At 45.7% G+C, this 112345-nt stretch carries 99 protein-coding genes, 7 tRNA genes, 1 rRNA gene, 1 pseudogene and 1 riboswitch (1 of these 109 running past the window's edge); of the genes and pseudogenes, 56 read left to right on the top strand and 52 right to left on the bottom strand.

Translation table 11 applies throughout. From position 1 onward, the window contains the following. From rrf to FTU42_RS08900, 4 genes are all read left to right on the top strand, one after another. Nucleotides 1-108: ribosomal RNA gene (gene rrf, locus FTU42_RS08915) — 5S ribosomal RNA — on the top strand; the annotation flags it as partial. A gap of 136 nt (nt 109-244) precedes the next feature. Then, the gene (locus FTU42_RS08910; protein WP_180083287.1) at nt 245-1438 is read left to right on the top strand and encodes an MFS transporter; all 1194 of its coding nucleotides are present in this window, start codon (nt 245-247) and stop codon (nt 1436-1438) included. Nucleotides 1439-1662: 224 nt separating this feature from the next. Further along, complete coding sequence (locus tag FTU42_RS08905) at nt 1663-4074, top strand: YgiQ family radical SAM protein (RefSeq protein ID WP_005169087.1); 2412 nt, start codon at nt 1663-1665, stop codon at nt 4072-4074. A 399-nt stretch (nt 4075-4473) separates the two neighbouring features. Next, nucleotides 4474-5022 carry a DUF2726 domain-containing protein gene (locus FTU42_RS08900; RefSeq protein ID WP_005169085.1) on the top strand — a complete coding sequence of 183 codons (549 nt, stop codon included), beginning with the start codon at nt 4474-4476 and terminating at the stop codon, nt 5020-5022. A gap of 53 nt (nt 5023-5075) precedes the next feature. Here FTU42_RS08900 and FTU42_RS08895 read toward each other — a convergent pair whose 3' ends face one another. The 6 genes and pseudogenes from FTU42_RS08895 to mdtD form a co-directional block, all read right to left on the bottom strand. Beyond that, complete coding sequence (locus tag FTU42_RS08895; protein WP_180083286.1) at nt 5076-5432, bottom strand: RidA family protein; 357 nt, start codon at nt 5430-5432, stop codon at nt 5076-5078. A gap of 1 nt (nt 5433) precedes the next feature. Next, nucleotides 5434-6217: pseudogene (locus FTU42_RS14980) on the bottom strand (hypothetical protein). Nucleotides 6218-6439: 222 nt separating this feature from the next. Next, nucleotides 6440-7495 (bottom strand): DNA polymerase IV, encoded by a 1056-nt coding sequence (gene dinB, locus FTU42_RS08885; protein ID WP_180083285.1) that lies wholly within the window; start codon nt 7493-7495, stop codon nt 6440-6442. A gap of 20 nt (nt 7496-7515) precedes the next feature. Beyond that, complete coding sequence (locus tag FTU42_RS08880; RefSeq protein ID WP_180083284.1) at nt 7516-8532, bottom strand: MBL fold metallo-hydrolase; 1017 nt, start codon at nt 8530-8532, stop codon at nt 7516-7518. Between the two features lie 58 nt (nt 8533-8590). Beyond that, nucleotides 8591-9370 (bottom strand): GH25 family lysozyme, encoded by a 780-nt coding sequence (locus tag FTU42_RS08875; protein WP_180083283.1) that lies wholly within the window; start codon nt 9368-9370, stop codon nt 8591-8593. 67 nt (nt 9371-9437) lie between these two features. Continuing rightward, nucleotides 9438-10829, bottom strand: coding sequence for a multidrug transporter subunit MdtD (mdtD, locus tag FTU42_RS08870; RefSeq protein WP_180083282.1), 1392 nt, complete (start codon nt 10827-10829; stop codon nt 9438-9440). A 333-nt stretch (nt 10830-11162) separates the two neighbouring features. On the opposite strand from mdtD, the gene FTU42_RS08865 reads away from it, so the two are divergent. Further along, nucleotides 11163-12137: a hypothetical protein gene (locus FTU42_RS08865; protein ID WP_180083281.1), complete on the top strand. Its 975-nt coding sequence runs from the start codon at nt 11163-11165 to the stop codon at nt 12135-12137. A gap of 61 nt (nt 12138-12198) precedes the next feature. On the opposite strand, the gene FTU42_RS08860 is transcribed toward FTU42_RS08865, so the two are convergent. Next, on the bottom strand, nt 12199-12819 hold the full coding sequence (locus FTU42_RS08860; protein ID WP_180083280.1) for a TIGR00730 family Rossman fold protein: 621 nt from the start codon (nt 12817-12819) through the stop codon (nt 12199-12201). A gap of 332 nt (nt 12820-13151) precedes the next feature. Here FTU42_RS08860 and FTU42_RS08855 point away from each other — a divergent pair, with 332 nt between their 5' ends. The 6 genes from FTU42_RS08855 (at nt 13152) to FTU42_RS08830 (ending at nt 21636) form a co-directional block, all read left to right on the top strand. Next, nucleotides 13152-14729 (top strand): TerC family protein, encoded by a 1578-nt coding sequence (locus tag FTU42_RS08855; protein WP_159516354.1) that lies wholly within the window; start codon nt 13152-13154, stop codon nt 14727-14729. A 73-nt stretch (nt 14730-14802) separates the two neighbouring features. Next, nucleotides 14803-15267: a YchJ family protein gene (locus FTU42_RS08850; RefSeq protein WP_180083279.1), complete on the top strand. Its 465-nt coding sequence runs from the start codon at nt 14803-14805 to the stop codon at nt 15265-15267. 61 nt (nt 15268-15328) lie between these two features. Continuing rightward, nucleotides 15329-15973, top strand: coding sequence for a trimeric intracellular cation channel family protein (locus tag FTU42_RS08845; RefSeq protein ID WP_005108433.1), 645 nt, complete (start codon nt 15329-15331; stop codon nt 15971-15973). A 130-nt stretch (nt 15974-16103) separates the two neighbouring features. After that, a complete protein-coding gene (locus FTU42_RS08840) occupies nt 16104-17423 on the top strand; it encodes an MFS transporter (protein ID WP_005108434.1) in 1320 nt (439 codons plus the stop codon). Nucleotides 17424-17588: 165 nt separating this feature from the next. Then, entirely contained in the window at nt 17589-19808 is a 2220-nt protein-coding gene (gene parC, locus FTU42_RS08835) for a DNA topoisomerase IV subunit A (protein ID WP_100357794.1), read from the top strand. A 151-nt stretch (nt 19809-19959) separates the two neighbouring features. Then, nucleotides 19960-21636 carry a long-chain-fatty-acid--CoA ligase gene (locus tag FTU42_RS08830; RefSeq protein WP_005094498.1) on the top strand — a complete coding sequence of 559 codons (1677 nt, stop codon included), beginning with the start codon at nt 19960-19962 and terminating at the stop codon, nt 21634-21636. Nucleotides 21637-21686: 50 nt separating this feature from the next. Here the strand turns inward: FTU42_RS08830 and FTU42_RS08825 are convergent, their stop codons facing one another. Next, the gene (locus FTU42_RS08825; RefSeq protein ID WP_074383676.1) at nt 21687-22067 is read right to left on the bottom strand and encodes a hypothetical protein; all 381 of its coding nucleotides are present in this window, start codon (nt 22065-22067) and stop codon (nt 21687-21689) included. 100 nt (nt 22068-22167) lie between these two features. On the opposite strand from FTU42_RS08825, the gene FTU42_RS08820 reads away from it, so the two are divergent. Together FTU42_RS08820 and ppa are read left to right on the top strand one after the other, a co-directional pair. Next, nucleotides 22168-22566 (top strand): MAPEG family protein, encoded by a 399-nt coding sequence (locus FTU42_RS08820; protein WP_005094494.1) that lies wholly within the window; start codon nt 22168-22170, stop codon nt 22564-22566. Nucleotides 22567-22688: 122 nt separating this feature from the next. Further along, nucleotides 22689-23225: an inorganic diphosphatase gene (ppa, locus tag FTU42_RS08815; RefSeq protein ID WP_074383675.1), complete on the top strand. Its 537-nt coding sequence runs from the start codon at nt 22689-22691 to the stop codon at nt 23223-23225. Between the two features lie 92 nt (nt 23226-23317). On the opposite strand, the gene FTU42_RS08810 is transcribed toward ppa, so the two are convergent. After that, nucleotides 23318-24682, bottom strand: a complete 1365-nt coding sequence (locus FTU42_RS08810; RefSeq protein WP_005263971.1) for an OprD family outer membrane porin — start codon at nt 24680-24682, stop codon at nt 23318-23320. A gap of 596 nt (nt 24683-25278) precedes the next feature. Here FTU42_RS08810 and FTU42_RS08805 point away from each other — a divergent pair. Continuing rightward, nucleotides 25279-26010, top strand: coding sequence for a TorF family putative porin (locus FTU42_RS08805; protein ID WP_180083278.1), 732 nt, complete (start codon nt 25279-25281; stop codon nt 26008-26010). Between the two features lie 47 nt (nt 26011-26057). Here FTU42_RS08805 and FTU42_RS08800 read toward each other — a convergent pair whose 3' ends face one another. Further along, nucleotides 26058-27548, bottom strand: a complete 1491-nt coding sequence (locus FTU42_RS08800; RefSeq protein ID WP_180083277.1) for a YifB family Mg chelatase-like AAA ATPase — start codon at nt 27546-27548, stop codon at nt 26058-26060. Nucleotides 27549-27614: 66 nt separating this feature from the next. Further along, the gene (locus FTU42_RS08795) at nt 27615-27842 is read right to left on the bottom strand and encodes an accessory factor UbiK family protein (RefSeq protein ID WP_005094487.1); all 228 of its coding nucleotides are present in this window, start codon (nt 27840-27842) and stop codon (nt 27615-27617) included. A 277-nt stretch (nt 27843-28119) separates the two neighbouring features. On the opposite strand from FTU42_RS08795, the gene glnK reads away from it, so the two are divergent. From glnK to FTU42_RS08760, 7 genes are all read left to right on the top strand, one after another. Further along, complete coding sequence (gene glnK, locus FTU42_RS08790; RefSeq protein ID WP_005094485.1) at nt 28120-28458, top strand: P-II family nitrogen regulator; 339 nt, start codon at nt 28120-28122, stop codon at nt 28456-28458. A gap of 59 nt (nt 28459-28517) precedes the next feature. Beyond that, nucleotides 28518-29933 carry an ammonium transporter gene (locus FTU42_RS08785; protein ID WP_005169048.1) on the top strand — a complete coding sequence of 472 codons (1416 nt, stop codon included), beginning with the start codon at nt 28518-28520 and terminating at the stop codon, nt 29931-29933. A gap of 140 nt (nt 29934-30073) precedes the next feature. Next, nucleotides 30074-30538 (top strand): transcriptional regulator NrdR, encoded by a 465-nt coding sequence (gene nrdR / locus FTU42_RS08780; RefSeq protein WP_005094481.1) that lies wholly within the window; start codon nt 30074-30076, stop codon nt 30536-30538. A 2-nt stretch (nt 30539-30540) separates the two neighbouring features. After that, entirely contained in the window at nt 30541-31629 is a 1089-nt protein-coding gene (gene ribD, locus FTU42_RS08775; RefSeq protein WP_005169044.1) for a bifunctional diaminohydroxyphosphoribosylaminopyrimidine deaminase/5-amino-6-(5-phosphoribosylamino)uracil reductase RibD, read from the top strand. Next, the gene (locus FTU42_RS08770) at nt 31626-32918 is read left to right on the top strand and encodes a DNA adenine methylase (RefSeq protein ID WP_005094477.1); all 1293 of its coding nucleotides are present in this window, start codon (nt 31626-31628) and stop codon (nt 32916-32918) included. The genes ribD and FTU42_RS08770 overlap by 4 nt, the downstream gene beginning before the upstream one ends. A gap of 22 nt (nt 32919-32940) precedes the next feature. Next, the gene (locus FTU42_RS08765; RefSeq protein WP_180076065.1) at nt 32941-33600 is read left to right on the top strand and encodes a riboflavin synthase; all 660 of its coding nucleotides are present in this window, start codon (nt 32941-32943) and stop codon (nt 33598-33600) included. Between the two features lie 109 nt (nt 33601-33709). Then, nucleotides 33710-34255 (top strand): VTT domain-containing protein, encoded by a 546-nt coding sequence (locus FTU42_RS08760; protein ID WP_005094471.1) that lies wholly within the window; start codon nt 33710-33712, stop codon nt 34253-34255. Between the two features lie 330 nt (nt 34256-34585). On the opposite strand, the gene FTU42_RS08755 is transcribed toward FTU42_RS08760, so the two are convergent. The 3 genes from FTU42_RS08755 to FTU42_RS08745 are packed head-to-tail and all read right to left on the bottom strand — an operon-like array spanning nt 34586 to nt 37090. Then, on the bottom strand, nt 34586-35215 hold the full coding sequence (locus FTU42_RS08755) for a hypothetical protein (RefSeq protein ID WP_159516345.1): 630 nt from the start codon (nt 35213-35215) through the stop codon (nt 34586-34588). Between the two features lie 26 nt (nt 35216-35241). Then, on the bottom strand, nt 35242-35649 hold the full coding sequence (locus tag FTU42_RS08750; RefSeq protein WP_005169032.1) for a DNA polymerase III subunit chi: 408 nt from the start codon (nt 35647-35649) through the stop codon (nt 35242-35244). Next, nucleotides 35642-37090 carry a leucyl aminopeptidase gene (locus FTU42_RS08745; RefSeq protein ID WP_005094464.1) on the bottom strand — a complete coding sequence of 483 codons (1449 nt, stop codon included), beginning with the start codon at nt 37088-37090 and terminating at the stop codon, nt 35642-35644. Before FTU42_RS08745 ends, FTU42_RS08750 begins: the two co-directional genes overlap by 8 nt. Before the next feature lie 156 nt (nt 37091-37246). Here FTU42_RS08745 and lptF point away from each other — a divergent pair, with 156 nt between their 5' ends. The 4 genes from lptF to FTU42_RS08725 all read left to right on the top strand — a co-directional run bounded on the left by lptF (nt 37247) and on the right by FTU42_RS08725 (nt 42296). After that, complete coding sequence (gene lptF, locus FTU42_RS08740) at nt 37247-38347, top strand: LPS export ABC transporter permease LptF (protein ID WP_180083276.1); 1101 nt, start codon at nt 37247-37249, stop codon at nt 38345-38347. Between the two features lie 2 nt (nt 38348-38349). Next, entirely contained in the window at nt 38350-39420 is a 1071-nt protein-coding gene (gene lptG / locus FTU42_RS08735; RefSeq protein ID WP_005094459.1) for an LPS export ABC transporter permease LptG, read from the top strand. 124 nt (nt 39421-39544) lie between these two features. Continuing rightward, the gene (gpmI, locus tag FTU42_RS08730; protein WP_180083275.1) at nt 39545-41092 is read left to right on the top strand and encodes a 2,3-bisphosphoglycerate-independent phosphoglycerate mutase; all 1548 of its coding nucleotides are present in this window, start codon (nt 39545-39547) and stop codon (nt 41090-41092) included. Between the two features lie 31 nt (nt 41093-41123). Then, a complete protein-coding gene (locus FTU42_RS08725; protein WP_180083274.1) occupies nt 41124-42296 on the top strand; it encodes a S41 family peptidase in 1173 nt (390 codons plus the stop codon). On the opposite strand, the gene FTU42_RS08720 is transcribed toward FTU42_RS08725, so the two are convergent. From FTU42_RS08720 to FTU42_RS08710, 3 genes are read right to left on the bottom strand one after another with little or no spacing between them, the layout of a single operon-like run. Next, complete coding sequence (locus FTU42_RS08720) at nt 42297-43721, bottom strand: sigma-54 dependent transcriptional regulator (protein WP_005094453.1); 1425 nt, start codon at nt 43719-43721, stop codon at nt 42297-42299. It abuts the gene before it with no gap. A gap of 15 nt (nt 43722-43736) precedes the next feature. Beyond that, entirely contained in the window at nt 43737-45299 is a 1563-nt protein-coding gene (locus tag FTU42_RS08715; protein WP_180083273.1) for a PAS domain-containing sensor histidine kinase, read from the bottom strand. A 22-nt stretch (nt 45300-45321) separates the two neighbouring features. After that, nucleotides 45322-45957: a response regulator gene (locus FTU42_RS08710; RefSeq protein WP_005108454.1), complete on the bottom strand. Its 636-nt coding sequence runs from the start codon at nt 45955-45957 to the stop codon at nt 45322-45324. Nucleotides 45958-46176: 219 nt separating this feature from the next. Between FTU42_RS08710 and FTU42_RS08705 the strand changes: the two genes are divergently transcribed. After that, nucleotides 46177-47244 (top strand): serine hydrolase, encoded by a 1068-nt coding sequence (locus FTU42_RS08705; RefSeq protein WP_141667085.1) that lies wholly within the window; start codon nt 46177-46179, stop codon nt 47242-47244. 54 nt (nt 47245-47298) lie between these two features. On the opposite strand, the gene thrC is transcribed toward FTU42_RS08705, so the two are convergent. From thrC to xerD, 4 genes are all read right to left on the bottom strand, one after another. Then, nucleotides 47299-48438, bottom strand: a complete 1140-nt coding sequence (gene thrC / locus FTU42_RS08700; RefSeq protein ID WP_005094446.1) for a threonine synthase — start codon at nt 48436-48438, stop codon at nt 47299-47301. Between the two features lie 57 nt (nt 48439-48495). Then, nucleotides 48496-49800, bottom strand: a complete 1305-nt coding sequence (locus FTU42_RS08695) for a homoserine dehydrogenase (RefSeq protein ID WP_180083272.1) — start codon at nt 49798-49800, stop codon at nt 48496-48498. Nucleotides 49801-49925: 125 nt separating this feature from the next. After that, on the bottom strand, nt 49926-50738 hold the full coding sequence (locus tag FTU42_RS08690) for a DsbC family protein (RefSeq protein WP_100329427.1): 813 nt from the start codon (nt 50736-50738) through the stop codon (nt 49926-49928). A gap of 99 nt (nt 50739-50837) precedes the next feature. Further along, complete coding sequence (gene xerD / locus FTU42_RS08685) at nt 50838-51755, bottom strand: site-specific tyrosine recombinase XerD (protein ID WP_005094442.1); 918 nt, start codon at nt 51753-51755, stop codon at nt 50838-50840. Nucleotides 51756-51930: 175 nt separating this feature from the next. Here xerD and FTU42_RS08680 point away from each other — a divergent pair, with 175 nt between their 5' ends. The 5 genes from FTU42_RS08680 (at nt 51931) to ftsW (ending at nt 57077) form a co-directional block, all read left to right on the top strand. Then, on the top strand, nt 51931-52191 hold the full coding sequence (locus FTU42_RS08680) for a FeoA family protein (protein ID WP_004281065.1): 261 nt from the start codon (nt 51931-51933) through the stop codon (nt 52189-52191). After that, nucleotides 52188-54044, top strand: a complete 1857-nt coding sequence (locus FTU42_RS08675) for a ferrous iron transporter B (protein WP_005094440.1) — start codon at nt 52188-52190, stop codon at nt 54042-54044. The genes FTU42_RS08680 and FTU42_RS08675 overlap by 4 nt, the downstream gene beginning before the upstream one ends. A 56-nt stretch (nt 54045-54100) precedes the next feature. Further along, entirely contained in the window at nt 54101-54352 is a 252-nt protein-coding gene (locus tag FTU42_RS08670) for a DUF6587 family protein (protein ID WP_180083271.1), read from the top strand. 161 nt (nt 54353-54513) lie between these two features. Next, nucleotides 54514-55860, top strand: coding sequence for a UDP-N-acetylmuramoyl-L-alanine--D-glutamate ligase (murD, locus tag FTU42_RS08665; protein ID WP_180083270.1), 1347 nt, complete (start codon nt 54514-54516; stop codon nt 55858-55860). A 20-nt stretch (nt 55861-55880) separates the two neighbouring features. Then, the gene (ftsW, locus tag FTU42_RS08660) at nt 55881-57077 is read left to right on the top strand and encodes a putative lipid II flippase FtsW (RefSeq protein WP_005094435.1); all 1197 of its coding nucleotides are present in this window, start codon (nt 55881-55883) and stop codon (nt 57075-57077) included. On the opposite strand, the gene FTU42_RS08655 is transcribed toward ftsW, so the two are convergent. From FTU42_RS08655 to FTU42_RS08625, 7 genes are all read right to left on the bottom strand, one after another. After that, a complete protein-coding gene (locus FTU42_RS08655) occupies nt 57066-57326 on the bottom strand; it encodes a zinc ribbon domain-containing protein (RefSeq protein ID WP_005094432.1) in 261 nt (86 codons plus the stop codon). The genes ftsW and FTU42_RS08655 overlap by 12 nt on opposite strands. Before the next feature lie 56 nt (nt 57327-57382). Continuing rightward, entirely contained in the window at nt 57383-58303 is a 921-nt protein-coding gene (gene gluQRS / locus FTU42_RS08650; protein WP_218949811.1) for a tRNA glutamyl-Q(34) synthetase GluQRS, read from the bottom strand. A 2-nt stretch (nt 58304-58305) separates the two neighbouring features. Next, nucleotides 58306-58833: an RNA polymerase-binding protein DksA gene (gene dksA / locus FTU42_RS08645; RefSeq protein ID WP_004281072.1), complete on the bottom strand. Its 528-nt coding sequence runs from the start codon at nt 58831-58833 to the stop codon at nt 58306-58308. A gap of 209 nt (nt 58834-59042) precedes the next feature. After that, nucleotides 59043-59855: a metallophosphoesterase gene (locus tag FTU42_RS08640; RefSeq protein WP_180083268.1), complete on the bottom strand. Its 813-nt coding sequence runs from the start codon at nt 59853-59855 to the stop codon at nt 59043-59045. Further along, entirely contained in the window at nt 59852-60487 is a 636-nt protein-coding gene (locus FTU42_RS08635; protein ID WP_180083267.1) for an NUDIX domain-containing protein, read from the bottom strand. The genes FTU42_RS08640 and FTU42_RS08635 overlap by 4 nt, the downstream gene beginning before the upstream one ends. 76 nt (nt 60488-60563) lie before the next feature. Next, nucleotides 60564-62459 carry a phosphomethylpyrimidine synthase ThiC gene (thiC, locus tag FTU42_RS08630; protein ID WP_180083266.1) on the bottom strand — a complete coding sequence of 632 codons (1896 nt, stop codon included), beginning with the start codon at nt 62457-62459 and terminating at the stop codon, nt 60564-60566. A gap of 88 nt (nt 62460-62547) precedes the next feature. Beyond that, nucleotides 62548-62680: riboswitch (TPP riboswitch) on the bottom strand. Nucleotides 62681-62785: 105 nt separating this feature from the next. Further along, a complete protein-coding gene (locus FTU42_RS08625; protein ID WP_180049962.1) occupies nt 62786-63817 on the bottom strand; it encodes a hypothetical protein in 1032 nt (343 codons plus the stop codon). Nucleotides 63818-64105: 288 nt separating this feature from the next. Here FTU42_RS08625 and FTU42_RS08620 point away from each other — a divergent pair, with 288 nt between their 5' ends. Together FTU42_RS08620 and phoU are read left to right on the top strand one after the other, a co-directional pair. Next, on the top strand, nt 64106-65452 hold the full coding sequence (locus FTU42_RS08620; protein ID WP_180083265.1) for a TolC family outer membrane protein: 1347 nt from the start codon (nt 64106-64108) through the stop codon (nt 65450-65452). 92 nt (nt 65453-65544) lie between these two features. Next, nucleotides 65545-66264 (top strand): phosphate signaling complex protein PhoU, encoded by a 720-nt coding sequence (gene phoU, locus FTU42_RS08615; RefSeq protein ID WP_005094412.1) that lies wholly within the window; start codon nt 65545-65547, stop codon nt 66262-66264. A 64-nt stretch (nt 66265-66328) separates the two neighbouring features. On the opposite strand, the gene FTU42_RS08610 is transcribed toward phoU, so the two are convergent. After that, the gene (locus FTU42_RS08610; protein ID WP_180083264.1) at nt 66329-68131 is read right to left on the bottom strand and encodes an ABC transporter ATP-binding protein; all 1803 of its coding nucleotides are present in this window, start codon (nt 68129-68131) and stop codon (nt 66329-66331) included. A gap of 150 nt (nt 68132-68281) precedes the next feature. Between FTU42_RS08610 and FTU42_RS08605 the strand changes: the two genes are divergently transcribed. Beyond that, nucleotides 68282-68902 carry an alpha-ketoglutarate-dependent dioxygenase AlkB gene (locus FTU42_RS08605; protein ID WP_180083263.1) on the top strand — a complete coding sequence of 207 codons (621 nt, stop codon included), beginning with the start codon at nt 68282-68284 and terminating at the stop codon, nt 68900-68902. A gap of 63 nt (nt 68903-68965) precedes the next feature. Here FTU42_RS08605 and ruvX read toward each other — a convergent pair whose 3' ends face one another. The 3 genes from ruvX to recN form a co-directional block, all read right to left on the bottom strand. Then, entirely contained in the window at nt 68966-69409 is a 444-nt protein-coding gene (gene ruvX, locus FTU42_RS08600; protein ID WP_005168963.1) for a Holliday junction resolvase RuvX, read from the bottom strand. Then, a complete protein-coding gene (locus FTU42_RS08595; protein WP_159138536.1) occupies nt 69402-69956 on the bottom strand; it encodes a YqgE/AlgH family protein in 555 nt (184 codons plus the stop codon). The genes ruvX and FTU42_RS08595 overlap by 8 nt, the downstream gene beginning before the upstream one ends. Nucleotides 69957-70069: 113 nt before the next feature. Next, entirely contained in the window at nt 70070-71731 is a 1662-nt protein-coding gene (gene recN, locus FTU42_RS08590; RefSeq protein ID WP_180083262.1) for a DNA repair protein RecN, read from the bottom strand. A 414-nt stretch (nt 71732-72145) separates the two neighbouring features. Between recN and FTU42_RS08585 the strand changes: the two genes are divergently transcribed. From FTU42_RS08585 to FTU42_RS08575, 3 genes are all read left to right on the top strand, one after another. Beyond that, nucleotides 72146-72469, top strand: coding sequence for a pyrimidine/purine nucleoside phosphorylase (locus FTU42_RS08585; protein ID WP_004281089.1), 324 nt, complete (start codon nt 72146-72148; stop codon nt 72467-72469). A gap of 136 nt (nt 72470-72605) precedes the next feature. Beyond that, a complete protein-coding gene (rlmB, locus tag FTU42_RS08580) occupies nt 72606-73355 on the top strand; it encodes a 23S rRNA (guanosine(2251)-2'-O)-methyltransferase RlmB (RefSeq protein ID WP_180083261.1) in 750 nt (249 codons plus the stop codon). 6 nt (nt 73356-73361) lie between these two features. Beyond that, complete coding sequence (locus FTU42_RS08575) at nt 73362-74285, top strand: DMT family transporter (RefSeq protein ID WP_005094400.1); 924 nt, start codon at nt 73362-73364, stop codon at nt 74283-74285. 22 nt (nt 74286-74307) lie between these two features. Here the strand turns inward: FTU42_RS08575 and coaE are convergent, their stop codons facing one another. The 4 genes from coaE to pilB are packed head-to-tail and all read right to left on the bottom strand — an operon-like array spanning nt 74308 to nt 78766. Then, complete coding sequence (coaE, locus tag FTU42_RS08570) at nt 74308-74907, bottom strand: dephospho-CoA kinase (protein WP_100329415.1); 600 nt, start codon at nt 74905-74907, stop codon at nt 74308-74310. Nucleotide 74908: 1 nt separating this feature from the next. Then, nucleotides 74909-75772, bottom strand: coding sequence for an A24 family peptidase (locus FTU42_RS08565; protein ID WP_005094397.1), 864 nt, complete (start codon nt 75770-75772; stop codon nt 74909-74911). A gap of 17 nt (nt 75773-75789) precedes the next feature. After that, the gene (locus FTU42_RS08560) at nt 75790-77022 is read right to left on the bottom strand and encodes a type II secretion system F family protein (protein WP_005094396.1); all 1233 of its coding nucleotides are present in this window, start codon (nt 77020-77022) and stop codon (nt 75790-75792) included. 31 nt (nt 77023-77053) lie between these two features. Further along, nucleotides 77054-78766, bottom strand: coding sequence for a type IV-A pilus assembly ATPase PilB (pilB, locus tag FTU42_RS08555; protein WP_180083260.1), 1713 nt, complete (start codon nt 78764-78766; stop codon nt 77054-77056). A 277-nt stretch (nt 78767-79043) separates the two neighbouring features. Here pilB and tpiA point away from each other — a divergent pair, with 277 nt between their 5' ends. The 11 genes from tpiA to FTU42_RS08500 all read left to right on the top strand — a co-directional run bounded on the left by tpiA (nt 79044) and on the right by FTU42_RS08500 (nt 86523). After that, nucleotides 79044-79835, top strand: coding sequence for a triose-phosphate isomerase (tpiA, locus tag FTU42_RS08550; protein ID WP_180083259.1), 792 nt, complete (start codon nt 79044-79046; stop codon nt 79833-79835). Nucleotides 79836-79848: 13 nt separating this feature from the next. Continuing rightward, nucleotides 79849-80178 carry a preprotein translocase subunit SecG gene (gene secG, locus FTU42_RS08545; RefSeq protein WP_005094388.1) on the top strand — a complete coding sequence of 110 codons (330 nt, stop codon included), beginning with the start codon at nt 79849-79851 and terminating at the stop codon, nt 80176-80178. Between the two features lie 53 nt (nt 80179-80231). Next, a tRNA-Leu gene (locus FTU42_RS08540) sits at nt 80232-80316 on the top strand. Nucleotides 80317-80370: 54 nt separating this feature from the next. Further along, nucleotides 80371-80447: transfer RNA gene (locus FTU42_RS08535), tRNA-Met, on the top strand. 80 nt (nt 80448-80527) lie between these two features. Beyond that, nucleotides 80528-80604 (top strand) — tRNA-Met (locus tag FTU42_RS08530). A gap of 68 nt (nt 80605-80672) precedes the next feature. Beyond that, nucleotides 80673-80749, top strand: a tRNA-Met gene (locus FTU42_RS08525). A 304-nt stretch (nt 80750-81053) separates the two neighbouring features. Beyond that, nucleotides 81054-81130, top strand: a tRNA-Met gene (locus FTU42_RS08520). Between the two features lie 223 nt (nt 81131-81353). After that, on the top strand, nt 81354-81878 hold the full coding sequence (gene rimP / locus FTU42_RS08515) for a ribosome maturation factor RimP (RefSeq protein WP_005094386.1): 525 nt from the start codon (nt 81354-81356) through the stop codon (nt 81876-81878). A gap of 34 nt (nt 81879-81912) precedes the next feature. After that, nucleotides 81913-83397, top strand: coding sequence for a transcription termination factor NusA (gene nusA, locus FTU42_RS08510; RefSeq protein ID WP_005094384.1), 1485 nt, complete (start codon nt 81913-81915; stop codon nt 83395-83397). A 10-nt stretch (nt 83398-83407) separates the two neighbouring features. Beyond that, nucleotides 83408-86119, top strand: a complete 2712-nt coding sequence (gene infB / locus FTU42_RS08505) for a translation initiation factor IF-2 (RefSeq protein ID WP_005094383.1) — start codon at nt 83408-83410, stop codon at nt 86117-86119. Then, a complete protein-coding gene (locus FTU42_RS08500; protein WP_005094380.1) occupies nt 86119-86523 on the top strand; it encodes a ribosome-binding factor A in 405 nt (134 codons plus the stop codon). The genes infB and FTU42_RS08500 overlap by 1 nt, the downstream gene beginning before the upstream one ends. Before the next feature lie 105 nt (nt 86524-86628). Here FTU42_RS08500 and FTU42_RS08495 read toward each other — a convergent pair whose 3' ends face one another. The 11 genes from FTU42_RS08495 to FTU42_RS08445 all read right to left on the bottom strand — a co-directional run bounded on the left by FTU42_RS08495 (nt 86629) and on the right by FTU42_RS08445 (nt 99700). Then, entirely contained in the window at nt 86629-87033 is a 405-nt protein-coding gene (locus FTU42_RS08495) for a Na+/H+ antiporter subunit G (RefSeq protein ID WP_005094378.1), read from the bottom strand. A gap of 10 nt (nt 87034-87043) precedes the next feature. Continuing rightward, entirely contained in the window at nt 87044-87319 is a 276-nt protein-coding gene (locus FTU42_RS08490) for a monovalent cation/H+ antiporter subunit F (protein WP_005094376.1), read from the bottom strand. Then, entirely contained in the window at nt 87316-87834 is a 519-nt protein-coding gene (locus tag FTU42_RS08485; RefSeq protein ID WP_179999316.1) for a Na+/H+ antiporter subunit E, read from the bottom strand. The genes FTU42_RS08490 and FTU42_RS08485 overlap by 4 nt, the downstream gene beginning before the upstream one ends. Continuing rightward, entirely contained in the window at nt 87834-89642 is a 1809-nt protein-coding gene (locus FTU42_RS08480; RefSeq protein ID WP_180083258.1) for a monovalent cation/H+ antiporter subunit D, read from the bottom strand. Before FTU42_RS08480 ends, FTU42_RS08485 begins: the two co-directional genes overlap by 1 nt. Continuing rightward, nucleotides 89642-90007, bottom strand: a complete 366-nt coding sequence (locus FTU42_RS08475) for a Na+/H+ antiporter subunit C (protein ID WP_005168933.1) — start codon at nt 90005-90007, stop codon at nt 89642-89644. Before FTU42_RS08475 ends, FTU42_RS08480 begins: the two co-directional genes overlap by 1 nt. A 4-nt stretch (nt 90008-90011) precedes the next feature. Beyond that, nucleotides 90012-92849: a monovalent cation/H+ antiporter subunit A gene (locus FTU42_RS08470; RefSeq protein ID WP_074383643.1), complete on the bottom strand. Its 2838-nt coding sequence runs from the start codon at nt 92847-92849 to the stop codon at nt 90012-90014. Nucleotides 92850-93295: 446 nt separating this feature from the next. Further along, nucleotides 93296-94678, bottom strand: coding sequence for an AAA family ATPase (locus FTU42_RS08465; RefSeq protein WP_180083257.1), 1383 nt, complete (start codon nt 94676-94678; stop codon nt 93296-93298). 33 nt (nt 94679-94711) lie between these two features. Then, nucleotides 94712-96214: a UvrD-helicase domain-containing protein gene (locus FTU42_RS08460; protein ID WP_100357801.1), complete on the bottom strand. Its 1503-nt coding sequence runs from the start codon at nt 96212-96214 to the stop codon at nt 94712-94714. A gap of 15 nt (nt 96215-96229) precedes the next feature. Then, the gene (gene hisIE, locus FTU42_RS08455; RefSeq protein WP_159138540.1) at nt 96230-97012 is read right to left on the bottom strand and encodes a bifunctional phosphoribosyl-AMP cyclohydrolase/phosphoribosyl-ATP diphosphatase HisIE; all 783 of its coding nucleotides are present in this window, start codon (nt 97010-97012) and stop codon (nt 96230-96232) included. Between the two features lie 226 nt (nt 97013-97238). After that, nucleotides 97239-98126 carry an SDR family NAD(P)-dependent oxidoreductase gene (locus FTU42_RS08450; protein ID WP_044108999.1) on the bottom strand — a complete coding sequence of 296 codons (888 nt, stop codon included), beginning with the start codon at nt 98124-98126 and terminating at the stop codon, nt 97239-97241. Between the two features lie 296 nt (nt 98127-98422). After that, a complete protein-coding gene (locus FTU42_RS08445; RefSeq protein ID WP_074383639.1) occupies nt 98423-99700 on the bottom strand; it encodes an O-acetylhomoserine aminocarboxypropyltransferase/cysteine synthase family protein in 1278 nt (425 codons plus the stop codon). A 310-nt stretch (nt 99701-100010) separates the two neighbouring features. Between FTU42_RS08445 and ettA the strand changes: the two genes are divergently transcribed. Beyond that, nucleotides 100011-101672 carry an energy-dependent translational throttle protein EttA gene (gene ettA, locus FTU42_RS08440; RefSeq protein ID WP_005168915.1) on the top strand — a complete coding sequence of 554 codons (1662 nt, stop codon included), beginning with the start codon at nt 100011-100013 and terminating at the stop codon, nt 101670-101672. A 70-nt stretch (nt 101673-101742) separates the two neighbouring features. Here ettA and FTU42_RS08435 read toward each other — a convergent pair whose 3' ends face one another. From FTU42_RS08435 to FTU42_RS08415, 5 genes are all read right to left on the bottom strand, one after another. After that, a complete protein-coding gene (locus FTU42_RS08435; protein ID WP_004281123.1) occupies nt 101743-102084 on the bottom strand; it encodes a membrane protein in 342 nt (113 codons plus the stop codon). 150 nt (nt 102085-102234) lie between these two features. Continuing rightward, nucleotides 102235-102310 (bottom strand) — tRNA-Glu (locus tag FTU42_RS08430). Between the two features lie 36 nt (nt 102311-102346). Beyond that, nucleotides 102347-102422, bottom strand: a tRNA-Ala gene (locus FTU42_RS08425). A gap of 57 nt (nt 102423-102479) precedes the next feature. After that, nucleotides 102480-103988 (bottom strand): glutamate--tRNA ligase, encoded by a 1509-nt coding sequence (gltX, locus tag FTU42_RS08420; RefSeq protein WP_180083256.1) that lies wholly within the window; start codon nt 103986-103988, stop codon nt 102480-102482. 127 nt (nt 103989-104115) lie between these two features. Continuing rightward, nucleotides 104116-104418, bottom strand: coding sequence for a hypothetical protein (locus FTU42_RS08415; protein ID WP_005094351.1), 303 nt, complete (start codon nt 104416-104418; stop codon nt 104116-104118). Between the two features lie 392 nt (nt 104419-104810). Between FTU42_RS08415 and FTU42_RS08410 the strand changes: the two genes are divergently transcribed. From FTU42_RS08410 to murF, 7 genes are all read left to right on the top strand, one after another. Next, on the top strand, nt 104811-105812 hold the full coding sequence (locus tag FTU42_RS08410) for a sulfate ABC transporter substrate-binding protein (RefSeq protein ID WP_100357760.1): 1002 nt from the start codon (nt 104811-104813) through the stop codon (nt 105810-105812). A gap of 244 nt (nt 105813-106056) precedes the next feature. Continuing rightward, complete coding sequence (locus FTU42_RS08405) at nt 106057-107076, top strand: sulfate ABC transporter substrate-binding protein (RefSeq protein ID WP_180083255.1); 1020 nt, start codon at nt 106057-106059, stop codon at nt 107074-107076. Between the two features lie 189 nt (nt 107077-107265). Then, nucleotides 107266-108177, top strand: coding sequence for a 16S rRNA (cytosine(1402)-N(4))-methyltransferase RsmH (gene rsmH / locus FTU42_RS08400; protein WP_005168904.1), 912 nt, complete (start codon nt 107266-107268; stop codon nt 108175-108177). Nucleotides 108178-108187: 10 nt separating this feature from the next. Next, nucleotides 108188-108520 carry a cell division protein FtsL gene (gene ftsL, locus FTU42_RS08395; protein WP_005094344.1) on the top strand — a complete coding sequence of 111 codons (333 nt, stop codon included), beginning with the start codon at nt 108188-108190 and terminating at the stop codon, nt 108518-108520. A gap of 15 nt (nt 108521-108535) precedes the next feature. After that, nucleotides 108536-110359, top strand: coding sequence for a penicillin-binding protein PBP3 (gene ftsI, locus FTU42_RS08390; RefSeq protein WP_074383637.1), 1824 nt, complete (start codon nt 108536-108538; stop codon nt 110357-110359). A gap of 11 nt (nt 110360-110370) precedes the next feature. Next, nucleotides 110371-111867: a UDP-N-acetylmuramoyl-L-alanyl-D-glutamate--2,6-diaminopimelate ligase gene (locus tag FTU42_RS08385; protein WP_180083254.1), complete on the top strand. Its 1497-nt coding sequence runs from the start codon at nt 110371-110373 to the stop codon at nt 111865-111867. Between the two features lie 9 nt (nt 111868-111876). Further along, a protein-coding gene (gene murF, locus FTU42_RS08380; protein ID WP_180083253.1) for a UDP-N-acetylmuramoyl-tripeptide--D-alanyl-D-alanine ligase crosses the window boundary here: on the top strand, nt 111877-112345 show its 5' portion. 935 nt of this gene lie beyond the right edge of the window; only the first 469 of its 1404 coding nucleotides appear in the window; the start codon lies at nt 111877-111879; its stop codon lies off the right edge, out of view.

Raw genomic sequence — 112345 nt, 5'->3', positions numbered from 1 at the left:
ACAATAGCAAGAGTGAACCACCTGATCCCTTCCCGAACTCAGAAGTGAAACCTCTTTGCGCTGATGGTAGTGTGGGGTTACCCATGTGAGAGTAAGTCATCGCCAGCTCATTATTCGAAACACCCCCTGCATGAGCAGGGGGTGTTTTTTTGTGCGTGAAGAAAGGCTTAGGTGGTCACTCAGATGAAATCTCCACAGAAAAAATGAGCGAAAGGCGTATACTGGATCTATCTAAGGAGCGGATATGTCCTCAAATTCATCTTCTAGCCATATTGAATATGGTACTACCGCATTTAAAGCAGTACTTTTTTCCTTATTTCTTGCGGGCTTTGCCATTTTCTCATCTTTGTATTGCCTACAGCCGATGATGCCCATTTTGGCAGATTATTTTCAGGTCAGTCCGACTCAAAGTAGTTTTCCCTTATCACTTTCTACCCTTGCCTTAGCCATTGGTCTGCTATTTACCGGACTGATTTCAGACCGTTTTGGACGCAAACCGGTGATGGTCTGTTCCCTGGCATTGATTGCAATTTTGTTAATGCTCAGTTCGATACTATCTCTTTGGTCGGTATTTTTATTGCTTCGGATCTTGATTGGTCTCTGTGTCAGTGGTGTGGCAGCAGTCGCCATGACTTATATCGGGGAAGAAATTGCCGAAAAAGATATCGGTTTCGCCATGGGCTTATATATTTCTGGTACAGCCATTGGCGGGATGGGCGGGCGTTTGATTGCCGGAGTTCTAGTTGATTTTATCTCCTGGCAATCTGCTACTCTGATAATTGGTATCTTAAATATCTGTATTGCAGGATTATTTTATTATCTGTTGCCGGCATCGCAACATTTTAAAGCTTATCCGATCAAGTTTAATCGATTCAAAAACTCATTCAGGCATAATCTGGCCGATCCGAAACTTCGGATTTTATTTCTGCAAGGTTTTATCCTGATGGGCTGTTTTGTCTCGATATTTAACTATCTCAGCTATCGTTTGCTTCAGGCACCTTTTGAATTATCACAGGCCTGGATTGGTTTAATCTCGGTGACATATTTGGCTGGTATTTATAGCTCCCCCCGAGCGGCACATTGGGGTCGGCATTATGGTAAATTCAAGACATTGGTCGTCATGATGCTGATGATGCTCCTTGGATTAACGCTCATGCTGCTCAACCAGCTGGCTCTGGTCTTTATCGGATTACTAATCTTCACTTTTTCATTTTTTGCCGCGCACTCTACTGCAAGTAGCTGGGTGTCGATCCAGTCGTTACAATATCGGGCAGTCGGTTCTTCGCTATATTTATTCTGTTATTACCTCGGTTCTAGTGTGTTGGGCAGTTCGAGTGGACTGGTCTGGGAAAATTATGGTTGGAGTGGATTAACCGTATTTATTACACTACTGTTGCTGAGTGGTCTGGCATTCAGTTTCAAGCTCCGCTCAGATTAGAACATCGTATTTAGATTTTTCTCTATAAAATAAACCCTGTGCATTTATCTTGCGGATCATTTTGCTTTCAATTCTGATGATGACCAGGCCTTGATTCGCTTAGTTCCTGATTTTGTATAAATTATAATCAAGCAAGCTGGGTCTAATTCATGGTAAAATGATCGGCTTTCATCTTTGATCTTATTTTAGATCTCCTATCATCTGCCAGCCGAGAATTGCTAGCCATGTCTACTGCTTATACCATGCAGACTGCGCCAAAAGCGTTGTTTGATTACGACAAATATTGGGCGTCTTGTTTTGACCCTGCGCCTTTTTTGCCGATGTCACGCGAGGAAATGGATCAACTCGGCTGGGACAGCTGTGACTTTATTCTGGTCTGTGGCGATGCCTATATTGATCATCCGTCTTTCTGTTCAGGTATTATTGGCCGGGTATTAGAAGCCCAAGGCTTTCGTGTCGGTATTATTGCACAGCCAGACTGGACCAACGTGGATGCGTTCCGCGTTCTGGGTAAACCGAATATTGCTTGGGGGGTAACGGCAGGGAACATGGATTCCATGATCAACCGTTATACCGCCGACCGTAAAATCCGCTCGGATGATGCCTATTCCCCAGATAATCAGCCAAATAAACGTCCAGACCGTGCAGCAACTGTATATTGTCAGCGTGTCCGTGAAGCATATCCGGATGTGCCTGTATTATTAGGTGGAATTGAAGCTTCTCTGCGTCGTATTGCACATTATGATTACTGGTCAGATAAAGTCCGTCGTTCAGTGTTGATGGACTCAAAAGCCGATCTTTTGATGTACGGCAATGGCGAACGCTCAATTACCGAAATTATGCATCGTCTGGCGCGTGGCGAAAAAATTCACGAGATTACCGATGTTCGCGGTACTGCGTTCATTGTCAATAAACATAACCGTGCATCGAAAGCAAAGTTTGTCGAAATTGCCTCGAATGATGTTGATGCGATTGGCCGTGTCGATCCAATCATTAACCCTTATGTGATGACTGAAGATCTGGAAGGTTGTGAAATTGAAAAAGACAAAGATAGTCTGACTCAATATCAAGGTTTCCAGAAAGAGCCTGTCGCCAATCCGATTGTGCGGGCCGGCGATGAGCTAGATCCTGATACGCAAATCGTGCAATTACAACCCGCTTCAAAAGCAATTAAACATAAATTACCACCGCGTGAACTGGCCGTAATTCGCTTGCCTGCATTTGAAGAAGTGGCTGCAGATCCGGTGCTTTATGCCCATGCCAACCGAATTTTGCATTTAGAAACCAATCCGGGCAATGCCCGTGCCATGGTACAAAAGCATGGTGAACGTGATGTCTGGCTAAATGCGCCACCAATTCCGTTGACCACGGAAGAAATGGACTATGTGTTTGACCTGCCTTATGCACGTTTGCCACATCCTGCTTATGGTGAAGCGCGTTTTCCAGCGTTTGACATGATCAAGTTCTCTGTGAACATCATGCGTGGCTGTTTTGGTGGCTGTACCTTCTGTTCGATTACAGAACATGAGGGTCGTATTATCCAGAACCGTTCTGAAGAGTCAATTCTGCGTGAAGTGGAAAAAATCCGTGATACGGCGCCGGGCTTTACCGGGATTATTTCAGACCTAGGTGGCCCGACAGCCAACATGTACCGTCTGGCTTGTAAAGATCCAGAGATTGAAAAGAACTGCCGTAAACCGTCGTGTGTCTTCCCGGGGGTATGTCAGAACCTGCATACCGATCATGCACCATTGACCCAGTTATACCGTAAAGCACGTTCTTTACCGGGTATTAAGAAGATCTTGATTGGTTCTGGTTTACGTTATGACTTAGCGGTTTTAAACCCTGAATATGTCAAAGAACTGGTAACCCATCACGTCGGTGGTTATTTAAAAATTGCACCGGAACATACCGAAAAAGGCCCACTCAATAAAATGATGAAGCCGGGAATCGGAACCTATGATCGTTTCAAACAGATGTTTGAACGTTATAGTAAGGAAGCTGGCAAGGAACAGTATCTGATTCCTTATTTCATCGCGGCGCATCCGGGTACGACCGATTACGACATGATGAACCTTGCGATTTGGTTGAAGAAGAACGGTTTTCGTGCTGACCAAGTGCAGACCTTCTATCCATCACCGATGGCAACGGCTACCACCATGTATTACACCGGTAAAAACCCGCTTGCCAAAGTGGCACGTTATACCGAGCAAGTAGATATTGTCAAAGGTGATAAACGTCGTCGTCTGCACAAAGCTTTCTTGCGTTACCATGATTCAAACAACTGGCCGTTGTTGCGTGAAGCTCTGAGAGAAATGGGTCGTCAGGATTTGATTGGTAACTCCAAACAGCATTTGATTCCGACTTATCAGCCTGCTGGCAGTGCAGAAGGTCAATACCAGTCTGCGCGCAAGAAAAACTCGACAGTGGCGGGTGATTCGCAGAAACGTACCGGTGAGCAGGGAAATCGTGGCAAGGCTGCACAAGCTCAGTCCCGTCCTTCAAATACCAAGAAGCGTCCTGAGCGTGGTCAAATCCTGACCCAGCACACAGGCCTACCGCCGCGTGAAACAGGGGATGCCAAAAAACCATTTGGTGGATCAAAGCCGAAAGCAAAGCCTAAATCACGTGCATAATTGAGTTAATAGAAAAGACACTTCGGTGTCTTTTTTTAGCACTTAGGTAAAGTAACGTAGCTTGAAACGAGGACTGAAAAATGTAAAAGGATGTATTATTTACATTAAGTCTGGCTTAAAAGTGATATAAAAATAACACTTTATCGGAATTGTTCTACAGTTGGGCAGATTTGTATTGCGATCAATTCTAGGGATGTTTTAGAGTGCATTATCAGTACCTTAAATCCACTTTCATTGACATAGGGAAAGATGTCATTTTAGGTAACGCAGAATCAGGTTTTGATACCGGTTGTATGGGTATCTAAGCAGATTAGTTGTAAGACCTATTTAAAATAAAGTGTGAGTTTATACTGCACCACAATAAAACAAAAATGATGATAAGAATGCAAGGATTGAGGCATGACCACCTATATTATGATTGGGAGTTTCCTGCTCTTCTGTGTCGTGCTCATGGCATGGAAAACGCTCGGAAATAATTCCAAACCACAAGACAGCGCGTTAAAGCAGCGTGCTATTTTTAACCTGAATGAGCAATTGACCTTCACGCGCTTGAAGGAAGTATTACCTGAATATATTGTTTTGGCCCATGTGTCCTATGACGCCTTAATGACCACCAAATTTAACCGGACGCGACATAAATATCGCAACCTGACTGCAGATTTTGTGATTATGGATCAACAGCATCAGATTATAGCCATTGTGGCTGTGGATGATCCTTTAATCTTGAAGCGTCCACAGCAGACTGGTTTTCAGGATGCCTTGTTGAGTATGGCCGGTTATCGGGTGATTCGCTACGATGATGTGCCGGAATATTACCAGTTGCGGCAAGATTTTCTGCAGGAGCAAGCGCAAATGAAGAAAATGCCCAAATATACGGTCAGCAATGATCTGAAAAAGTATTATTTATATTCAGATTTAGAGCGCAGTAAAATCAAAGCAGTAGGTTAAAATAAAAAAGCATGCCATGAGCATGCTTTTTTATGCATATCGATTTTGCCACATTATTCTGGTTTGACGGCCACGACTGTCATTTCAACCAAAACCCGTGGATCATAAAGTTTTGCCTCGACACAGGTACGAGGTAATGCTTCGATATCAGCCACCCATGTATCCCAGATTTCATTAAATGCCGCATAATCTTTTTCAATGTCTTTTAAATAGATGGTCACCGACATGATGTGACTTTTGTCTGTACCGGCATCTGCCAGAAACTGGTCGATAATATCTAAAGTTTGTTGGGTTTGACCTTTGATATCCAGCTCAACATCTGTGGCCAGTTGCCCGGCAAGATGTACCAGATTGCCCGTAATGGCAATTTCCGAAAAGCGTTTCGAGATATGTAAGCGTTCCACTGTCATATTATTCATCCTGCGTTTTGGGCATCAGGGCTGCGACCAGTGCAGTCAGCAAGCAACCCACTGCCAGATAGAGGGCAATATAATGCCATGAACCGTCTGCCCAAATCACCCATACTGCTGCAATAAATAGGGTAAAACTACCACCAATAGTACTGGCCATCTGATAGCCAATGCCGACACCGCTATAGCGATATTCGGTACCGAACAGGGAAGTGAAAATCGGTTGATGAACCTTGACCACCCTGTCGTATACAACATTTGCCAGTAAAATTGTACCAAAAATGATCATTCAGGTGTTTTGTGCATCGAGTGCCATAAAGAATGAAAAGGCCGAGAGCGCACCAATCAAACCACCCCAGACACATATTTTTTGATGATGAAATGTATCCACCCGTCAGGCAAAAAAACGGAATGCTGAAACAGCGGATTGCACCGACCATCAAGGTGATATTCCAGAAGAACTGTTTGTCCATGCCAGATGACTGCTAAAAATTCCCATTAGGACGACGGTTAAGACCTGCATTTTCTTATGGCCAAGCTAGTGACCAACGTGACCAAAGACCATGCCATCTAAGGGCAAAACAGAAAGCCAACACCAAAAGTGGCCAATGCCGCCAGAGTGTCCATATTCTCACCAATGCTGTGGAAACTGATCTTTAAAAATTAAGGTTGTAACAATGCCGTAAAGGAGAAAATCATACCAATCGACAATAGCACCCACAAAACTAGACAGCGCAGCTTTACGCGTATTGTTCTTGAACCACAGAAAGATTTACAGAAGACATGCAGGAAGGAAGTCCATGAGTTACATCAGAGTTGCCCTGTAATATTCGGATTTGATCGTCACGCCAATCACAGGACAGCATGCTGAAAGTAAAGGTGATTTTCAGCATCTCAGCATATACATGGATAATGCATTGCGCAGATAGAGTACTCTAAAAAATCAAAATATAAAAATAAAGTTGCTGTATTTTTAAACTGATGTTCAAAACATGAACAAAAGTCGTTTAGAGCAGTAATAATTGGGTTTCAGTCTCGGGGGCGCTGAGTTGATAGACGCCGACACCGATCAGCCGGAATTGCATCTGCGGCGCGATATGCAGATCATCCAATAGTAAGTCCAAGGCTTGTGCTAATTCCTGCGGACTGCGCAAGAGCTGCTTAAAACTTTTACTGTGCTGCATCACCTGAAAATTCTTGAGCTTTAATTTGACCGTAACGCCGCGAGCTGAAAGCTGTTTTTTTTGCAAGCTTTGCCACAGTTGTGTAACTAAAGCTTCCCAATAGGGATGGCACTGATTTAAATAAAGATCATCATCAAAGGTGGTCTCTTTGGAAATCTGCTGACGTTCCCGTTCTACTTCGACTGGTCGTTCATCAATGCCTTGCGCATATAAAAACAGCCGCCGTCCATATTTACCAAAATGCTGAATCAGAATGGCTTCATCCATCTGTTGTAAGTCACCCAAGGTATCCAGATTCAGGCTTTTCAGTTTTTCCTGCGTGACTTTACCCACCCCGGGAATTTTCTTCAGCGGCAGATTCTGAATAAAACGCTGCACCTGTGAGGGCTTGATCACACAGATGCCATTCGGTTTGTGCCAGTCCGAGGCAATTTTGGCCAGAAATTTATTCGGTGCCACGCCGGCAGAAGCAGTCAGTCCAGTCACTTGAACAATATCCTCCCGAATCCGCACGGCGACCTCGGTAGCACTCGGAATCTGTTGTAAATTTTCTGTGACATCCAGAAAGGCTTCATCTAGCGATAAAGGCTCAATCAGGGCGGTATATTGCTGGAAAATTTGATGGATCTGTGCAGAGACCTGACGGTATTTGGCAAAGTCCGGCTCAATCACGATGACCTGCGGACAGAGCTTGCGCGCCTGTCCCATCGACATGGCAGAACGTAGACCATATTCGCGTGCCGGATAGGAGGCAGCCGCAACCACCGCCCGGGGATGATGCGAGGCAATCACCACAGGCAGGTGTCTGAGTTCTGGACGTTCACGCAGCTCGACCGAGGCATAAAACGCATCCATATCGATATGAATAATTTTGCGCATAGCCGCTATCTTAAGGGGCTTTAATCTGCTTGGGAAGAGACCGCTTCGCGGAGTAAGTAAGGCTGTGGGCCGCTGAGCAGGATGACTTTAGTGCCTTGTGCCTCGGCGGCCTGAATCAGCAGATTTAAACTTTTTGGCGTGTCATCTGCAAGTCGTGGTAAAAATTGTAGCGGCTGGCTTAAAGGCTGGAAAAAATCATCCCAATGTATCGGGATGACCACTTTGGGTTTGAGCGTTTGCAGGGTTTCAGCCAGATAGTGCTGCTGATAGTCATTGGATTGTCTGGAGAGCTGGGCAATACCCAAAAATAACGTATCGACCTGCAGGTTTTTGAATTGATCCGGAATAAAGCCGGTACTGGCCTTGACCAGAACCTTGTGTCCTGAATGCTCAATCAGGTAATCAAAACTGCCGCCTTCCTTAAATTCGGAAAATTTGGCCGGCAGGGCTAAAGGTTGGAGTAGCTCTTCGCCTAGGTCATCATTTACCGCTGTGGCTGGCGTATGTTGTGAAGGAATTGCGGTTACTTGAAATTTGTTGACGTGCTGTATTTGCCTAGGCGTGACGGAGTGTAACTGCTGCGGACTTACTTTGGGATTTGCCCGGGCGATATTCAGGCTAGTGGGTGAACCGATGACAGCGGTTTCAGGAAGCATTTCCAGTAAAGCCGGTAAATCCAGAACATGATCATAATGCGAGTGACTGACCAGAATGGCTTTGGCCCGGTGCAGTTCATGCTCTTGAATTAGCTGCCTTAATAGCACGCTATCACTCTGAATTGGACCGCTAAGCACTTGCGACAACGACGGCCGGCTAAAGAAACCATCTATCAGGATCTGATCCTGACCATCATCCAGCAACAGGGTGGAAACACCGAAAAATTTAACGTTTAGTCCAGAACGAGAGGAACTGCTTTGCGGCTGCCAGTTCTGAAAGTCACTGAGCTTGCCTGAAGGTTGCAGCAGATAAGCCAGCACACCCGCTATGAGCAGCAGAACAATCACCAGACCGAGTAAAATACCTTTAATCCATTTCAAGATTTTTATTTCCTTATTTTTCTACTTTTATAAAGCGCTTGTTTTCAAGCGATCGATTTTATTTGGCCTGATGAGTAGATGATGGTACTGCAATTGCATTCATTCTCAGAAAATCCAGCCACTGCTGTTCTGAGCCATAGAACACATTCAGATCCACAGTTGTACTAATGCCGGGAATTTTACCCTGATTGCTATGTTGCCAGAAGGTCCATTTGGGCTGATTGTTTAAATCGGGCAGGCCCTTATACTCGCGTACCCAGAGTGGCACTTCTGGAAAATATCCTGCCAATACAATATTATAAAATGCTTTAGAAATATAGAAAATTGGCTGTTTGCCATAATGCTTTTGCAGGGCATCGTGCATGATCTGGATTTCGTTTAGAAGCTGCTCTTTGGAATAGGTATTGATGCAATTGCTGTCATATTCCAGATCAATCACCGGCGGTAAAGCATTGGCTTGCTTGGGGACGGAGTCGATAAAGTTCTGTGCCTGAATGCTGCCATCGCGACAAAGCCGATAGAAATGATAGGCACCGACCAGAAAGCCGCGTTCCCGCGCCTTGAGCCAGTTCTCTTGAAAACGCGTATCTTTAAAGTCACCACCTTCTGTGGCTTTCAGATAGACAAAATGGTATTTTTCCGGCGAAATCTGCTGCCATTGAATTTCTTGTTGATGGTGTGATACATCGAAACCCTGGATCGGATAATCTGCTGCATGCGCAGAAGGGGCTTTAATCAGGCAAAGATAAATCATGGCGATAATCATCACGGCGATCAGAATGCCAAGCCCGATGAAAAGCGGCTGTTTGAATCTGTTCAGAGCCAGATTTTTTTGCATTTTCAGTTCTTACCTGTATCTAAACCTGAGCTTAAAGGCTGCATTCGCCTGGCGTTAATATATCGTATTAAACAGGGGTGTTTTTAGGAATATGCCAGAAAATATAAGCCGCAATAATATTGATACAGCCTAAACAGATCAGTGACACATGAAAAGCAGCCACCAGATTGTCAGCGCCGTAATAGGCACTCAGCATGTTGACCAGGGTGCCTGCCAGCGCCACCCCGATACTCATTGACAGCATCATGATCATCGACAGGAAACTGTTGCCGCTACTGGCATCCTGCTGGCTTAAGTCCTTTAAAGTCAGGGTGTTCATCGATACAAATTGTAGGGAATTTAAAATGCCGAAGATAAAGAAATGAATTGCACGCAGCCAGATCGGGGTGTCCGCCGTGGTCAGGGCAAAACTGGCAATACATAAACCCACCAATAAGGTATTGACCAGCAAAACCCGACGATAACCAAAACGCTGAATGATTTTTCGGATAATCGGTTTAGACGCCAGAGAGCCGAGTACGATTGGAATCATCAATAGACCGGTAATAAAGGGCTCAAAACCAAAGGCGACTTGCAACATAAGGGGGAGTAAAAATGGAATCGAGTTACCGCCAAGACGGGCAAAAAAATTCCCCAGAATGCCAATCGCATAAATTTTATTTTTAAAGAGCCGACTGCGGAACAGGGCGTTGCTATGCGTATGCGAATGATAGGCATACATCAGGGCCGCCAAGATTCCGGCCAGAATCATACTCAGACTCCACCACAGCGAATTTTGTGGACTGGCAAAATTTTCAATTCCCAGACAGAGTCCCACCATGGCCACAACCAGCAAGACAAAGCCCCAATAATCAAAGCGAGCGACCAGCGGTTCAATGACATTCGGCATGGCCTTAAAAGTAATCAGCGCTCCCAGTAAGCCAATCGGCAGATTGATCAGGAAAATCCATTGCCAGGACAGATATTCCACCATCCAGCCCCCAAGAGTTGGACCAATCAGGGGGCCAATCAGGCCGGCCAGACTCATTAGGCTCATGGCGGCCAGAAACTGGGTACGGGGAATGATCTTGAGCATGGCCAAACGGCCGACGGGGAGCAGTAAGGCGCCACCCATTCCTTGCAAGATCCGATAAGCCAGTAATTCATTCAGACTATCTGACCAGGCACAGCCCAAAGAGGCCAAAGAGAAAATAATAATTGCAGCAAAATAGATATTTCTGACGCCGAAACGGTCTGCCAGCCAGCCACTCAAGGGAATACAGGCTGCCACAGACAAGACATAAGCCACCACAACACTGTGCATGCGTAAAGGATCGGCCTGTAGGTTATGTGCAATCGCGGGCAGAGCTGTATTAATAATGGTGGTATCCAGCCCCTGCATAAAAAATCCGATCGATACCAACAAGACCAGCAGTCTGAATTCGGGATCTAAGGCTTGATGCATAGGCGTGGCATTCATAATTCTGGAAAACTGAAATTTTGAATAGTTTAAAGGAAGAGTAAGGCACAGGTGTAGTGAATACGTGTGAACTTTTTTTCAAGATATAAATCAGTTATAAGTGTAAAACTCATAAGAAAGTGAGTATTTATCAGATCGGTGCCTCATATCTGTAAAGAGCGATAAAAATAAAATTAAAGCAGTACTTTTTGTTTATAAACAGCTTTCTCTGTCATTTTCATCTTTATCAAATGAAAATATGACAAAATTGTCATGAAAATGAAATAAAACCGTCATAATCTTGGGCCAACTTTTCAGCAATGCTGAAATCTCCTCGCGTATAGGTTTGTTTTTATGACAATCGAGATTTTGATGGTGATCGGCTTCTGTTTAGCCGCTTATTCTATTGTCGGAAATGATGTACCTCAAACCTTAGGGACATTTATTTCCTCGAATTCACATCGTCCATGGTGGGTGTTGTGGATTTATATCAGCTCAATTTTAATTGTCGTATTGGTCTATGGTTGGTATGCATCCGGGGTGGGTGATGCCTCATACGGCCGTTTAGAAACGATTCCTTTCCCTGAAGGTGGCATTACCTGGCTGTACATTGTGCCGCCTATTCTCCTGTTAATGCTCACCAAATACGGGATTCCAGTCAGTACCACCTTCCTGGTCCTTACGATTTTCTCTCCTGCCAGTCTAGGCTCGATGATGGTGAAATCGATGATGGGCTATGCGGTGGCCTTTGTGGTGGCGATTGTCATCTATCGTTTTGTGGTCAAGCAACTGGCACGACATTTCGCCAAGACACGTCATCAGGAGCACTCCAAGGTCTGGATGGGCTTGCAGTGGGTCTCTACCGGTTTCCTGTGGAGCCAATGGCTGATTCAGGATCTGGCTAACATCTTCGTGTATGTGCCACGTCAGGTTCCGTTTGAATTCCTGATGTTTGCCATTGCGGTATTTGTGGTCTTGCTGGGCGTCATTCTGTATCAACGTGGTGGGGCAATCCAGAAAATTGTCGATACTAAAACCGGCGTGACCGACATTCGTGCTGCGACGATTATCGACTTCCTGTATGCCATTATCCTGTTGATCTTTAAAGAATGGAGCAACATTCCAATGAGTACCACCTGGGTGTTCCTTGGGTTACTCGCAGGTCGTGAATTTGCCATGTCGATGATTCTGGATGAAGTCAACAAACATCGGACTTCACGTAATGTCAGTGCAGATGCGATGAAACTGATGTTCGGTCTGGCCATGTCTGTGATTCTGGCGACCACATTGCCGGTGTTCTATGATTTTGTGACGAGTTATGGTCAATAACTAGCAGCCATAATCCATAAAAAAAGCGAGCCCAGTGCTCGCTTTTTTTATCATCCAAGTTTTAGACCACAAATCGTTGCGGATAGCCTAAATTGGTTAAGGCCGTATAAATTTCATCTTCATGTTCGCAAATGATCAGTTTGGCGCGATGCTGTGGTGGTAAAAAACCATCTTCGACTGCACGGTCCAGCTGCGCAATCAAGGCATCATAGAAACCATTCACGTTATACAGCATCATCGGTTTCTGGTGCTGGTTCAGCTGACCCCAGGTGGCAATTTCCAGAATTTCCTCAAACGTGCCCAGTCCGCCCGGTAGTGCCACAAAGGCACAGGCCCGCTCAGCCATCATAGCCTTACGTTGATGCATGCTGGTCACCACATGTAATTCAGTGAGCTGGTTATGGGCAATTTCATAATCCAGCATAAATTCGGGAATCACCCCAACGGCTTCACCGCCATGCTGGATCATGGCATCCGCGACCTGTCCCATCAGGCCAATACTGGCGCCACCATAGACCAGCCCGAAACCATGTTCTGCCAGTCCTTGCGAGAGATGAATGGCTTTTTCTAAATAAACCGGTTTGTTGCCTGCACGTGAACCACAATAGAGTGCCACTAGAGGGCGAGTTGTTTTTGGGGAGTTGTCTTTAAAATAATCTGTCATTTGAATTACGCTTTGCATTTATTTTCTTCACCTTATCATTTTTCTTTCTGGTGACTCTAGCTTAATTAATAAATATGACAATTCTGTGTGCGGCTACATTTTCACTGCAATAGGGCTCAGCAAAATTCATCGATAAACAGCCATGAAAACAGGTGAATTTAGATTTGATCTTGATATACTGAAAATTGGTTTCACAACAATAGAACGAAAATGGGTAGTGGTAGTTGGCCGTGTAACGCTATAAATCGCCGTCAAGTAATTGGTATTGTTCAATATCAAAAATATTATGCTGTTTCATTACAGTCTCGGTTCATTCAATGCTGCAGTCCTGAGCTTCAGGAGCCAAGCGTATGATCTTTGAATGGATGTCTGACCCCTCAGCCTGGGTCGGTTTACTCACATTAATTGTTCTTGAGATTGTACTCGGGATCGACAATCTGGTTTTTATTGCCATTCTGGCGGAAAAACTCCCACCAGAACAACGTAATACTGCACGGGTTGTGGGCTTAATGCTGGCCCTGGTGATGCGTTTGATCTTGCTGGCTTCGATTGCCTGGGTCGTAACGCTCACCGATCCACTGTTCCAGATCTTTGATCATGCTTTCTCGGGCCGGGATCTGATTCTATTGTTTGGTGGGGTATTCCTGCTGTTCAAAGGCACTATGGAACTGCATGAGCGTCTGGAAGCCAAACCTGTCATTAAAGAAGAAAATCCGGTACATGCGGTATTCTGGATGGTCATTGTCCAGATTGTAGTCCTGGATGCGGTATTCTCGCTCGACAGCGTGATTACTGCGGTGGGCATGGTCAAAGACCTGTCTGTGATGATGATTGCCGTGATTATTGCCATCGGGATTATGCTCTGGGCATCCAAAGCCTTGATGGATTTCGTCAATAAGCATCCGACCGTGGTGATTCTGTGTCTTGGCTTCCTGATGATGATCGGTTTCTCGCTGGTGGTGGAAGGCTTCGGTTTCCATATTCCGAAAGGTTACTTATACGCAGCAATTGGCTTCTCTGTCATTGTCGAGTTTATTAATCAGACCATGAAACGCAATCAGGAAAAAATGGTGACCACCACGGATATGCGTTACCGAACTGCTTCTGCAGTCATGCGGATGCTCGGGGGTAAACCTGCTCAGGACAATGATTCTTCGGAGCCGGAAGATGTTCTGGCAACCCGTGCCTTTGCTGATGAAGTCTTTAATGATGACAACGGCATCTATCACAGTGTCATGGTGCAGGGAGTTTTGGGTCTGTCTGAACGTCCGGTAAAATCGGTGATGACGCCGCGTCCCGAACTGGAATGGATCGATCTGGACAATGATGCCGACAGCATCAAAGCACAATTGTTGCAGATGAGCCACTCGCGTCTGATCATCGCTCGCGGCGAACTGGACAATATTGCCGGTGTGGTGCTGACCCATAAAGTCCTGAATGAATATATTGAAACTGGGGTGCTGGACTTTGAAAAGCATTTACGTGAGCCAGTCATCGTGCATGAAAATGCTCAGGTACTGATGGTGATGGATCAATTGCGTCAAGCACCCTTACAGATGGCAATTGTGCTGAATGAATATGGCTCAATTGAAGGGATTGCCACGCCGATTGATATTCTTGAAGCGATTGCCGGTGAATTTCCAGATGAAGATGAGCTGCAAGTGGCAGCAGAAAGTCTGGATGATGGCAGCCTGATTCTGGACGGTTCCACCGATATTCGTCACGTTTCCTTGCTGCTGGACCGTGATCTGGTCAATGAAACTGAAGAATATTCGACCTTATCTGGCTATGTGTTATTCCATATGGCACGTTTACCGCACAGCGGTGAAAAGTTTGAAGCAGACGGGCATATCTTTGAGGTGGTGACCATGGACGGTCATAAGATCGATAAAGTGCATATCATTCCGCAGCTTCCTGCACAGGACTAGACTCTAGCCAGTGTTTGGCCTGTAAAGTTTGCTAAAATAGCCCGCATTGTCGGGCTATTTTTATGGAACTGAAATGTCAGAAGCATGTCCATGCGGACAAGGTGAATATCATAGCTGCTGTCAGCCCTTACATACTGGACAACAGGTCGCAGAGACTGCACAGCAACTCATGCGTTCCCGTTATAGTGCCTTCGCCAAGCATGAAATCGATTACATCAAAACCACCACCGCGCTGGGTCAGCAACAGGCACTGGACCTGCAAGCGATTAGTGATTGGAGCAAGGCCAATCAGTGGTTAAAACTTGAAATTGTTCAAACCAATGAAAAACTAGATAAAAATCATGCCTTAGTCGAGTTTAAGGCGCATTTTCATGATGGCAAGCAGGCACACGTGCATCATGAAGCTTCGCATTTTGTAAAATTTGAAGGCCACTGGTATTTTCTGGACCCGACCACGGAGCAGAAACTCAGCATGAAACAAGTTTGCATTTGTGGCTCGGGGAAAAAATTTAAGCAATGTTGTGCGGGATTTTTATAACTTTCACATAGATTTAGCTTAGAATAAGCGCCATCTCAAAGCCTCAGGTGGAAGCAGGGCGATGTTACTGACCGTCATCTATATTATTGCAATTACCGCTGAAGCGATGACCGGGGCACTGTCCGCTGGCCGACGCAGCATGGACTGGTTTGGTGTCATGATCATTGCCTGTGTTACGGCACTGGGTGGTGGGTCGGTTCGTGATGTTCTGCTGGGACATTATCCTTTAACCTGGGTCAAACACCCCGAATATCTGGTGCTGACCTGTTGCGCTGCTTTCGTCACCATCCTGATTGCAAAATGGATGCGCCAGTTACGTAATGTCTTCCTGGTACTGGATGCTTTGGGTCTGATTGGTTTTACCATTATTGGCTGCCAGATTGCTCTGGAAATGGGACATGGTTTTGTGGTGAGTGCCGTTGCAGGTGTCTTGACCGGTGTATCTGGCGGGATCTTGCGTGACATCCTATGTAATGATGTACCTTTGGTTTTCCGTCGTGAACTGTATGCCAGTATTGCTTTTGTTTCAGTGATCTTTTACTGGCTCTGTAGCCATTACGGCTTGTCGCAGGACCTGACCATTCTTTCCACCCTGATTTTCGGCTTTAGCTTGCGTTTGATCGCCATCTATTTTGGACTGGAAATGCCAAAATTCATTTATAAAGAAGATGATGAACATTCGGCATCTTCCAAAGACGAATCCTGATTTGTAATCGTCATGAATGCGGCTATAAAAAATAGCCGCATTCAGCTTAATTCATAGTATAAAAAATACAAAGCAGCCTACCTGTTGAGAAAGCAGCATCTCCCGTTCCACCTGATCAGAGATTTTTGTTATGGATTTAGTTTCTCGCATACAACGCTTACCGATTGGTCGGTTTCATTACACCTTGCTGGTGGTGATTGGACTCGGTTGGATGTTTGATGCCATGGATACCGGATTGATTTCGTTTATTCTGGCAAAAATGGCTGAAGACTGGCAGATGACTGCGGATCAAAAAAGCTGGGTAGTGTCGATTGGTTTTGTTGGTATGGCAATCGGTGCAATCTGTTCAGGTGGTCTGGCAGACCGTTTCGGCCGTAAAACCGTATTCGCTGTGACACTGGTGATTTATAGCTTGGCTACAGCGGCCTGCGCTTTTGCACCGAATTTGACCTGGTTGTTGGTGTTTCGTTTTATCGTCGGTTTAGGTCTGGGTGGACAGTTACCCGTGGCAGTGACGCTGGTCAGTGAATATATTCCTGCGCATGTGCGTGGCCGTTTTATCGTATTGCTGGAAAGCTTCTGGGGACTGGGCTGGTTGGTTGCGGCTCTGGTATCGCGCTTTGTCATTCCGGATTTTGGCTGGCAAACCGCTTTCCTGATCGGTGGTCTGCCTGCGCTATATGCGATTGTGATCTGGAAAATGGTGCCGGAATCTATTCCATTTCTGATTAACCGTGGCCGTGTAGAAGAAGCTTCGGCACTGGTGAAAAAGATTGAGCGTCAATGCGGCGTTGAAGTTTATGAAATCTTTGAAGTGAAGCCGGTCGCAGAGAAACAGTATATTTCATTTACCCAGTTGTGGTCGGGTATCTTTGCGCGTCGTACCCTCATGCTGTGGCTGATCTGGTTCGGTATTATATTTTCTTATTATGGCATCTTTACCTGGTTGCCAAGTTTGCTGGTCAAAGAAGGCTATAGCATCGTCCAGTCCTTTGAATACGTGCTGATTATGATTTTAGCGCAGTTGCCCGGTTATCTGGTGGCAGCATGGCTGGTCGAAAAGCTCGGTCGTAAACCGACCTTGGCAGGTTTCATCGGCATGTGTGCCATCTCGGCATATTTCTTTGGCCAGTCGGGCAGTGTCACCGAAATTGTGATCTGGGGCTGTCTGATGTCCTTCTTTAATCTGGGTGCCTGGGGCGTGCTTTATACCTATACACCAGAACAATATCCAACCAATATCCGTGCTTTTGGTTCAGGCTGGGCTGGCGCAGTAGGCCGAATTGGGGGCATCGCAGCACCTTTTGCTGTCACCCATCTGATGGGCATGCCAAATGGTTTCAGTTATGTCTTCACCATGTTTACTGCGGTTCTGGTTGCCGTTGCAATCGTGATTCTGGTTTTGGGTGAAGAAACCAAAGGCAAGACCCTTGAGTCGATGGGCTTATAAACTTGATGAATTTTTAGTTGCTTAGGGTCTATAAAGTGGATATTTTTAGGCCATAAGACACAAATTGTCGCGCTGAGCCATTTGATACCCTTGTGTCATCTTCAGCCGCGACATAGCATAAGAAACATTGATACAAAAACGAATTATTTAGGACTATAGGTTGTTATGACAAGCCTTGCGCATCATGCGACAGAAAACCGCTCCGTAGCAGAATTTACCGAACAAGCTTATCTGAATTACGCCATGTACGTGATTATGGATCGGGCATTACCGCACATCAGTGATGGCCTGAAACCGGTACAGCGCCGTATTGTCTATGCCATGAGTGAGCTGGGCCTGAAATGGACCAGCAAACCAAAGAAATCTGCACGTACCGTCGGTGACGTACTGGGTAAATATCATCCGCATGGTGACTCGGCCTGTTATGAAGCCATGGTGCTGATGGCACAGCCGTTTAGCTATCGTTATCCATTTATTGAAGGACAGGGCAACTGGGGCTCACCCGATGATCCGAAGTCTTTCGCTGCGATGCGTTATACCGAAGCCAAACTGTCTCAGTACAGTGAACTGTTGCTGTCTGAGCTGGGTCAGGGTACCTGTGACTGGCAGGACAACTTTGACGGTTCGATGAAAGAGCCGGTGAACTTGCCGGCACGTGTACCGAATATTCTCTTAAATGGTACAACGGGAATCGCCGTCGGTATGGCCACCGACATTCCGCCGCATAACCTGCGTGAAGTGATTAAAGGTACCATTGCCCTGATTCGTAACCCGAATCTGACCGATGAAAAAATCTCAGAATATATTCCTGCGCCGGACTTGCCGACCAAAGCAGAAATTATTACCCCACCGGCTGAACTGTTAAAAATTCAGGTCACAGGTCGTGGTAGTTATCGTATGCGCGCGGTCTATACCGTCGATAAAAATGAGATTGTGATTACCGAACTGCCATATCAGGTCTCAGGCTCCAAAATCATCACCCAGATTGCCGACCAGATGCAGGCCAAGAAACTGCCTTTGGTCAGCGATGTACGGGATGAATCGGATCATGCCAATCCAACCCGTTTAGTGATTGTATTGCGTTCTAACCGGATTGATGCCGAAGCGGTGATGAGTCATTTATTTGCCACCACTGATCTGGAATCGAGCTACCGTGTCAACATGAACATGATTGGTGCCGATGGCCGTCCACAGGTGAAATCGATTCGCCGCATTTTACTGGAATGGATCGAGATCCGTAAAACCACGGTGACCCGTCGTCTGCAATATCATCTGAACAAAATCGAAAAACGCCTGCATATTCTGGGGGGGCTGATCATTGCCTACTTGAGTATCGATGAAGTGATTCAGATTATTCGTGAACAAGATCAGCCCAAGCCCGTGTTAATGGAACGCTTTGGCATTGATGAGATTCAGGCCGAAGCCATTCTGGAGCTGAAACTGCGTCATCTGGCCAAGCTTGAAGAAATGGAAATGCGCCGTGAGCAGGAAGAACTGGAAGCGAAGGCTGCGGTGATTCGTGAACAGCTGGCCAATCCGGAATCTTTAAAAGCACTGATCATCAATGAACTGAAAGATGATGCCAAGAAATTTGGCGATGATCGCCGTTCGCCACTAGTGCAACGTGCCGAAGCTGCTGCGATTAATGAAAATGAAATGTTACCAGCCGATCCTGTGACTGTGATTTTGTCAGAAGCCGGCTGGATTCGCTGTGCCAAAGGCCATGATGTTGACGCTGAAAATCTGAATTTCCGTGCCGGTGATCAATATCTCAGTCATGCACAGGGCAAATCCAATCAGCGTGTCTATGTATTGGATGAATCGGGACGTAGTTATGCCTTGCCAATCAATAACCTGCCATCGGCGCGTGGTCTGGGTGAACCTTTAAGTTCAAAATTATCACCTGCCAGCGGCATCGGTTTTAAACAGGTCTTTGTTGCAGAGGATGAGACGGAAGTCCTGGCGCTGAGTAACAAGGGTTATGGTTTTAAAACGCAGGCCAAACAGCTGGATACCAATGCCAAAGCAGGGAAGGCCTTCCTGAACTTATCCGATGGGGCGCAAGTCATGAGCCTGCAGCCACTCGAAGATGCCACGCATGTTGCACTGCTCAGTTCAGCAGGACGCCTGTTGATTGTCGATTTGGCAGAATTGCCTGTATTGAACAAAGGTAAAGGAAATAAATTGATACAACTTGAAGGTGGTGATCAAATTTTGTCCATGACAATATTGAAGCTTGATGAAATAATTCAAGTGCTTGCAGGACAACAGCAGTTAAAATTAAAAGGGGATGATTTGCAGAAATATATCGGCAAGCGCGGTGCAAAAGGACAGCTTTTACCACGCGGATATCAAAAAGCAAATAAACTGTTGATTCAAAGATAAGACTAGCATCCATCCTGTAAAATACGTTATATATGAACAACGATTCAACAAGATGGATGCAATATTGCACATATACAAGTCTAAAAATGGCGTGTGATATTGAAAAAAATAGTTGAAAACACTAAGGATTATGATTGGAGAGATGGGCATTATGGAAAAAATTTGGTTGGCTGAATACCAAAAGACAGGGATTCCGGAAACAGTAGAATTACCGGCAGAGAATACTTCTCTAGTCGATGTTTTTGAACGTAATTTCCAAAAATTTGGTTCGCGTGATGCCTTTATCTTTATGGATAAGGCCATGACTTTCAATGATCTGGAAGAGGCGAGCCGTAAGTTTGCAACGTATTTACAAAGCTTGGGGTTGGCAAAAGGTTCACGTGTGGCGGTGATGATGCCAAACGTTCTTCAGTATCCGGTCGTGGCACTTGGGGTTTTCCGCGCAGGGTTGGTACTGGTCAACGTCAATCCACTTTATACTTCGCGTGAACTTGAGCATCAACTTAATGACTCAGGTTCTGAAGTCCTGGTGATTATTGAGAACTTTGCCTCTGTTTACCAGGCGATTCTGGGTAAAACCCCGGTAAAACATGTGGTTATTGCTTCTGTAGGCGATATGCTGGGTGCTTTGAAAGGAACTCTGGTGAACTTTGTCTTGCGTTCTGTGCGTAAGCAGATTCCAGCTTGGGACATTCCAGGCCACGTGAAATTCAATACGGCATTAAATAAAATTAGCCCGAGCAATTACAAACGTCCTGAGTTGAGCCTGAGCGATACCGCGGTTCTACAATATACCGGTGGTACTACCGGCGTATCGAAAGGGGCTGAACTGACACATCGTAACCTGGTTGCGAACATGTTGCAGTGTGACGGGATCTTCCAGAGTAAGTTTGGTGCACAAGATGGCCAGCCAGATGACCGTATTTTCTGTGCCTTGCCGCTTTATCATATATTTGCATTCATGGTGTGCGCACTTTATGGCATGTATAAAGGTCAGGCCAACGTCCTGATTCCGAATCCGCGTGATCTTCCTGCGGTGATGAAGGAACTACGTAAATACCAGCCGACTTTCTTCCCGGCAGTGAATACACTATTCAATGCGCTGGTGAACAATGAAGAGTTCAAACAGCTTGATCATAGCAAGTTGAAAATGGCGATGGGCGGCGGTATGGCGGTACTTCCTTCTACAGCAGCAGCATGGAAAAAGCTCACTGGAACCAATATTGTTGAAGGTTATGGCTTGTCTGAAACCTCTCCGGTTGCAACGGCAAACCCGCCTGCTTCTGAAGAATTCAGTGGCACCATCGGTATTCCATTGCCATTAACTGAAGTGGCGATTCTGGATGATGACGGCAATGAAGTGGCACTGGGTGAGCAAGGTGAAATTTCAATCCGTGGTCCTCAGGTGATGAAAGGCTACTGGAACCGTCCGGATGAAACTGAAAAAGTCATGGTAAATGGCTTCTTCCGTACCGGTGATATCGGTGTCATGGACTCACGTGGTTATGTAAAAATCGTAGACCGTAAGAAAGACATGATCCTGGTTTCTGGTTTCAACGTCTATCCATCTGAGATTGAAGAAGTTGTTGCTACACATCCAAAAGTACTGGAAGTGGCTGCGATTGGTGTACCGGATGAGAAGTCTGGTGAAGTACCGAAACTGTTTGTGGTGAAAAAGGATCCGTCTTTGACCACAGAAGAAGTTTTGGCTTTTGCCAAAGAAAATCTGACCGGTTATAAACGTCCACGTTATGTCGAGTTTATGGACGAATTACCAAAATCCAACGTAGGTAAAATCCTGCGTAAAGATTTACGTAAAACTGCTTAAACTGGATCATAAAAAAAGCGCCTGATGGCGCTTTTTTTAGTTGCAGGCTTTTATTTTTTCATCAGCCAGCGGTCAAAATAAGGACGTCCTACACCGACTACTCCCAGAAAAATAAACATGGTGCCAAATTGGCGGGTAAATCCTGTCTGGTTAAAGTTGCCATAACTCAGAATATTGTCGACCACACAATAGACCAAAATGGCTACCACCCAGTGCCAGATTGGCATGCGCTTGATGCCGACGGCATAAAAGGCAATCCATAAAATGGCAAAGCTAAAGATCGGCGACCAGATATTCATATTGGCACAAATCACGGCCATCAAAAAAGCCACAATCGGCAGCACGATTTTTAATACGCGATCCACTTGACGTTGATGCTGGCGCTGTTTATCGAGGACATCGAACATTTCATTTTGCTCAGGCGCGACCATAGTGAATCCTTCTTAAGTAATAAAAAACACTCTATTTAACAAAATTTATTCACGAAACACCATGCTATGATAGATATAAAATTTTCATGAGAAAAAACAGATGCACAGCATTAGTGGGGTGATTTATCTCATTTTAGCCGCTTGTCTTTTGCCTTATGTATTTACTTTGATTGCAAAGAAATCGGCAGGCTTTAGCGCAAAAGACAATCAGAACCCACGAGAGTTTTTAGCAAAATCAACCGGGCTCTCGAGCCGTGCCAATGCGGTTCAACAAAATAGTTTTGAAAGTTTACCATTGTTTATTGCCGCTATTTTAATGGCTGAATATATGGTGGTTCCTCAAACCCTGGTCATGACCTTCGGGATAGCCTATCTGGTATTTCGTGTGTTGTACGGCATTTGTTATCTGGCCAACTGGGCGACTTTACGTTCGATCGTCTGGCTGCTTTCAATCTTATGTCCTGTGGCTTTATTGCTGCTGATCATCAAGATTGTTTAAGCAATCAATTACAGTTCGCGGACATATTTACAGTTCGATATTTTAAAATCCAAACATTTCTTTAAAAACCGTTATAATTGTCGCGGTTTTTTAAAAGATATAACTTGTTAAAGAGTGATGCTATGAGCTACAGCAATATCCCAGCGGGTAAAGATGCGCCAAACGACATCTATGTCATTATCGAAATTCCTGCCAATGCAGCACCGATCAAATACGAAATTGATAAAGATTCTGATGCATTATTCGTAGACCGTTTCATGGGTACAGCAATGTTCTACCCAGCAAACTACGGTTATGTACCTAATACACTTTCTCTTGATGGTGATCCACTTGACGTATTGGTTGTAACGCCACACCCAGTAGAGCCAGGTTCTGTGATCCGTTGCCGTCCTGTTGGTAAACTGAACATGGAAGATGATGGTGGTGTTGATGCGAAACTGGTTGCAGTTCCACACGACAAATTGACTCCAATCTACAAAGATATTCAGGAATATACTGATCTTCCGCCATTGTTGATCAGCCAGATCGAACATTTCTTCCAGCATTACAAAGATCTTGAGCCAGGCAAATGGGTCAAGCTGAGTGGTTGGGAAGGTGCTGATGTTGCGAAACAAGAAGTACTGGACTCAATTGCAGCTTATGCAGAAGCAAACAAGTAATTGCTTTACGGTTTAGGTTTTAAATTTTTAAAGCCTAAAATAAAAAACCTGCACAATGTGCAGGTTTTTTTATGGCTTGAAATTCGAGTGAATTAGAATAATTTCACAGGAATGTCTAAGAATAAACGCCATTCGTTAGTATCTGGCATGTAAACATCATTATAGGCTTGGTCAGCACGGTAATATGAGTGACGTACACGAAGGCTCGCGTCTTTGGCAAAACCAGATTGAACGGTATATTTCACTTGGTTAAAGAATTCACGTTCTTGTGCATCATCAGTTGTAATAGTACGGCCAAGTAGAGCTGAATCACTATCATTTGGGTCTACACGAACAGCACGGCTTGCATCAATATCCCAGCCATATACAAATGCAGAAGTCCAAGATAGGCCAGGAACATTTATTGCACCAAAATCAAAAGTATATTGAAGTTGAACAGATTTTTCATCATTGCCTATGAAGTCAGATAGGTATGAGTTCGGCATATAAATAGTTTGATGACCATCACCTACACCTTGACCTAGACCGTAGTCATAACCTGTATTACCCGTATTTTGTTGGTAAGCAAGCATGACATTGTGTGGGCCTTTATTATAAGTTGTTGAAATCGCCCAGATTGAATTTTTGAATTTATCGTCTACAGAACCGATATATGAATAAAGACTATTATTAGCTTCACGATCCCAGTTCGTATGATAACCACTAAAGTCATGAGTTAAGGTGCTGTCATTAGCAAGTTTATAACTATAGTTGGCATTGACATAATGACGCTCTAGGCGGTCTTTAATGTCTGTACCGTAATAAGAAGCATTAACTGCATCATTAAATTTATATTTCGCACCCCAAACGATTGCGCGATCCAGTTCATTACCATCAGATTTGATCTGGCTTGAACGTTGATTTTCAGTAAATTTACCAGCAACTAAGTTTAAGTTTTCAATTTCATTGCTTTCAACTAACACACCTGTGAAGTATTCAGGAACCAAGCGTGCTGTATTACTTGCCAGCACAGGCAAGTCTAAAACTTGAGTACCATAAGTTGCAGTCGTGTTTGAAACACGTGCTTTTACATATGCGCCACCACGTGCCCAATGATCATAAGCATCTACACGACCTTGCGCATCTTGACCACCGTGTGTCGGGATCATGTCATTACCAGCATGTGCATTTTCACCTAGTTTGAAAGATGCATCGCCAATAATACCGGCACCAAAGCCTACGGTACCTTTGGTGAAGCCTGAGTCTAATTTTACAATTGCTGTCTGAGCAAATGAACTGCGATCTGAGCCAGGTGTAGTATCTTTATAGTCACGGCTGATATAACCGGTACGGAACAGTACAGAACCTTCAGCATCTTCTACAAAACCTTTCGATTCACTTTGCTCGCTAGCGAAAGCAGTAGAAACCAAAGCAGCCTGAATCAAAACTGCTAATGTTAATTTTTTTGAATTTTGCATTGGGAAGAGAGCCTTATACAAATTGATCGGAATTTTTTAGGAATTGTATAAGAAATGCTAAAAAAATGTCATTTTTTATTAGATATATTCCACTAAAGTTTAGATTTTTTTAACTCAATTAAACAATAGCAAGGATTTGAGGTGATTAATTTTTAAACTGTCGGTAAAAAGTGAGTAAAAACATAATTTTATTGGAAGATATAAATGATATTTCTGAAGGGGTGAAATGAACATAAGCAGCTTATTTATTTTAGAACGTGCAAAAAATGTGATCAAAAATTACGCACTATTTTTTAGCACAAATTTTAATCATTACAAAAATAGAATCAAAATGGGGCAAATTGTAAATGATTATGTATAAGTATTAAAAAATTGATGAAATACCCTTAACTACATTTATTTAAAAGAAAGCTTAGATAATTCATTTTTTCATAATTTTAATTTTTATTTAAAAACAATGGTTTAAATTTTATTTGTCTTTTTAGATTTATTATTTTGGTTCCTTTTATCCAGATTGGCATAGCTCTTGCAAATTTTGAGCTTGAGTTTAATCAATGATCATAAAAACGTCTCAGACGATCTGGGGGAGCCACACAATGAAATTAACATTAAAAGTATTATCTCTTGCTTTATTGAGTGCTGTATCTTCTTTTACTTTTGCCGAAGAACCTGTTGCTGAACATACGGTATCTGGAAATATCAGCGTACTTTCAAGCTATAACTTACGTGGTATTACGAGTGCACCTGAAAATAAGGGTGCAACGCTTCAAGGTGGTTTAGATTATAACCATGCGTCTGGCTTCTATGCAGGTTGGTGGGGTTCTACACTAGATTATGGCAGCGATAATGGTAGCGAATTCGAAAATAACTTTTATGCAGGTTATAACGGTTCAATTAATGAAGATTTGGCTTATACCGTCGGTTTAACTTACTATTATTACTATGATGTCGGAAATACAGACTCGAATGGCTTTGAAACCATGTTAGGTCTGAGCTACAAAGATTTCGGTATAAGCGCTCAAATACTTTTGGAAGATACCGCTTGGGGCAATACTGGCGATACCTACATCAAAGGCAGCTATAGCTATGCCTTACCTCATGATTTTAGCCTGGATACCGCACTGGGTTTGTATATTTATAAAGAAAGTGGTGATTATATTCCTGACTCAACTGAAAGCTTTGGCTTCCGTCATTTTGATATCGGTTTAAGCAAGCCGCTTGCCGATACAGGCGTAACGGCAAGCATGAATTATATTCTGGGTGGTTATGATCGTAATGATGTAAAACAAAATAATAAAGTAGTTTTTGGGTTGGCTTACAGCTTCTAATTTCCTCTAGATAAAAAGCGACCTCAGGTCGCTTTTTATCTGTTGATTTAGATCTGTTGCTGTCCCCGATAAGACAAAGCTTCAGACAGATGCTGACTCTGGATTTCTGTGCTTTGATTTAAATCAGCAATAGTACGTGCCACCCGTAATACCCGATGATAGCCACGTGCGGATAAATTCAGTTTTTGTTGAGCCAGTTCAAGCATATTCTGGGCAGTCGGATCCAAGCCAGCATAATGTTCTAGCTGCTTTGGACTCAAACTCATATTCAAGCTATTTTGCCGTTGCATCTGAATCTCATAAGCTGCTATCACGCGTTGTCTGACCGTTTCAGAGTCCTCTGTCGGCTGGTTATCCTGTAACTCATGCGCCTGTAAGGGCGGTACATCAATATGTAAATCAATCCGATCCAGCAGCGGCCCTGAAATCCGGTTCTGATAGCGCTTGATACTGTCAGGCGAACATTGGCAGCGAATATCCTGATTAAAGGCATAACCGCATGGGCAAGGATTCATGGCAGCCACCAGTTGAAAATTGGCTGGAAAAGTGATCTGACGTGATGCACGTGAAATCACAATTTCTTTGGCTTCAAGAGGCTGGCGCAAAACTTCCAGTACCTTTCGATCAAATTCAGGCAATTCATCCAGAAATAACACGCCCAAATGCGCCAGCGTAATTTCACCCGGTTTGGGGTGTGAGCTGCCACCGACCAGTGCAACAGCAGAAGCGGTATGATGTGGTGCTCGAAACGGCCGCTGGCCAAAAGGATGATTGGCATTGGCGACTGAATAAATACTGGCAACTTCCAGATTTTCATGGGTTTTTAAAGGCGGTAAAATACTGGCTAATCGAGATGCGAGTAAGGTTTTTCCTGTCCCCGGTGGTCCTCGAAACAGCAGGGAATGGCCACCCGCTGCTGCAATTTCCAGTGCACGCCGTGGCCGCAATTGGCCTTTGACATCGGCAAGATCACATTTATAAAAATGGTTGGTATCGACTGGAATGGTTTGTATTTCTGCTAAGCACTGCGTCTGTGCAAGATGCTCACACACCTCTTTTAGATGATTGGCAGCAAAGACCTTAAAGTCCGGGAGTTGGCAGGCTTCTTGTGCATTCGGACCCGGCAGCATCAGTTGATGCTGATCATGTTGACAGGCAATCGCAATACTCAGGATCCCTGTGACTGGGCGCAGTTGACCATCGAGAGCCAATTCTCCAATAAACTCAAGATTATCGGTGCAGTTTTCCGGAAGCTGTCCGGAGGCGACCAAAATGCCTAAAGCAATCGGTAAATCCAGACGCGAACCATCTTTCGGTAGATCTGCTGGAGCCAGATTAATGGTCAGGCGTTTGGTCGGAAACTGAAAGCCACTATTTAAAATGGCAGAACGCACCCGGTCTTTACTTTCCCGGACTGCGGCTTCAGGAAGCCCCACAATCGTGAGTGAAGGCATGCCGGAACTGACATGAACCTCGACTTCAATTAAAGGCGCGTGCAGGCCAAGCAAGCCTCGCGTATAAATTTTGGCAAAAGACATTATTATTGTTCCAATTTAGTGCATTATTTTTATCGGTTTTAGGTCTTTTGTGCACTGTACTTGTGCTTATTTTTTATTCGAAATTTTATCTTCTAAGGCTTCAACCTGTTTCAGCAAATCATTGAGGCGATGATTGGCATTATCGAGGGCAGTACGTTGACGTTCAATTTCTTCTTTGGACACCAGATCCATTTTTGTCACAGCTTCATTTAATAGAGCACGAATATTCTGTTCCAGATCTTTCTTAGGTTGTTCAACTTGCTGCAAAATTGCTTGTAATAGGGTTTCAATCATTGTCTGATCCATCGCCATCGAAAGGAAGCGACAGTTTAGCATTGCTCGAATACAGACCCTAGTATTTCAGACAAAATATAGGCTTAATCGATAAGAGATATTGTAAAAATCCACATAAAAAATGTCGGTTTTTTAAAGATTCAAAACCTTTATAAGTATAAAATAAGGTATAAATAAACCGCATGCCGGGCTTTCTAATTTCCCCCGACCTTAGGAATCTTGGCATGAAATTTGAACGTAAAACCTTACTGGTGAAATAAGCCGAAGGAAAACAAACATGAAGCTCGTAACTGCAATCGTAAAACCTTTTAAATTGGATGATGTTCGTGAAGCATTGTCTGAAATTGGTGTTCAAGGCATCACTGTAACTGAAGTGAAAGGCTTTGGTCGTCAAAAAGGCCATACTGAACTCTATCGTGGTGCTGAATACGTTGTAGATTTCCTGCCGAAAGTCAAAATTGAAATCGCGATTAGCGATGACATGGTTGACTCCGTCATTGAATCTATTACGCGTGTTGCTAGCACTGGAAAAATTGGTGACGGAAAAATTTTCGTGACGAACTTAGAACAAGTCATCCGTATTCGTACAGGTGAAACAGGTGCAGACGCTGTTTAACTTGGCACGAAGTTTGCTGAGTACCTAAGAACTCACAAAAACTTGGTTGGGGGATACGAATGAAAAAAATGCTACTTGCGTTCGGTATGGCCGGCGCACTTTTTGGTGGTTCTGTTGCATGGGCTGAAAATGCTGCAACAGCAACACCACCCGCAGAAGACATTGTGCTTGTTGAAGAAACAGGCGAAACCACACTGAATAATACGGCAGATACTCCAGCAGCAATTGCTGAAGCAGCGCCAGTTGAAACAGCAGTACCTGCAGAAGAAGAAGCAACATTAGATACAGGTGATACTGCTTGGGTTTTAACGTCCACCGCATTAGTTTTACTCATGACCATTCCGGGTCTAGCACTCTTTTATGGCGGTATGGTCCGTAAGAAAAACGTCCTGGCGACCATGGCGCATAGCTTTATTGCTGCTGCAGTCGTCAGCATTGTCTGGGTGATTATCGGTTATACCCTGGCCTTCGGGGAAGGGAATGCCTTCATTGGTAGCTTGGACAAATTTATGTTGGCCGGTATTACCACAGAGGCGCTTTCAGGCACCATTCCTGAAATTCTGTTTGTCATTTTCCAAATGACTTTTGCCATCATTACCGTTGCAATTATTAGTGGTTCGATCGCAGAACGGATGAAATTTGGTGCTTTCGTTGCTTTCATTGCACTTTGGGTGGTGATTGTCTATGCGCCGATTACTCACTGGGTCTGGGGCGGCGGCTGGTTGGGTAATGACGGTGCGCTCGATTTTGCTGGTGGTACAGTGGTTCACATCAACTCGGGTGTTGCCGGTCTGGTAGCAGCGTATATGCTGGGCAAACGTATGGGCCTGGGCCGTGAATCGATGGCGCCACACAACTTGACCCTTACTGTGGTGGGTGCATCTTTACTTTGGGTGGGCTGGTTCGGTTTCAACGGTGGTTCTGCCTTGGGTGCGAACGGCTCTGCAGGTTATGCGCTGGTGGTGACTCAGGTGGCAGCGGCAGCGGCAGCGCTCTCTTGGCTGATTACTGAAAAACTGGCACGTGGCAAAGCATCTGTATTAGGCGGCGTATCGGGTGCAGTTGCTGGTCTGGTGGTGATTACGCCAGCCGCAGGTTTTGTGACTGTCGGTGGTGCATTGGCGATGGGTCTGATCGGTGGTGTGGTGTGTTTCTGGGGGATTACTGCGCTGAAACGTGCCTTGAAAGCCGATGATTCTTTAGATGCGTTTGGCCTACATGGTGTAGGTGGTGTGGTCGGTGCAATTTTGACCGCTTTTTTTGCCAGCGAATTCATTATGGGGGATGCTGCGCCAGCCAACATGATGAGCCAGCTTTGGGTTCAAGTTGAAGGTGTACTTGCGACCATCGCTTACTCTGCCATCATGACCTTCATCATCCTGAAAGTGATTGACTTGATCATTGGTATCCGTGTCGCATCTGATGATGAGCGCATGGGTCTGGATTTGAGCCAGCATGGTGAACGTGTCGAATAATAATAAACACACAATAATCAATATATAGTGCAAAACAGCCCAAATGGGCTGTTTTTTTTCTATATGTTGCGTAAGACTCTACAAAGTTTGCAATTTTTGCTACACTCGGAATCCATCTGGATTTGTTCAATTAAACCGCTATGCATTGCCCATTTTGCAATACTGCCGACAGTAAAGTGATTGATTCACGCCTGGCAGCTGAAGGCTGTCAGATTCGTCGTCGCCGTGAATGTGTCAGTTGTAATGAACGTTTTACGACTTTTGAAAGTTATGAAGTGGTGATGCCGCGCGTGATTAAATCGGATGGCAAGAATGAACCCTTTGATGAAGCCAAATTACGTCGTTCCCTGATGCATGCCTTGCAGAAACGTCCGGTAACCCAAGAGCAGATTGAAACAGTTTTGAGCGATATCCAGTTACAGATTCGCCGTTTGGGTGAGCGTGATGTGAAATCGCGTACCATCGGTGAAATTGTCATGCAGTCTTTATTCGCACTCGATCACGTGGCCTATGTGCGTTTCGCTTCGGTTTATCAGGATTTCCAGGATGTTGAAGCTTTTCGTCATCAAATTGAACAGATGCAACAGCGAGAATCACAAGAATAAGCATGTCTGAACTGAATCAAGATCAAGTCTGGATGCGCCGCGCAATTCAGCTTGCCCAGCAAGGTCAATACTCGACCAAGCCCAATCCGAATGTCGGCTGTGTCATTGTCAAAGATGGCGTCATTATCGGTGAGGGTTTTCATCCTCAAGCAGGGCAGCCGCATGCTGAAGTATTCGCGCTGCGTCAGGCTAGTGAGCAGGCACGTGGTGCAACCGCGTATGTCACTTTGGAGCCGTGTGCGCATTATGGGCGAACGCCGCCATGTGCCAAGGGTCTGGTTGAAGCTGGTGTGGCTAAAGTGGTCGTGGCCTGTCCTGATCCAAATCCGCTGGTGGCGGGCAAGGGTGTACAGATTTTAAAAGATGCCGGTATCGATGTTGAAGTCGGGATTGGTCAGGAACAAGCGCATCAGCTGAATCAAGGTTTCCTGAAAGCCATGGCGACCGGCATGCCGTATGTGCGTCTTAAAATTGCATCCAGTCTGGATGGCCGTACGGCGATGGCATCCGGTGAATCGAAATGGATTACCGGAGCCGAGGCGCGTCAGGACGTGCAGTATTGGCGGGCCATTTCCGGTGCAGTCATCACTGGGATTGAAACAGTTCTGGCCGATGACTGTCAGCTGAATGTGCGGCAACTCGATGGCATTGAAGATATTGAAACAGTAGTACAGCCCAAGCGTATCATTTTGGATCGTCAGGGGCGTTTGCCATTAACGGCGAAAATTCTAGCGCAAGCCGACACCGTGTTGGTGATGGGACCTTTTCGGCAAGAGCTGGCCGATCTGGGTGTGTTACAATTGCCGGTACAGCCTTTAAAACAATTATTGTCCCAGCTGGCTGAGCAGCATCAGATTTATGATGTCTTGGTGGAAGCAGGGGCGACCTTATCTACGGCATTTTTACAAGAACAATTGGTTGATGAACTGATCAGTTACGTTGCACCGACCTTATTGGGTCAGTCTGCACGTACTATGTTTAATGCAGAATTCAGCCTTATGGCAGAACAACTCCGATTTAAGCTGCGCGATGTGACCCGCTTGGGTGATGACGTGCGCTTCAGGTTAATTCCTTTTCAAGAGACACTATGAGTTCAGAGTCTACGGTTTATCATAAACGTCGCCATGCGGCACGTACCACCGATGAATATCTTTTCCATCAGCTGGTTCCTTATCTGGGCAACAAACGCCGTTTATTACATTTGATTCTGGAAGCACTTGAAATTACAGGAACTCTGAAGCGTGAAGATGGCCGTGCGCCGATTTTTGCTGATTTTTTTGCTGGTTCTGGTGTGGTATCACGCTTAGCCCGTCAAAATGGTTATCGCGTGATTGCCAATGACTGGGAACCCTATAGCCATGCATTGAATCATGCGGTGCTGGCCTGTACTGAAGCACCGGCGTTTAAAGAATTGGGTGGCTATCAGAAAGCCATTGATTATCTGAACCGTCTGCCGGAAGTGAAAGGCTGGGTCACGCATAACCTGTGTCCGCGCAATGATGAAATTTATGATCCCGCCCGTGACCGTTTGTTCTTTAAACGTCGTAACGGCATGCGTATTGATGCGATTCGTCAGCAGATTGCAGCTTGGCAGGCCCAAGGTGCCATTGACGATGTAGAGATGTCTGCCTTGCTGGCACCATTACTGTATTCAGCCAGTTTTGTCAGCAATACCTCGGGCGTTTTCAAGAGTTTCCACCACGGCTGGGGCGGAAAAACCCAAACGGCGCTGGAACGGATTGAATCTTTACTGTGGCTGACCCCAAGCCGCTTTTGCGAGTCGGATCAGAAGAAAGGTATGGCTGCCGAAATGTGGTGTGTCGATGCCCAGCATCTGGCCAATCAGATGAGCGGTTTTGAAGTAGATGTGGCTTATCTGGATCCACCGTATAATCAGCATGCCTATAGCAGTAATTACCATGTCCTGAATGCTTTGACCTTATGGGATCAGGCCGATTTACCGACGCCAGATACCAAGGGCTTCAAGAGCGGGATTGACCGGGCATGGCGCAAAGAGCGTCCGAGCCAGTACAACTCTTCCAAATATGCCAAAGAAGCCTATGAAAACTTGTTGGCGACCATCAATGCGCGTTTCATTCTGACCAGTTATTCAACGGATGGTAATATCAGCGCCACTGATTTATTGCAGGCCAACCTGAAACGTGGCCGGGTGACCTTGCTGACTCAGGATGTACCACGTTATCGGGTCAGCAAACAGCGCCAATCTGAACGTGCACGCGTACTGGAATTTATTGTGATTACCGATACCCATGCCAGGTCAGGTCCACCGATCCGTCAACTCCTCAGCCAGTTGCATCATTATGCAGAATTGGGCGGTGTGGATACCACCGGTGTCAGTACCCAGTTGGCACTCTGGTAAAAGAATAGAAAAGGAAATAAAAATGTTTACAGGTATTATCGAAAGCCTTGGCAAAGTAGACAGTCTGCAAAGTGTGGGTGGTGATGTACGTTTACGTATCCAGACTGACCTGGACATGTCGGATGTACATCTGGGTGATTCTATTGCTACAAATGGCATCTGCCTGACAGTCATAGACTGGGGCGAAAACTGGTATGCAGCTGATGTGTCCCGTGAAAGTCTGAACCGGACGACACTGGGCAACTGGAAAGCCGGTCAACCTGTTAACGTCGAAAAAGCCATGTTGCCGACCACGCGTTTTGGCGGCCATATTGTTTCAGGTCATGTCGATGCAGTCGGCGAGATCACTTTGGTGCGTGCAGATGCACGCTCGATTTATTATGAAGTCACTGCACCGGCTGAAATTGCCAGATATCTGGCAGAAAAAGGTTCGGTCACAGTCGATGGTATTAGCCTGACCATTAATCACTTGCGTGGCTGTGTGATTAGTCTGAACTTGATTCCGCATACGGCTGAACGTACCAATATCGGTACCTGGAAAGTGGGTAGCAAGGTCAATCTGGAAGTGGATGTGTTGGCACGTTATATCGAGCGTTTATTGCTCGGTGATAAAGCCGCAGATACCACTGAACAGTCTAAGATCAGCATGGATTTTCTGGCTGAAAATGGCTTTTTAAAATAAGCGGAATGCTTAAATACTGAACAGTCTGATTGAAAAATTAGACTGTTTTTTTATTTTTCGGGATAATCAGCAATTCAATTTGCAAATATTGCCTTGGTGGACGGGTCGAATGCTCGATTTTTTACTCAACTTGGAACAGTCATTACCGCTATTGCTTGATCAATATGGGGTATGGATCTACGCGATCCTGTTTCTGGTGATTTTTGCGGAAACCGGCTCAGTATTTTTCTTTTTTCTGCCCGGTGACAGTTTATTGCTGGCTGTAGGAGCTTTATGTGCCAGCAGCGATATATTGACCCTGCATTCGATGGGATTACTGCTCTTTACTGCATCGGTACTCGGCTACACCGTGAATTATTACACTGGAAAAGTGCTGGGTCTAAAATATTTTAATCGGCATTCACGCTATTTCAAGCCAGAATATATGGTGAAAACCAATCACTATTTTATGAAACATGGCGGTAAAACCATTCTGATTGCGCGTTTTATTCCTTTTGTTCGTTCATTTGGCCCTTTTGCTGCCGGTTCAGCCCATATGAGTTTTGCCACATTCAGCTTTTATAATATTACGGGTGGTATTCTCTGGATTGGTACTTTATTAAGTATTGGCTATTTGCTTGGAAATGCTGCCTTTATGCTGGCCGATGTGCTCTAAAAGATCAAATTAAAAATCCGAATCAGCCGGATGCCAGTTAGTTAAGCAATTGACTGGCATTTTCTTTTTTAAATTCATAATTATATTTGATGGATGGAAAGGTCATCCGCAACTGTCTGAGGCATGCGGTGAATTGCACCGCAAGATGTCCTCCTTGCGAAGCTCCGCTTCTCATTTGGGCAAAACCAAATTAACCAATAATTTACAGATGTTTGATGTAAAACCTTAAGGCTCCATCGTGAATAGCTAAACAGTTAAAGCATCTATTTCTAAACTCCTTAACTGATCAGCATTACCGAATGAGCGGGCTTTTTATATGAGTTGGAATTTTTAATCAGGTCTCACTTGCCCGGAAAATTCTGAATTTTTCAGTATGTAGTCGATTTCTTCTTGGGCCGCCACACGCATTTGTTCTCTTAGTGCATTGATGGTCTGTTCAATCACCGTTTCTGCCTCAAGTTCCAGACGCAAACGCACACTCTCTAATTCGGATAAAATGGTGTGGTCTTGAATCTGGATACGACCTTGGGCAAAGTCAAAACTATGCTCAGGATTTTTCTGATAACGGGCAACATAGTGCTGCATTTCTGTCTCTAGACTGAGGTTTATGTCAGCGAGGGCTTGGGTCTGCTCAGCAAATTTACGCTGTTCATCCTGATATAGCTGTGCAATCGCAGCCTGCTCTGCGGCACGTTTATCGGCCAGAGCCTGTTCGAGTGCCAGCTGTCTGCGAATACGTGCAGCCTCAATCAATTCAGCCTTGCGCTGCGCATAGGCTTCTTCAATCTTGCGTTCAGATTCCTGCTGTAAGCGCTGATCACGAATCTGCCATTCTTCTAAAGAGGTTTCAGGCTTTAAAATGTCACAGATCCGAGAGAGGTCATCGATAAAGGTCTGACGTACAGCTTCCGGCACATTTAACCAGCGCTGTTTAAAATCTGGACCTACATTTAATGCCACATGCCTCTCCTTGTGGGTGATATCGGTTAAAGCTTATGGGTGTTGGGCTCAATACCTAAACGACGATATTGTTTGAATTTTTCACGACCCAGCTGTTTAGCCGTTTCATGGTTTTCAATGATCTCAATAATGTGACTAAATTTTGCGTAAGGTTCAAGTGCTTCCGGATTAAAATTGAAAATAATCCAGTCGGACTGTTCAGGCAATGTTGCCGAAATACACACGCTCGCCTCAGGCTGATCAATGCCATGCGGAATGAAACTCGCGGGATCAAAGCTCCACAGGCGTTCATCCAGCTGCTGCTGCAAGGCTGCATCGGCACATAGTAACCAGATCCGCGCCGGCTGGCGCAGAATCTTGCGGCATAAACGACAAGCACTTTCGACTTGTCGTTCAGGACTTTTTTCAAATAAATAAAAGCTGACCTTAGCCATTCGTTTGAACGCGGTTGGCCAGGAACTGCATTAATAATGGCACTGGACGCCCGGTTGCCCCCTTATTTGCGCCTGAGTTCCATGCTGTACCTGCAACATCCAGATGTGCCCAGCGATATTCACGGGTAAAACGCTGCAAGAAGCAGGCTGCAGTGACAGAACCGGCTTTTGGGCCACCGATATTGCCAATATCGGCAAATGGTGAATCGAGTTGTTCCTGATAGTCATCTATGACCGGCATACGCCATACCCGGTCAAATGAATGCTGGCCGGCAGTTTCCAGTTCTGCTGCCAATTTATCATCTGGTGTGAACAGACCTGTCAGCACGGAACCCAAAGCCACCACACATGCACCGGTCAAGGTCGCAATATCAATCACCAGAGCAGGGTTGAAACGTTTCACATAGGTCAGGGTGTCACATAACACCAGACGACCTTCGGCATCGGTATTCAGGATTTCAACCGTTTGACCGCTCATCGTCGTGACGATGTCACCCGGACGAGTGGCTTTACCAGAAGGCATATTTTCTGCTGCGGCAATGGTTCCTACCACATGCAGAGCTAAGCGGGACTCACACAATGCACGCATGGTACCCAGTACAGAGGCTGCACCGCACATGTCGTATTTCATTTCATCCATACCTGCGCCAGGTTTGAGTGAAATACCACCGGTATCAAAGGTAATGCCTTTACCGACCAGTACCACTGGCGCTTCACTACGCTCTGATTGATATTCAATGCTGATAATACGACCCGGACGCTCTGAACCCTGGCTGACTGCAAGGAAGGCACCCATGCCTAAATCTGCCATCTGTTGTTCATCCAGTACCGTGACTTTCAGTAAATCCGGATATTCAGCAGCCAAGGCGATGGCCTGATCTGCCAGATATTCCGGGAAACAGATATTGCCCGGACGGTTGCCCAGATCACGTGCCAGGTTTTGCCCGCTCTGTACTGCTTGAACCAGTTGCAGCTGTTCTGTCGTTAAAACGCTATGCGTGGCAATCAGGTCGATCTGTTCAAGTACAAATTCATTCTTTTTCGACTTATATTCATCATAACCATAGCTGGCTTGAGTCAAAGCCAGAGCAAACAGATAATGCAATTCTTGTGGAAGTTGTGTCAGGTCTACAGAAATCTGTTTGAATTTTTTTTGAGTGGCCTGAATAATAGTCTGGGCAATTTTTGCGAGTTTTGCTGGTTGCAATTCAGCGACTTTGCCTAAACCGATCAGTGCTGCATGGCTGGACTGGCTGACTTGGCCAATCAGGCTCAGACTTTCAGCCAAAGCCGCTTTGAACTGAGATGCTTCAATTAATCGGTCTAAATTGTTGATTTGATAGGTTGAGGTGGTATTTTGAAGTTGTTCTGAGTCAACTAAAATCAACAAAGATTGACTTGATCCATTCTCTGGGAATGACGTATTAATTGTAAGTTTCATATTCTGTTTTCACGCCTGTCTAGATTTGTAAATCATTCAGTCATTGAACCATTTATCTGAATAGAGTTTCAATGGGTAGGGCCGTCTAGGTTTTATATTTTTGCTATTCGGGTAAACTAGCACTCGTTTTATAGACCTTATTTTGGAAGAATTAATTTGATTATTCGGCGTTATCTGGTCAAGCAAGTTGTCTCGACATCTTTGGTGGTGATTGCCTTATTGACCTTGATCATGATGGGTGGCCGACTGATCAAGTATTTTGGTGTCGCAGCGCAAGGCCGTCTGGATGCAGGCATTTTATTTAGCATCATTGGCTACCGTCTGCCTGAGTTTTTAACCTTGATTCTTCCGCTCGGTTTCTTTATTGGCCTGATGCTGGTATTTGGCCGTTTATATGTCGACCATGAAATGGCGGTGATGAATGGCAGTGGTGTCAGCCGGCATCAATTGGCGCGCCTTCTGGTGCCGATGACCTTGGTGTTTCTCATTGCCCAAGCCGGCTTGATGCTCTGGGCAGCGCCATGGGGAATCCGCCAGTTTGAAGCGCTGACCACCAGTCAGGCGGTACGCACCGGCTTTGATCTGGTACGACCCAAAGAATTTATTTCCTCTGGCCCCTATACCATTTATGCCGGTGATCTGTCTGAAGACCGCAAGAACTTAAAAGATATTTTCTTCTATCAGCGGGCAGAAAAACCCGGTAAACCGGATGTGATGATTCTGGCCCAAGAAGCCACCCGCATCGAGGTGCCAAATGATGCGGCCAATGTGGTCGATCTGGTTCAAGGTCGCCGTTATGAAATTTATCCGGGCACTCCGCAATATACCCAGGCTGAATTTGCAAGCTATCGTCTGCGTTTAGAAAATGATGAGGAAGCACAGTTTGCCAGTGCTGAAGTTGAAGCCCTGCCAACCTCGCACTTGTGGCAGAACCGTCAGGATCCTGTGGTGGCCAGTGAATTAGGCTGGCGGGTATTTGTACCATTTGCGATTCTGATTGCTTTGATTCTGGCCGTGGCCTTGTCTGAAGTGAGTCCGCGCCAAGGTCGTTATCTCAAGTTATTTCCGGCGCTCATGATCTTTGCCAGTCTGATTGTGGCGTTAATGGCCGTGAAAACCCGGATCAGTAAAGAGGAAATGGGGATCTGGGCTTATCCATTGATCCTGATTGCTTATGCGATTGCGGGTGCCTTGTTCTCACGTAAACAGAATTTGGCCCCGAAAATCAAGAAACAGATTCAGCGAGTGAGGTCTTAATAATGTTGGCACGTCGTATAGTTGCAAAACATGTGACCCAAACCACTGCGCTGGCGATGCTGGGTGCAACCGCTGTGTTGGCGGGTTTACAGGTGTTATTTACTTATCTGGGTGAGCTGGGTTCACTAAAAGAAGGTTATGGCGCCTGGGATGCCTTGAAATATGTGCTCTGGGGTGCTCCGAATTATCTTTATGAAATTCTGCCGATCTCGGCGCTGATCGGTGCGGTTTTAGGTTTGGGCACATTAGCCTCAAATAGTGAACTGATTGTGATGCGCTCGATCGGGATCAGTCTGTGGCGGATTGTTGGCTGGGTGATCCGTTCAGCATTACTGCTGGTGGTCTTGTCATTTGCCTTAAGCGAGTGGGTGATTCCCTATACCAATGAACAGGCCAAGAGCGTAAAAAGTTCGAGTAAAGCCGCGCAACTGGGCGAAGTGCGGGGTTACTGGACACGGGAAGGGCAGCGCTTTATTTATATTGATTATGCCAATTCGCAAGGTCAGCTGAAAAATGTGCAGATGCTGGATTTTGATGAAAATTATCGCTTACGCGGCACCTTGCAAGCGGATCAGGGTGAATTCGTCACAGATGGCTCCTGGACATTAAGCAATACCGAGCAGTTCGATATTCTGCAAAATGGTAGTGCTACCCTGATCAAGCAGGAACAGCAACCTTTGGCACTGGCATTACAGCCAAAATATGTGCATATGGTCACCATCGATCCTGAAGACTTGTCACCGAGCCAACTGATCAGTTTCACAAGTTATATGCATGAATATAGTCAGGTGCCAAAAACCTATCAACTGGCTTTCTGGCAGAAACTCGGTTCTCCTTTTGCCCTGATTGCACTGGTGGTGATTGCCTGTTCATTTATTTTCGGGCCGCTGCGTCAGCAATCCATGGGTTTTCGTCTGGTGATTGCCTTATTTGCCGGTCTGGGCTTTTTCTATCTACAGGATTTCCTCGGCTATGCCAGTCTGGTCTATGCGCCATCTCCGGCATGGTTTGTCTTTATTCCAATTCTGATCATGTTCGGTATTGGGGGTTACCTGCTGCATCGGGCACGCTAAGACCCAGGAAAATAGAACAAATCAATCGCGATGAGCGGCTTAAACCATACTCTGGTCATGGCCTCTTTTTGCAAACTTCGCTAAAATAGAGCGATTAATTCGTAGACGAACAGAGTATTTCATTATGACGGATGCAACTGCTGGCAAAATCCCTCACGTTTTGGTGATTATGGATGGTGTGGGTCATCGCGAAGCGGTCGAAGACAACGCGTTTTTAGCAGCTAAACGACCAAATTTAACTGCAATGCAGGACAAGCATCCGCATGGTTTGATCTCGGGTTCAGGCGAAGATGTTGGTCTGCCAGATGGCCAGATGGGGAACTCGGAAGTCGGACATATGAACCTCGGTGCAGGTCGTGTGCTGTATCAGGATTTTACCCGGATTACCAAAGACATTCGTACCGGTGATTTCTTCAATCATGAAGTACTCGTCGATGCGGTGGAGAAAGCCAAAGCTTCAGGTGGTGCAGTGCATTTGCTCGGCCTTTTATCTCAAGGCGGTGTGCATTCGCATGAAGACCATATTGTTGCGATGGCTGAACTGGCACTCAAACGTGGTGTCAAAGTTTATTTGCATGCTTTCCTGGATGGTCGTGATACGCCGCCACGAAGTGCCCAACCGTCATTGGAAAAACTGGATGCGCTGTTTGCACAATATCCGGGTCAGGGTCGTATTGCCAGCATGATTGGTCGTTACTTCGCGATGGATCGTGACAACCGTTGGGATCGCGTCGAACAGGCCTATCGTTTATTGACTGAAGGCGAAGCGGCCCGTACAGCTGCCACCGCAGTTCAAGGTCTGGAACAGGCTTATGCCGCAGATGAGTCGGATGAGTTTGTCAAAGCCACCCGCATTGGTGAGCTGGCAAAAATTCAGGATGGTGATAGCGTGGTCTTCATGAACTTCCGTGCTGACCGTGCCCGTGAAATTACCAAAGCCTTTGTTGAAAAGGACTTTGCTGGATTTGCACGTAAAGTGGTGCCAAACTTAGCCAAGTTTGTGATGTTGACGCGTTACCAAGCAACGATTGATGCGCCTGTGGCCTATATGCCAGAAGCGTTGGTCAACTCGATTGGTGAATACCTGTCAAATCTGAGTAAAACCCAATTGCGTATTGCTGAAACTGAAAAATATGCACACGTGACGTTCTTCTTTAGTGGCGGTCGTGAAGATGAATATCCGGGTGAAAAACGTATCCTGATTCCATCACCAAATGTAGCAACTTATGACCTCAAACCGGAAATGAGTGCTTATGAAGTGACTGATGAGCTGGTCGCTGCGATCAATTCAGGCGAATTTGACCTGCTGGTGGTGAACTATGCCAATGGTGATATGGTCGGTCATACCGGTGTTTTTGATGCCGCAGTGAAAGCGGTCGAAGCGGTCGATACCTGCTTAGGCCGGGTTTATGAGGCGGTGATGGCGCAAAAAGGTCATATGCTTATCACTGCCGATCATGGTAATGTAGAGCAGATGCAGGACTATCACAGTGGTCAGGTGCATACTCAACATACCACTGAATTGGTTCCATTTATTTATGTAGGTCCAACTCAGGCCACGATCGCAGAAGGTGGCGTATTGGCAGATGTCGCACCGACCTTATTAAGTCTGATGCAAGTTCCAGTCCCTGCGGAAATGCAAGGTCGCAACCTGATTGAACTGAATCAATAATTTTCGATAAGATCTAAAAGAAAGGTAAAAAATGGCAAGAACACATTGGAAGTCTGTCGTCATACCATGCTTACTGATGTGTTTGAGTCATTCGGCCTGGGGTGCGGGCTCAAAAGAGCCGGCATTCGATGATATGGAAATGGATGGTCAGGTTTATACTGAAATTCCTGTGGCATCCATTCAAGAATTTGTACAAATTTACGGCATCGTCAAAGACAATTATATTCAAGACAAAAATGACGACGCCTTGTTCCAACAGGCAATCCAAGGGCTGGTCAGTGGCTTAGACCGCTATTCGCGTTATTTGTCTCCTGAAGATTATAAGCAGCTACGTGAATATACTGAAGGTGATCTGGCCAGCATTGATTTCGATCTGCAATTTAACTCGCAGATGAAGCAATGGATGGTGCAGGGATTGAGCGCCGATGCCGACTCTGCCAAGCAGGGACTGCGTAATGGTGTCACGGTCTATAAAATTGATGATCAGGTGCTGAGTAGCCTGAATCAGGAACAGGTGCGACAGCTATTGAGCGGGGCGGTCGGCTCTACGCTGAGCATACAGCTTTCCCCACAAAGTCCGGTGGTTCGTCTGGTAAGGAATACCAAGCTCGATACTGAAATTAAATCCAGTCTGCACAATAATCAGGTACTGGTATTGCAGGTCAAAGTTTTCCAGCAAGATACAGCCAATGAAATCAAGCGCCTGATTGAAAGCTATTCTGACAGACGCTTAAAAGCGGTGATGTTTGATCTACGCAATAACCCGGGTGGCTTACTTTCTGCCGCAGTAGAATCGGCCGATTTATTTTTGAATCAGGGTGTGATTGTCTCGACCCAAAGCCGTTCGGAAGGCAATCAGCAATTTCAGGCGCTGCCAAGTTTTGAATTTCAGAATCTGAAAGTGGGCGTTCTGATTAATAACCGTTCAGCTTCGGCAGCTGAAGTCTTTACGGCAGCATTGAAAGAACATAGCCGGGCTTGGGTGGTCGGTGAGCAAAGCTATGGCAAAGGTGTGGTACAAAAGCTATTTCCACTGAGTAATGGTTCTGCTTTACAAATGACAGTGGCACAATACTTCAGTCCGAGTGGTCAGATGATTGAAGGGCGGGGCGTGCAGCCACATTTCAGTTATCCGTTTAAGCAGGAAATGCGTGAGGAGAGCTATCTGGAACACGTCACAGACCTGCTACTCCTGCAAAAATAATTATTCGTCTTCCTCAGTATCCAGTCCGAACTTTTTCAAACGATAACGTAGGGAGCGGAATGACATACCGAGCTTTTTCGCGGCCAGTGTGCGGTTCCAGTGCGTTAGATTCAGCGCATTGAGTAGGACTTCTTTTTCAATCTTTTCTAAATATAGCTCTAGGCCTTCTTCTGGGAGCTTTCTCGGGGCAATCAGGGTGTCAGTCGCAATGATCTCGCTCGTGAGCGTATTCATCTCCTGAGCGCTGTTAAGAGCCTGACGTAACGGTGCACTTTGCAGGTGCTGAAGATCAATCCGTTCTTCATCACTCAAGGTAATTGCACGTTCCATAATATTACGCAATTCACGAACATTACCCGGATAATATTGTTCCAATAAAAATTCTTTACTGCGTTCTGTCAGTTTTTTATTGGCAATGCCCCATTCCTGGCAAATCTTCTGAATAAAATGTTCGGCGAGTAAGAGAATATCCTGACTCCGTTCACGCAGCGGCGGTAAAGTCAGATCCATCACATGAATACGGAAATATAAATCCTGACGGAATTTGCCTTGTTGTACCAAGGCTTCCAGATCCTGATGAGTGGCACTGATGACGCGGAAATCCACATCAATTTCAGTATCTGAACCGAGTGGACGAATACGTTTTTCCTGTACGGCACGTAACAGTTTGACCTGCATGGAAAGTGGCAGTTCTGCAATTTCATCCAGAAACAGGCTGCCACCATGTGCCGATTGAATCAGCCCCTGTTTGTCCTGAGCGGCGCCAGTAAAGCTGCCTTTCTTATGCCCAAACAGTTCGCTTTCCATCAGTTCGGTGGGAATCGCGCCACAGTTAATTGCAATAAAAGGGCCTTCATTACGGTTGCTCAGGCGATGGACCAGATTGGCCACCACTTCCTTGCCAGTTCCCGATTCGCCAGTAATAAAAACCGGTGCCTGTGAGCGGGCAATTTTTTGTAAGGTAATACGTAAGTGCTGAATCGGTATCGATTGCCCAATCAGCATTTTATGTTCTAAAGCATCATTTGGATTATTATGGGAATAATCCACCGGTTTATTCAGCGCTTTTTGTAGCAGCTGTTCCAGATGTTTCTGATTGATCGGTTTGCTGACAAAGTCAAAGGCACCGGCCTTGAGTGCAGCAATCGCGATTTCCATGTTGCCATAGGCAGTCAGAACTGCGACCGGAAGTGCAGGATAGAGATGACCAATCCACTCCAGTAACTCCAAACCATTGCCATCGGGCAGGTTCAGGTCAGTTAAACAGGCATCATATTGATGATCTGCAAGACATTTTTTAGCATCTTGCAGACAATGTGCGATGTGCGTACGAATCCCCATCCGCAGCAACGACATTTGCATGAGGGTGCATAAATCTTCTTCATCATCCACCAAGAGCACCAGTGGCTGTTGTTCCACACTCATTTCCCTTAAACCCCTTTATACCGTAATACGTTGGCAGCTAATGCGAAAGCATGCGCCCTGTTCTTGTTGTATATAGTTTAATTGTGCCTGATTTGCTTCACAAAAACTATGTGATAAGTACAGTCCTAATCCGGTTCCACTAATCGAGGTGCTGAAAAAAGGTTGAAATAATAGGGCCTGGTCGTGTATGGCTACACCTGAGCCGAAATCCCGGATATCAATCCAGACCCGATGTTCATAGGGATGTATATTCAGCTGAATGTAATTGGCATCTGCTGAATTGTGACGGATGGCATTGCGAAGCAGGTTAATCAGGACTTGACGAAATTGTGCTTCATCGAACTGAATCAGCAGCGGCACATCAATATTAAATTGAATCTGATCGCAAATATCGGCCAAATCTTCCTGGATAAATAACGGGATAAATTCATTGAGATGAATCGGCACCGGATGGGTTTCTTTATTTTTGACCATATTCAGCGTGTCCTGAATAATCCGGTCGATCCGGGTCGCCTGTCGGCCAATCATCTGGTTGAGTACTTGTTGTTCATTGTCAGAGTCAAGGTATAAATCATTGGCCTGCACAATAGCTGCCAATGGATTACGAATTTCATGCGCAATACTGGCTGAAAGCTGGCCCAGTGCAGCAAGCTTGAGTTGCTGCACCTGTTGATTGAGTTTTTTGGCATCCTGTAACACCAATAACATCAGGGTTTGATGCGGCACAATCAGCTTTTGTACCTGTACATGAATGTTATAGCGACTTTGCTGTGATTCAAATTGAAAACGCTCGCCATTTTCCAGCGTTTCAAACTGGATCAGTTCAAATAAATCTGGTTGTGACTGGTAGAGGGTAAATTTCTCATGCGCAAATTTTGCTTCGATCCCGAGCAGTGTACAGGCCGCAGGGTTACTCAGGACCACATGATAATTTTCATCCAGCACCAGATAGCCAGTTTCGATCTGTTCCAGAATATAACGGTTAATATTCTGTAAGCGATAAAGTTCCAGAGATTGCGAAAAGTTCAGGTTTTCCAGAATCTGAAAACGGCGCACCGCAATTTGCCCAGTTCCATAGACCACAAAGAACAAAAAGGCCAGCAGGGCACTATTACTGATATTGCTTAAGGAAGAAAATGCAAAAATACTGCCGATAAAATGTTGATATATGACACTAATCACAGCAATCAGGGTGACCACCAAAGCTTTTTTTGCATCCAGCAATAACGATGCAGAAAAGATGGTAATCACAAACAGCAAACCAATTTGCAGATTAGGCCCGTCACTTGCCAAAGTCAGTAAACTTAAGACGCAGACATCGCTAAAAAAAATCATAATCAGCTGCGGCTGGATCAGGCGTCTGATCCATTTCAGTGCGAACAGCTGCGCTGTATTAATGGCAACACCGATTCCCAGCGCATAATAATACAGTTGTGGATATTGATAATCGCTGGTTAGCTCGGGGTAGGTCAGCAGAAAAATCAGCAGCAGGCCAGTGCTGATCAGCAGGCGATACGCGCTATACCAGATACCTAAATGATACTGATTGAGTTCAGAATAATGTGATTTTTGTGCCATATGCGCCGCGACTCGCCAAAGGCTAAGGTTTAATCAGCCCATAGCGCATGGCCAGATGCGTCAGTTTGACATCACTATCAATATTCAGTTTTTCAAAAATACGATAACGATAGGTATTTACGGTTTTGACGCTGACAAAGAGCTTGTCAGCAATCTCCTGAGCGCTGATACAGTTCACCACCATCATCGCCACTTGCATTTCACGTTCTGACAGTGCATCAAAAGGCGATTGCTGTGTATCAGAAAGGTAAGAACTCGCTAACTGTTCGGCAATATCGGCACTAAAATATTTACCGCCTTGCATGACTTTATTGATGGCGCGAACCATTTCTGAAATCGGCGCCCCTTTGGTGATATAACCTTTGGCTCCGGCTTTTAATAATAGCGAAGGATATGGTTCTTCTGCCAGACCGCTGACGGCCAGCACTTTGGTTTCAGGGGCACTCTGAAGCAGGCGGCGCGTGGTTTCCACGCCACCAATGCCCGGCATATTCACATCCAGTAAAACCACATTCGGATGATGCTGACGAACCAGAGAAATCGCTTCTTCACCAGATTCAGCCTGTCCAATCACCTGAACCTCCGCATGGTCTTCCAGCATTCTGCAAATTCCAGTACGTACTAATTCATGGTCGTCCACAACTAAAACTGTGATCACCTACGCTCTCCCTCTGTTAAAAAAATCATTTTTTTGTTACATAAAGCAAAATAAGCTTGCAATGAAAGTACAAAATTAGCAATCCTATTCGCAAGATAAAATCTGAAACTTATCACACAGTGTCAAGATCAAAAAATGTTCTGCAATGTGTTTAAATGTAAGGCATATTAGAGGTAATACGCAAATCAATCTTACCTCTGTTAGTTGAGTGAAGAAATAGTGAAGAAAATAAACAAGTCTTTAAGGCATGTATTGGGCCTGTCCGTGTTAGTCAGCATGAGTGCGACAAGTTTTGCTGAAATCATTATGAATTCTGGCACGACAGAGGGCGGATCCAGCATTAGTTGGTCTTCTGAGGAAGTCAATCAGCTGATGAGTGATGATTTCCGTGTGGCTGCTGATGAGCCTTCACCACCCGGTTCAGCCACCGTGACCACAACCTTGCGTCAGAGTGTACCGAGCACCCAGCAGTCGGTCAGTGTTCAGCAACCAGCCAAAACAACACAGATTTTTGATACAAACAGTTATAGCAATCAACCCTCTGTAAATGCCCGTGCTGCATTGGTTATGGATGCGCAAACTGGTGAGGTGCTGTTTAGCAAAAACACCAATACCGCTTTGCCGATTGCATCTATTACCAAATTAATGACAGCAGTGGTGATTTCCGATGCACGTTTAAACATGTCAGAAAAAATCACGCTGCAACAGGCTGATTTCTCTTGCGCAGGTTGTAAAAGCTCAAGCTCGACCTTACGTGCTGGCGATAGCATGAACCGTGCCGAAGCTTTATTGTTTGCTCTAATGAAGTCTGAAAACCCGGCAGCTGCAGCCTTGGCGCGAACGTATCCAGGTGGTCGCAGTGCATTTATTGCAGCGATGAACAGCAAGGCCAAGGCCTTAGGCATGAATTCATCCCGCTTTATGGAATCAACCGGCTTACACCCTGGAAATGTGGCATCAGCACGTGATTTGGGTATTTTAGTGAATACTGCTTCTCAATATGGTTTGATTCGTCAATTCTCGACCACACCAAGCTATGACTTTAACTTGGGTTATCGTGTACTGAAATCGAATAATACCAATGCACTGGTGCGTAACGGCGGCTGGAATATCAATATTTCTAAAACCGGTTTTATTAATGAAGCAGGGCGCTGTGTGGTGATGCATACGACCCTGAATAACCGTCCGGTGGCAGTGGTACTGTTAGGTGCAAATAGCTCACAGGCGCGTACCAATGATGCGACCCGTTTGATGAGCTGGGTGAGCCAGCAACCAAAACGAATCTAATCTCTGCGCTCATAAAAAACCCTGCAAATGCAGGGTTTTTTATTCTGGCTGAAATTACATGTTCGACAGAATAGAGTCTTTTACCTGAGCCATGGTTGCGTCGATAGACAGCATCACCGCATCGGCACATTGTTTGATCGCGGTATCTGGATCTTTTAGACCATTACCGGTTACGGTACATACGATTACTGAACCTTCAGCGATTTTACCTGCTTTGATATCACGGATTGCACCGCCAACAGACGCAGCAGATGCAGGTTCTACGAATACACCTTCATACATCGACAGCAGACGTTGCGCTTCAAGAATCTCAGCATCCGTCAGTTCATCAAACCAGCCGTTTGAATCACGAACGACAGCTTTGGCATGATTGAAGCTTTGCGGATTACCAATACGAATTGCAGTTGCAACAGTTTCCGGATTTTCTACTGGACCACCACGCAGGAACGGAGCAGCACCAGATGCTTGGTAACCGGCCATGATTGGCAAGCCAGCCGGTTTAGGACCAGTGAAAGCATCGGTTTCAGCATCGTAAATCACTTGCTCAAATTCTTCTTTCGACTGATTGGCCACCGCTTCGGTATAGCCCATCCAGTGTGCAGTGATATTACCTGCGTTACCCACTGGCAGGCAGTGGTAATCCGGGGCACGACCTAAAGCTTCAACGATCTCGTAAGCAATGGTTTTTTGACCCTGCAGGCGGTACGGGTTGATTGAGTTTACAATCGTTACCGGTGCCTGATCAGCAACTTCCTTCACCAGACGCATGCCGTCATCGAAGTTACCACGAATTTGCATGGTGATTGCACCATACATCATCGCTTGGGCCATTTTACCCATGGCAATTTTGCCTTCCGGGATGAGCACGAATGCTTTGATACCGGCACGAGCAGCGTATGCAGCCGCAGCAGCAGAAGTATTACCAGTGGATGCACAGATGATGGCTTTAGAGCCTTCTTCAACGGCTTTGGTCACTGCCATAGTCATACCGCGGTCTTTAAATGAACCAGTCGGGTTTAAGCCCTCGTACTTCACATAAATTTCAACATCTTTACCAATAATGCGTGGAATATTCTCAAGCTTGATCAGTGGAGTATTACCCTCACCCAAAGAGATCGCACGAGTAGTTGCAGACACTGGTAAACGGTCGCGATAGCGGTCAACTAAACCAGTATAACGATTGGCATTCGACATGATGATGTTCCAATTGTGTGTAGAGCTTGGCAAGGGGAAATACTCCCCTTAACCCGATTAATTATCAAGCGATTCTAAACGAATTCGTACAATTTCGCCATGAATGACGGGTAATGCTTGAATTTGTGAGAGCGCTGCATCCATTTTTGATTCGACGATAGGATCGGTCAGAATCACGATCGGAATAAGGTCTTTTAAGCGAGGTTGCTGCATGATGGCATCAATACTGATTCCGGCACGACTGAGGATCGTGGTGACATCGGCAAGCACGCCCATTTGATCTTCGGCATTAATACGGATGTAATAGCCGGTGGTCATTTGTTCACGACTCAAGATCGGTAAATCGGTCAGGGCTTCAAAGGCCAGTTGCGGAATGGTTCCGGCACCGTCTTCGGTATAAATGATATCACGAACAATATCCACCACGTCTGCGACCACAGCAGAAGCCGTTGGGCCTGCACCCGCACCTGCGCCGTAGTATAGTGTTGGACCAACCGCATTGGCCTGTACCAGTACGGCGTTTTTCACGCCATTGACGTTGGCAATCAGTTCTTCTTCAGGAATCAGGGTTGGATGAACACGGAGTTCAATCCCGGCATCGGTGCGGCGTGCAATTCCCAGGTGCTTGATACGGAAACCGAGGTCTTCTGCATATTTCACATCTTGTGCAGTAACTTTGCCAATACCTTCAGTAAAGACTTTGTCAAACTGTAGCGGAATACCAAAGGCACATGAAGCCAGAATGGTCAGCTTATGTGCAGCATCAATACCTTCAACATCAAAGGTTGGATCGGCTTCAGCATAACCGAGTTCCTGTGCTTCTTTCAGCACATCGTCAAAAGCACGACCTTTTTCACGCATTTCACTGAGAATGAAGTTACCAGTACCGTTGATGATGCCCGCCAGCCATTCAATCTTGTTGGCTGCCAGACCTTCACGAATCACTTTAATAATGGGAATGCCACCTGCGACTGCCGCTTCATAGGCAATTTGTACGGCATTGTCTTCAGCCGCCTTAAACAGTTCATTACCATGTTCAGCCAAGAGTGCTTTATTGGCTGTCACGATATGTTTGCCATGTTTCATGGCTTCCATAATAATTTCGAAAGCAGGATGAATTCCACCCATGACTTCAACCACCACATCCACATCAGGTTGACGTACGATGTCCATCAAGTCTGCACTTTGTTTCACTGATGCAGGTAGGTCCAGATCAGGACGTGGACGACGGGTGCCTACATAGGTAATTTCAATTTCACGACCGGTGCGACGTTTAATCTCAGCAGCATTTTCTTTTAATAGTTTCAAGGCACCACCACCTACAGTACCAAGACCGAGGATAGCCAGACGAACTGGTTTCACGTCACACTCCAAATAAACAGTTTTTTACGAGAACCTAGATCATAGCTAAAAAAACGCCATGACTCTAGGGTCATTTCAGAATATCTTTATGTATAAAATAAAGTTAAATAACGTATTAAAATGAGTTATTTAAGTCGCTTCAATAATTCAGCGCTAGACAGATATCCGCCGAGGTAAACCCCTTCCGAACTATAAATGGCAGGGGTGCCATTGACGCCCATATTCAGGCCCATGTGATATTGATCTTGAACAGGATTTTCACATTTCTCTGCACTAATCTGTGCGCCGGCAATGGCCTGATCAAAAGCACTATGACGGTCAGCACTACACCAGATTGCTTCCATGGCCGGCATATGCTGTTCACCACGCGGCCAGGCGATATAACGAACCTCAATACCTTTACTATTCATTTCATCCATTTGTTCATGGAATTTATGGCAATACGGACAGCTGACATCGGTAAAGACATAGACCACATGCTTGGCCTTGCCTTTGGCCGGATAGATCAGCAGATCTTCTGCTTTCAGTTCGGCAAAGAGTTTGTTGTTGATTCCGGCTTGCAGGTTTTCACTGACATTATGCAGCTGTTTATCACCGAGTCGGATCACGTCGCCCTGAATCAGGTATTTACCATCGCTGGTGACATAGACCGCAGACATACCTTCCAGACTGACCCAGAACAGGTTCGGTACTTCGGTGGTTTTAATATCGATAATTTTGGCACTGATCCCCGCAGTTTTGAAATGCTTTTCCAAGGTAGAGACCAGACGCTGTTGTGCATTGCGTTCGGTCAGGGTAGAGGCTTCTCCCGTTGCTGGTGCACTTGCAGTCAGTGTATCTTGCTTTTTAGTGTTGTTATCGGAATTGGAACATGCGCTAAGCCCCAAACCAGCAGCAAGTGTACAAGCCATAAAAACTTTTGAGCGGGCAAATGTCATAAATAACCCTTTTCTTCTTGGACTAAAAACAGAGCATTAGCATAACAAAAAAAAATACAAACACGTCAAACTTCTCAGTTTATTCCATGTGTAGATGTTTTAAGCCCGTGGATGATGCGCTGCATGCAGCTGCTGCATCCGCACTTGCGCCACATGGGTATAAATCTGGGTGGTCGACAGATCACTATGTCCAAGCAGCATCTGTACCACACGTAAATCTGCGCCATGATTGAGCAGATGCGTTGCAAAGGCATGCCGCAAGGTGTGCGGTGACAGCTCGGATGCAATTCCGGCCTGTAAAGCATAGCGTTTAATCGCATACCAGAAATTTTGCCGGCTCATGATGCCGCCATGCTGAGTCAAAAACAGATAATCGGTTGAGGTCTTATACAGTTGAGGACGGGCTTCATTCAGATATTTTTCCACCCATTCACAGGCCATGTGTCCCATCGGTACCAGACGTTCTTTATTGCCTTTACCGACGATGCGTAAATAGCCCTGTTTTAAGTTAATCAGTTCCAGACGCAAGTTAATCAGTTCAGTGACACGTAAACCGCAAGCATACAGCACTTCAAACATGGCACGGTCACGCAGGCCTAAAGCAGTATTGATATCGGGGGCATCAATCAAGGCCTCAACATCGGCTTCAGACAGGTCTTTGGGCAAGGCACGGCCAAGCTTCGGGGTTTTATGCGCTGCCACCGGATTATCACTACGCAGCTTCTGTTCACGCAGAAATTTATAAAATGAACGCAAGGCTGACAGACAGCGGGCAATTGAGCGTGGGCTTTTTTGCTGTTTGGTCAGTGCAATCAATACATCGGAAATATCGTCATGGGTCCATTCTGGCAAAGGCTTGCTCAGACATTCTGCACATTGCAGCAAATCAGATAAATAGGCATTTCGGGTGTGTGGACTAACCGTTTGCGCAATCAGATAATCACGAAAACCCTGTAAATAGCTCAAGGCTTCAGGAATTTGAACCGGGGCGGGAATACGGGGTTTTTTATTCAGCATAGGGTGCAAGGATCTGATCTGAAAAAGCGATGAATTTAATAGGTATTCTCCACTGTAGTTTAATTTCACCAGACTGTCGATGTGATATAAAAACTAATTCAGCATGTAATCAATCTTATTTGTTAATTATTCTCATTTGTTTGTATACTGTACAAAATAGTTCAGGAATTTCACGGTGCGTTTGTCTGATTTAAAAGCAAAACAAATTGCCATCATTCGAAAAGTGAGTCGAACAACTGATGGTGAAAGTGCTCTACACGATGTCGTCGCGAGTCGTTTGGAAACTCTAGGCTTTGTGCCGGGTACGAAGGTACAGGTGATTACGAAAGGTATTTTTGGTGGAGATCCCATTTTGATTCAAGTTGGATTTACCCGTTTTGCTTTGCGTAAATCAGAAGCAGCCAAAATTGAAATCGAACAGGCGGTGTCGGCATGAGTGATACATTACGTATTGCCCTTGTCGGTAACCCTAATTGCGGTAAAACTTCATTATTCAACCATTTAACCGGAACACGCCAAAAAGTTGGTAACTATGCGGGGGTCACGGTTGAACGTAAAGTCGGTACGTTTCAGCTTGCTTCAGGCAAAGCGGTGCGGGTACTGGATTTGCCAGGGACTTATAGTCTGGATGCGACCAGCCCGGATGAAGAAATCACCCGTAATGTGGTGCAAGGTAAAATCGCAGAAGAACAGCAGCAGGATGCATTCTTATGTGTGGTAGATGCCACCAACCTGAAACTGCATCTGGGGCTGGTCTTAGAAATGATTGCTTTGGGGCGTCCGATTCTGGTCGTACTCAATATGATGGATGAAGCACGCCGTCGTGGGATGCAAATCAATACCCAGAAGCTGTCTGAACGTCTCGGCGTGCCCGTGGTGGAAACTGTAGCGGTACGCAGTTCAGGGATTGAAAACCTGAAGAATGCCTTGGATCAGGGAAAATTCTCGGTACCGCAGACTGAACTGAGTGGCTTAAAGGGTGACCCGCATCAGCAGGTGGAAGTCATTCTGAACGACGTGGTCAATTTCGTCGATCAGGAAGACAAACGTACCGATTTTCTCGACAGGATTTTTTTACATCCGGTACTGGGTCTACTCAGCCTGGCTGTAATGATGTTCGTGATTTTCCAAGCGGTATTTGCCTGGGCTGCGCCGTTTATGGATGGCATCGAAACCTTCTTTGGTTGGCTCGGTGAATTCCTCGGTGAATATATTGCTCATCCTTTACTGAATAGTCTGGTGGTGGACGGGATTATTGCTGGTGCCGGCGGGGTGGTGGTATTCCTGCCACAGATTCTGATTCTGTTCTTCTTTATTCTAGTCTTGGAAGAATCAGGTTATTTACCACGAGCAGCCTTCTTGCTCGATAAGCTGATGTTTAAAGCGGGCCTGTCAGGCCGTGCCTTTATTCCGTTATTGTCCAGCTTTGCCTGTGCCATTCCGGGCATCATGGCATCGCGTACCATCAGTGATCCGCGAGATCGTTTAACCACGATTTTTGTGGCACCGCTGATGACCTGTTCAGCACGTTTGCCGGTATATGCCTTGCTGATTGCAGCTTTCATTCCACAGCAAACTGTCTGGGGTTTTATGAACCTGCAAGGTCTGGTGTTATTTGGCCTGTATATGGCGGGTATTGTCAGTGCTCTGGCGGTGTCTTTTGTACTGAAATTTTTCCATAAAGATAAATCCCAGCACATGCTGTTGATGGAGCTGCCAAGCTACCGTTTCCCGGATCTGAAAAACGTCTGGATCGGCTTGCTGGATCGCGGCAAAATCTTCTTGAAGCGGGTCGGCGGTATCATCTTTGCCTTATCGATTGTACTCTGGTTCCTGTGTACCTTCCCGCAACCCCCAGAAGGTGCGACTTTGCCGGCGATTGATTATTCACTGGCAGGTATGCTCGGTCATCTGATGCAGCCAATCTTTGCACCGCTCGGTTTTAACTGGCAGATCTGTATTGCCTTGATTCCAGCCATGGCAGCACGTGAAGTGGTGGTTGCTGCATTGGGCACTGTCTATGCACTGTCTGCCGTAGATGACGATGCAATGTCCGAAGGTCTCTCTTCACTCATCAGTAGTGGTGGTGATCTGGGCTGGTCAGTGGCGACAGGTCTGTCTTTACTGGTGTGGTTTATTTATGCACCGCATTGTCTGGCAACTTTGGCGACAGTCAAACGTGAAACTGGTTCCTGGAAAACGGTCAGTATCATGACGGTTTACCTGTTTGGCTTGGCATATTTCATGTCATTCCTGACTTATCAAATTGCTTCATATTATTTGGGCTAATCTCAGGTTGGCCTCGGCCCGTTGAGCTTGCCTGAGTATATGCATGGGAGATTGAGATGATTGAAATTCTGATTGTGGCGGCACTGGTGCTGTGGAGTGCGCTGGTGGTATTTAAAAAGGTGTTTCCGAACACCTCTCACTCAGTCTTCCAGAAGCTGTCTGATGCCTGCGCAGCAAAAGGCTGGACGCGTCTGGCCAAATGGCTGCGACCGGGTATGGCTGCAGGCTGTGGTGGCAACTGTGCCTGTCCGGTGTCGGAGCAAAGTGCACAGGAAAAGCCGGCCCAGCAAGCGGTCAAATGGAAATAAGTTCCTTTTTGGCTGTAATTTTAAAAACCGTCATGAGCATGACGGTTTTTTTACGCATGGACACAAAAAAATATGCAGAAAGCTCAATCAGAAAAGGCATTCAAAACAGCAAAGTGCTACCATTTCGTCAGTTTCAAAATAGACCAAAATATGGGGCGAAAATGTTAATACAACGTGGTGGGTTAAAAGTCGTTGCAGGACTCGGAATATCAGGTGTTGCAGCAGTCAATTTCTTACATGACCAGGGCTACCGCGTTGCAGTAACGGATTCTAGAGCCATCCCTCCGGGATATGACCAGATTCCGGCCGAAGTCCAGACCAGTTTCGGCCAGTTTGATGCCGAGCTGTTGCTGTCTGCAGAAGAAATCGTGATCAGTCCGGGACTGGATCCAAAATTGCCAGAAATTCAGGCGGCGATGGCGCAGGGTATTCCTGTGGTGAGTGAAATCCAGATTTTACGCCGTGCTACGGATAAGCCCATTGTCGCGATTACCGGTTCCAATGCCAAAAGTACAGTGACCACTTTGATTGGCTTAATGGCAGCCGATGCTGGCAAAAAAGTCGCGGTCGGTGGCAATCTGGGACGTCCTGCACTGGATTTAACCAAAGATGATCCTGAGTTATATATCTTAGAATTATCCAGTTTTCAGCTGGAAACTACTTCAAATCTGGCGGCTGAAGTGGCGGTGGTACTGAACATGAGTGAAGATCATTTGGATCGGCATGGCGATATGATGGGCTATCACACCGCCAAGCACCAGATTTTTCAGGGTGTGAAAAAAGTGGTGTATAACCGGGATGATTCTTTGACCCGTCCTTTGGTGCCAGATGTGACGCCGATGCAAAGTTTTGGCCTGAATGCACCCGATATGAACCAGTACGGGATTCTTAAAGATACCGATGGTGGCATCTGGTTGGCGCGTGGTCGTGAACGTCTGTTAAAAAGTACCGAGATGTATATGCAGGGCACGCATAATGTTGCCAATGCCCTGGCTTGTCTGGCACTCGGTGAAGCGATTGGTTTGCCATTGGACAGCATGCTAAACACTTTAAAAACCTTCAAAGGTCTGGAACATCGCTGCGAATTTGTCAAAGCAGTGCAGGGCGTACGTTATTATAACGACTCCAAAGGCACCAACATCGGTGCAACCTTGGCGGCTCTCGATGGTCTCGGTATGGCGATTGAAGCTCAAGGTGGCAAAGTTGCGATTATTCTCGGTGGACAGGGCAAAGGACAGGACTTTAAGGCTTTGCGTGAATCATTGAGTAAATATGCCAAGATTGCAGTGCTGATTGGTGAAGACCGTCCGATCATCGAAGCAGCGATTAGGGGCACGACTGAGCTGGTTCATGCAGAGAGTTTGCAGCAGGCCGTAGAAATCTGCCAAAAGCACACCCAGGCAGATGATGTCGTGCTATTGTCTCCTGCATGCGCAAGTTTTGATATGTTCTCGGGTTATCCTGAGCGTGGTCGCAAGTTTGTTGCGTATGTGAATGAACTCAATTAAGAATAACAAGGATTCGTGATATGGCTGGGTTTGCTCAGACTACGATCAATAAACTAAACCAATTTTATAGCCAGTGGGTACCCAAGCTCCCCGCTGAGCTAAATCCACGGAATGTACTAATTTTCTGTGTATTGGCTTTACTGTGTATTGGTTCGATCATGGTGGCATCGGCCTCGATGCCTTATGCTGAACGTATGCATGAAAATGCCTTTCATTATATTAGCCGCCATGGCATTTCGATTTTTGTGGCAGCAGTAGCCGCCTATCTAACCTATAAAATTCCCTTAAAGGTCTGGTTTAATAACACCTTCTTTTTGTGGATTATTACCATTGTACTGTTGGTGGCCGTGCTGGTGGTCGGGACTGAGGTCAATGGTTCCAAGCGCTGGATTCGGGTGGCCGGATTTACCTTGCAGGCCTCGGAAGTGGCGAAAGTGATGATGGCGATTTTTACCGCGGACTATGTGGTACGCCGTGCGGAAGAAGTCCGGAACAATATTAAAGGTTTGGTTCGTTTAAGTGCGATTATGGGTGTGACCGTCGGTTTGATTATTCTTGAGCCGGACTTGGGGGCAACCGTAGTAATTACCTTGACCATGCTTGGCGTGTTTTTCCTCGCGGGTGCGCCGTGGATTCAGTTTGGTGTGGCCTTTATGACCTTGGTCGGTGCATTTGCCGCAGCGATTTTATTAGAGCCTTATCGCTTGCAGCGTTTGATGTCTTTTTCAAATCCATGGGAAGATCCACTGGGTAGCGGTTATCAGCTCTCGAATGCACTAATGGCCTTCGGCCGTGGTGAGTGGGCCGGGGTTGGATTGGGGCACAGCATTCAGAAAATGTCTTATCTGCCTGAAGCGCATACTGATTTTATGCTGGCGATTTTAGGTGAGGAATTTGGCTTTTTAGGTATTGCGACCATCCTGATCCTGTCTTTTACCATGCTGGTCTGCTGTATCCGGATCGGACATCGTGCCTTGCAACATCAATATCTACGCGCCGGCTATCTGGCCTATGGGATCTGTATCATTTTCCTGTTACAGATTCTGGTGAATGCCGGTATGAATATGGGCGTGTTACCGACCAAAGGTTTGACCCTGCCATTTATTAGTTATGGGGGTTCATCATTGATTATCTGTGCGGTGATGATCAGTTTAGTGCTGAAAATTGATTCGACCACTCGGCAGGTCAATCCAAGCCGGGAAGAATCAAGCTTCTAGATTGGAGTTGGACCCGGGCTCCGGCTGAGCATGGTCAAGCACTGTGCTCGGCATTGCAGTTCCGCAATTGGAACAGGTCACAAAAGCAGTTTTAGGCTTGGAAAGTGGAATCAATGGAATAAAAAACAAAGAAAAATAATGACGTTGCTGTTTCAGCTCATAGCCTGTACGGGTTCGGCAGACTGGACACAGGAACTGGCTCTTTTCAATAGTTTTGGTTTTAGGACCGAATCCAAAAATAAAAAACATCTGCTTTTCCTCTCTGATTTTAATTCTAGAATTCTAGCTTAAGCCAAAACAGGTTTTTATTGATAACAACCTTGTAGCGCTGTTGTATGTGGAATCCGTTCAATGTTCCATTGCGCAACCGCCTGTTGCAGCATGCGTTGTGGCGTATCCAGATCAACTTCAGCCTGATGCAAAGCATTAAGTGCCTGTTTTAAGAGTTGTGGGGCCTGACTTAAATCCAGTGCTTGGGCCAGATTCTGTTTTGAGAGTTTTTGTCCCTGATCATTCATCGCCAGGGGTAGATGCATATAATTCAGACGCGGATAACCGAGCAACTGCCCCAGATAGATTTGCCGTTCGGTATTGTCCAGCAGGTCAGCACCACGTACCACATGGGTCATGCCTTGCAGATAGTCATCGACCACTACCGCCAGCTGATAATTAATAATCCCGTCACGACGTTTTAAGACAAAGTCTCCCAGATCTTTCTTCAGCTTTGAGCAGTGTCGACCTTGTAATTGATCTTCAAAACAGATTTCGATATCTTCGACTTTTAAACGGATCGCTTGATTGTCGAATGCCAGAGCTAGGTCACGGCAGGTATCCTGATAGATATGATTGGAACCGAGCATTTTACGGGTACATTGACAGGCATAAACCAGACCCTGCTGACGTAATTGTTCGATCACATCTGCATAAATATCTAAACGGTCTTTCTGGAAAATGATTTCGCCGTCTGGCTCAAGCTGAAAGGCGTCCATGGCACGCAAAATATGTTCTTCGCTGCCGGGATAAATGCGGGGAATATCGGTATCTTCAATCCGGACCAGCCATTTACCATGATTGGCTTTGGCATCGCAGTAACTGGCGACTGCGGTAATGAGGGAGCCAAAATGCAAAGGGCCGGTTGGCGATGGCGCGAACCGACCCACGTAATTCACTTCAGCTTTCCCTCCCTTTATTAAAGGGAGGGGCAGGGAGGGATTACTTAAAGACATGCTTAACCGTTGTTTTGCTTCTCTTTGATCTCTGCAAGCGTTTTGCAGTCAATACATAAAGTAGCCGTTGGACGTGCTTCTAAACGACGCAGACCAATCTCGATACCACAGGTTTCACAGAAACCATAGTCATCATTCTGGATCGCTTCGATCGACTGTTCGATTTTACGAATCAGTTTACGTTCACGGTCACGGGTACGTAACTCAATCGCAAATTCTTCTTCCTGAGTCGCACGGTCGTTTACATCTGGAAGAGCAGTATTTTCGTCTTGCATCGTATTCAGGGTACGATCCACTTCTGACATCAACTCAGCTTTCCAAGCCAGCAAGATTTGGCGGAAATGCTGAAGCTGACCTTCAGACATGTATTCTTCATTTTTTTTAGGTTGATAAGGTTCAATACCAAATAAGCTAGCAGTAGAACCACCGTCAGTCGTTTTAGGCTTAGATTTGCGTACGCGCTTTGCAGCTTTCTCTTCTACAACATCAGTTTGATTGTCTAAGACTTGATTTTGGTTGTCATTCGCCATTTAGGGCATTCCTCATCTATGCGTATGATTGCTACGCAAAAAATATGGTGATATGCAATTTTTATCCACCCTGTAGAAGGATTATCCTCCTGTGGGGGCCGTCATCATATAGACTTTTTATGCTTATTGATAGTCTTTGATGTCTGGACTATGCATATCACATTTCCTTTGGTTGCAATAAAGTAATGCAAAAAAAACAAATTGAAAAGTTAATAACCTGAAATTTCGGTATTAATATTTTGCTGGCTCAGTGCCACCCGTTCAATATAGGTATCAAACTCACCATTTTGTTGCAAATGTAATACACGATAACCGGGTGCCGCCTGATCGAGCGCGAAATCTTGGCTTTTAGGTTTAAACTGCACACTGGTCGATGGCGTGGATAAAAAGTAGATACCATGCCATTCGTTGCAGGAATCCTGATGCACATGACCAAACAGAACCAGCTTGATATTCTGATGGCGTGCCAATACATCTTTTAAATCTTCAGCATTTTTCAGCCGGTGCTGGTCAATCCAGTGCGATTTCATCGCAAAAGGATGATGATGGCAAGCAACGATGACATGCTGATGCTTGAATTCAAGCAATAATTGATCCAATTGGTCGAGCTGGTCCTGTTCCACCCAGCCATCGACCTTGCCTTGAACAGCACTATTTAACAGGATCATGGTCCAGGTGCCAAAATGAATGGCATGCACCTGATTCGCATTCTGGTGAAAAGGGAACACCCGAGAATCGTCATGATTGCCTGGAATCTGATAATGCGGCACGTTTAAAGACTGAACAAATGCTAAATAGCGCTGATAAGTCTGCTCGACCGGCACCTGTGCCAGATCACCAGTATGAATCAGTGCATCTATCTTGGGAAAGCGCTGTTGGATCTGCTGCATTACCTCATGAAAACTCTGCTCGGGATTCATCCGGGCAAATTCCAACTCTTCCCGATCCATCAAATGGGTATCAGAAATCTGGATAATGGTCCAATCAGGCTGTGTGCTTGTGCTTGACTGCTGAAAACTCATGTCTTTCCCCTTAGACATATTCCTGCAGTATGAATATGTTGTTGCAACCATTGCAAGGCCATAATGACAGGCGCATTTCTTAAGCGGCCATTGGTGAGCAAGACGGGAATATCGGCATAATCCAGAATATGCAGCTGGATATTTTCCCCTTCATCCGGCATGCCAAAAATACCGCCCTGTTCAGGCAATTCGGTCTGGGCCACATATAAATGGAAAAGCTCAGAACATGCTCCGGCGGAAGGATAGAAGCTGAAAATGTGCTGTAGCTCATCCAGAGTACAGCCTGATTCTTCGAGTGCTTCGCGACGGATGCACGTTTCAGGCGCTTCATCGCCATCCAGAACGCCAGCAATCACTTCGAGTTGCCAAGGAGAATCGACATCGTCCAGTCCGCCAATCCGGAACTGTTCGATCAGGCCAAATTTCTGCTGTTGATGGTTGTATATCAGCACACCCGCTGCTTCTGGCCGATGAATCAGCTCACGTTGCAAAATAGGGGTCGAGCTTTCCTGATTAAATAGACGATGTTTCAGGCTGACTTTTTCTACCTGAATAAATCCCCGGTACAAGAACTCACGTGCCTCTACGCTAAAGTCTTTTTTATTATAAGAGGCCTGTTTAATAATATTCATATGCTCAGATAGAATGAATTGATTTATTTTCATCCTATCTGAGTTTTTTTTGAAGACAACTGTTTTTTTTACAGTTTTATAGTTTATGGTATAAATTTTGACCAGAGTTGTGGAAGCTGGCTTTCATCTGATCCATGCCGGCTTCAATTTCGGCCTGAGAGCTTGCTGGCTGATCAGGATTGGCCTGTTGACTGGCATAATCCCGAACATTCTGGCTAATCTTCATTGAACAGAACTTCGGTCCGCACATGGAACAAAAGTGCGCGGATTTATGTGCCGCTTTCGGCATGGTTTCATCATGCATGCTGCGCGCCGTGTCCGGATCCAGACTCAAGTTAAACTGGTCTTCCCAGCGGAACTCAAAACGCGCCTTGGACAGGGCATTATCCCGGGCCTGTGCACCTGGATGACCTTTGGCCAGATCGGCAGCATGCGCGGCAATCTTGTAAGTAATAATGCCATCTTTGACATCTTTTTTATTTGGCAAGCCGAGATGTTCTTTCGGCGTCACATAACACAGCATTGCGGTACCATACCAGCCAATCATCGCAGCGCCGATGGCTGAAGTAATATGATCATAACCCGGTGCAATATCGGTGGTTAATGGTCCCAAGGTATAAAATGGTGCTTCCTTACAGACCTCTAGTTGCAGGTCCATATTTTCCTTGATCATATGCATCGGTACATGGCCCGGGCCTTCAATCATAACCTGAACATCATGTTCCCAGGCACGATGGGTCAGTTCGCCCAAAGTTCTGAGTTCGGCAAATTGCGCTTCGTCATTGGCATCCTGCACACAGCCGGGACGTAAGCCATCGCCGAGACTGAAAGACACATCATAGGCTTTCATGATTTCGCAGATGTCATCAAAATGGGTATAGAGGAAATTTTCCTGATGATGTGCCAGACACCACTGCGCCATGATCGAACCGCCGCGCGATACGATACCGGTCAAACGGTTGGCAGTCAGCGGTACATATCTTAAAAGCACACCGGCATGAATGGTGAAATAGTCCACGCCTTGTTCCGCCTGTTCAATCAGGGTGTCTTTAAAGATCTCCCAGCTCAGGTCTTCGGCCACACCATTGACTTTTTCCAGTGCCTGATAGATCGGTACGGTTCCAATTGGAACAGGTGAGTTTCGGATAATCCATTCACGGGTTTCATGAATATTCTGCCCGGTCGACAGGTCCATAATCGTGTCTGCACCCCAACGTGTCGCCCAGGTCATTTTCGAAACTTCTTCTTCGATACTTGAACCGAGTGCAGAATTACCAATATTGGCATTGATTTTGACCAGAAAATTACGTCCGATAATCATCGGTTCCAGTTCCGGATGATTGATATTGGCCGGAATAATCGCGCGGCCGGCAGCGACTTCCTGCCGTACAAACTCCGGGGTGATTTCGGTCAGGTTTTTAGCACCGAAATTTTGTCCCGGATGCTGGCGCATATCGACACCTTCCAGTTGACGCAGGTTTTCACGAATGGCGATATATTCCATTTCTGGCGTAATCATGCCTTGTTTGGCATAGTGCATCTGGGTGATGTTCTGGCCGCGTTTGGCTTTGCGCGGTTTTTGAATATGCGCGAAACGGATGGCCGCAGTACGGATATCACGTAAACGTTGTCGACCAAACTCAGAGCTTAAATCGTCCAGCATTTCCGTATCGTTACGCTGTTCAATCCAGCTGTCACGGATATTGGGCAGGCCTTTATTCAGGTCAATCGTCACATTGGGGTCGGTATAGACACCAGACGTGTCATAAACCATCAAGGGCGGATTATATTCACCGCCCAAGCCGGTCGGGGTTTCACTGAGGGAAATTTCCCGCATCGGTACCTGAATATCAGGACGCGAGCCTGGCAGATAGACTTTACGTGAAGCGGGTAGAATGCGCGTTAAATCACGTGCTTCCTGTTCATGAGCGGAGAGAGAAGTTTCAGAAGAAAGATTCGTTAACTGGTTCATGGCTATGATCCTTATGAATGACATCAACGAATCAAGCACGACCAAAAACGCGGGCAGATTTATCCTGAGCAGATAAAGCAGGGGCTGGGTTTTTAGCTGGCTTGATTCCTACGCAGGTATTAACCTGATCAGGTTCAACGGTACCCATGCTCAATTCCTGATAAAGATAAAAGGAATCACATGATCTCAGCGAGGGATTACTCGCGCTCCGTCAAGCGAGGCTAAAGCTTAGCTCAGTTTATGCCGAATAAACAGGTCTAAATCTCTCAACTTTAGCGATGATCTCTTCAGGCAGGGGAAGCTGGACTCAAGCCAAATATTTCTAGCTAGATACAGAATGCATCCATAAAACAGTCTTTATCATATTTTTGTGAGGGTGGGCTGATCTTGGCATAATACAGAATCTGTTCAGCATCCGAACGGTTTCGATAGTCGGCAGGCAAGGCTTGCTGGCGCTGTTGTGGATTCATGTCCAGAAACTCCAGAAATTGGCGAGCCTGGGTCGAAAGCGTTGATTTCTGACCGCTGGATAGACCAATAATGGTTTCCAGATGACTGGTATCGACTGCATAACGGTCGCGATAATCCTCAGAAACGGGAGATGCTTCGGTGCCTCTAAACAAAAAATAGGTATATTGTTTCAGCAGGTATTCGGCATCCCGCTTATAGCTGCTCTCAGGATAGGTCTTGAGATAATCTTCCCAAAGCAGACTGCGGGCTGCAATGTCAGCTGCTTCAATTTGCAGGCGTTTTTCCACCAGTACCGGCTGCATATTCTGTTCAGCCAGATGTTCAATAAAAACTTTTTCAGCGTCGGGTAAATAAGGCGCAAAAATGCGGGCCAGATATTCCGGACTACGACGATAATGTAAGTTGCCATCGCCAAGATCCAGCAGTTCGACATAAGCCTGACCTTTGTGTTTTAACAGGTACTGGTCACGTGAGGTGAGCTGCTGAAAATGGGCTTGCTGAATGGTCGGATGCTGGGCCATTTCAAGCGCATACTGTTCAAAGGCGCGTTGCTGGAACTCGGTACGGTCGACGGCTAAAAAGCGCTGATACATTTCAGTAGAACGCAGCATCAGATGCTTCTGCTCCGCCAATTCCATCAGGGGCAGACACACTTTAAGATCCTGATTAACCTGTTCCAGCGCAAAAGTGGTGCGCTGGTCATTAATCTGGGACATATTTTTTTCAATATTCTTGCACATCAGGCTAAAGTCATTGACTGGACTTTGCTTCTGATTGGTCTCAGTCTGTTCAACCTGGATCTGTGGTTCTGACGGCTGCTGACAGCCTGCCAGAAACAGCAGACTGCCGGAAATTAGACAGGCTTTGAATATCGACGGGAATGGCATTAACACTATGTTTCAGGACTCTGTATAGGTGAATTCAGAAAATAACGGCCTTGCTGGGAGATATATTGTATAGATCAAATAAAAATACTATGTTTAGTATTGTGAATTGCTTTGTTACATTGCGGGTATAGATCTTGAAAATTGAATTAATCGTGGATAAAACCCGAGAGTTATATTAAAAAGTTAATAAAAATCATACGCAAAAATGCAAAAAATCTCTTTAGTATGGCTTAGCTTAAAGCGCCAGAATTTTTGATCTGAATGGCTGTTAGGGGTTAACACTATAAAATGAAACTAAAACTCAGTGTCATGGCCGGTTTATTGTGCAGTAGTCCGGCGATTTTTGCCCTGGATTTGCAACAAGCCTATGCGCGCGCCCAGCAAAACGATCCGAACTGGCAAGCGAATCTGTTGCAATATCAGGCCGATCAGCTCAATCTGGGGATTGCTAGCGGAAATTTACTGCCGACCGTGAGCCTTTCAGGAAATATCACCCGTAAAAACCAGTCTGTTGATGCACCTGCCGATCCACAGTTTTCTAATTTCATTACTTCCAGTAATACCACCCGCCAGCTGGCTTTAACTGCACGCCAGCCTTTATTCCGCTGGGATGCCTGGCAGGGCTATAAACAGGTCAAAACTTCGGTCGAACTCAGCGAAGTCAACTTACGTCTGCAAAAACAGCAGCATATTTTACAGGTGGCAGAAGCCTATTTTAATGTCTTGCGTCAGCAGTCTTTGACCACGGCATATTTGCAGGAAGAACAGGCTCTATCTGAGCAGCTGCGCATGATGAATGCCAAACTAAAAGAAGGTCTGGTGGCACGTAGTGAGGTCAGTGAAGCCAATGCCCAGTATCAAAGTGCCCAAGCCAACCGGATTTCGACCCAAGTTCAGCTGGTTCTCGCTCAGGAGCAACTGGCTCAGCTGATCGGGCCTTATCAGGAAAATCTGGCGGTATTACGCAATGACTTCCAGTTTCAGAAACCGATTCCAAGTGACATGCAGTCCTGGACAGATTTGGCACAAAGCCAGAATCTGAACATTCTGCAAGCCCGTCTGCAAAAACGCTATTCTGAAGATGCCAAACGGGTTGAGCAGGCCGCTCTCTATCCGCAGGTTGAAGCGGTCGGCACCTATGGCTATCTGAAACAGACACCAGAAACGATTATGTCCAGCAATGGTGATTTCGACCAGATTGGGGTGGAAGTCAACTGGAACCTATTTAGTGGTGGCCGTACCCAGAAAAGTATTCGTCAGGCTGGGGTCAATGTACAAAAAAGTGCAGCCCAATTAGACGCTGCGATCCGCAAAGCCAATACCGATGTGAAGCAGTCCTTCATGCAGGTAGAAACCGATCAGGCCAAACTGAATGCGCGTAAAGCGGCGATGGAATCTTCGGAAATGGTTTCACAAGCCTCCAGAGCCCAATATCAGGAGGGCTTAAAGACCATGGTCGATGTGTTGCTGGCCCAGCGCAATGCTTTTTCTGCCAAAACGGATTATCTGAATGCCAAATATGATTATCTGCTGCATGTACTACAGTTACAGGCTTCAGTCGGGCAGCTGACCGAAAAGGAGCTGGTAGAGCTGAATGCCTGGCTGATCGAATATGATTCACCTCAGCCCAGATGACGCTACTATTGTCATCAAACTTTCATCATAAATATGCTTTAATGTGCTTTATTATTGATCATCGCTATATGCCGTTTCAGGAGTAGACTTCCTTGTGTCCAAATAATCCTGTGTTAAGTCATCACATTTCTTCGCAATTTAATGAAGAGTTGCAGGACGTCAATACCAAATTCATGACCATGGGCGGACTGGTGGAACAGCAGGTGGCCAACGCCATTCATGCCTTACTGGATACCGATGTCGCCATGGCGATTGATGTGCAGTTTCAGGACAATGTTGTCAATCAGATGGAAAGAGACATTGATGAAGCACTGACCCTGATTCTGGCACGCCGTCATCCTGCTGCGATTGATTTACGGATGGTACTTGCCATGTCCAAGGCCAATACCGATCTTGAGCGTATTGGTGATGAAGCGTCTAAAATAGGCCGGATTGCACAAAGCCTGAGCGAAGAGGGTAGCTCGCCGCGCGGTTATATGGAAACCCGGCATATTGGCAACCAGGTTCGGGTGATGATTCATGATGCACTGGATGCTTTTGCACGTCTGGATGTAGATCAGGCCTTGAAAGTGATGTTGGCAGATGCGGATATCGACCGTGAATACCAGTCAGCAACACGTACCCTCATGACCTATATGATTGAAGATCCGCGACATATTAGTCGTGTTATCAATGTACTATGGGTGCTTCGTTCACTAGAAAGAATTGGCGACCATGCCCGGAATATTTCTGAACAGGTGATCTATATGGTCAAAGGTTTTGACGTACGTCATACCAGCGTCGAAGAAATTGAGCAAAAAGTTCAGCGTTAAGAGTGATCATCTCTCAATAAAAGACCTCCCGCTCGGAGGTTTTTTTATTGGTTTGGAAGAAACGCTAACTATGGGTTTCTTCCTCGGCATCATCCTCAAAAGTCTTGGCGATTTTTTCAATATTCAGACTCTTGGCCATGGCATCAAAAATTTCCTTATACACGCCTTGCTGATGATAAAGCTGAGCGTGCTCACCATGTTCGGCAATCCTTCCCTCTTTCATCACATAGGTATAATCTGCGTCAATAATTTGCGACAGGCTATGTGAAATGATGATCACGGTACGGCCTTGCTTGATTTGATCCAGACTTTGCTTGATCTGTTCGGTGGCGATGGCATCCAGACTCGCCGTCGGTTCATCCAGAAAAATAATCGGTGGGTTTTTCAGGAACATCCGCGCCAAGGCAATGCGTTGCTGCTGTCCGCCAGACAGCATGAGGGCATCACTATCATAGCCATCCGGTAACTGTAAAATCTGCGCATGAATCGAGGCTTTTTCTGCCGCCTCAATTACATCCTCCATTGAGGCAGTAGTTTTGCCGTAGCGGATATTGTCAAAAATGGTGCCCTGAAAAATATGGTTTTTTTGTAAGACTAGACCAATATGATCGCGTAGATATTGGGTGTCATAATCTTTCAGGTCAATGCCATCCAGTTTGATCTGGCCTTGCTGTGGTTCATAAAATTTATCCAGCAGACTGATCAGGGTAGATTTTCCGGCACCCGATAAACCCACCAAGGCGGTAATTTTATTAGGGCGAATTTCCATATCAATATCTTTCAGGGCATGGTGGCCGTTTGGATAATAAAAATTCACGCTACTCAGTTCAAACTTACCTTGGACAATCGGTTTCTGCTGACCGCTTTGTTCAATTTCATCATCGGCTTCCAGAATCTTAAAGAAGCTTTCTGAATAGATCATGGCATCATTCACTTCATCATAAATCCGGTGCAGTGAGCGAATCGGGGCGGAGACATTATTAAACAGCAGCACATGAAACATGATCATGCCGATACTCATCTGGCCATCCAGCACAAAATAAGAGGTCAGAATAATAATCAACACAATGCCGATCTGTTCCAGGAACGTTTTCAGACCATCAAACAGGAAACTGGTCTGGCGGGTTTTCATCTGGTTGTCGGTTAGTTCGCGTTGCAATCCTAACTGCTTTTCCGACTCAATCGCTTCCCGGTTAAAGGATTTGATCACGGTAATTGAATTAATAATACTGAGAATACCTTGACTCTTTTTCTCGCGGCCATCTCTTAAACTGCGGCGCCAGCCACCGAGCTTTTGTGCCTGCTTATAGGTCAGCCAGAAATAGATCGGGACAATGGCGGTGGCCACCAGGCCGACATACATATTGGCATAGTACATCAGGCCCAAAGCCACAATCGCGCTGGTAAATAATGGTAAAATATCAATAAAAAAGATTTGTACCAGACGGGTCAGTGAGCCAATACCACGATCAATTCGGGTCTGTAATTTTCCGGCCTGATTATTTTCCTGATTAAAAAATTCCAGACGATATTTTAAGAATTTTTCAATAATTCCTTGGGCCAGATCCTGAGAAACAAAAATCCGTAGCTTTTCTCCATAGAACTTCTGGCCGAACTGGACAAAGGCATTGATAATCTCTTTACCGAGCAAGATCGCTGAAATCGTAATCAGAATATGCCAGCCTTGCTCCAGTCCCTGACCTTGCTCCAGCAGCGCATTGATACTATCGACTGCATATTGCAGGGTCAGCGCATTGACCTGTGCGGTAAAGGAACCGATCAGGGTCAAAATCAGCGTGGCAATGACCAGCACCCGATAGGGCTGAACAAAAGGACGAAGTTTCTGAAACAGCTGCCATAAGTTCATAAAGGATTATTTTTATTGTGAAAGTTAAATTCAGTTTAGGCAGGAACAGGACAAGTCACAAGAGCAAATCTTGTAGTCATTTGTGAAATCCGGTTGTACTTTTTCAAAGTCAATGTCAGTATTTTCAGTAAGATACTCGGTCTAATTGAGATGACTTTAGATTTATTTGCGCTCCAACCTGAAACGAATATCTTACCCTTTGATGGGGTGGTGGAGGACTATGGTCTGATTCTGGAGCAGGCGCAAAGCCAGCAGTATTTGCAGTATTTTCTGAGCCAGTTGGCCTGGCAACATGATGAAGTACGGTTGTTCGGCAAGCACTATGTCACAGCACGCAAGGTGGTCTGGTATGGCGATGCGCACTATCAATATCGCTATTCGGGGACGCTCAAGCAAGCTCAGTTGTGGACCCCGGGATTATTGCGTTTAAAACAGCATATTGAACAGCTGGTGGGTCATCCCTTTAATTCCTGTCTGGCCAATTTATATGAAGATGGTTCACAAGGCTTGGGCTGGCATAGCGATGATGAGCCTGCCTTATATACAGGAAGTTCTCGGGAAAATGTCATTGCTTCTCTGAGTCTGGGCGCGACCCGTAAAATGAGTTTTAAACATAAAACCCACGGGGATAAAGTCGAGTTGCTGTTACACAGTGGCCAACTGATTGTAATGCGCGGCCAGACCCAGCAGTACTGGAAACACAGCATTGGTAAAAGCAGCAAAGTTTTGACACCCAGAATTAATCTGACCTTTCGTTATTTTTACCCTTAAATCATGTTTTTAGGCATAAAAAAGCATCCCAAAGGATGCTGATTTTAAAATTTTATCAGCAGTTTAAGGGGTGATTCCGGCAGGATGGCGATACCAACTTTCAATCAATAAGGCTGCGGCGATACTGTCCGCAGACAACCTTTTGCCGCGACCTTGCGCCTGATAATGATCCAGTTCATCGCGTGCTTCACGGGTGGTCAGACGCTCATCGACCATCAAGGTTGCAATATTGGTCTGGTGCCGTAAACGGCGCGCAAATTTACGTGCCCGTGTCGAAAGCTCCGATTCACTATCATCCATATTCAGTGGCAAACCGACCAGAAATAGATTCGGTTGATGGCTTTTTACTATTTTGAGCAGTTCATCCCAGTTCGGAATACCGTCTTTCATGGGAAATAAAGGTAGGGGACTGGCACTTGCAATCAGGGATTGTCCAACAGACATTCCCATTTTTTGTGTACCAAAATCAAACGCCATAATGGTTTGTGGCGTGTTTACATCAGGCATGTCCAATCTCGGAAGATAACCAGTTGCGGTCGACGCCCATCTTTTTATAGGCAGCATCCCAACGGTCGTTATAAGGTAAGTTAAAAATCAGATCCATATCAGAATCACAAATCAGCCAGTCACCGTGGGCAATTTCCTGTTCTAGCTGGTGTTTGCCCCAACTGGCATAGCCGAGTGCGATCTGATAGCGACCTACACCTTCATTATGCGCAATTGCATCCAGAATATCTTTGGAGGTGGTGATACAGACATTTTCACCCACCGCAATAGAGGAATGCCAGGTCGGCTGACCGGTATGCAGCACAAAGCCGGCCTCAGGGCGTAAAGGGCCACCTTGCAAGACTTCATGTGGATTGACATTGTCTGCTTCAATATCAAGATCATTCAGCAATTCTTTAATTTGAATACCGGCAGGGCGATTGATGATGATGCCTTGTGCACCATCTTCATCATGGCGAGCCAGATAGATCACCGTCTGGGCAAAAAAATCATCATCCGCATGTGGCGGCGCAATCAGACAACGATGTGTCAGAAACTGTTTGGTCACCTGAGCAGTTCTCCTTAAAATCAATTTCTTCGCAAAGAAATCGTATGATCCTAACCGCTACGTTACTCGAGCTTTATGGATTTACCAACTTTTATTTGTCTGGATTGTGATATTTAAACCTGCTGAAATTTCAACTGACGTAACTGACGGGCATGTTGTAAAGTCGTTTCACTGATTTCAACACCACCGGTCATGCGCGCGAGTTCATCAATACGTGCATCTTCTTGCAGACTCAGAATGGTGCTGCTGGCCGGGTCGGTTTGCTGCTTTTTCACGAGTAAATGCTGATCGGATTGTGCGGCCACTTGTGCCTGATGGGTAATACACAGAATCTGTACATGCTGGGCCAAACCTGCCAATAAACGCCCGACAATCTCTGCTGTACCGCCACTGATCCCGACATCAATTTCGTCAAAGACCAGTACTTCGGCTTCGGTTTTTTCTGCATTCATGACCTGCATCACCAGTGCAATACGCGACAGCTCACCACCTGATGCCACGCGAGCCAGGGGTTGTGCTGGAATGCCTTTATTGGCAGTAAATAGGAGTTGAATAAAGCTGAGGCCTTCACTCGATGGCTGTTCCAAAGCTTCAAACTTAAACTCGAAATGGGCTTCTGGTAGTGCCAGTTGTTTAACCTGTTCTGTGAGCTGCTTGGCCAGAGGTGCTGCGGCTTCACGGCGAATCTGATCCAGGTGTTGGGCTTTCTCCAGAAAATCCTGATAAGAGACTGCAACCTGTTCAGCCAGTGTTTCTGGGTCTTCCAGTTGATGCAGCTGTTCTAATTCGGTTTGCCAGGTTTCATATTCTGCCTTGAGCAATTCCGGTTGAGTACGATATTTACGAGCCAGACGGTGGAAAACCTCTAAAGTTGAATTCAGTTCTTCCATGCGTTCCGGGTCAAAACTCTGACGATCCATAAACTGACGTAAATTCGCCGCAGCATCTTCAAGTTCGCTTTGTGCATTTAATAAGGAATTATAAATTCCGGAAAGCTGCTCACTACGACCGGCATGCGATTCGACCCGACGCATAATTGATGCGAGTTCCTGGGTCATGTTCTGTTCAGCCTCATCGAGTACATTCAGGCTATAGACACAATCCTGCATGATGGCTTCATGATGGGAAAGCCGGTCAAATTCCTGCTCAATCTCCTGATAATCAGTCTGAACGATGTCTTCCAGTTCTTCCAGTTGCAGCTCAAGGGTTTCGATACGCTGTTTACGGGTGGCTTGTGCATCCAGTGCTGTCTGATGCTGGCGGATATTTTTCTGCCAGGTACTGTAAGCATCCCGTACCGCTTGCGCCGGCGCATAAAAGTGATAATAACGATCCAGCCAATGCTTCGGATAAGGGGGTTCGAGTAGTTGTTGCTGACTGTGCTGGCTATAGAGTTGTACCAATAAACGCCCAATTTCTTTTAGTTCGGACAGGCTGCTCGGTCGTCCATTGATCCAGGCTTTGCTGCGACCGGTGGCAAAAATTACCCGGCGTAAATGGATTTCACCTGATTCATCATCCAGCTCATGTTCTTTCAGCCACAAGGCCTCTGGGCTATTTTCCTGATAGCTAAAGCTTGCAGTCACATCGGCTTTTTCGGAACCATAACGTACATAATTGGTATCGGTTCGCTCACCCAGACAGGCAGACAAGGCATCTAACAAGAGGGATTTACCTGCACCGGTTTCACCGGTTAAAACGTTAAAACCTTTATCAATATCAATAGCAAGGTGCTCAGCTAAAGCAAAATTGATCAGAGTTAAATGTGTCAGCATAAACGCATCCGGGCTGCGAAAAGTTTGAGTGAAATAGCCTGATGTTGGATTGGGGTCACAACACGGCTGTGATTATAAATCAGGATGAATCAATTTCATTCTATCTTAAATTTTAGCGATTCATATATGCTTATTTCACTGTATTTTCGAAAGAAGCTGACTCAAAAGCCGGCAAATTCACTGCTTGTTTTCATAGTTTTGACATTGTCAAAGTTTAAGCTAGAAACCAAATCTGGCGGGCTGAATATACCATCAAGCCAGTAAACAAGCGGCCAGAATACCCCTTTCGCAACAGGCATTCAGGCGAGATAGAATATTTCACCGCTGCCGACAAACTTCGATTGATTAGTTGAGAGTGCACATTTAAACTACAGCAATCAAAATATTACAAAATGCTTTATCTGGAGAAATCGCATGTCAGCTCAGTTTGATCATGTATCTGTACTTAAAAAATCAAATGTATATTTCGGCGGTTTATGTATCAGCCATATTGTTCAATTTGAAGATGGCACCAAAAAGACTTTGGGGGTCATTTTACCATCAGAAAATGCCTTAACCTTTGAAACGCATGTGCCTGAGCGCATGGAAATTGTTTCAGGTGAATGTCGTGTTCAGATCGGAGATAGCGAAGAAAGTGAGCTGTTCCGTGCAGGCCAGTCCTTCTATGTGCCGGGTAATAGCCGTTTTAAAATCGAAACCGATGATGTGCTGGACTATGTCTGCCATTTTGAAGGTTAAGTACAGCGCAAGATCAGTGCAAACCGGGCAAGAAATTTCAGTGCGAATCGGTTAAACTAATCATTCTATAGAAATCCTGTGAAGTCAGCTTTACGGGATTTTTCTTTTATATATAAATTTAATTTAGAGGTCGTTCATGGCAAAACCTGAATATTTTTATGGCGTACATTCAGTGGAGTCATTGTTAGAGCTTGAGCCTGAACGTGTCTTGACATTATTCACTCTCAAAGGACGCGATGATCAGCGTTTAAAACGTGTACTGGAACTGGCTGAACCGTTTGGCATCAGTGTGCAGCAAGCCAGCCGTGACAAACTGGAAAAATTGGCCGGTCAACCCTTTCATCAGGGTGTTGTAGCAGCCGTTCGTGCCCATCCGGTCTTGAATGAAAAAGATCTTGAGACATTATTGAGCACAAATCCGCAAGCCTTGTTATTGGCCCTTGATCATATTACCGATCCACACAACCTCGGCGCATGTGTGCGTACCGCCGCTGCGATGGGTGTTGAGGCGGTGATTGCACCACGTGATCGTTCTGCAAGCTTGACTCCGACTGCACGTAAAGTGGCTGCCGGTGGTGCTGACAAAGTCAAATTTATTCAGGTGACCAATCTGGCGCGTACCTTGGGGCAAATCAAAGAAGACTTTAATGTGCGAGTCGTCGGTACCATGCTGGATGAAAAAGCGCTGCCGATTCAGGAGTTTGATTTCACCGGTACTGGTGTCTGTGTGGTGATGGGTGCGGAAGATACCGGTCTACGTCCAATTACACAAAGCCAATGCGATCAGACGGTGTATATCCCGATGGCGGGTAATCTACAAAGCCTGAATGTCAGTGTGGCGACCGGTATGGCACTGTATGAAGCTTGCCGTCAGCGTAACCTGTAATTGATGATGGCATTGTCAGATCGTACACAGGGCTATGTCTTTCTACTGACGACCATGTGTATCTGGGGCGGTTTTACTTTAACCGCCCGTCTGAATGCGCTTTGGAACATCAGTGCCTGGGATATCGTGGCTCTGCGGTTTTCTCTGGCTTTTCTGATTCTGATGCCGATCTTGCTCTATCGCAAGGAGGCGGCTTTTTTACTGAAAAAAGAACCCTTTATTCTGGCCATGATTGGCGGAGTAATTTACTGTCTGTTTGCCTATAGCGCCTTTCATTATGCGCCTACCGCCCATGCCGCGATTTTCTTGAATGGCTGTATTCCGATTTGTACTGCAATCATGGCTTTTTTCCTGATGGGGCAGGCTTTTGATAAGCATACCTGGGCCAGCCTGATTATTATGATTGCGGTGCTCTGTATCATGAGTCTGTTGATGTATCAGGAAACCGGGGTGGCATTCGGGGCAGGGGATGGGCTGTTTTTTATCAGTGCAATACTCTGGGCAATTTTTACCGTGTTATTGCGGAAATATCAGTTAACTGCATGGCAGGCAATGAGCGGTGTCGCGATCTGGTCAGCAGTGGTTTACGTACCTGTTTATCTGCTGTTTTTACCCAAAAATTTGAGTGTGCCAGAACCCCAGCATTTATTGTTTCAAACCATCTTTCATGGGGTTTTTGTGGTAATTATTGCCACTTTAAGCTATGTCGAAGCAATCAAGCGTCTTGGTGCATTTAAAGCCGGTAGTATTACCAATCTTGCACCATTTATTGCTGCGATTCTGGCGGTACCTTTATTAAATGAAGCGCTGAGCCTGGCGATGATCTGCGGCTTGGTGGGGATGGCAATTGGGGCCTTACAGCCTTGGCGCTGGATTGGCCGTAAAGATAGTTTAGAAGCACAACTTGCAGCACAGAAAAAGCAGTCTTAATCGGACTGCTTTTTTTTATACTTCAGGCAGCTGCCATGTTTAAATATTTTTCATGCAATGGGCGGAGATGGGCATAAAGATGATCCAGATGACCATCATTCAGCACAATATCATCAGCCATGGCCTGTTTCTGTTCACGTGGCATTTGTGCGGCAATAATGTTTCGGATTTGCTCAATATTTTGACCATCACGTTGTGAGGCACGTTCAATTTGCAATTCGATTGTGGCATCAATCAGTAAGCGATGCTGAGTGAGCTCATGTTGATTGGTCTCAAACAGGAGCGGTGAAACCAGAATGGCATAGGAACTTTGCGCAGCATCTAACTGCTGAATAATCGAAGTGCGAATTGCTGGATGAGTAATATTTTCCAGGGTTTTACGTGCTTCAGGAGACTGGAAAATATATTCGCGCAAGGCACGACGATTCAGTGAACCATCTTCAAGCAGTACCCAATCCCCAAAAGCCTGCTGAATCTGGGCGAGTGCAGGCTGGCCAATCTCGACCACTTCACGCGCCACCACATCGGCATCCACAACGACAATGCCTTGTGCTTCAAACCATTGACTGGCCGCAGACTTGCCACTGCCAATCCCGCCGGTTAATCCGAGTATAAATTTCACTTTATTGACCTAAATACACTTTCATAATCTGCTCGCCCCACAGAAAAGCAATCCAGCCGGCAATCGCGATATAGGGACCAAAGGCAAAAGGCTGATTTTCCTTACGGACTTTCAGCAGGATAATCCCGATAATCGCACCCACTAAAGAAGAAAGGAGCACAATTAATGGTAATAGCAAAGGCCCCATCCAGGCACCCAAGGCGGCAAGCAATTTAAAATCGCCATAGCCCATACCTTCCTTGCCAGTGACGATTTTAAAGACATAATACACCACCCACAGACACAGGAAGCCAATAATATAGCCCCAGATGGCAGAACTCGGTGAGGTATAGAGGGCATAACTATTGACGCCCAGACCCAGCGCGGCCAGGGGCAGGGTATAACGGTCTGGCAATAACTGGGTGTCAAAATCAATAAAGGTCAGTGCAATTAAGACATAAGTCAGAATCAGCCCAAATAACATCTGGACAGTCGGACCAAAAACAGCCACCACCATCAGCGCACAGGCAGCGGTCAGAAGCTCAATCAGTGGATAGCGGATACTGATGGGATTCTGGCAGTTGCCGCACTTGCCGCGCAAGACCAGCCAGCTGATGACGGGAATATTCTGGTACCAGCGGATTGGTTGATGACATTTGGGGCAAGTCGAATCGGGTTTGCTTAAACTTAATTTGGTCTCATCAATAATTGGCTGTTCCGGATGCAGGAACATCTGGCAATCGGTACGCCATTCCTGTTCCATCATCTTGGGCGTACGATAAATCACCACATTTAAGAAACTACCAATGCAGAGGCTAAAAAGCCCAACTGCGATATACAGCGCTGTTGGGTTTTGAATGAAATAAGAAATAATATTACTGAACAAGATATTTAACCTGCTGATTAGCCAACGACTGAGCCCATTTGGAAGATTGGAAGGTACATGGCAATCACCAGACCACCGACGAGTACACCGAGAACAGCCATGATCAAGGGCTCCATCATGGAAGTGAGACCGTCTACGGCATTGTCGACTTCATTTTCATAATGGGTAGCGACTTTATCCAACATGGCATCCAGCGCACCGGATTCCTCACCAATCGCGACCATTTGCACGGCCATAGATGGAAACTTGTTGGTTACCCGCATGGCAAACTGTAATTGCTGACCAGTGGCAACATCTTCGCGGATTTTCATGACGGCATCTTCATACACCACGTTATTGGTTGCGCCGGCAGTAGATTCCAGTGCATCAATCAAGGGTACACCGGCTGCAAAAGTGGTGGCCAATGTACGGCTATAACGGGCAATAATGGCTTTATACACCAGATCACCGAAAATCGGTGCTTTAAGTGCTGCTTTATCCAGAAAATCGCGGAATTTTTTACTGCGTTTTTTTGCTTCTAAAAATGCTGTAATCGCTATTCCAATCCCAATAATCAATAAGAACCAGTATTTTTGGAACCAGTTTGACATGTTTACAACCATTTGTGTGAATGCAGGAAGATCAGCGCCGAAACCTTGAAATAGTTCTTGAAATACAGGAACAACCTTAACCATCAAAATGATGGTAACTGCAATTGCAACCACAATGACTGATATAGGATATTTCATGGCTTTTTTAATTTTTTGCTTGAGCAGTTCACTTTTTTCCTTGTAGATCGCGACCCGATCCAGCATGGTTTCTAGCGCACCGGATTGTTCACCCGATTCGACCAGTGAACAAAATAGTTTATCGAAGTATTGTGGGTATTTACGCAGTGCACCGGCAAAGGTATTACCACCTTCCACCTCACCTTTAATCCCCAGAACGACTTCACGCATGGCTGGATTCTCCAGACCCTCTGCAACAATTTCAAAGCCTTGTACTAAAGGTACGCCGGCTTTCATCATGGTCGCGAGCTGTCGGGTAAAAATCGTGATGTCCAGTGTGCTGACACGTTTTTTCATTAAGCCTTCGAGAATATTTTTTTTCTTTTCCCGAATGGTCTTGATACTGATGCCCTGTTTTCTGAGCGTCACTTTGGCCAGTGCCATATTGCGCGCCGGCAATTCCCCCTTGATCTTTGCCCCTTTACGATCAATTCCTTCATAGCTGAAGATCGGCATCATCTGGCCTTTCTTTACTGCTGCCATACCTTTATCCTTATTTTAGATCAGCGCACGATCATTCGCTGGTGACACGATTGACTTCCTGTAAAGAAGTCACCCCCTGCATCACCTTGATTAAACCTGATCGGCGTAAATTGTTAAAACCTGCACGGGCAGAAGCATCGGCAATTTCAAGTGCATTGCCATCTTCCATAATAATTCTAGAAATTTCAGGCGTCACTTTCATGACTTCATAAACACCTACACGACCCTTATAGCCTTCGCGACACTCATTGCAACCCACCGGCTCATAGATCTGGAACTCTGGTTGCTGGAGATCTGCTTCGGTAAAGCCCATTTCCAATAAACTCTGCTGTGGAATGTCAGCAGGTTTTTTACATTGTGAACACAGGCGACGTGCCAGTCGTTGTGCAATGACCAGATTCACTGAAGTGGCAATATTAAAAGACGGCACGCCCATATTGCGCAAACGGGTCAGGGTCTCAGGCGCACTGTTGGTATGCAGCGTCGACATCACCATATGACCGGTCTGTGCCGCTTTAATGGCAATCTCGGCAGTTTCCAGATCCCGGATCTCACCGACCATCACGATATCTGGATCTTGACGTAAGAATGACTTCAAGGCAGCAGAGAAGGTCAGGCCGACTTTATTGTTGACGTTGACCTGGTTAATTCCTTGCAGGTTGATCTCGACCGGATCTTCCGCGGTGGAAATATTGGTATCTTCACGATTCAGGATGTTCAAACCGGTATAAAGTGAAACCGTTTTACCAGAACCCGTTGGCCCGGTAATCAGCAGCATGCCTTGCGGTTTATCCAGCGCCTGCATAAACAGTTCTTTTTGTTCCGGTTCATAACCGAGTGCATCGATCCCCAGCATCGCGCTAGATGGATCTAGAATACGCAGTACCAGTTTTTCGCCAAACAGGGTCGGTAATGAGTTGACACGGAAATCAATGGCTTTGTTCTTTGAGAGTTTCAGCTTGATACGGCCATCCTGAGGAACACGTTTTTCAGAAATGTCCATTTGCGACATGACTTTTAAACGTGAAGACAGGCGGGTTGCCAACTGCAGCGGCGGTGTTGCAATTTGGCGTAATACCCCATCGATCCGATAACGAACCCGGTAGATTTTTTCATAAGGTTCAAAATGCAGATCCGAAGCACCCATACGAATCGCATCGATTAATAATTTATTGATATATTTGACAATCGGTGCTTCTTCTTCACCTTTGTCTTTTTCATCTTCTTCTTTACTCGGATCAGATGAATCGAAATCTACATCCAGATCAAAGTCTTCATCAAACTCAAAAGTGCTTTCTTCGGTAAAATTCTGCTCGATCAGTTTTTCCAGTTTATTGTGTTCAACAATAATGGTTTCAATATTGAGCTTGGTTGAAAAGCGAACGGCATCAATCGCTTCAATATTGGTCGGATTACTGATGGCAATATATAAAATACTGGAATTTTTAAAAATTGGCAGGATGCGATGCTTGGTAATCAGCTTCTCATCAATGATATCCCGCAAAATTTGCGCAGGATCATAGGCACTGATATCAAACAGCGGCTCACCAAATTCGACTGAAATCGTTTCAGCAATAACGGTTGGGGAGAGCTGTTGCTGGTTAATCAGCTCCGCCACAATATCTATTTTTTCTTGCTTGGCATGTGCCAAAGCACTGCGCATATCTTCAGCCGAGATGACGCCTTCCTCGACCAAACGACGAATAAATCCGGTAAATCTTGGCGACCCCTGTAATGCTGTCATGCTATAAATGCCTATAAATCAAATTTTTTTAATTGCTATATTAAAATTATACGTTTGTTACGTAAAAATACCATAGCTAAGAGTGCTGCTACCTTCCTCATATCCAGTAAAACTTTGAACTGGTTAGAAGAAGTTCCCATTTTTTTAAGTGATAACAAAAAACAACCATTTTGAATAGTCTAAACCTAGAATAAGTGATAAGAAAACTATTCTTTAAATTTTCCAATTCCGTGTAGAATGTGCCCAATTCGAAATATGTAAATAAAATAGGTTAATTATGTCAGTTTCGACGATTACCCCTTGGGTAATAGGTAACTGGAAAATGAATCCGCTGCAGGCAGATGCATTAACACTGGTGCACGGTATTAAAAATTTACTGGAAACTGCACCAATCGCCGCAGATAAATGTCATATCGGTGTAGCCCCGATTGCTCTTGCCCTGACCCAGATTCAGGCGGAACTGTCATCTGCGACTCGTCCTGTTTACACTGTAGCACAAGATGTTTCACGTATTTCAGGAACGGGGGCTTATACCGGTGAAGTGAGCGCTGAATTATTGCAAGACAGCCAGATTCATTATGTACTGATTGGTCATTCCGAGCGTCGTGAAGTTTTCGCAGAAAACGCAGAAGTTCTGAATGCCAAAATCAAGTATGCATTAACTGCCGGTTTAACGGTGATTTACTGTGTGGGTGAAAGCCTGGAACAACGTGAAGCAGGGCAGGCGGAAGCGGTCGTATTGCAACAGATTTGTGATATTGCAGCGGTAGTGGACGCTGAGCAATGGAAAAATATCGTGATTGCTTATGAGCCGATCTGGGCAATTGGTACCGGTAAAACCGCCTCTCCTGAAGATGCACAAGCCATGCATGCACAAATCCGTCAAGGTTTGAGCCAGATCACCGGCTATGGTGCAACCATGGCGATTTTATATGGTGGTAGTGTCAAGCCGGAAAATGCAGTAGAGTTAGCAGCCTGCCCGGATATCAATGGAGCACTGGTCGGTGGTGCATCACTCAATGCTGAGTCGTTCCATAAAATTGCTCACGCATTTGCAAATACACAATAATTAGGAGTTCAGCATGCAAACTTTTGTGCTGGTAGTACATATTATCTTAGCTGTTTTGATGATTGTCTTGATTTTGGTTCAGCATGGTAAAGGTGCAGATGCTGGTGCCTCTTTCGGTGGCGGTGGTGCGGCGACAGTATTCGGGGCATCGGGTTCCGGCAATTTTATGACCCGTTTGACTGCCATTTTAACGGCGCTATTTTTTGTGACCAGTTTGACTCTGGCTGTTTTGGCCAAGAAAGACAGCACAAATGCCTATAGTTTGGGAACGGTTCAATCTGCGCCGACCATGCCTGTGCAATCGAATGAAACTTCACCAACTGCACCAGAAACGACCGAATAGTTTTAATTAGTCCTTTCTTTTTTCCAGTGATGCGACTAGAATGCGTCACAGCTGCGGTGGTGGTGGAATTGGTAGACACGCTACCTTGAGGTGGTAGTGCTTTCGGGCGTGGGGGTTCAAGTCCCCCCTTCCGCACCAACTTATAATCCAGAAATTTAAGTTGGTGTATGCAGCTGAAAAAACTTCTGTTGATGCGGGATGGAGCAGTCTGGTAGCTCGTCGGGCTCATAACCCGAAGGTCGTTGGTTCAAATCCAGCTCCCGCTACCAATCAATCCTTTTTAAAGACGCAAACTTTTAAGAGGCAGTTTAATAAGTTATTAAGCTGAGAAATATAATTTGCATGTTGTTGCGGGATGGAGCAGTCTGGTAGCTCGTCGGGCTCATAACCCGAAGGTCGTTGGTTCAAATCCAGCTCCCGCTACCAATCTTTTAAAGATGCAAACTTTAAAAGCAGTTTAAGTTTTTTTAAGCTGAATGTTATTTGTACGCTGATGCGGGATGGAGCAGTCTGGTAGCTCGTCGGGCTCATAACCCGAAGGTCGTTGGTTCAAATCCAGCTCCCGCTACCATTTAAATAGTTTGGTAAACGTTATTTATAGATTTAGTTGATTGCTTGTCGGGCTCAACTCTCTATAATCTAGCGAAGGTCGTTGGTTCAAATCCAGCTCCCGCTACCATTTAAATGGTTTGGTAAACGTTATTTATGGATTTAGTTGATTGCTTGTCGGGCTCAACTCTCTATAAACTGGCGAAGGTTGTTGGTTTACATCCAGCACCCACTACCATTTTTTCAGTCACAGATGACAAATATGCAGAATGATGCAGTTTTGATTGAAAAGCTCTCATCTTTTGTATATAATTTTTGCACGTTGATGCGGGATGGAGCAGTCTGGTAGCTCGTCGGGCTCATAACCCGAAGGTCGTTGGTTCAAATCCAGCTCCCGCTACCAAGTTTCTAAAAAGAGGCTCACAACAAGGTGGGCCTTTTTGCACAGTGGGATTTGAAAAAAAATCGCTATTGTGCTTAATTGGGGCGATTTACGCCCTTTTTTATTGGCTATCGTGTAGTGTCGACATTATTTGGTCACGTCTCCATGTTTCACTACTACTATAGTTTGTATTGGTTTGTAGTGGTCAAATAGATCATAAAATCGCACCAGATGACGAGAGTAAATGAAGCTATCAAATAAAACTCAAGCACTTCAGGACTTGATTGCACCGGCAGTTGAAGCCTGTAATGTAAACCTTTGGGGGATTGAGTTCCTGCCACAGGGTAAACGTTCGTTATTACGTATCTACATCGACAAACCGGTCGATGCAAGCGCTGAACCGGCCGTTAATGAAGACGGTGAAGAGGAACAGGGGCGTGGTATTGGTGTTCAGGATTGTGTGCGTGTAACGCAGCAAGTCGGCGCCATGCTGGATGTTCATGATCCGATCTCGGGTGAATATTCACTTGAAGTGTCTTCTCCAGGCTGGGATCGTCCATTCTTCCAGCTCGAACAGATGTCAGGCTATATTGGTCATAGCGTAGCATTACGTCTGATTAGTGCAGTAGATAACCGTCGTAAATTCCAGGCCAAACTGGTTGCAGTCGACCTAGACAATGAAATGATTCAAGTTGAAGTAGAAAAGCAACAGGTATTGGAGATCGACAGTCACAATATCGATAAAGCAAATTTGGTCTTCCAAGATTAATTGAATAAATAAAAATTTAACGAATAGGTGACGTATGGCACGTGAAATTCTGACCGTCGTTGAAACGGTTAGTAACGAAAAGGGTGTACCTCGTGAAGCAATTTTCGAAGCGCTTGAGCAAGCTTTAGTTGCGGCGACCAAGAAAAAATTCTACGAAGGAACTCGCTCTGAAGAAGCACGTTTACGTGTGGAAATTGATCGCAAAACAGGTGACTACCGTACTTTTCGTCAGTGGGAAGTAGTCGCTGACGAAGATCATGAAATGCCAGCGTGTCAGGATGCGATTTCTGATCTTGATCCTGCACAATGGTCAATTGGTGATATTCGTGAACTCGAAGTAGAATCGATTGATTTCGGTCGTATTGCAGCACAAATTGCCAAGCAAGTGATTGTACAGAAGATCCGTGAAGCAGAACGCGCACTTGTGGCCGATGCTTACGAATCCAAAGTCGGCGAGCTGATCTATGGTGAAGTGAAGAAACAAACCAAAGATGGCTTTATCATTGACTTGGGTGATAATGCTGAAGCATACCTTGCACGTGAAGAAATGATTCCGAAAGAAATTCTTCGTCCGAAGCAACGTATGAATGCGATTCTGTTCAATGTGAACCGTGAAGGTCGTGGTGCGCAACTCCAGTTGTCACGTGCCAAGCCGGATATGCTGATCGCATTGATGAAGAAAGAGATCCCTGAGATTTCTGAAGAAATTATTGAAATTAAAGCAGCAGCTCGTCAACCAGGCGTGCGTGCTAAAATTGCAGTAAAAACAAATGATCACCGTATTGATCCGGTTGGTGCATGTATTGGTATGCGTGGTACACGTATCCAGGCTGTTCAACAAGAATTGAACGGTGAGCGTATCGATGTCGTGGTATGGTCTGACGACCCTGCCCAGTACATCGCCAGCGCACTGGAACCAGCAGATGTATCGAGTATTGTCATCGATGAAGATGCCCGTACTGCAGACATCATCTTTGCAACGAGTGATCAATTGGCTCGTGCGATTGGTTCACAAGGTCAGAACGTTCGTCTGGCATCAGAATTGACTGGCTACAAGCTGGACATGATGCTGGAAGAGGAATACTACGCCCGTCAACAAAACGAAGCGCAACAGTATCTGGACATGTTTGTAACACGTCTGGATATCGCGGAAGATTTGGCGATGGCACTGGTAGAAATGGGCTTCACCTCGCTTGAAGAAATTGCTTATGTCCCTGCAGAAACGTTTGATGAAATCGAACTTGATGCTGAACTGGTTGAATTATTGCAAAGCCGTGCGAAAGAAATTGCACTTGCTGATGCATTACAACAGCAAGAGAATATACAAGCGCCAAGTGAAGAACTTGTTGCAATGGAAGGCATGACAGCAGAGATCGCGCAAGCTCTAGCAGCTCGTGGTGTGGTAACAGTTGACGATTTGGCAGATCAGGCGACCGACGATATCGAAGATATTGAAGGTTTGGGTGCTGAGAAAGCCGGTCAACTCATTATGAAAGCGCGCGAATCATGGTTTAACTAGGAGGTAGTATATGACGGACAAGTCGATTAAAGAGTTAGCCCTCAGCGTGGGTCGTCCAGTTGAGAAGCTCCTAGAGCAGGTTCGTGAGGCAGGTTTACCACAGCGTAAAGCTGACGATATTATTACCACCGAACAACAAGATAGCTTGATGAGCCATGTGAAGAAATCACAAGGTTCAGAAAGCCAAGCAGGGCAAATCACGTTGAAACGTAAAACAACCAGTACTGCAAAAGTTGCGAGTACTTCAGGTAAGGCGAAAACGATTAATGTAGAAGTTCGCAAGAAGCATACATTTGTTAAGCCTGATCCAGAACAGATCAAAGCAGAAGCATTGGCGAAAGCCAAGGCTGAACAACAGGCCAAAGCTGCGCCTGAGCAGAATACAGCACAAGCTGCTTCTTCTGCTGAAGCTCCGAAAACTGGCGTAAATAACGCGAGTAAAGCTCTAGAAGCGATGCGTGCTGCTGCAAAACAAACCAGCGACAAGCAAGAAGTTTCTAAAGCGGCAGTCGTGGTAAAACGCAAATCGACCAACAAGCCGATTGTAAAACAGGTTGTTAAACAAACTGAAACGGCTGAACAGAAAAAAGCACGTGAAGCTCAGGCAGCGCAATTAAAAGCGACTGAAGAAGCAGCACGTCGTAAAGCGGCTGAAGAAGCGCAGCAACGTACGCTTGAACAAATGCGTCAGATGGCGTCTAAGTACACCGCTGAAGATACAACAGCAACGATTCGTGTCGTAGATGATTCTCCGCTTGCTGCCGGTCTGGTAGGTCAGGCATATGAAGACTCATTTGCCAAAGAAGACCGCGAGATCAAACGTGGTACCAATACCCCAGCTGCACGTGCACCGAAAAAAGGTGGACGTCGTGGTCAGGAAGAACAGAGCTTCAGCAAACAGCCTAAACGCGGTTTGAAAACTAGCCAGGGCAATAAGCACGGCTTCGAAAAACCTGTGAAGAAACAGGTTTACGATGTTGAAATTGGTGAAACCATTGTTGTGGCTGACCTGGCTGCGAAAATGGCGATCAAGGTTCGTGAAGTTATTAAATCTCTCATGAAAATGGGTGAGCTGGTTACTCAGAACCAAGCCATTGATCAGGAAATTGCAGCGTTAATCGTAGAAGAAATGGGTCATAACCCGGTATTGGTTTCTGATACGCAAGCTGAAGATAACCTGCTTGAAGCGGCTGAAGAAGCACGTGGTGCACAAACAACGCGCGCACCAGTGGTTACGATCATGGGTCATGTTGACCATGGTAAAACATCGCTTCTTGACCGTATCCGCCGTGCCAAAGTGGCGCAAGGCGAAGCAGGCGGTATTACCCAGCATATCGGTGCTTACCACGTTACAACCGACAAAGGTATTATTACCTTCCTTGATACTCCGGGACACGCAGCGTTTACTGCAATGCGTTCACGTGGTGCCAAAGCAACGGATATCGTGGTACTGGTTGTTGCAGCAGATGATGGTGTTATGCCACAAACTGCGGAAGCAATCGACCATGCACGTGCTGCAGGTACACCAATCATTGTTGCAATCAACAAGATGGATAAAGAATCTGCAGATCCAGATCGGGTATTGAACGAATTGACCACCAAACAGATCGTACCTGAACAATGGGGCGGTGATGTACCGGTTGCCATGGTTTCGGCGCATTCTGGTCAAGGTATCGATGAACTTCTAGACCTGATTTCGATCCAGGCTGAATTGCTTGAACTGAAAGCATCGGAAGAAGGTGCTGCACAAGGTGTGGTGATTGAAGCACGTGTAGACAACAGCCGTGGTGCGGTCACGTCTATTCTGGTTCAAAACGGTACCTTGAAAGTGGGTGATCTGGTTCTTGCTGGTTCATCTTATGGTCGCGTTCGTGCAATGACCGATGAAAATGGTCAGCGTATCAAATCTGCAGGTCCTTCGATTCCAGTGGAAATTTTGGGTCTTCCAGAAGCGCCAATGGCAGGTGACGAAGTTCTTGTTGTCAGCGATGAGAAAAAAGCACGTGAAGTTGCCGATGCACGTATGGATCGTGAACGTCAAAAACGTCTTGAGCGTCAATCTGCAATGCGTCTTGAAAACATCATGGCGTCTATGGGCAAGAAAGATGTGCCTATCGTGAACGTGGTGCTGAAAACTGACGTACGCGGTACACTGGAAGCCTTGCATGTTGCACTTGCTGAACTTGCAACGGATGAAGTGAAAGTACGTATTATTGGTTCGGGCGTTGGTGCAATCACCGAGTCTGACGTAACACTGGCTGAATCTTCAGAAGCAGTTCTACTTGGCTTTAACGTTCGTGCGGACAACACTGCGCGTCAAAAAGCCGATGCAGACAGCATCGACATTCGTTACTACTCAATTATCTATCAATTGATTGATGATGTGAAAGCAGCAATGAGCGGTAAGCTGGCACCTGAACATCGTGAAACGATTCTGGGTGTTGCACAAGTACGTGAAGTATTCCACTCAAGTAAATTCGGTGCGGCTGCGGGCTGTATGGTTCTTGAAGGCGTATTGCATCGTAACAAACCGATTCGCGTACTCCGTGATGACGTGGTGGTATTCCAGGGCGAGCTTGAATCTCTTCGTCGCTACAAAGAAGTGGTTGAAGAAGTTCGTGCCGGTATGGAATGTGGTCTTGCGGTGAAAGGTTATAAAGACATCAAAGCACTGGATAAGATCGAAGTGTACGATGTTCAACTGATTAAACGGAGTCTTTAATGGCGGGTAGTCAACGTCTGAAGCGTATGGCGGATACAGTACAACGCGAGTTGTCAGAACTGATCCGTCAGGAGCTGAAAGATCCACGCTTAGGTGGTCTGGTGACCATCTCTGCTGTGAAGGTGAGCCCGGACTTGGGATATGCGGAAGTTTATGTCACTGTTATGGGACGTGAGCTGGGCGATGAACAAAGTGAAGCGGCGAATAAAGAAACTTTAGAGGTATTAAACAAAGCCTCTGGTTTCCTGCGTCACGAACTGAGCCGTCGTATCAAAACCCGTATTACACCTCGTCTACGTTTCCATTACGACAAGACCAATGCCTATGGTAACTATATGTTTGGTCTGATTGCTGAAGCTGTGAAGGACTTACCTGAAGCTGAAGCAAAAAAAGATGATGAATAAGTCTTAGGACAATAAAAAAGCCACCTTCGGGTGGCTTTTTTATAGCTGGCTTTATTGAAACTTTAAACATTAGAAGTGAATCGACCTATCTAAAAATAGTCCAAATCAAGTGAGATCATCATTTTTATGATTCATTTTTTTCTCATAAAAAGCACGGCGACGCGAACGTTGCCAAGGCAGAGGGCGCTCCAGTGTTTCTGGAACCTCGCCACTTAGCGAGCGTAAACGTAAATGCAATGCTGCCTGCGCCATCAGATTGGCCGATACTGGCGCAGTGATAAAGGCAAACAGGGTAATCAGCACTTCAGCAAAACCGAAACGGCCGTACATGGCCGAGAAAATAATTGCTGCAATTAAAAAACTACCAAGGCCTAAGGTACTGGATTTGGTCGGTGCATGCAGCCGCATAAACAGGTCGGGCAGGCGCACCATCCCAATCCCACCGACCAGCATGAAGAAAGCACCAATCAATAAAAAAATCGAAACTAGTATTTCTAAAATTAACGGCATTTAAAAACTCCTAGTCGATGACATGGCCAGTGGTGAAATAACGCGCCAAAGCTGCTGTAGAGACAAAGCCGAGCATCGCCACCAGTAAGGCCTCTTCAAACAGAAAAGTGCTGCTCCAGTAAATTCCCAAAATGACAATCAGACAGGTGGCATTCAGGAACAGGGTATCGAGTGCCAGGAGGCGATCAACGATAGAAGGGCCGGTAATGAGTCGGATCAGGCAGAGTAACATCGAGACAGTGACTGCACCCAGGCAAATCATTAATGCATAAGGCAGAATCGTCATATTTTTTCTCCTGTCTGTACGCTGAAAATTTTAAGCAAGGGCTGTTCATAACGTTGTTTGATCAGCTCGATTTCAGCTGCTTCATCATCCGTGCTTAAAGCATGCACCAGAATATCACCACGATCCTGATCAATACCGGCAGTGACTGTGCCCGGTGTGGTGGTAATAATCATGGCCAGTAAGGTGTTGACTTCTTCATGCTCGGTTTCCAGAGGCACACGGAACCATTTGGGATGTAGGTTTTTGGTCGGACCCAAGACCAGTTTTGCAACTTTAAGATTGGCCACCACAATGTCCCAGACCACGACAAAGAACAGACGCAGCGCAGGCCGCCACTGGATATTCGGGGTATAGTCAATAAACGGCGCGACCATTTTGGGAATGACAATCGCCAGAAGCAGGGCCACCAGCAAGGTTCCGGCTTCTGTGCTATGTGACAGTAAAGTCCAGCTGAGTCCCACGATTACAGAAACCAACGGGTGCGGGAACCAACGTTGCAGGAATGATTCAGCCATTAAGGTCCCTCCGCCGGTTTAAGTTGATTATCATCATGTTGGGTTTGTTCAATATGCTGCTGGTCAATCTGACGTTGTTTGAATTCAGAAATATTTTCACCTTCTAAAGTGGCTTCTGAAATCATATAAGGAATCAGATGTGCATTTGGATCCACCACCTCGCCACCATATTTGGTTTCTGGCAAATAACTTGGATCAAAGGGTTGCACACTAATAAATTGACCTTCTGCATCACGTTTTAACAGGGCAGCTTCATAGACCGGATTGTTTTTAATCTGTTCTGCCGTCTGATAGTTATATTGATAGATCGGTCCAGCAAATACAACATAAGCTGTTAAGCCGGCAAGTAGCAAATAGATCGTGTGATCATTACGTGCAGGTGCCTTACTGGGTAAAGCTTCATATTTGTGGAAATCGTCAGAATTCAAATCATCTTCAGGTTTGGTCGAGCGCCAGAACAGCATAAAGCCGACTCGAGTAAAAGCCAGAATACTGAGGAAACTCACCAGCAGAATGGTCAGGATAATGATCATCTGATGCTCTGAATTGGCAGAAGCCTGCAAAATAAAGACTTTGCCAAAGAAGCCGCTGAACGGTGGCAGACCGGCCATCATCAAGGCAATGATGAAATAGATAATCGAAACCAGCTTGTTCTGTTTCATCAGCGGTGCGATTTTAAAATGATCTTTGAACTCACCGCGCTGTGAGGTAATCCAGCCAGACAGGATATAAAATGCCGCAGCAATCAGGGTACTGTGTACCATATAGTATAGGGCGCCGGCCCAGGCTGCCGTCGTATTCATGCCAATGGCCACCAGAATCGTACCGACTGAAGACAGCACCATAAAGCCGACAAAACGGCGCAGGCGTTCTGTACCAATCGCACAAATGACACCATAAACTGAAGTAATCAGACCGATCACCAGTAGACAGTTCATTAGAATCTGATGGCTATACTCATCATCAAAAACAGTTCCATTGATTCGCAAAATCGCATAGATCCCGACTTTGGTCATGATGGTAAAGAGTGCGGCAACAGGGGTGGTGGCTACGGCATAGGCTTTGGGTAACCAGAAGCCCACCGGCAGCATTGCCGCCTTAATCCCGAAGACCACGAATAGCATGAGTCCACCGGCAACGGCCAGTTTATGCTGATCTGCTGCCAAGGTAGGCATTAAGCGCGCCACATCGGCCATGTTCAGACTGCCGACACTGCCATAAATCATACCGAGTCCAATCAGGAACAGCGCAGAAGCCAGCAGGTTAATGGTGACGTAATGAATTCCCAGCTGGAAACGCGCCTTGCCCTGTCCATGTAATAGCAGCACATAGGATGCCATCAACAAGATTTCAAAGAATACGAACAGGTTGAATAAGTCACCGGTCAGGAAGGCGCCGGTCAGGCCCATCAGCAGGAAATGCACCATGGTATGGAAATAACGGCCACGGGTATCCCATTCTTTACTGGCATACCAGACCACCGGTACTGCCAGGGCATAGGTCAACACCAGCATCATGGCAGAGAGTTGGTCCAGCACCAGCACGATCCCAAAAGGTGCCGCCCATTCGCCCAGTGTATATACACTGACTTGACCCTGACTGCTGTCAATTAAATAACTGACCGCAATGATCAGACCCAAGATACCCGAGATATGGCTGATACCACGACGCCAAGGCTGACGCCAGTCTGTGGTCAGGGAGCCAGAACCCGGATTACCTAAAAGTACCAGACTAAAAGCGGTAATGGCCGGTAAAAGAATACTGAAAATTGGCGTATGTTGAGACCAGAAGTGAAGAAGATCAGTCATTAAGGCTCATCCTCACGTGGGTCAATCTGAGGTGTTTCTTCTTTTGAATCAACGTGGTCTGTTCCTGATTCATAACGGCTACGCAGTGCCAGCTGAACAATAAAGGCAGTGGTGGCAAAGCCAATCACGATGGCGGTCAGCACCAGTGCCTGCGGAAGGGGATCGGTGACTCTGGAGGCCTCGGTCAATACGGCAGGCGAATTCATCTGGATCCGCCCCATGGCAAATAAAAACAGGTTGACCGCATAACCAATCATGGCCAAGCCCAGCACCACCGGAAAAGTACGCGCACGCAGAATCAGATAGATTCCGGTGGCGGCGAGTAGACCAATGGCGGAGGCTAATAAAAATTCTAAACTCATCATTCTATTATCCTCTTGGTACTGGGCCAGTCATACTGGAGTGACGTGAATCGCCCAGCACAGAAATCATCAGCATGGTCGCACCGACTACAGTGACATAGACACCGACATCAAACAGCGCCGCCGAAGCCAGATGCATTTCTCCAATCACGGGTGGCGAGACATAAATATGCGCACTGGTCAGGAATGGGCGTGACCAGAACCAGGCTGCAACCCCGGTCAAACCGGCAATGGTTAAACCCACGCCAATCCAGATTTCATACAAACGACCAGATTTGGCACCCAGCAACTGTTCAGTTTTATCCTGTCCCACTGCAATATATTGAATAATTAAGGCCAGTGAGGTGACTAATCCTGCAATGAATCCACCGCCCGGCAGGTTATGGCCACGCATAAAGATATACAGGCTGACTACCAGAGCTACAGGTAAAATCCATGATGCCGTGATACGTAACATCAAGGGGGAGGGATTAAATCGATAGGTCAAACCTTGAGTCATGGTGGTGCCATGCGCACGCATGCCATCCATCAGGCTAAGCACACCAATCGCGGCAATCCCGAGTACAGTAATTTCGCCGAAGGTATCGAAACCACGGAAGTCGACCAGAATCACATTGACCACATTGGTTCCGCCGCCGAGTGGAATTGACTGCTGCAGGAAGAACCATGAAATAGAATTATGATCGCGGGTCATGATCAGCCAGGCGATGGTGGCAATACCGAGACCGCCGCCCAGCGCAATGATCGCATCGCGCCAGCGCCGGGTTGGACTGGATTCATAAGGGGTTAGCTGCGGTAGCAGAGATAAACTCATTAATAACAAGACGGTGGTTACTACATCGACCGTAATTTGGGTCAATGCCAGGTCAGGTGCCGAGAAGCCAATAAAGACCATGGTTACCACCAGACCCACTGCACCACTGATCAGTACCGCTTTAATCCGTTCATGATGGAACCATAGCAGCATCCAGCAGGCAGAAAATAGCAACATCCACAAGACAATGGCCAGGGCAGGGGCATGGGTCAGCTCACGCGTACCGCTACCGATACCATTGGATAGCAATGGGAAACCAACCAGACCGATGGTAAAGATCACAATCCATAATAAATAGCTTTGTAATTTGCCAGTTTCAGTGGCACGGCGGAAACGACGTGAATTTAACAGCAGATTTTTCAGGAACAGGTCAAACAGGATCCGACCCTGTAAGCGGCCCAGTTTTGGATCCAGATCAATTTCACGTAAGGCACCACCTTTAGCCAGAGAAAAGTAAAATACTGCACCACCGGCCAAAGCAATCACACTCATTAATAATGGCAGATTAAACCCATGCCAGAGGGCCAGATGCGTACCTTCAAAAGCAAAATTTTGAGTCGTTGCCTGCGTGGTACTATTCACGATTTTTTCGACTAAAAGTGCTGGCAATAGACCCACTAAAATACATAGAAATGCCAGTAAAGTGGCGGGTGCGCGCATGCCAAATGGTGGCTCATGCGCATTTTTATTCGGGACTTGCTTGCCCAGTGGGCCGTCGAAAAATACCCCATGCACCAGACGAATCGAATAAGTGACTGCAAAAATTCCGGCCAATGTTGCCACAATGGCTGAACCGACCAGCACTGGCCCGCTTAAATTGGCCACCAGCTCAGTAAAGAACATCTCTTTGGAGAGGAAACCATTGGTCAATGGAACACCGGCCATAGAGGCCGCAGTGATCATGGTCAGCGTTGCAGTAAAGGGCAGCAGTTGCCATAGACCTGAAAGCTTACGTAAATCACGGGTGCCAGATTCATGATCGATAATACCGGCAATCATAAACAGGGCCGCTTTAAAGGTGGCATGGTTAATAATATGGAAAATTGCCGCTGCGACTGCCAGTGGAGAACCAATCCCGAGCAGACACATGATCAGACCCAAATGACTGATGGTTGAATAGGCCAACAAGCCTTTCAGATCTTCCTTAAAAATGGCAAAAAAGGCGGCCATGCACAGGGTAAACAGACCGACAAAGGTCACAATATTATGAAACAGTGCCGCGCCCGCAAAAATCGGGAGTAAACGTGCGACCAGAAACAGGCCGGCTTTGACCATGGTGGCCGAGTGTAAATAGGCAGAGACCGGTGTCGGTGCTGCCATGGCATTGGGTAACCAGAAATGGAAGGGGAACTGCGCACTCTTGGTAAAGGCACCGAGTAAAATCAGCAACAAAGTGGGAACAAATAGCGCATGTGACTGGATCTGTTCAGTCATCGTCAGGATTTGATCAATCTGATAAGTGCCGGTAATTTGACCCAGCAGGATGAAGCCACCAAGCATGGCCAAGCCACCCATGCCGGTAATGGTCAAGGCCATACGTGAGCCGCGCTGTGCGGCTTCGTAATTGCTCCAATAGCCCACCAGTAAAAATGATGAAATACTGGTAAGTTCCCAGAAAACCAGCAGGATCAGCAAGTTATTCGACAATGAAATTCCGAGCATGGCTGCCATAAACAGCATCAGCAAGAAATAAAGTTTGCTCAGCGAATTTTTAGGATTGAGATAATAATAGGCATAAATATAGATCAGGGTGCCTATGCCACTGATCAGCAAGGCAAACAGCAGGGCCAGAGAATCCAGACGGAAACTGAAATCGATCCCGAGCTGGGGCAGCCAGGACCAGGTCTGAATGATCACGGCACCATCAAAGATGGCAGGCGCCTGACTTAATAATAATAAGAAACTGCTGAGGCTGACACCAATTGCCCCTAAAGCCGTTACCCCGCGCGAAAATTGCTTCAGCCACGAGACAAGGGTTGTGCCTAATACTAACGGTAACAATATAATAATCGGCAGCACACTCGTATCCATTGTCGTGATTTAGGTTGTGACCAACCTAGGGTGAATCTTCATCTTTCAAGGACTACAGGATTACAAGGAGCAACCCAAACTTCTCAATCTTGAAAGCCAAAAGAATATTCAAAAAGAATATAAAAACAGTTGTATTGCGCAACTTATAAACGATAGCAAATTCCGATTTTACAATGAAATTCGCAAATAAAACCGATCATATTACAGGATAACAACAACATCAACGTTTTTATGTCGAACTTATAAATTATACGCGAGCAGGCTTTTGGCGTGGGGTGGATGCTTAAACAGATCATCCAGAAGTGACCGAAAATTAAGATTAAATTGCAAGCATTGATTGTAAATATGACTAAATACAGTTTTACAATTGCAAAAAGACAGCACTAAAATGGTCTGGATAAATCTCGATATTCATCGAAACGATCATTACTGTTTTTCAACGTTGCTTAGAGCGATTGCGGTAGCGTCGGCTGATCCTGAGCAAGTAAACGTAACAATTCCTGCTGCTGTTCAGGATTCAACTGTTGCTGAATCCGCTGTAATACAGCAAGCGGTGTAGTCGGTTCGGTGACGGTTTCTATTAGCGCTTCTTCGGCAGGAATTGCGTCTGGATCAGTATGTAGACCCATTTCGGCATAGATCTGATCAAACTGGATTTTCATGCTTTCAAGATGAATTGGATGCAACTGTTTATTTTCGAGTCTTAAGCACTGAAAGGCCTGTGCATGTTCCAGTAACTCAGGTCGGTTGCCGGTGGCAATAATTTGCAAGTTAGGAAATGCCTGATGCAGACGTGGCAGAATCTCTGCTGCCAGATCCTGATCCAGCTGATGATCAATGGCATCAATCAACAACACCCCTGTACCTTCCTGACATGGAAATAAACTGTTCGGATTGAGCAGACAAAGACGCCGTACGATATCGCCCACCAGTGCAATCCAGATGCGGACGCTATTGGGAAGCTGCTGAAAAGTAAAACGCTTGTCCTGATAGGTCAGCATCAGTTGCAGCTTGGGCTGGTATTTTAACTCAATCTGGCTGATGTCAGGCAATACCTGCGACAGGGCATTTTTTAAGGCCGTTAAATGTGGGGTATGCAGCTGTGCCTGGGCTTTCTCGATCTGCCGCGCCAGTTCATCTCCCCGAATATCTTCAGGCTGCTGCAAGGCACGCGCTAAAATCTGATCCATGATCTTGGCGCTTTGCGCATTTTCAATATCACTGACTTCACGCAACCATTCAAAGAAACGGGCAAAGGTCGTAAACGGAATCGCGCTAATGTCGTAAGCATGCGCTGTATGGAAAATAGCCGGATTGTTTTTGCTGATCAGATTGACGTCATTGACAAAGCGGTCGGCAGGATAATAGGCAATCAGCGGCAAGCCGAGCAGAGGATCATTGAATCGGGCTTTCTGATAAAGGCCAAGCATGCTGTCCAGTTGCGCGGTTTCGGCTTTGCTAAAGCCGAGTCCTTGACTATTTAAAGTCTTATAGACTTGCCAGGAACAGCTCTGTTGCTGTGTAGCTTCAGTCTGGCTGGATTCTGTAAGCGCTGAAACCTCTTCGGGAAAGCCAACCCGGATATCAATTTTGGATTGCAGCCGGTGTTGCATGATGTCCTGATCTTGCATCACCAGACCGGCAGCCCGGCTATCGCGATAACGTGCTGCAAACCAGGTCAGCGCCTGATAAGCACAGCGTAACAAAGTGGTTTTGCCAGTACCCTGATTGCCCAAAATTAAGGTAAGCGGATATTGTGAATGATCAAGCTGAAGCTGAATCTCTGGAAAATGCAGGGTGTGTTTCAGTTGAAGCGCTTCGATGTGCATAGGTCACCTGTACCATGATTTTACATCCATACCTTAACCGACGGCTTGACGAAGCGACTGCGGCATCTTGATCTTCAGTTGTTGAATCAGGTCATAAATGTGATGAATATTTAAGCTTACTTTAGCACGTGTACAGGCCACGTAAAGTAAACGTAGCTCTTCATCACTAATTTTATGATCTTTTTCATTCAGCTTAAACTGATAGTCATCTTCAATATGCACCCGTTCCCACTCCAGACCTTTGGCCTTATGTGCAGTGGAAATAATATAGTCCGCCTGTCCAATCGGGGTGATTTTGGCCAAGGCTTTTTTCAATGGATCGGTGCCATGTTCATCGACTAGTTTAACCAGCGGTTTGATATCGCTGCCTTCATTGGTTTCACAGTATTCATGCACATCATGCCAGGAATTAAACCAGGCCAGTTCCGGCACATCAATCACCCGTTTGCCTTGTTTGAGCATGGCAGCCGCATCGACAAAACGATTCAGTTTGACATGATCGGCTTGCAGGCTGACTTTATCACCACGCACCAGTCCGGCAAGTAACAGTTCCATGGCCCGGGCATTGGTCCGGCACAGAATCGCATCACGCATTTTGGTATGCGGTTTATTCACGACTTTAGAATCTAACAACGGATTGCCAAGCAAAGGCACGGTTTCATTCAGTGCACCTAAAATGGCATTGGCATTTAACGCGATTTCAGGGCCAAAACGAAACGATGTGGTCAGGCGTGATTCGGGTAAAGGCAGTTGCTGCATGGCATTCACCGCACCGCGCCAAGCATAAATCTGCTGATGCGCATCACCGACATAAATCACCTGAGTATTCCGCTGTTTCAGCAAAATTCCGAGCATGAGTGGGTCGGCATCCTGCGCTTCATCAAACAGCACATAATCGGCCGGAATATTCGGTTCAGACAGCGCCCAGAGTTTCAGGTAAATATCATGGCCAATCCCGGCCTGATGATTGGGATCGATTGATTCTAGCCAGCGCCGTTCTACGGCCGGATAAAGTTTCTTTTGCAGGATCTCAATATCATCTGGATGTAACCAGCTCGGTGCCTGAATATGCCGCGGAGCAGGGTATTGCGAACTGGTCGAACAGAAATAGCCAACCGCATTGGCGACTAAACTCGCCAGACGCGAAGGCATCAAGACATATTTTTCATAACGCCCACCCATCATACGGCGCATGGTCATCGGTTCCAGACGGTATTCTTTGGCAATAAAGCTTGGGCTTAAACGGGGCAGACGCAGCTTGTCGGTGATTCCACGTGGAACACTGCGAAATGCCAGCGAGTGAAAAGTGCGGCAATCTACGCCACGATGAAATTTGGCTTGCGCTTCACTGGCAATGGCTTTGTTGAAAGCCAGATACATGCCACGCCGTTCAGGCATGGCATCACTGATCATTTGTAGTGTGGTGGTTTTACCTGTGCCGGCATAGGCAATCACTTTAAAGGAATTACCCAGACGGGCATTATCGATGGCAGTGGCCTGCTCATAAGTGGCCTTGGGTTTTTGCAGATCAGACACAGGCATATTCATCATTTAATGCTGACGGCTGGCTTTTTCAACCAGACCGGATAAGCCCTGACGACGTGCCAGCTCATTCAAGACCAGTTGCGGTTCGATATCGAAATAACCCAGCATCACAATGGTATGGAACCACAGATCAGCAACTTCATAGATCAGATCATTTTTATTGTCTTCAGAGACCTGAGCGTTGAAATCTTTGGCAGCCAGCACAGTTTCAAAGCTTTCTTCACCGACTTTTTCTAAAATCTTGTTCAGGCCTTTGTGATAGAGCTTGGCCACATAAGAGGAATCCGGATCGGCCTGTTTGCGTTCTGCCATCATCTGGCCCAGATAGGACAAGACTTCGACCTGTTCAGACTGGGCGCTTGACGCTTCCATCGCCAGCGTATGCGGATTTGTGGATTTTTCACCATAAATTGCAGACGGGTGTTTCAGCTGTGCATCGACAATTTCCCAGCCATTTGGCGTGAGTTTACGATAGAAACATGATTCACGACCAGTATGACAAGCGATGCCGCCATGCTGTTCAATTTGCAGCACAATTACATCGGCATCACAGTCCAGACGGATTTCATGTACGGTTTGAAAATGTCCTGATTCTTCGCCCTTATGCCATAACTTGCTGCGTGAACGGGAGAAATACACGGCTTGGTTTTTCTCAGCCGTTAGTGCTAGCGCTTCACGGTTCATCCAGGCCACCATCAAGACACGACCAGTTTGATGATGCTGGGCAATGGCAGGGACTAATCCTTGTTCGTTAAATTTTACTTCATCGAGCCATTGCGCGTTGTTCATAAGGGTTTCCATCATTTCAATCAAAATATAAAAATACGGATAGGAAATATCCGCAGATAGTGTACGTGATCTCGCAGCATTTGCGGCAAAAATCTGTGTCGATAAAGACAGGCTATGTCGTGTGTGATCCAGATGAGCTTGCTTTCACCTAGAGATTTAAAACTGAGACATCAAAAAAGCCGCCCGGTCGGCGGCTCGTATTTTCAGGAAATTATCCCAGTAAAAATTACCAGTGTTCGCCCGGGAACAGCCGTGCATATGCTTTTTGCACCAAATTTAATTTTTGTGGTTGACCCACAGAGGCACTTGAACTTGGGAACAGGTTATAACCAATCGACATCAGAACATTGTTGATATCCGGAGCAATCGAATAAGTAATCGAGGCCAGACGACCCAAACCGGTCGCAACTTTCTTCGGACGTTTCACAATCGCATAGGCAATCAGGTCAGCTGCCTGTTCCGGAGAAAGTGTCGGGACGTATTTATAAATTTTGGTTGGTGCAATCATCGGAGTGCGTACCAAAGGCATATAGATCGAGGTGATGGCGATTTTATGCGAATGCACTTCGGCAGACAGACAGCGACTAAAGGCATCCAGTGCGGCTTTTGACGCGACATAGGCCGAAAAACGGGTGGCATTGGCCAGTACGCCAATCGAACTGATGTTAATGATATGACCCGCGCGACGGATCATCATTTGTGGCAGGATATTCATGACCAGGCGCACGGCGCCGAAATAGTTCAGCTGCATGGTTCGTTCAAAATCATGGAAGCGGTCGACCGATTCATGCACGGCGCGGCGAATCGAACGACCCGCATTATTGATCAGAATATCAATATGATCGACTGAGGCAATGATCTGTTTGGAGACCTCATCAATCGCCTCCATATTGTTTAAATCGCATGGAAAGATTGAGGCTTTGCCGCCTTTGGCTTCAATGTCTGCTTTTACTTGTTCTAGGGTTTCTTGAGTACGGGCCACCAGTAAAACATGCGCACCTGCATCGGCCAGTTGATGTGCCGTCGTTAACCCAATACCGCTGGATGCGCCGGTGATCAGGACGGTTTTACCTGCAACAGATTTTTCCAGTTGTTTGTGTAGTCTAGTTTTCACATTTGTTATCCCTAATTTGAAGTCAGCGTTCAAATTATTTTTATTAAAGGTGTATGGCGCTCTAACAGGAGATGAGAGCGAAGGTGAGTACAGATATGATAACCAATTCTTCAGGAAAATCTATAAATTAAACTATTGAAATTAAAATAAAAATTAGAGTAATTGCTCTATTTGTGTTCGCTATTTCATTTAACTTTTACCATGAAAATAAAAAGCAAAGCAAGTGGCTGTTTTAGAATATAAATAAAAAAACTCCACCAGAAAGGGTGGAGTTTTGAGTCAGATGAAACACGCCTTTAAACGGTCGCTAGTGCCTGTTCCAGATCCGCGATCAAGTCATCGATATGTTCAATCCCAATCGAGAGTCGCACCATATCTTCACTGACACCTGCTGATTTTAACTCCTCGGCATTGAGTTGGCGATGTGTGGTGGTCGCCGGATGACAAGCGAGACTTTTGGCATCACCGATATTGACCAGACGGGTAAACAGTTGCAGCGCATCAATAAAACGTGTGCCGCCTTCAAGACCATGCTCTACGCCAAAGGTCAGAATCGCAGATGGTTTACCTTTTACATATTTTTGTGCCAAGGCATGTTGTGGATGATCTTTCAGACCAGCGTAATTGACCCATTTTACTTTAGGATGCTGCTGTAAATATTCCGCAATTTTAAGCGCATTTTCAGTATGACGCTCCATACGCAGACTTAAAGTTTCCAAACCTTGCAGGATCAGGAACACATTCTGCGGGCTGATCGCGGCCCCAGTATTGCGTAGTGGCACCACACGCGCTCGAGCGATATAAGCTGCTTCACCGAGAACTTCGACATAGTTTACGCCATGATAACTTGGATCGGGGGTATTCAGCGCGGGAAAGCGTTCAGGATATTTACCCCACGGGAATTTACCGCTATCGACAATGATGCCACCAATCGAGTTGCCATGACCGCCGATATATTTGGTCAATGAATGCACGATAATGTCGGCACCAAAATCAAAAGATTTTTGTAGCACTGGCGTTGCCACCGTATTGTCAACAATCACGGGCACACCGTACTCATGCGCGATTTTTGCAATCTCTTCCAGATCAATAATATTACCGAGCGGATTACCAATAGATTCAACAAAGACCAGTTTGGTTTTGTCATCAATTAAACTACGCAAGCTTTCGGGCTTTTCATAATCAAAGAAACGCACGTCAATGCCTTGCTTCGGCAGAGTGTGTGCGAACAGATTATAGGTGCCGCCGTAAAGTGTAGATACAGAAGCAATATTGTCGCCAGCTTCAGCAATGGTTTGAATCGCATAGGTAATTGCAGCCATACCAGACGCTAAAGCAAGCGCACCAATCCCGCCTTCAAGTGCGGCGATACGTTGCTCTAACACCGCCGTGGTCGGGTTCATGATCCGGGTATAGATATTGCCCTGTACCTTTAAATCGAACAAATCGGCCCCATGTTGAGTATTGTCAAAGGCATAAGATGTGGTTTGGTAAATTGGCACTGCTACTGCTTTGGTGGTGGCTTCAGGGCTATAACCTGCATGAATCGCAAGGGTTTCTGCTTTATAACTCATTATGACTGATCTTCTTGTGTTTAAGTTTATGATTTGAGTGTAACATTTTCATATATAAGTAAAAGTGCAATTTTACTGAAATAGATAGATGAAATAATCATATATAAATTGGGATTCGATGCACTTATTTGACTTAAATCAGCTGTTTGAAAAATCACCATAAATAAACTTGTAACAATGCATTGAAGTTCATGGCAATGGCTTATGTTTTCGCAGCTTTCTGCGTATAATAGCCGATTATTTTTTCGCTCTTTTTTGAGCTGGGGTGGTTGTTTTAACCCCATTTGGTTTTTCAGTTGAGGAGTCCTACGTGGCCCAATATATTTATACGATGAACCGAGTGTCTAAGATGGTGCCGCCGAAACGCGAAATCCTGAAAGATATCTCCTTATCATTTTTCCCGGGCGCAAAAATTGGTGTGCTTGGTCTAAACGGTGCAGGTAAATCGACCTTGCTTCGTATTATGGCGGGCGTAGATAAAGATTTCTCTGGTGAAGCACGTGCACAACCAGGTACTAAAATCGGTTATCTCGAGCAAGAGCCGCCTTTAGATGAAACTAAAGACGTGCGTGGCAACGTTGAAGATGGTCTGCGTGAACCGCTGGATGCTTTGGCACGTCTTGACGAAGTATTTGCAGAATATGCAGCAGAAGATGCTGACTTTGATGCACTTGCAAAAGAGCAGGAAAAGCTCGAAGCCATTATCCATGCATGGGATGCACATAACCTTGCCAATCAGATGGATCAGGCAGCTGCTGCACTGAACCTTCCAGCTTGGGATGCGGATGTTAAACTGCTTTCAGGTGGTGAACGCCGCCGTGTGGCACTGTGCCGTTTGCTCTTGTCTAAGCCAGACATGTTGCTTCTTGATGAACCGACGAACCATTTAGATGCATCATCTGTTGCCTGGTTAGAACGTTTCTTGAAAGACTTCCCGGGCACCATCGTTGCGATTACGCACGACCGTTATTTCCTGGATAACGTGGCTGAGTGGATTCTTGAGCTTGACCGTGGCATGGGCATTCCATACCAAGGCAACTACTCTTCTTGGTTAGAGCAGAAAAATGCGCGTCTAGAGCAAGAGAACAAGCAAGAAGAATCTTTTGCCAAAGCATTGAAAAAAGAACTTGAATGGGTTCGCTCAAATGCCAAAGGCCAGCAAAAGAAAAACAAAGCGCGTATGGAGCGTTTTGAAGAGCTTAACTCGCGTGAATTCCAACAGCGTAACGAAACCTCTGAAATCTACATTCCACCTGGTCCACGTCTAGGCAACAAGGTTGTAGAAGTTGAAGGCATCAGCAAATCGTTTGGTGATCGTACTCTGTATAAAGATTTATCATTCGTTGTACCGCCTGCTGCGATCGTGGGTATCGTCGGTGAGAACGGTGCAGGTAAAACCACACTGTTCCGCATGATGACCGGTGAACAACAACCGGATACCGGTTCTGTGGTACTGGGTGAGTCGGTGAAAGTGGCTTATGTGGGTCAGATTCGTGACACGCTTGATGACAACAAAACGGTTTGGGAAGAAGTTTCTGGCGGTTTAGACATCTTGAAGATTGGCGAATACGAAATTGCATCTCGTGCATATATCGGTCGTTTTAACTTTAAAGGCCAGGATCAGCAAAAACGTGTCGGTCAATTGTCAGGTGGTGAGCGTAACCGTTTACAACTGGCTAAAATCCTGCAAATGGGCGCAAACGTAATCTTGCTCGATGAACCGTCAAACGACCTGGATATCGAAACCTTACGTGCGCTTGAGGATGCCATTCTGGTGTTCCCGGGTACTGTGATGGTGATCTCGCATGACCGTTGGTTCCTGGACCGTATTGCAACGCACATTTTGTCATTTGAAGGTGAAACACCTGAATTCTTCACTGGTAACTATGCTGAGTTTGAAGAATATCGTCGTAAGCGCGATGGTGATGATTTGGTCGCGAAGCGTCAAAAATACCGTAAAATTGGTGTTTAATCCCTGATTTTAAAATAAAAAACCAGCCTTCGGGCTGGTTTTTTGTGCTTATAGGGCGGTGGGGAGTGACTTAGATTTCCCACTCGTGATTACATTCACGACATTTCCATTTCTTTTGGGTCTGCATGAAGGCCTGCATGGAAATTTTAAAATCAGGCAAGTCTTTATAGAACATAAAGCCTGCAATCAAAGAAAGAATAAAGACGATGACGGTTGCAGTCTGTAAAGTTGTACCTGCACCATCACCAAAGATCCACATCGCGATACTGATGATCACCAGCAATAATAATAGGAATAGGGCGGGCACCAGAAACATCAGGCTTTTAGGAACCACCGGACGTGGAGCTGCTTGACCTGGCTGGGCCACCGGCATGATTTTCGGGCTTTGACACTTAGGGCAACGATATTGCATTACAACTCCAAAATTCTAAATTACTGATTATTTTATCGGAAGATGCGAAGAAACCGAAATATTGCCCAACATAAAATATACAGGCAATAAAAAACCCAAGTCATAATGCTTGGGTTTTTTAAAAGACCACTTCAAAAGTAATCTTGAATATGGCGTCCCTACGGGGATTCGAACCCCGGTTACCGCCGTGAAAGGGCGATGTCCTAGGCCTCTAGACGATAGGGACAATTGAGGCATTACACAGCTAAAGCAAGACTTGATTTGGTGGAGTCAAGGAGGATCGAACTCCTGACCTCTACAATGCCATTGTAGCGCTCTACCAACTGAGCTATGACCCCAGTCTGTGTGAGCGCTATATTAGGGATATCGCGCTCACACGTCAACAAAAAAATTGATTAAGCTTGATCAACCGCTTCATTTTTCGGCAATTTTAAGCTTTCATTGAGTTTTTCCCAGACTTTCAGCTCTTTTTTGCTTGGGCTACCGACAATTTCCAGCGCATGACGTAAACGTGCGAAGGTCAAATCAGGGCCAATGGTGACCATAGTCTGCATCACCGGGGTAGACGCAGTTGAGCCGGCAATGGCAATAAAGAAGGCCGGCATGAAGTCACGCAGTTTAATTTCCATTTGTGCTGCCAAATCCATCAAGGTTTGGCTGACCGTGTCGTTGTTCCAGGTGAACAGGCTTTCTAAACGCCAAATGGCAAACTGCAAGCTCTGACGTACCTGTTCGTCAGACAGTTTTTTGCTGACAAACTGCTCCTGAGTCAGTGTCGGGAAGTGGTTGAAGTAATGCGCAGACCAGTTCACTGCTTCAGACAGCAAGTTGATACGTGGTTGAATCGCAGCTGCGATTTCTTCTAATTTGGCACGGTCTGCTTTCCATGCTAGCAGCGTATCGAGCAATTCAGCAGGAGAAAGGGCTTTGATCCATTGACCATTGAGCCAGTTGAGTTTTTCAACATCAAAGATTGGACCACCGAGTGATACACGTTTAATATCAAAATGTTCAATCATTTCTGCCAAAGTGAATTTTTCACTTTCATCTGGCATTGACCAGCCCATACGACCCAAGTAGTTCAACAAGGCTTCAGGCAGTACACCGATATCTTTGTAATAGTTGATTGAAGTTGGGTTTTTACGCTTAGATAATTTTGATTTGTCCGGGTTGCGTAGCAGTGGCATGTGACACAGCACCGGCATCTCCCAACCGAAGTATTGGTACAGCAACTGATGCTTCGGTGCAGATGGAATCCATTCTTCACCACGAATCACATGCGTGATTTGCATTAAATGGTCATCCACCACGTTGGCCAAATGATAGGTTGGCAAGCCGTCAGTTTTCAGCAGAATCTGCATGTCGACCTGCGCCCATGGAATCTCGACTTCACCACGCAGCATGTCATTAAATTTACAAATACCTTCAGTCGGTACTTTCATGCGAATCACATGTGCTTCGCCAGCAGCCAAACGACGCTCGACCTCTTCTTGAGAAAGGTTTAAGCCTCGACCGTCATAACGTGGAGATTCACCACGTGCTTGCTGTTCAGCACGCATTTGATCCAGTTCTTCGGCAGTGGCGAAACAGTAGAAGGCATGACCTTTTTCAACCAGTTCCAGCGCATAGTTTTTATAAATATCCATACGTTCTGACTGGCGGTACGGTGCATGTGGGCCACCCACATCTGGACCTTCAGACCAGTTGAGACCGAGCCAGCGCAATGAATCCAGGATCATTTTTTCAGATTCAGGTGTTGAGCGCAGTTGGTCGGTATCTTCAATACGAAGGATGAATTCACCCCCATGCTGTTTAGCAAAACATAAGTTAAACAAGGCAATATAGGCAGTACCTACATGAGGAAAACCTGTAGGAGAAGGTGCAATACGAGTACGAACAGTCATAGCCGGATATAATCTAGAATATAAATTTGGTTCTATTATAGCGAAAAAGCCACATCACTTAATGCTTTATTCAACATTCAGTGATGTGGCTTTAAATCCTGCTGTTATTCGAGTTGGTTAAAACTGATTAAGAATGATCGCTAGAAAATATGCTTTGTACGAAGCGGGTAAAGCGATAATTTTGTGCTGCAAAGAAATTTTGTGAAGGTGCGACTTTCAGCGCAGTTAAGACTTTAAGATTATCGTCTGTATGCAGGGTTTTTTCGCTTTTTTGTTGTTGAATTGCTTTTTCAATCGGCGATGTCTTGCTTTCAACAGTAGTGACTGAGGCCTTCTGCAAATCTGTCTTCACAACGACGGCATGACCCAGTTGAATCGAAAACAGCATGATCAGACTTAGGATGCTAGCTGTGAATAATTTAAATTTCATATCCAAACTTCCTCCTTGCTTCTGGTTGGTTTTATTCTGTTAAAAATGTTTTTTTAATACTCCGTCTACAATTTAATCACAGTTGATTATAAAGAAGTAGAACCAAGTCACATTTTTTACAAAAAATTAATATAACATCTATGGAAAATTACTAAAAATCGTAATTCTCTCTTTTGGCGGCCTATTTTTAACAGACAACTGTGAAGAGAACGTGAAGAACTGTCTTATATTGTAGCAGGAGATTAATTTTTTAGCAGAATATGTATCCAGGTTTAATTGTTAGCAGATATCTCAAAATCAGAAATAGATCATCAATATTATTATAAACACATGATTGTTATATTTATTTTTTATTTATACAGTGTGGTTATCTCAATAATGAGTCACATAACATGAAAAAAATAATAGCAACCGCAATCTTGACAATATTTACAGCAACCACCATGCAAAATGTAATGGCCAAAGATTTCCTGAATGTCTCCTATGATCCGACCCGTGAATTTTACCAAGAATATAATCAGGAGTTTGGCCAGTTCTGGAAGCAGGAAACCGGACAGACAATCAATTTTAAACAGTCACATGGCGGTTCAGGCAAGCAGGCACGTTCGGTCGTCGATGGTTTGCAGGCCGATGTGGTGACTTTGGCTTTGGCCAATGACATTGAGGAAATCGTCAATGCCGGTTTAATCGAGAAAGGCTGGCAAAAAGAGTTTTCAAATAATTCAGCACCGTATACATCGACAATCGTTTTTTTGGTGCGTAAGGCTAATCCCAAGCAAATCAAGGACTGGAATGATCTGACCAAACCGGGTGTCGAGATTATTACGCCTAACCCGAAAACTGGTGGAGCGCCACGTTGGATCTATCTGTCTGCTTGGGGCTATGCGCTGAAACAGCCCGGTGGCAATGATGCCAAAGCCCGAGATCTGGTCAAAAAGCTTTATCAAAATGTCAAAGTGTTGGATTCCGGTGCCCGTGGTTCACTGACGACTTTTGCCGAGCGCGGTATTGGCGATGTACTATTATCTTGGGAAAATGAAGCCTTGCTGGCAACGCAAGGTCTAGGTAAGGACAAGTACGATATCATCTATCCCTCTATTTCAATTCTGGCCGAGCCATCGGTGGCGATCGTTGATAAAAATGTGAATAAAAATGGCAATGCCAATCTGGCGAAAGGCTATTTGAATTATCTGTATTCCCCCAAAGGGCAAGAGTTGGCTGCGAAATATTTCTTCCGTCCACGCGATGCTAAAGTGGCTGCCAAATATTCCGCCCAATTTCCGAAAATTCAAACCTTTACCATTGATAAAGTCTTTGGTGGCTGGGAAAAAGCGCAAAAAACCCATTTTGTGAATGGGGCGATTTATGACCAGATTTATAATGAAAAGCGATAACAAGCTTGAATCTAAATTGAATGAAGAAAACGGATAAAGCGTTATCCGTTTTTTTTATATTTAATGCATAAAATTCTATATATTCGAAATAAGTGAAATGACTGGCTATATTTTGTTTTTAAAAACAGATGATTAAGAATAAAAAACCTTTGATTATATCGTGTTGTGATGTTGTAGGTTGAATTGCGATAAATGATTTTATTTCATATAGTTATATCTATACAAGATAAACTCCCGTGCGCTCATGAAAAATCAATTAAAATCGTTATTTAGCGTTGCCTTATTGGCTACAGGTCTAGGCTTGACAGCGACTGCCTCACAGGCGGCTGATCGTCAATTTCTAAACGTGTCTTATGATGCAACCCGTGAATTCTATGATGAATTCAATAAATCATTTGGTGCTTACTGGAAAAACCGTACCGGTCTGGATGTGAACTTTAAACAGTCACATGGTGGTTCGGGCAAGCAGGCACGTTCGGTGGTCGATGGCCTAAAAGGCGATGTGGTGACTTTGGCGCTGGCCAATGACATCGAAGAAATCGTGAAATCTGGTCAGATTCAACCCGGCTGGCAAAAAGAGTTTCCGCATAATTCTGCACCTTATACCTCAACCATCGTGTTTATGGTGCGCAAAGGCAATCCGAAGGGCATCAAGGACTGGAGTGATCTGACCAAGCCAGGCGTAGAAATTATTACCCCAAACCCGAAAACCGGTGGTTTGCCACGTTGGGTATACCTGTCTGCCTGGGGCTATGCCGAGAAACAGTCGGGGGGTAATAAAGCCAAAGCACAGGACTTTGTCGGCAAACTCTATAAAAATGTCAAAGTGATGGACTCAGCAGCACGTGCTTCGATGACCACGTTTGCTGAGCGTGGCATTGGTGATGTATTGCTGACTTGGGAAAATGAAGCACTGGTTACCCAAAAGACTTTGGGTAAAGACAAGTTCGATATTATTTATCCGTCAATTACGATTTTGACCGAGCCATCGGTGGCCATTGTCGATCGTACTGTGGATAAAAATGGCAATAAATGGTTGGCAACAGGTTATATCAACTACCTGTATTCTCCATTGGGTCAGGAAATGGCAGCCAAACATTTCTACCGTCCGCGCAATCAGAAAGTATTAGCCAAATATTCAGCACAATTCCCGAAAATCAAAACTTTTACCATTGATGAAGTGTTTGGCGGCTGGGCCAATGCACAGAAAACCCATTTTGTGAATGGCGCGATTTTTGATCAGATCTATAACTCAAAACGTTAATCTGCTGATTTGAAGACGAATTACAGATAAACAGGCCTCCCTTGCGGAGGCTTTTTTTATTGACGACACTCAAATAAAAACGGTTTTCTCTATGGAAAGTAATATTTATCTACAAAAAGTCGTTTGGAGCTTTACTGAAACAGGGTGATAATGTGCAGTTAAATTTTTCGCCCTATTGATTGAGTTTTTATGTCACATATTTCTGTATTACTTCACGAAACGATTGATGCCTTGTTGGCAGGTCGCAATACGGGAATTTATGTAGACGGTACTTTTGGTCGTGGCGGACATACCCGTTTATTGTTATCAAAATTAGATGAACATGCACGTGTGTATGGCTTTGATAAAGATCCTCAGGCCCTAGAGACGGCAGCAATCTTAGAACAAGAGGATCCACGTTTTAAAATTATTCATGCCAGCTTTGCCGATCTGAAAGACGCACTGGCTGAGCTTGGGATTGAGACCGTGGATGGGGTGATGGCAGATTTAGGCGTGTCTTCGCCGCAGCTGGATCAGGCCGAACGTGGTTTCAGTTTTATGAAAGATGGCCCGCTGGATATGCGCATGGACAATTCTCAAGGTCCAACTGCAGCAGAATGGCTGCTTGAAATTGAAGAAGAAGCACTGGCCAATATCATTTTTAAATACGGTGAAGAGCGTTATAGTCGCCGGATTGCCAAAGCCATCAAGGCGGCAGGGCAGATTGATACCACGGCTCAACTTGCGGAAATTGTGAAAGTCGCGCATCCAAAATGGGAAAAAAATAAGCATGCTGCGACGCGTACTTTCCAGGCGATTCGTATTGCTATTAATAAAGAATTAGAAGATATTGAAATCTTCTTGCCTCAAGCAGTTGAGATTTTAAAACCTGAGGCACGTTTGGCCGTAATTAGCTTTCACTCTCTGGAAGACCGTTTGATCAAACAGTTTATTCAAAAAGAATCTACATTAGACGAAGATTTTGGCTGGGGAATGCCGGGGCAGCAAAAAGATACACGACGTTTAAAGAAGGTATCCCGCGTAAAAGCCAGTGACGAAGAAGTCAAAGCCAATCCTCGTTCACGTAGTGCATGGCTCCGGGTCGCAGAACGTTTAGCTTAATAGGCACATCATGAAAACTGAAGTGGTTGATAAAAAAACAGAAAAGTTGTGGCTTAAACAAGCCTGCATCTATCTCGTCTTGATACTGATGGTCTTCATCAGTGCAGTCTTTGTGGTATTTCAGGTGTTTGAATATCGTCAGGACACCAGAAAATTGAGCACTTATCTGCGTGAGCGTGATGACCTGAATGCAGATTGGGGTCGTTTGTTAATTGAACAGCAAACTTTTGGTGCAACTGCGCAGATTGGCACACGTGCTGTTACCCAGCTGCGCATGTATTCTCCCCCGGTTTCACAAAGTGTTGTCATTTCTTTACCACAAACTTCAGATGAGAAAAAATAAGGCTAGCGCTCGGACATGATAGACAAAAGAAAGAAGCAAGCGGTACGTAAAAAACAATCAGTTACCGACAAAAACGCCTCAAATGTTTATATCAATCGTTTCTATATCATGTGGGCGGTGGTGTTGCTGTGTTTTATTACACTGATTTGCCGTGCCTTCTATGTGCAGATTATCAATAAAGATTTTTTGCAAAATAAAGCCAATGCCAATATTTTAAGAACCAATACCATCAAGGCCATGCGTGGCGTAATTTATGACCGTAATGGGGTGCCGCTGGCGATCAGTACGCCGATCATGAAAATCGTGATTGATCCACGTGACTATTTTGACAATAAAAAACTCTATGACGAGACCATACTGGCACTAGAAAAAGAGCCAGATAGCCGCAAGCTGAAACGCCAGTTGCCGGATAAAAACCTGAATCTGGATGAACTGGCCGATGCAGTCGGTATGGATCGGGCAGAACTACGCAAAAAAATGCAAGAACGCCCGCGTTCTCGTTATCTGATCCTGAAAAAAGAAGTTCCGCCACAACAGGCTGAACTGATCATGAAGCGTAATTTTCAAGGCGTGTATACCGAGAAAAACTACAAACGTTATTATCCGCAGCCACAGCCCAATTCACAGATTATTGGTCTGACCAATAGTGAAGGCACCGGGATTGAAGGTCTGGAAATGCAGCTCAATACCCGTCTGGCAGGTGAAGATGGTGAGCAGCAGATTATCCGGGATAAAAAAGGCAACCGGGTTAAAGAGCCGGAAGTGATTAAAGAAGTCGAGCCGGGCGAGAATATCACCCTGAGTATCGACTCGCGTCTGCAATATATTATGTACCGTGAACTGACTGCGGCAGGTGTGGCCAATAATGCCCGTTCTGCGACTGCGATTGCGGTCGATGTGAAAACCGGAGAAATTCTGGCCTTGTCATCTTGGCCATCATATAACCCGAATGATAAAAATGGTCTGCTGAACAAGGATGCCATGCGTAACCGTGGTGCAGTGGATTCCTTCGAGCCGGGTTCGACCATGAAGCCCTTCACTGTGGCAATGGCCCTGGAAAGTGGTAAATATACGGCCAATTCAGTGGTCAACACCACACCGGGCAGTATGCGAATTGGCAATCACACCATTCGTGATACGCATAATTATGGTCAGTTAACACTGGGCGGTATTATCCAGAAATCTTCGAACGTGGGTGTCGCCAAACTGGCCTTGTCTTTGCCGTATGAAACTCTACCCACTTTCTATAAACGCTTGGGTTTTGGCTCACGCTCAGCAGTAAGATTCCCGGGTGAAAGTGCCGGTCTGATCTTGCCACCAAGTAAATGGAATGTGTCAGAAGTGGCAACCATGTCCTATGGTTATGGCCTGAATGCTACTGTGCTGCAAATGGCGGATGCCTATGCCATGCTGGCCAATAAGGGTGTGAGAATGCCGCTGAGCCTGTACAAGCTGGAAGAACAGCCGCAGGGTGAGCAAATGATTGATGCCAATATTGCAGATCAGGTCTTGCTTATGCTGGAAGTAGCAACTCTGCCTGGCGGTACCGCCACGCGCGCGACAATTCCGGGTTATCGTGTGGCAGGGAAAACCGGTACTGCGCATAAACTGCGTGCCGATCGTAAAGGCTATTCTACCAATGAATACCGGGCTTTGTTTGCTGGCGTAGCGCCCGTGAGTGATCCGCGTATTGCCATGGTGGTGGTGGTCGAAAATCCGCAAGGCACCTATTACGGCGGTACGGTATCGGCACCGGTATTTGCACGCGTGATGCAGGAATCCTTGCGTCTGCTAAATGTCCCTCTGGACAAACCTTTAGAATCTCCCAAAGTCCAGTAAATAGGTGATCAATGTCTATTACATTTAAAGATCTCTACGCCGTTCAGGATACTGCTGAATGGATGACCCAAGCCTTTCAGGGTTTCGAACTGGATAGCCGTAAAGTTAAGGCAGGGCAAATTTTTATTGCCTTGACCAGTCTGTCACAACCAGAAAAAACTGCAGTATTTGCACAAAAAGCTTTAGAGCAGGGTGCCTTAGCGGTGATTTCTGAAATCGAATTGGATATCTCACCCAATCTGGTGGTTGCTGATGTCCGACATTTGATGGGACAGTGGCAAAAACAATACTTACAAGCCAGCCAACCTGTTCAGGCTGCAGGTATTCTTGCAGTGACCGGCACCAATGGTAAAACCACGATTTCACGTTTGGTTGCGGAACTGTTCATGTTGCAAAGCAAAGCTTGTGCAGTGATGGGGACTACAGGTAACGGGATTTTGCCAAATCTGGAAGCCTCGTCGCATACCACGCTCGATGCTTTGCAATTGCAAAATGCTTTGCATGTTTATGCTCAAGCCGGTGCTAAATTTGCCTCGATTGAAGCCAGTTCGCATGGTCTGGAGCAAGGTCGCTTGAATGGCTGTGATATCGAGATTGCGGGCTATAGTAATTTAAGTCGCGATCATCTGGATTATCACGGGACGCTGCAAGCTTATGCAGAAGCCAAATCTGCTTTATTTAAATTTGAAAGTTTAAAAGTGGCTGTCATCAACCTGGATGATGCGCATGCTCATATCATGATTGATGCAGCGCGCAACAATCCCTCACAGCCAGAAATTTTGACCTATTCAACCCGTCAAGCTGCAGATTATCAGGTTCAGGATATTCAATACAGCATTTCAGGTGCAGCCTTTAAGCTGAAAACTGCTTCTGCTGAATATGTTGTGAACAGTCCGCTGCTTGGACATTTCAATATTGAAAATTTGGTCGCCAGTCTGATCATGGCAGAGCAGGCCGGATTTGATTTAAGTAGCTTGATTGCGACTGTGCCACAGCTCAAAGGTGCACCAGGCCGGATGCAGGTACTGCGTGATGGCGAGCGCCTATTTGTAGTGGATTATGCGCATACACCTGATGCCTTGACTCAGGTTCTCATCACTTTAAAACGTCATGTTGCGCAAAATCTCTGGACCGTCTTTGGCTGTGGCGGCGATCGTGACCGCGGCAAGCGTCCACTGATGACCCAAGCAGCATTAGAAGGTTCGGATATTGCGGTCTTGACTTCCGATAACCCGCGAACCGAAGATCCTGCACAAATTTTTGCCGATATGAAAAATGGCATCGACTTTTTAGGCAAAAGCTACCATGAAATTCATGACCGTCGTGAAGCGATCAAGTTTGCCGTTAAACACGCGCAGGCAGGGGACATCGTGGTGATTGCAGGCAAAGGTCACGAAAATTATCAGGAAATTGATGGTGTACGTCACTGGTTTGATGATGTGGTCGAAGTGCAAGCCGCGATTGATGCCCAGCATCACAGCGCAGATTCAGCTTATCCAGCGTATTAGGATTCAGATATGCATACCTCAACAACCAGTACCGTGCCACTTGCACCTTGGACAGCAGAACAGCTTGAACAAGCGACTCAAGGCAATTGGCTCAATAATAAAAAACCGGCAGACGCCATCAAACGTATTCTGACCGATTCGCGTGATGCTGAACAAGGGGATGCTTTCCTTGCACTGCAAGGCGAGCGCTTTGATGCCCATGATTTTGTGGCACAAGTAGCAGCAAGCGGCTGTCAGATTGCGATCGTCAGTCGACCGCTCGATATCGATATCTGCCAGCTTGTCGTAGACGATACCCGTTTGGCACTAGGGCGGTTGGGCGCATACCGTCGTCAGCAGAATCCTCAGCTCAAAGTCATTGCCTTGACCGGCAGCAGTGGCAAGACCACCACCAAGGAAATGCTGGGGAGCATCTTGTCTCGTCTTGCGCCGACACTGATCACGCGTGGCAACCTGAATAATGACCTCGGCGTACCGG

The sequence above is a fragment of the Acinetobacter sp. YH12102 genome (assembly GCF_013419125.1).
GTDB lineage: Bacteria > Pseudomonadota > Gammaproteobacteria > Pseudomonadales > Moraxellaceae > Acinetobacter > Acinetobacter pseudolwoffii.
This window is presented reverse-complemented; position numbering and strand designations above follow the sequence as displayed.

What these genes read in the sequence shown, in the direction of transcription:
- FTU42_RS08475 (WP_005168933.1), bottom strand. Translation starts at nt 90,007, where the DNA reads ATGATGAGTTTAGAATTTTTATTAGCCTCCGCCATTGGTCTACTCGCC.
- FTU42_RS08470 (WP_074383643.1), bottom strand. Translation starts at nt 92,849, where the DNA reads ATGGATACGAGTGTGCTGCCGATTATTATATTGTTACCGTTAGTATTA.
- murD (WP_180083270.1), top strand. Translation starts at nt 54,514, where the DNA reads ATGTTAATACAACGTGGTGGGTTAAAAGTCGTTGCAGGACTCGGAATA.
- nrdR (WP_005094481.1), top strand. Translation starts at nt 30,074, where the DNA reads ATGCATTGCCCATTTTGCAATACTGCCGACAGTAAAGTGATTGATTCA.
- ruvX (WP_005168963.1), bottom strand. Translation starts at nt 69,409, where the DNA reads ATGCCTGATGTAAACACGCCACAAACCATTATGGCGTTTGATTTTGGT.
- FTU42_RS08850 (WP_180083279.1), top strand. Translation starts at nt 14,803, where the DNA reads ATGTCAGAAGCATGTCCATGCGGACAAGGTGAATATCATAGCTGCTGT.
- FTU42_RS08860 (WP_180083280.1), bottom strand. Translation starts at nt 12,819, where the DNA reads ATGCAAAGCGTAATTCAAATGACAGATTATTTTAAAGACAACTCCCCA.
- FTU42_RS08675 (WP_005094440.1), top strand. Translation starts at nt 52,188, where the DNA reads ATGAGTGATACATTACGTATTGCCCTTGTCGGTAACCCTAATTGCGGT.
- tpiA (WP_180083259.1), top strand. Translation starts at nt 79,044, where the DNA reads ATGTCAGTTTCGACGATTACCCCTTGGGTAATAGGTAACTGGAAAATG.
- FTU42_RS08720 (WP_005094453.1), bottom strand. Translation starts at nt 43,721, where the DNA reads ATGAGTGTGGAACAACAGCCACTGGTGCTCTTGGTGGATGATGAAGAA.
- FTU42_RS08690 (WP_100329427.1), bottom strand. Translation starts at nt 50,738, where the DNA reads ATGACATTTGCCCGCTCAAAAGTTTTTATGGCTTGTACACTTGCTGCT.
- FTU42_RS08655 (WP_005094432.1), bottom strand. Translation starts at nt 57,326, where the DNA reads ATGTTTTTTATTTTTGGATTCGGTCCTAAAACCAAAACTATTGAAAAG.
- FTU42_RS08910 (WP_180083287.1), top strand. Translation starts at nt 245, where the DNA reads ATGTCCTCAAATTCATCTTCTAGCCATATTGAATATGGTACTACCGCA.
- thiC (WP_180083266.1), bottom strand. Translation starts at nt 62,459, where the DNA reads ATGAACCAGTTAACGAATCTTTCTTCTGAAACTTCTCTCTCCGCTCAT.
- FTU42_RS08905 (WP_005169087.1), top strand. Translation starts at nt 1,663, where the DNA reads ATGTCTACTGCTTATACCATGCAGACTGCGCCAAAAGCGTTGTTTGAT.
- FTU42_RS08480 (WP_180083258.1), bottom strand. Translation starts at nt 89,642, where the DNA reads ATGACTGATCTTCTTCACTTCTGGTCTCAACATACGCCAATTTTCAGT.
- glnK (WP_005094485.1), top strand. Translation starts at nt 28,120, where the DNA reads ATGAAGCTCGTAACTGCAATCGTAAAACCTTTTAAATTGGATGATGTT.
- xerD (WP_005094442.1), bottom strand. Translation starts at nt 51,755, where the DNA reads ATGCTGAATAAAAAACCCCGTATTCCCGCCCCGGTTCAAATTCCTGAA.
- secG (WP_005094388.1), top strand. Translation starts at nt 79,849, where the DNA reads ATGCAAACTTTTGTGCTGGTAGTACATATTATCTTAGCTGTTTTGATG.
- FTU42_RS08800 (WP_180083277.1), bottom strand. Translation starts at nt 27,548, where the DNA reads ATGTCTTTTGCCAAAATTTATACGCGAGGCTTGCTTGGCCTGCACGCG.
- gpmI (WP_180083275.1), top strand. Translation starts at nt 39,545, where the DNA reads ATGACGGATGCAACTGCTGGCAAAATCCCTCACGTTTTGGTGATTATG.
- dinB (WP_180083285.1), bottom strand. Translation starts at nt 7,495, where the DNA reads ATGCGCAAAATTATTCATATCGATATGGATGCGTTTTATGCCTCGGTC.
- FTU42_RS08625 (WP_180049962.1), bottom strand. Translation starts at nt 63,817, where the DNA reads ATGCCATTCCCGTCGATATTCAAAGCCTGTCTAATTTCCGGCAGTCTG.
- FTU42_RS08490 (WP_005094376.1), bottom strand. Translation starts at nt 87,319, where the DNA reads ATGACGATTCTGCCTTATGCATTAATGATTTGCCTGGGTGCAGTCACT.
- pilB (WP_180083260.1), bottom strand. Translation starts at nt 78,766, where the DNA reads ATGACAGCATTACAGGGGTCGCCAAGATTTACCGGATTTATTCGTCGT.
- FTU42_RS08765 (WP_180076065.1), top strand. Translation starts at nt 32,941, where the DNA reads ATGTTTACAGGTATTATCGAAAGCCTTGGCAAAGTAGACAGTCTGCAA.
- FTU42_RS08810 (WP_005263971.1), bottom strand. Translation starts at nt 24,682, where the DNA reads ATGCAAAATTCAAAAAAATTAACATTAGCAGTTTTGATTCAGGCTGCT.
- gltX (WP_180083256.1), bottom strand. Translation starts at nt 103,988, where the DNA reads ATGACTGTTCGTACTCGTATTGCACCTTCTCCTACAGGTTTTCCTCAT.
- FTU42_RS08745 (WP_005094464.1), bottom strand. Translation starts at nt 37,090, where the DNA reads ATGAAACTTACAATTAATACGTCATTCCCAGAGAATGGATCAAGTCAA.
- FTU42_RS08620 (WP_180083265.1), top strand. Translation starts at nt 64,106, where the DNA reads ATGAAACTAAAACTCAGTGTCATGGCCGGTTTATTGTGCAGTAGTCCG.
- nusA (WP_005094384.1), top strand. Translation starts at nt 81,913, where the DNA reads ATGGCACGTGAAATTCTGACCGTCGTTGAAACGGTTAGTAACGAAAAG.
- ftsL (WP_005094344.1), top strand. Translation starts at nt 108,188, where the DNA reads ATGAAAACTGAAGTGGTTGATAAAAAAACAGAAAAGTTGTGGCTTAAA.
- FTU42_RS08875 (WP_180083283.1), bottom strand. Translation starts at nt 9,370, where the DNA reads ATGCAAAAAAATCTGGCTCTGAACAGATTCAAACAGCCGCTTTTCATC.
- rlmB (WP_180083261.1), top strand. Translation starts at nt 72,606, where the DNA reads ATGGCAAAACCTGAATATTTTTATGGCGTACATTCAGTGGAGTCATTG.
- gluQRS (WP_218949811.1), bottom strand. Translation starts at nt 58,303, where the DNA reads ATGTCTTTAAGTAATCCCTCCCTGCCCCTCCCTTTAATAAAGGGAGGG.
- FTU42_RS08585 (WP_004281089.1), top strand. Translation starts at nt 72,146, where the DNA reads ATGTCAGCTCAGTTTGATCATGTATCTGTACTTAAAAAATCAAATGTA.
- FTU42_RS08640 (WP_180083268.1), bottom strand. Translation starts at nt 59,855, where the DNA reads ATGAGTTTTCAGCAGTCAAGCACAAGCACACAGCCTGATTGGACCATT.
- FTU42_RS08770 (WP_005094477.1), top strand. Translation starts at nt 31,626, where the DNA reads ATGAGTTCAGAGTCTACGGTTTATCATAAACGTCGCCATGCGGCACGT.
- FTU42_RS08895 (WP_180083286.1), bottom strand. Translation starts at nt 5,432, where the DNA reads ATGACAGTGGAACGCTTACATATCTCGAAACGCTTTTCGGAAATTGCC.
- FTU42_RS08845 (WP_005108433.1), top strand. Translation starts at nt 15,329, where the DNA reads ATGTTACTGACCGTCATCTATATTATTGCAATTACCGCTGAAGCGATG.
- FTU42_RS08825 (WP_074383676.1), bottom strand. Translation starts at nt 22,067, where the DNA reads ATGGTCGCGCCTGAGCAAAATGAAATGTTCGATGTCCTCGATAAACAG.
- FTU42_RS08635 (WP_180083267.1), bottom strand. Translation starts at nt 60,487, where the DNA reads ATGAATATTATTAAACAGGCCTCTTATAATAAAAAAGACTTTAGCGTA.
- FTU42_RS08830 (WP_005094498.1), top strand. Translation starts at nt 19,960, where the DNA reads ATGGAAAAAATTTGGTTGGCTGAATACCAAAAGACAGGGATTCCGGAA.
- FTU42_RS08405 (WP_180083255.1), top strand. Translation starts at nt 106,057, where the DNA reads ATGAAAAATCAATTAAAATCGTTATTTAGCGTTGCCTTATTGGCTACA.
- FTU42_RS08500 (WP_005094380.1), top strand. Translation starts at nt 86,119, where the DNA reads ATGGCGGGTAGTCAACGTCTGAAGCGTATGGCGGATACAGTACAACGC.
- recN (WP_180083262.1), bottom strand. Translation starts at nt 71,731, where the DNA reads ATGCTGACACATTTAACTCTGATCAATTTTGCTTTAGCTGAGCACCTT.
- FTU42_RS08465 (WP_180083257.1), bottom strand. Translation starts at nt 94,678, where the DNA reads ATGCACATCGAAGCGCTTCAACTGAAACACACCCTGCATTTTCCAGAG.
- FTU42_RS08840 (WP_005108434.1), top strand. Translation starts at nt 16,104, where the DNA reads ATGGATTTAGTTTCTCGCATACAACGCTTACCGATTGGTCGGTTTCAT.
- FTU42_RS08820 (WP_005094494.1), top strand. Translation starts at nt 22,168, where the DNA reads ATGCACAGCATTAGTGGGGTGATTTATCTCATTTTAGCCGCTTGTCTT.
- FTU42_RS08795 (WP_005094487.1), bottom strand. Translation starts at nt 27,842, where the DNA reads ATGATTGAAACCCTATTACAAGCAATTTTGCAGCAAGTTGAACAACCT.
- FTU42_RS08760 (WP_005094471.1), top strand. Translation starts at nt 33,710, where the DNA reads ATGCTCGATTTTTTACTCAACTTGGAACAGTCATTACCGCTATTGCTT.
- hisIE (WP_159138540.1), bottom strand. Translation starts at nt 97,012, where the DNA reads ATGAACAACGCGCAATGGCTCGATGAAGTAAAATTTAACGAACAAGGA.
- FTU42_RS08445 (WP_074383639.1), bottom strand. Translation starts at nt 99,700, where the DNA reads ATGAGTTATAAAGCAGAAACCCTTGCGATTCATGCAGGTTATAGCCCT.
- rsmH (WP_005168904.1), top strand. Translation starts at nt 107,266, where the DNA reads ATGTCACATATTTCTGTATTACTTCACGAAACGATTGATGCCTTGTTG.
- ribD (WP_005169044.1), top strand. Translation starts at nt 30,541, where the DNA reads ATGTCTGAACTGAATCAAGATCAAGTCTGGATGCGCCGCGCAATTCAG.
- FTU42_RS08575 (WP_005094400.1), top strand. Translation starts at nt 73,362, where the DNA reads ATGGCATTGTCAGATCGTACACAGGGCTATGTCTTTCTACTGACGACC.
- FTU42_RS08900 (WP_005169085.1), top strand. Translation starts at nt 4,474, where the DNA reads ATGACCACCTATATTATGATTGGGAGTTTCCTGCTCTTCTGTGTCGTG.
- FTU42_RS08805 (WP_180083278.1), top strand. Translation starts at nt 25,279, where the DNA reads ATGAAATTAACATTAAAAGTATTATCTCTTGCTTTATTGAGTGCTGTA.
- FTU42_RS08715 (WP_180083273.1), bottom strand. Translation starts at nt 45,299, where the DNA reads ATGGCACAAAAATCACATTATTCTGAACTCAATCAGTATCATTTAGGT.
- ftsW (WP_005094435.1), top strand. Translation starts at nt 55,881, where the DNA reads ATGGCTGGGTTTGCTCAGACTACGATCAATAAACTAAACCAATTTTAT.
- dksA (WP_004281072.1), bottom strand. Translation starts at nt 58,833, where the DNA reads ATGGCGAATGACAACCAAAATCAAGTCTTAGACAATCAAACTGATGTT.
- infB (WP_005094383.1), top strand. Translation starts at nt 83,408, where the DNA reads ATGACGGACAAGTCGATTAAAGAGTTAGCCCTCAGCGTGGGTCGTCCA.
- parC (WP_100357794.1), top strand. Translation starts at nt 17,589, where the DNA reads ATGACAAGCCTTGCGCATCATGCGACAGAAAACCGCTCCGTAGCAGAA.
- FTU42_RS08670 (WP_180083271.1), top strand. Translation starts at nt 54,101, where the DNA reads ATGATTGAAATTCTGATTGTGGCGGCACTGGTGCTGTGGAGTGCGCTG.
- FTU42_RS08560 (WP_005094396.1), bottom strand. Translation starts at nt 77,022, where the DNA reads ATGGCAGCAGTAAAGAAAGGCCAGATGATGCCGATCTTCAGCTATGAA.
- ftsI (WP_074383637.1), top strand. Translation starts at nt 108,536, where the DNA reads ATGATAGACAAAAGAAAGAAGCAAGCGGTACGTAAAAAACAATCAGTT.
- FTU42_RS08605 (WP_180083263.1), top strand. Translation starts at nt 68,282, where the DNA reads ATGACTTTAGATTTATTTGCGCTCCAACCTGAAACGAATATCTTACCC.
- FTU42_RS08750 (WP_005169032.1), bottom strand. Translation starts at nt 35,649, where the DNA reads ATGGCTAAGGTCAGCTTTTATTTATTTGAAAAAAGTCCTGAACGACAA.
- FTU42_RS08865 (WP_180083281.1), top strand. Translation starts at nt 11,163, where the DNA reads ATGACAATCGAGATTTTGATGGTGATCGGCTTCTGTTTAGCCGCTTAT.
- FTU42_RS08495 (WP_005094378.1), bottom strand. Translation starts at nt 87,033, where the DNA reads ATGCCGTTAATTTTAGAAATACTAGTTTCGATTTTTTTATTGATTGGT.
- FTU42_RS08485 (WP_179999316.1), bottom strand. Translation starts at nt 87,834, where the DNA reads ATGGCTGAATCATTCCTGCAACGTTGGTTCCCGCACCCGTTGGTTTCT.
- thrC (WP_005094446.1), bottom strand. Translation starts at nt 48,438, where the DNA reads ATGTCGAATGCCAATCGTTATACTGGTTTAGTTGACCGCTATCGCGAC.
- mdtD (WP_180083282.1), bottom strand. Translation starts at nt 10,829, where the DNA reads ATGAATGCCACGCCTATGCATCAAGCCTTAGATCCCGAATTCAGACTG.
- lptG (WP_005094459.1), top strand. Translation starts at nt 38,350, where the DNA reads ATGTTGGCACGTCGTATAGTTGCAAAACATGTGACCCAAACCACTGCG.
- FTU42_RS08785 (WP_005169048.1), top strand. Translation starts at nt 28,518, where the DNA reads ATGAAAAAAATGCTACTTGCGTTCGGTATGGCCGGCGCACTTTTTGGT.
- FTU42_RS08435 (WP_004281123.1), bottom strand. Translation starts at nt 102,084, where the DNA reads ATGCAATATCGTTGCCCTAAGTGTCAAAGCCCGAAAATCATGCCGGTG.
- FTU42_RS08415 (WP_005094351.1), bottom strand. Translation starts at nt 104,418, where the DNA reads ATGAAATTTAAATTATTCACAGCTAGCATCCTAAGTCTGATCATGCTG.
- FTU42_RS08610 (WP_180083264.1), bottom strand. Translation starts at nt 68,131, where the DNA reads ATGAACTTATGGCAGCTGTTTCAGAAACTTCGTCCTTTTGTTCAGCCC.
- FTU42_RS08410 (WP_100357760.1), top strand. Translation starts at nt 104,811, where the DNA reads ATGAAAAAAATAATAGCAACCGCAATCTTGACAATATTTACAGCAACC.
- FTU42_RS08385 (WP_180083254.1), top strand. Translation starts at nt 110,371, where the DNA reads ATGTCTATTACATTTAAAGATCTCTACGCCGTTCAGGATACTGCTGAA.
- FTU42_RS08725 (WP_180083274.1), top strand. Translation starts at nt 41,124, where the DNA reads ATGGCAAGAACACATTGGAAGTCTGTCGTCATACCATGCTTACTGATG.
- FTU42_RS08855 (WP_159516354.1), top strand. Translation starts at nt 13,152, where the DNA reads ATGATCTTTGAATGGATGTCTGACCCCTCAGCCTGGGTCGGTTTACTC.
- ppa (WP_074383675.1), top strand. Translation starts at nt 22,689, where the DNA reads ATGAGCTACAGCAATATCCCAGCGGGTAAAGATGCGCCAAACGACATC.
- rimP (WP_005094386.1), top strand. Translation starts at nt 81,354, where the DNA reads ATGAAGCTATCAAATAAAACTCAAGCACTTCAGGACTTGATTGCACCG.